The sequence below is a fragment of the Aminivibrio pyruvatiphilus genome (assembly GCF_004366815.1).
GTDB classification, from domain to species: domain Bacteria; phylum Synergistota; class Synergistia; order Synergistales; family Aminobacteriaceae; genus Aminivibrio; species Aminivibrio pyruvatiphilus.
Genome location: NZ_SORI01000015.1, coordinates 1 through 82,685, shown reverse-complemented (window position 1 = coordinate 82,685; position 82,685 = coordinate 1). Strand labels below are relative to the sequence as shown.

General features: G+C 59.6%; 76 protein-coding genes. 20 read left to right on the top strand and 56 right to left on the bottom strand.

What is annotated here, in order from left to right; all coding sequences use genetic code 11:
* The 5 genes from C8D99_RS15780 to C8D99_RS11000 all read right to left on the bottom strand — a co-directional run.
* On the bottom strand, positions 1-158 hold a 158-nt coding region (locus C8D99_RS15780; protein ID WP_208321162.1), incomplete at its 3' end, for a PspA/IM30 family protein.
* A 34-nt stretch (positions 159-192) separates the two neighbouring features.
* The gene (locus C8D99_RS11015; RefSeq protein WP_133958234.1) at positions 193-411 is read right to left on the bottom strand and encodes a hypothetical protein; all 219 of its coding nucleotides are present in this window, start codon (positions 409-411) and stop codon (positions 193-195) included.
* 33 nt (positions 412-444) lie between these two features.
* Positions 445-2,022 (bottom strand): hypothetical protein, encoded by a 1,578-nt coding sequence (locus C8D99_RS11010; protein ID WP_133958232.1) that lies wholly within the window; start codon positions 2,020-2,022, stop codon positions 445-447.
* Between the two features lie 21 nt (positions 2,023-2,043).
* Entirely contained in the window at positions 2,044-3,396 is a 1,353-nt protein-coding gene (locus tag C8D99_RS11005; protein ID WP_133958230.1) for a hypothetical protein, read from the bottom strand.
* Between the two features lie 178 nt (positions 3,397-3,574).
* A complete protein-coding gene (locus C8D99_RS11000; RefSeq protein WP_133958228.1) occupies positions 3,575-5,002 on the bottom strand; it encodes a helix-turn-helix transcriptional regulator in 1,428 nt (475 codons plus the stop codon).
* Between the two features lie 157 nt (positions 5,003-5,159).
* Between C8D99_RS11000 and C8D99_RS10995 the strand changes: the two genes are divergently transcribed.
* Genes C8D99_RS10995 through sdaAA form a run of 3 tightly spaced genes read left to right on the top strand, consistent with a single transcriptional unit; the run spans position 5,160 to position 7,315 of the window.
* Positions 5,160-5,714 (top strand): rubrerythrin family protein, encoded by a 555-nt coding sequence (locus C8D99_RS10995; protein ID WP_133958226.1) that lies wholly within the window; start codon positions 5,160-5,162, stop codon positions 5,712-5,714.
* Between the two features lie 60 nt (positions 5,715-5,774).
* Positions 5,775-6,458, top strand: coding sequence for an L-serine ammonia-lyase, iron-sulfur-dependent subunit beta (gene sdaAB, locus C8D99_RS10990; protein WP_133958224.1), 684 nt, complete (start codon positions 5,775-5,777; stop codon positions 6,456-6,458).
* On the top strand, positions 6,455-7,315 hold the full coding sequence (gene sdaAA / locus C8D99_RS10985) for an L-serine ammonia-lyase, iron-sulfur-dependent, subunit alpha (RefSeq protein ID WP_133958222.1): 861 nt from the start codon (positions 6,455-6,457) through the stop codon (positions 7,313-7,315). Before sdaAB ends, sdaAA begins: the two co-directional genes overlap by 4 nt.
* Before the next feature lie 43 nt (positions 7,316-7,358).
* On the opposite strand, the gene C8D99_RS10980 is transcribed toward sdaAA, so the two are convergent.
* From C8D99_RS10980 to C8D99_RS10865, 24 genes are all read right to left on the bottom strand, one after another.
* Positions 7,359-8,447 carry a dipeptide epimerase gene (locus C8D99_RS10980; protein WP_133958220.1) on the bottom strand — a complete coding sequence of 363 codons (1,089 nt, stop codon included), beginning with the start codon at positions 8,445-8,447 and terminating at the stop codon, positions 7,359-7,361.
* 1 nt (position 8,448) lies between these two features.
* Complete coding sequence (locus C8D99_RS10975; RefSeq protein ID WP_133958218.1) at positions 8,449-9,645, bottom strand: DUF819 family protein; 1,197 nt, start codon at positions 9,643-9,645, stop codon at positions 8,449-8,451.
* A 42-nt stretch (positions 9,646-9,687) separates the two neighbouring features.
* Positions 9,688-10,488, bottom strand: coding sequence for a serine hydrolase (locus tag C8D99_RS10970; RefSeq protein WP_133958216.1), 801 nt, complete (start codon positions 10,486-10,488; stop codon positions 9,688-9,690).
* A gap of 2 nt (positions 10,489-10,490) precedes the next feature.
* Positions 10,491-11,798 carry a Na+/H+ antiporter NhaC family protein gene (locus tag C8D99_RS10965; RefSeq protein ID WP_243833903.1) on the bottom strand — a complete coding sequence of 436 codons (1,308 nt, stop codon included), beginning with the start codon at positions 11,796-11,798 and terminating at the stop codon, positions 10,491-10,493.
* 235 nt (positions 11,799-12,033) lie between these two features.
* A complete protein-coding gene (locus tag C8D99_RS10960) occupies positions 12,034-12,384 on the bottom strand; it encodes a DUF3870 domain-containing protein (protein ID WP_133958214.1) in 351 nt (116 codons plus the stop codon).
* Positions 12,385-12,425: 41 nt separating this feature from the next.
* Positions 12,426-12,653, bottom strand: a complete 228-nt coding sequence (locus C8D99_RS10955; RefSeq protein ID WP_133958212.1) for a MoaD/ThiS family protein — start codon at positions 12,651-12,653, stop codon at positions 12,426-12,428.
* A 1-nt stretch (position 12,654) separates the two neighbouring features.
* Entirely contained in the window at positions 12,655-13,809 is a 1,155-nt protein-coding gene (locus C8D99_RS10950) for an FIST signal transduction protein (RefSeq protein WP_133958210.1), read from the bottom strand.
* Positions 13,810-13,942: 133 nt separating this feature from the next.
* Complete coding sequence (locus C8D99_RS10945) at positions 13,943-15,799, bottom strand: aldehyde ferredoxin oxidoreductase family protein (RefSeq protein ID WP_133958208.1); 1,857 nt, start codon at positions 15,797-15,799, stop codon at positions 13,943-13,945.
* 213 nt (positions 15,800-16,012) lie between these two features.
* A complete protein-coding gene (locus C8D99_RS10940; RefSeq protein ID WP_133958206.1) occupies positions 16,013-16,237 on the bottom strand; it encodes a MoaD/ThiS family protein in 225 nt (74 codons plus the stop codon).
* A gap of 18 nt (positions 16,238-16,255) precedes the next feature.
* Entirely contained in the window at positions 16,256-18,112 is a 1,857-nt protein-coding gene (locus C8D99_RS10935; protein WP_133958204.1) for an aldehyde ferredoxin oxidoreductase family protein, read from the bottom strand.
* Between the two features lie 170 nt (positions 18,113-18,282).
* Positions 18,283-19,767, bottom strand: a complete 1,485-nt coding sequence (citF, locus tag C8D99_RS10930) for a citrate lyase subunit alpha (RefSeq protein WP_243833902.1) — start codon at positions 19,765-19,767, stop codon at positions 18,283-18,285.
* A 5-nt stretch (positions 19,768-19,772) separates the two neighbouring features.
* Positions 19,773-20,666, bottom strand: coding sequence for an HpcH/HpaI aldolase/citrate lyase family protein (locus C8D99_RS10925; protein ID WP_133958200.1), 894 nt, complete (start codon positions 20,664-20,666; stop codon positions 19,773-19,775).
* Complete coding sequence (gene citD / locus C8D99_RS10920) at positions 20,663-20,959, bottom strand: citrate lyase acyl carrier protein (RefSeq protein ID WP_133958198.1); 297 nt, start codon at positions 20,957-20,959, stop codon at positions 20,663-20,665. The genes C8D99_RS10925 and citD overlap by 4 nt, the downstream gene beginning before the upstream one ends.
* Before the next feature lie 15 nt (positions 20,960-20,974).
* Positions 20,975-22,897 carry a TRAP transporter permease gene (locus tag C8D99_RS10915; protein WP_243833901.1) on the bottom strand — a complete coding sequence of 641 codons (1,923 nt, stop codon included), beginning with the start codon at positions 22,895-22,897 and terminating at the stop codon, positions 20,975-20,977.
* A gap of 81 nt (positions 22,898-22,978) precedes the next feature.
* Positions 22,979-23,923: a TAXI family TRAP transporter solute-binding subunit gene (locus tag C8D99_RS10910; protein WP_133958194.1), complete on the bottom strand. Its 945-nt coding sequence runs from the start codon at positions 23,921-23,923 to the stop codon at positions 22,979-22,981.
* A gap of 59 nt (positions 23,924-23,982) precedes the next feature.
* Positions 23,983-24,921: a Bug family tripartite tricarboxylate transporter substrate binding protein gene (locus tag C8D99_RS10905; RefSeq protein WP_208321160.1), complete on the bottom strand. Its 939-nt coding sequence runs from the start codon at positions 24,919-24,921 to the stop codon at positions 23,983-23,985.
* 126 nt (positions 24,922-25,047) lie between these two features.
* A complete protein-coding gene (locus C8D99_RS10900) occupies positions 25,048-25,536 on the bottom strand; it encodes a LeuD/DmdB family oxidoreductase small subunit (protein WP_133958190.1) in 489 nt (162 codons plus the stop codon).
* 2 nt (positions 25,537-25,538) lie between these two features.
* Positions 25,539-26,765, bottom strand: a complete 1,227-nt coding sequence (locus C8D99_RS10895) for a 3-isopropylmalate dehydratase large subunit (protein WP_133958188.1) — start codon at positions 26,763-26,765, stop codon at positions 25,539-25,541.
* Positions 26,766-26,798: 33 nt separating this feature from the next.
* Positions 26,799-27,698, bottom strand: coding sequence for an isocitrate lyase/PEP mutase family protein (locus tag C8D99_RS10890; RefSeq protein ID WP_133958186.1), 900 nt, complete (start codon positions 27,696-27,698; stop codon positions 26,799-26,801).
* A 109-nt stretch (positions 27,699-27,807) separates the two neighbouring features.
* Positions 27,808-29,289, bottom strand: coding sequence for a tripartite tricarboxylate transporter permease (locus C8D99_RS10885; RefSeq protein WP_133958184.1), 1,482 nt, complete (start codon positions 29,287-29,289; stop codon positions 27,808-27,810).
* Positions 29,290-29,301: 12 nt separating this feature from the next.
* Positions 29,302-29,739 carry a tripartite tricarboxylate transporter TctB family protein gene (locus tag C8D99_RS10880; RefSeq protein WP_133958182.1) on the bottom strand — a complete coding sequence of 146 codons (438 nt, stop codon included), beginning with the start codon at positions 29,737-29,739 and terminating at the stop codon, positions 29,302-29,304.
* Between the two features lie 97 nt (positions 29,740-29,836).
* Positions 29,837-30,532 carry an RraA family protein gene (locus C8D99_RS10875; protein ID WP_133958180.1) on the bottom strand — a complete coding sequence of 232 codons (696 nt, stop codon included), beginning with the start codon at positions 30,530-30,532 and terminating at the stop codon, positions 29,837-29,839.
* A gap of 38 nt (positions 30,533-30,570) precedes the next feature.
* Positions 30,571-31,461 carry a DUF1932 domain-containing protein gene (locus C8D99_RS10870; protein ID WP_133958179.1) on the bottom strand — a complete coding sequence of 297 codons (891 nt, stop codon included), beginning with the start codon at positions 31,459-31,461 and terminating at the stop codon, positions 30,571-30,573.
* Between the two features lie 24 nt (positions 31,462-31,485).
* The gene (locus C8D99_RS10865; RefSeq protein WP_133958177.1) at positions 31,486-32,376 is read right to left on the bottom strand and encodes an isocitrate lyase/PEP mutase family protein; all 891 of its coding nucleotides are present in this window, start codon (positions 32,374-32,376) and stop codon (positions 31,486-31,488) included.
* 137 nt (positions 32,377-32,513) lie between these two features.
* Here C8D99_RS10865 and C8D99_RS10860 point away from each other — a divergent pair, with 137 nt between their 5' ends.
* The gene (locus C8D99_RS10860; protein WP_133958175.1) at positions 32,514-33,314 is read left to right on the top strand and encodes an IclR family transcriptional regulator; all 801 of its coding nucleotides are present in this window, start codon (positions 32,514-32,516) and stop codon (positions 33,312-33,314) included.
* Between the two features lie 25 nt (positions 33,315-33,339).
* On the opposite strand, the gene C8D99_RS10855 is transcribed toward C8D99_RS10860, so the two are convergent.
* Both C8D99_RS10855 and C8D99_RS10850 read right to left on the bottom strand, forming a co-directional pair.
* Positions 33,340-34,968 carry an L-aspartate oxidase gene (locus C8D99_RS10855; protein WP_133958173.1) on the bottom strand — a complete coding sequence of 543 codons (1,629 nt, stop codon included), beginning with the start codon at positions 34,966-34,968 and terminating at the stop codon, positions 33,340-33,342.
* A gap of 21 nt (positions 34,969-34,989) precedes the next feature.
* A complete protein-coding gene (locus tag C8D99_RS10850) occupies positions 34,990-35,286 on the bottom strand; it encodes a putative quinol monooxygenase (protein ID WP_166670144.1) in 297 nt (98 codons plus the stop codon).
* Between the two features lie 225 nt (positions 35,287-35,511).
* On the opposite strand from C8D99_RS10850, the gene C8D99_RS10845 reads away from it, so the two are divergent.
* Positions 35,512-36,087 carry a DUF4412 domain-containing protein gene (locus C8D99_RS10845; protein ID WP_133958169.1) on the top strand — a complete coding sequence of 192 codons (576 nt, stop codon included), beginning with the start codon at positions 35,512-35,514 and terminating at the stop codon, positions 36,085-36,087.
* Between the two features lie 34 nt (positions 36,088-36,121).
* Here the strand turns inward: C8D99_RS10845 and C8D99_RS10840 are convergent, their stop codons facing one another.
* From C8D99_RS10840 to C8D99_RS10820, 5 genes are all read right to left on the bottom strand, one after another.
* Positions 36,122-37,426, bottom strand: a complete 1,305-nt coding sequence (locus C8D99_RS10840) for a radical SAM/SPASM family putative metalloenzyme maturase (RefSeq protein WP_133958167.1) — start codon at positions 37,424-37,426, stop codon at positions 36,122-36,124.
* Positions 37,426-40,482 (bottom strand): efflux RND transporter permease subunit, encoded by a 3,057-nt coding sequence (locus C8D99_RS10835; protein WP_133958165.1) that lies wholly within the window; start codon positions 40,480-40,482, stop codon positions 37,426-37,428. The genes C8D99_RS10840 and C8D99_RS10835 overlap by 1 nt, the downstream gene beginning before the upstream one ends.
* Positions 40,483-40,485: 3 nt before the next feature.
* Positions 40,486-41,610, bottom strand: a complete 1,125-nt coding sequence (locus C8D99_RS10830; RefSeq protein WP_133958163.1) for an efflux RND transporter periplasmic adaptor subunit — start codon at positions 41,608-41,610, stop codon at positions 40,486-40,488.
* Between the two features lie 80 nt (positions 41,611-41,690).
* Entirely contained in the window at positions 41,691-42,257 is a 567-nt protein-coding gene (locus C8D99_RS10825; protein ID WP_133958242.1) for a permease, read from the bottom strand.
* Positions 42,254-42,769: a permease gene (locus C8D99_RS10820; protein WP_208321158.1), complete on the bottom strand. Its 516-nt coding sequence runs from the start codon at positions 42,767-42,769 to the stop codon at positions 42,254-42,256. The genes C8D99_RS10825 and C8D99_RS10820 overlap by 4 nt, the downstream gene beginning before the upstream one ends.
* A gap of 457 nt (positions 42,770-43,226) precedes the next feature.
* Between C8D99_RS10820 and C8D99_RS15240 the strand changes: the two genes are divergently transcribed.
* The 4 genes from C8D99_RS15240 to arsB are packed head-to-tail and all read left to right on the top strand — an operon-like array spanning position 43,227 to position 46,502.
* Positions 43,227-43,589 (top strand): ArsR/SmtB family transcription factor, encoded by a 363-nt coding sequence (locus C8D99_RS15240; protein WP_166670142.1) that lies wholly within the window; start codon positions 43,227-43,229, stop codon positions 43,587-43,589.
* Positions 43,586-44,041: an arsenate reductase ArsC gene (locus tag C8D99_RS10810; RefSeq protein WP_133958160.1), complete on the top strand. Its 456-nt coding sequence runs from the start codon at positions 43,586-43,588 to the stop codon at positions 44,039-44,041. Before C8D99_RS15240 ends, C8D99_RS10810 begins: the two co-directional genes overlap by 4 nt.
* 7 nt (positions 44,042-44,048) lie before the next feature.
* The gene (arsM, locus tag C8D99_RS10805) at positions 44,049-45,314 is read left to right on the top strand and encodes an arsenite methyltransferase (RefSeq protein WP_133958159.1); all 1,266 of its coding nucleotides are present in this window, start codon (positions 44,049-44,051) and stop codon (positions 45,312-45,314) included.
* Between the two features lie 3 nt (positions 45,315-45,317).
* Positions 45,318-46,502 (top strand): ACR3 family arsenite efflux transporter, encoded by a 1,185-nt coding sequence (gene arsB, locus C8D99_RS10800; protein WP_133958158.1) that lies wholly within the window; start codon positions 45,318-45,320, stop codon positions 46,500-46,502.
* Between the two features lie 52 nt (positions 46,503-46,554).
* Here the strand turns inward: arsB and C8D99_RS10795 are convergent, their stop codons facing one another.
* From C8D99_RS10795 to C8D99_RS10785, 3 genes are all read right to left on the bottom strand, one after another.
* Positions 46,555-48,027 carry an AMP-binding protein gene (locus tag C8D99_RS10795; protein WP_133958157.1) on the bottom strand — a complete coding sequence of 491 codons (1,473 nt, stop codon included), beginning with the start codon at positions 48,025-48,027 and terminating at the stop codon, positions 46,555-46,557.
* A 153-nt stretch (positions 48,028-48,180) separates the two neighbouring features.
* Entirely contained in the window at positions 48,181-48,936 is a 756-nt protein-coding gene (locus C8D99_RS10790; RefSeq protein ID WP_133958156.1) for a hypothetical protein, read from the bottom strand.
* Positions 48,937-48,951: 15 nt separating this feature from the next.
* Positions 48,952-50,124 (bottom strand): SPFH domain-containing protein, encoded by a 1,173-nt coding sequence (locus C8D99_RS10785; protein WP_133958155.1) that lies wholly within the window; start codon positions 50,122-50,124, stop codon positions 48,952-48,954.
* A gap of 151 nt (positions 50,125-50,275) precedes the next feature.
* Between C8D99_RS10785 and larB the strand changes: the two genes are divergently transcribed.
* Entirely contained in the window at positions 50,276-51,025 is a 750-nt protein-coding gene (gene larB / locus C8D99_RS10780) for a nickel pincer cofactor biosynthesis protein LarB (protein WP_133958154.1), read from the top strand.
* A gap of 870 nt (positions 51,026-51,895) precedes the next feature.
* Here larB and pepT read toward each other — a convergent pair.
* From pepT to C8D99_RS10745, 7 genes are all read right to left on the bottom strand, one after another.
* Positions 51,896-53,125, bottom strand: a complete 1,230-nt coding sequence (gene pepT, locus C8D99_RS10775; protein ID WP_208321157.1) for a peptidase T — start codon at positions 53,123-53,125, stop codon at positions 51,896-51,898.
* A gap of 11 nt (positions 53,126-53,136) precedes the next feature.
* Positions 53,137-54,183 carry a M42 family metallopeptidase gene (locus C8D99_RS10770; protein WP_243833900.1) on the bottom strand — a complete coding sequence of 349 codons (1,047 nt, stop codon included), beginning with the start codon at positions 54,181-54,183 and terminating at the stop codon, positions 53,137-53,139.
* Between the two features lie 24 nt (positions 54,184-54,207).
* Positions 54,208-55,188: an ABC transporter ATP-binding protein gene (locus C8D99_RS10765; RefSeq protein ID WP_133958153.1), complete on the bottom strand. Its 981-nt coding sequence runs from the start codon at positions 55,186-55,188 to the stop codon at positions 54,208-54,210.
* Positions 55,189-55,199: 11 nt separating this feature from the next.
* A complete protein-coding gene (locus C8D99_RS10760; RefSeq protein ID WP_133958152.1) occupies positions 55,200-56,192 on the bottom strand; it encodes an ABC transporter ATP-binding protein in 993 nt (330 codons plus the stop codon).
* A gap of 13 nt (positions 56,193-56,205) precedes the next feature.
* Complete coding sequence (locus tag C8D99_RS10755; protein WP_133958151.1) at positions 56,206-57,081, bottom strand: ABC transporter permease; 876 nt, start codon at positions 57,079-57,081, stop codon at positions 56,206-56,208.
* Positions 57,082-57,111: 30 nt separating this feature from the next.
* Positions 57,112-58,038, bottom strand: a complete 927-nt coding sequence (gene nikB, locus C8D99_RS10750) for a nickel ABC transporter permease (RefSeq protein WP_133958150.1) — start codon at positions 58,036-58,038, stop codon at positions 57,112-57,114.
* Between the two features lie 138 nt (positions 58,039-58,176).
* Positions 58,177-59,688, bottom strand: coding sequence for an ABC transporter substrate-binding protein (locus tag C8D99_RS10745; RefSeq protein ID WP_133958149.1), 1,512 nt, complete (start codon positions 59,686-59,688; stop codon positions 58,177-58,179).
* A gap of 260 nt (positions 59,689-59,948) precedes the next feature.
* Between C8D99_RS10745 and C8D99_RS10740 the strand changes: the two genes are divergently transcribed.
* Positions 59,949-61,175: an HD domain-containing protein gene (locus tag C8D99_RS10740; protein ID WP_133958148.1), complete on the top strand. Its 1,227-nt coding sequence runs from the start codon at positions 59,949-59,951 to the stop codon at positions 61,173-61,175.
* On the opposite strand, the gene C8D99_RS10735 is transcribed toward C8D99_RS10740, so the two are convergent.
* Positions 61,163-62,347 (bottom strand): M20 metallopeptidase family protein, encoded by a 1,185-nt coding sequence (locus C8D99_RS10735; RefSeq protein WP_133958147.1) that lies wholly within the window; start codon positions 62,345-62,347, stop codon positions 61,163-61,165. The genes C8D99_RS10740 and C8D99_RS10735 overlap by 13 nt on opposite strands.
* A gap of 149 nt (positions 62,348-62,496) precedes the next feature.
* Here C8D99_RS10735 and C8D99_RS15680 point away from each other — a divergent pair, with 149 nt between their 5' ends.
* From C8D99_RS15680 to C8D99_RS10705, 7 genes are all read left to right on the top strand, one after another.
* On the top strand, positions 62,497-62,619 hold the full coding sequence (locus C8D99_RS15680) for a hypothetical protein (RefSeq protein WP_274542677.1): 123 nt from the start codon (positions 62,497-62,499) through the stop codon (positions 62,617-62,619).
* A 15-nt stretch (positions 62,620-62,634) separates the two neighbouring features.
* Positions 62,635-62,871, top strand: a complete 237-nt coding sequence (locus C8D99_RS10730) for a thioredoxin family protein (protein ID WP_133958146.1) — start codon at positions 62,635-62,637, stop codon at positions 62,869-62,871.
* Positions 62,872-62,880: 9 nt separating this feature from the next.
* Positions 62,881-63,582, top strand: a complete 702-nt coding sequence (locus tag C8D99_RS10725) for a cytochrome c biogenesis CcdA family protein (RefSeq protein WP_133958145.1) — start codon at positions 62,881-62,883, stop codon at positions 63,580-63,582.
* Between the two features lie 17 nt (positions 63,583-63,599).
* Positions 63,600-64,139 (top strand): nitroreductase family protein, encoded by a 540-nt coding sequence (locus tag C8D99_RS10720; protein WP_133958144.1) that lies wholly within the window; start codon positions 63,600-63,602, stop codon positions 64,137-64,139.
* A gap of 655 nt (positions 64,140-64,794) precedes the next feature.
* Positions 64,795-65,346 carry a LemA family protein gene (locus C8D99_RS10715; RefSeq protein ID WP_133958143.1) on the top strand — a complete coding sequence of 184 codons (552 nt, stop codon included), beginning with the start codon at positions 64,795-64,797 and terminating at the stop codon, positions 65,344-65,346.
* A gap of 29 nt (positions 65,347-65,375) precedes the next feature.
* Complete coding sequence (locus C8D99_RS10710; protein WP_133958142.1) at positions 65,376-67,325, top strand: DUF2207 domain-containing protein; 1,950 nt, start codon at positions 65,376-65,378, stop codon at positions 67,323-67,325.
* 461 nt (positions 67,326-67,786) lie between these two features.
* Positions 67,787-69,196 (top strand): S8 family peptidase, encoded by a 1,410-nt coding sequence (locus tag C8D99_RS10705; RefSeq protein ID WP_133958236.1) that lies wholly within the window; start codon positions 67,787-67,789, stop codon positions 69,194-69,196.
* Between the two features lie 585 nt (positions 69,197-69,781).
* Here C8D99_RS10705 and C8D99_RS10700 read toward each other — a convergent pair.
* From C8D99_RS10700 to C8D99_RS10675, 6 genes are all read right to left on the bottom strand, one after another.
* The gene (locus tag C8D99_RS10700) at positions 69,782-71,449 is read right to left on the bottom strand and encodes a lectin like domain-containing protein (RefSeq protein ID WP_133958141.1); all 1,668 of its coding nucleotides are present in this window, start codon (positions 71,447-71,449) and stop codon (positions 69,782-69,784) included.
* 556 nt (positions 71,450-72,005) lie between these two features.
* Positions 72,006-73,619, bottom strand: coding sequence for a lectin like domain-containing protein (locus tag C8D99_RS10695; RefSeq protein WP_133958140.1), 1,614 nt, complete (start codon positions 73,617-73,619; stop codon positions 72,006-72,008).
* Positions 73,620-73,697: 78 nt separating this feature from the next.
* The gene (locus tag C8D99_RS10690) at positions 73,698-74,324 is read right to left on the bottom strand and encodes a protease inhibitor I42 family protein (RefSeq protein WP_166670140.1); all 627 of its coding nucleotides are present in this window, start codon (positions 74,322-74,324) and stop codon (positions 73,698-73,700) included.
* Between the two features lie 442 nt (positions 74,325-74,766).
* Entirely contained in the window at positions 74,767-75,711 is a 945-nt protein-coding gene (locus C8D99_RS10685; RefSeq protein WP_166670139.1) for a DUF72 domain-containing protein, read from the bottom strand.
* 2 nt (positions 75,712-75,713) lie between these two features.
* A complete protein-coding gene (locus C8D99_RS10680; RefSeq protein ID WP_133958137.1) occupies positions 75,714-76,859 on the bottom strand; it encodes a hypothetical protein in 1,146 nt (381 codons plus the stop codon).
* A gap of 813 nt (positions 76,860-77,672) precedes the next feature.
* Entirely contained in the window at positions 77,673-77,987 is a 315-nt protein-coding gene (locus C8D99_RS10675) for a GIY-YIG nuclease family protein (RefSeq protein ID WP_133958136.1), read from the bottom strand.
* A gap of 968 nt (positions 77,988-78,955) precedes the next feature.
* Between C8D99_RS10675 and C8D99_RS10670 the strand changes: the two genes are divergently transcribed.
* Positions 78,956-80,359: an ATP-binding protein gene (locus C8D99_RS10670; RefSeq protein ID WP_133958135.1), complete on the top strand. Its 1,404-nt coding sequence runs from the start codon at positions 78,956-78,958 to the stop codon at positions 80,357-80,359.
* 453 nt (positions 80,360-80,812) lie between these two features.
* On the opposite strand, the gene C8D99_RS10665 is transcribed toward C8D99_RS10670, so the two are convergent.
* Complete coding sequence (locus C8D99_RS10665; RefSeq protein WP_133958134.1) at positions 80,813-81,097, bottom strand: helix-turn-helix transcriptional regulator; 285 nt, start codon at positions 81,095-81,097, stop codon at positions 80,813-80,815.
* Entirely contained in the window at positions 81,094-81,243 is a 150-nt protein-coding gene (locus C8D99_RS15775) for a type II toxin-antitoxin system RelE/ParE family toxin (RefSeq protein ID WP_133958133.1), read from the bottom strand. The genes C8D99_RS10665 and C8D99_RS15775 overlap by 4 nt, the downstream gene beginning before the upstream one ends.
* Between C8D99_RS15775 and C8D99_RS15235 the strand changes: the two genes are divergently transcribed.
* Positions 81,187-81,459 (top strand): hypothetical protein, encoded by a 273-nt coding sequence (locus C8D99_RS15235; RefSeq protein WP_208321163.1) that lies wholly within the window; start codon positions 81,187-81,189, stop codon positions 81,457-81,459. The two genes, C8D99_RS15775 and C8D99_RS15235, sit on opposite strands and share 57 nt — an antisense overlap.
* A 626-nt stretch (positions 81,460-82,085) precedes the next feature.
* On the opposite strand, the gene C8D99_RS10655 is transcribed toward C8D99_RS15235, so the two are convergent.
* Positions 82,086-82,556 (bottom strand): hypothetical protein, encoded by a 471-nt coding sequence (locus C8D99_RS10655; RefSeq protein WP_243833899.1) that lies wholly within the window; start codon positions 82,554-82,556, stop codon positions 82,086-82,088.
* Between the last annotated feature and the right edge of the window lie 129 nt (positions 82,557-82,685).

Below are 82,685 nucleotides of genomic sequence, written 5' to 3'. Positions count from 1 at the left end.
TTGGCCATCGCCTTTGCCAGCCCGGAAGTGGCCTTGACGAGGGCCTCTTCCATTTCGATGATCATCTGCTTGACCATCTTTTCAGGATCTTCCATCCTGTCCAGCATTTCGTTGACGTTCGCCTTGAAGATATCCGAAACCCGCGCGAATATGCTCATGATCCCCCTCCTTCTTGAAAACGGAACACCTGTCCTATCTGCTCAGCCCCGGAGCCATGCCGAGGCTTTTCCGCCTTTTTTCGTGCTCTTCATGGATTCCGCGTATCTCCTCGGCCACTCTCCGCTCCAGTTCTTCGAAATCCCGCAGCTTCTTCTTCACGGCAAGCTGCTCCGGGTGTTTCTCCTCCCGGATCAGCCGGGCGCAAGGGCCGCGGCAGCCGCAAAAAAGAGAAATCTCATCTCCCTGATCCATCCGAACATGGCTCCAGCCTCCTTCCCCCGGCTCTCACCACTGGCTTCTGGGCTTGAGGGTGTCGAACTGTTTTTCCTTCGCCAGCTTCGCTTCTTTCAGCAGCGGCTGAAGCCCGAGATCCCTCTTCCGTTTTCCGTGGTCCGCTATGATGGTATCCACCCGCTTCTGGGCTTCCGGGAGCTGCCTGTAGAAGGTCTGCATGGCCGAATCGGCCGCCTGCTGCTCCGGGTGCCTCCGTTTCAGAAGAGCGTCCAGCTCCTCCTTGACTTTGGCATAGGCGCCGTCCTTTATATCCGAGTTCTCCAGAAACCGCTCCAGTTCAACGACCTTTGCATAACCCCCGGCAGCCTTGTAGACGGCGTTCTTCAGAGATTTCTCCCGTTCCGGCCCGTACATGGCCTCCAGCTTCCGGATCTCCTCCTGTTCCTTCCTGGTGAGGACGTTATCCTGTGTCAGAGCGCTCCGCCTGATTTCCACATTCTTTTCCTGGCCCGCGATGGCTGCGATTACCGTACGGAGGGTCATCTCCGTGTCAAGGACCACGCCGGAGAGTTCCGTATATTTCTTTCCCTCGAAGAGGGGGATCCCCTGGAAGAGATTTCCCTGCAGCAGCGGGGCATAGACCTTGTTGAACTCCTTTTTCGACTCCAGGTAGTTCGCCCACTTCGCCTTGGGGTGAGGCGCCCACCGGGCGACGCCGTCCGCGATATCCTGCCGGAGCAGAGGGTAGAGATTCTTTCCGTCCTTCCAGTACTCCGCCAGGACCTCCATCCGCTTGAGTTCCGTCGCCGGGATGACGTACCCGGCCTCCGGCTCGAGATACTTCGACGTGTTCACGAGGCTGACGGCGGCGTTCTGGGTCTTGTACTTCATGGTCATGGTCTGCGTCAGGTACCTCTCCATTTCGCCCCTCAGCTCCGGAAGGGATCCCTGGTTTCTCGAATAGTTCTCCAGGGCCTGGTTCGCCTTCCGGCGGATATCCACCAGGGAGGCGCTCATGAGCTTCATGTCGTCCACGTAGGCGCCGACCCGGGCCGGAGCGTTGCCGATATCGAACTCCAGGGCCTCGATGTGCCGGTTCACCTTCAGCGTCCAGGCCACCGCTTCTCCCACGGACTGGATCTCCTGGGCGAACCCGAGGAGCTCCTCGGCGTCCCTGTGGATATCCCTGGCAATGGGGAGGGTGATCCCGGCTTTTCCCGAAGACGGCGGAACAGGAGCATTCCCCTTGTTCATTCTGTCCCGTGACGCCTGCACCGCCTCATGGAGCCCCCGGTCGATGGTCAGCTTCAGCAGGGGGCGGAGCTGGGCCAGCTCTTTCATTACGGGAGATGCAAAGGACTGTTCCCGGATTTCGTTCCACTTCCCCGTCATCTGGGACGCATCGGTCTTCGACGACTTCAGAAGTTCCTCCACCGCGGCCACGCCCGCCAGGATTTTCTGCTCCGCGTCAGCCAGCCTCTTTTCCACCTCGACGGCGACTTCCTCATAGGTGGGCATTCTTGCTTCCTGCTCCTGGGACGCCGTCCCGCCGGCCCCGGCGAGAAGGAACGCGCCCATCAGCAAAATAACAACTGTTCCGCGACAGTTCAGTATCTTTCTGACTTTCATGGGGTCCTCCGCCGTTCCCTTCTAGAAGGGCTGCTCGTAGTTGTTGATATACCAGCGCCCCTTGTTCTTCCGGATAAGGTAATGGGGCTTGGGCGACCCGTACTGGCGGCCCCTCTCGTCCCACGCCCTGGTGGTCACGAGGGCCTGCTCCACCACTTCTCCGGAAATTTCCCGGATCTTCTCCTTCTGCTCTTCGTCGAGGAAGAAATCCTCCACGCCCGTTCCTGTATCGAACCCGCTGATCACATCAATCTTCGCCTCGTCTGTCGTTATGTGGACATAGAAGGTGGCAAACCTTTCAAGATGGAGATCCCAGTGATAGCGGATCAGGGACTGGGCGGTGCGGGTCTTCTTCCTGTCGGGGTCGATACAGTCGAGGAAGAGCTCGAAATTCTTCTCCTTGACGGAAGCGGCGAAGATCTCCACAAGCCGTTCCGGCTCCACATCCCGGGGGACGTACCGTACCGTGTAGAGGGGGTCCTTGATCTCCTCCATCCGTTCTTCGCCGGCGAAACTGCCGCCCAGTTCATTCGCCGAGTCGTAGAAGGCAAAGGTCACCCCGGGAATGTAGAGGGCCACGGGAGTGACGACCCATCCCCACTGAGGTGCCACGGTCTTGACCTTTTCGGCCTGGGGGATCACCATCTCGATGCCGGTGATGCGCCCGAGAAGAGTCCACTTCCCCTCTTCCGGGAAGTCTCTGTTGATGAGGCGGCGGTACCTTTTGACCGCCTCGTAGGGACCGAGCCAGTTCCGGTTGGAAATTTCCACGAAGTAATATCCCCTGGCGCCGCTCCCTACGGAGACAAACTCCCTCCCCAGGTCGATGAACTGGTTCGCCGGGTATTCAAACTCGTCCAGGATGACATAGCTTTCCCTGATATCCTCTATGGAGACCTGGGTGCGGTCGGGAGCGGGAAAGGCCTTCGGCAGGGCGGTGGGCCCGGCGAGGATATCCTCGGTGAACTGCTTCCACTCCCGGTCGGCGATGTCCCCGAAGAGCTGCTTGAGCTTCTTCTCGTTCTCACGGTAGACCAGCATGTCCGGCGTGATCTCCATGAAATCTCCCTTGCTTTTCATGAGGGCAAGGCGGCCTCTCTGGAACAGGCTCTCCACGGCAGGATCATCGGGGTATTTTTCCTTAAGTTCCTTGATTCTTTTCAGGGCCTCGTTATCCTCGTAGCCCAGACGGAAGGCCTGCCCCCGGAAACGGTTCACCCGGTCCTCGAACTTCTTCAGGAAAAATTCCGCTCTCGTTACGTCGTTCTTCGGCGCCTGCGGGGCGCATTCCGCTCTCAAAGCAGCCAGGGTGACTACAATGAAAAGTGAAAGAAACAGAAGAGCACCCGCTTTTTTCCGCGTGAAAAGGGGCATGGCACATCATCTCCTCCCGGTTCTGGTTCTTCTATCCGGAAAGAGCCTAGCTGAAAAGAAAAAGCCCGTCCTCACCCCTGGGGAAAAAAAGGGGTGGGTTTTCCCACCCCTTTTTCAGGGTGAGATTTCCCACCTTTGCCGTGAACCATTGGGGTGAGGAGTCTCACCCTGTTTGCATTCAATCGAGGATGTTTTTAAGCTCTCGTCTGTTGCTTGAGCCTGTTTTCCTGTAGATATTCCTGAGGTGGTATTTCAGTGTATTCTGTGAAATGTAGAGAAGGGAACAGATATTCAGGTCTTTGGCTCCCTTGAGAAGAAGGAGGGCGATTTCCGTCTCCTGTCGGGTGAGGTTGAATTCCATGAGCTTCATGCGCCGGCCCATCTCCTCTTCCTTTTCCTTCACTTCAGGGTCGGCATCTCCCATATCTCCGCCGTCATCTCCTCCGGCAAATCCTTCCTCTTCCCTCTCCCTTCGGGCTGCGCTTCCCATCTGGAGGGGCAGTTCCCTCCCGTCCCACAGGGAGAGCATGAGAAGCAGCAGGAATATCCCCAGGAGAGCGAAAGAGGCGAGACCGGACTGACCGGGGAGAAGGGCGGCGCCCCGGAAGAGCAGGTGGTAATGGGCCACGGTGCCTGCAAAGACGATGATAAAAATACCGAAGTTGATCACCGCTCCCCGCCTGAGGCCCGTGCGGGAGGCAAAATAGATCAGGAGCAGCCAGGCGTAAAGGTCGAGAAAGGAGAGCCCTCCCTCAAGAAAGAACCTTGCAGGGGTCCTGTAGGGTGAGAAGGTGAGAAAAAAAAGGGCGGCGGCGATGAACGGGAAGGCCCCCCGGTAGAAATTCCTCAGGTCGGCCCTTGGATAAAACCGGAAAATGAAAGCCACTCCCAGGGAAGAAAGAGCTCTAATCCAGTCAGTGACCTGGTCGGCCCGGGCAAACTCCATCGGAAAGAGGATGGGGATGAGGCTGATGAGAAAGCCGTTGGCGGCATAGAAGCAAAAGAGAAACACCGCCAGTCTCCAGATGGGAAAATCCGGCAGGGGGCTGAGCTGCTCCGTTTCTTCAGCGCCCACTCCGCCGGCGCCCCAGAGCAGGGCAAGGCTCAGCAGGGGTGCGGCAAAAAGCAGGAAGGAAACGTCCCAGGCGGTGAAAAAGCGGATGAAGAAGGTGGCCGCAAGGGGTGACAGTCCGTACACCACCGCTACGTCGTCAGGGATGAGTGTGCTGAGAAGCACTCCCCACCGGCCGAAAAGCATGGCGGCTCCTGCGGCTGCCAGAAGCATTCCTGCCAGGGCAAGAGCAGCGGCGGGAGGAGAGGGGGCAAAGGCTGAAACAAAGAGGAGAGCCGGCAGGGAGAGCATGAACATGCAGCCGGCAAAAGGCACGGCTTCCCTGTACCGGTCGAAAAAGGATTTCATGGAGAGAAACCCCATGACAAGATAGGCAAGGCAGTGAACGGCCAGGAAAAGGACCACGGGGCTTTCGCCGGCGTATCCTCTGGCGGCGAGGCGGGCCGAAAGGCCATATTGCAGGAAGAGAGATTCCATCCACGCAAAGAGCAGGCCGAAACCGATTGCGATACCCAGGATTTTTGGCGCCCTCATTCGCGGACCACCTCCCGTTGTTTCAGTATTCCATTCTGAACAATAATTATTCCGGTATCAATAGAATACCATTTGCGCTCCCGTTTCGCCATGCCCGGGAATGTGATATTCTTTCATTAAAGGAAGTCATATATTTTGTTTGAAGGAGGATGGTTTCATGTCTGTGAAGAATGCCATGACCGCAGAATTCCTGCGGTCGGCCTACGGCGGCGAAAGCATGGCCCACATGCGCTACCTCGGCTGGGCGGACAAGGCCGACAAGGAAGGCCTGCCGAAGATCGCCAGGCTGTTCCGGGCCGTCGCCTACGCTGAGCAGGTGCATGCCACAAATCATTTCGTCGTCCTGAACGGAGACGTGGCCGACGCATGTCTCACCGCCGGAGCTGTGTTCGGCATGAAGGAAACCGCCGAGAACCTTGTCGGGGCCATCGCCGGCGAGGAGCACGAAGTGGACCAGATGTATCCCGTCTACTACGAGGCGGCCAAATTCCAGGGCGAGAAAGACGCCATGCGCACATTCAACTTCGCCCTCCAGGCCGAGAAACAGCACGCCGAATTCTTCAGGCAGGCCAGGGAGCACGCCCTTGCCAAAAAGGACATGGAGTTCGAAGCAATGCTCATCTGCCCCGTGTGCGGCCACACCGTGGCCGACGAGGCGCCGGAAAAGTGCCCGGTGTGCGGTGTGCCGAAGGACAAATACGTCCGGTTCTGACGGAGGCCGGAGGAAGGGGCAGTTCCCCTTCCTCCGTTTCTTTTTTTTGGGGAGGAAACCATGGGATTTCTTGACATCATCGGGCCGGTGATGATCGGTCCGTCATCAAGCCATACGGCGGGTGCCGCCAGGCTGGGAAAGCTGGCGAAATCATGCTGGGGAGACGACCCTGTCCGGGAAGTGGTCCTTTTCCTGAGGGGGAGCTTCGCCTTCACTTCCAAAGGGCACGGAACGGACAAGGCCCTGGTGGCGGGGCTTCTCGGAATGGAGCCGGACGATGAAGGCATCCGGACGGCCCTTGAAACGGCCGTTGACCGGGGCTTTCCCTTCCGGTTCGAGCGGGAGGACGTGGACGGCGCCCATCCCAATTCGGTCCGCATCCTCTTTTCGGGCAGGGACGGAAGAACCATGGAAATCGTGGGGGCCTCGGTGGGAGGCGGAGCGGTGGAACTCCAGGAGATCGACGGATTTTCCCTGAAGGTGACCGGGGATCTCCCTACCCTTGTGACCTTCCACAGGGACGTCCACGGAGTGGTGGCCGCGGTGGCAGCCCTTCTTGCAGACCGGAAGATCAACATCGCCTCCATGACCCTCCACAGAAAGGCCCGGGGAGGGCTGGCCTCCCTCGTGGCGGAGATGGAGATGGAAGGGAATCCCGACCCAGCCCTCCCCGGTGAAGTGGCAAAGGTCCATCCTGCCATCGTGCGGGTGGTTCCCCTCTACGGGAGAGGAGGTCCCTCATGAGATCCCTGGGCGACATGGTGGAGCAGTGCCGGCTTTCGGACCGTTCTTTCGCAGAACAGGCCCTGGCAATGGAGTCGGAGGAAACGGGAGTCGCCGAAAGTCTCCTCCGGACAGGAATGCTCTCCCGGCTCAAGGATATGGAGTTCTCGGTCAGGGAGGCCGTGTCGAAAGAGTGGCGGGGGCTCATCGTTCAGGCGGAGGCGACTCTGCTGGAGCAGTACGCGGGACAGGAGTGTGCCTTCTCGGGCCCGTACGTCCTTTCGGCGGCCCGGATCGCCATGGCGGTTTCCACCTACAACGCCGCCATGGGGCGCATTGTGGCGGCACCCACGGCGGGGAGCTGCGGCATTCTTCCCGGCATGCTCTTCGCGTGCCGGGAACAGTTCGGCACGGAGGACCACATCCTCCTGTCCGGCCTGTTCGCCGCTGCCGCTGTCGGTGAAGTAACCGCCGCCCGGGCCACCCTCGCGGGAGCCTCAGGGGGCTGCCAGGCTGAATGCGGCGCGGCGGCCGCCATGGGCGCCGCCGCCCTGGTGACCGTCAGGGGAGGATCCGCCGACGCCGTGTCCTCCGCGGTTGCCCTCACCTTCAAGTCCATCCTCGGCCTGGTGTGCGACCCCGTGGGCGGCCTGGTGGAATGCCCCTGCGTCAAGAGGAACGCCATGCTGGTGAGTCTCGGGACCCTGGGGGCGGATCTTGCCCTCGCAGGGGTGAAATCCCTCATCCCCGCCGACGAAGTGATCGACGCTATGGGGCAGATCGGCCGCGCCCTTCCCGGAACCCTGAGGGAAACGGGCCTGGGCGGCCTTGCCGCCACTCCCACGGGGAAAGCACTGGCGGAAGGCACCGGCATGTGAAAAGGCGCAGGGGAAAAAACTCCCTGCGCCTTCGTTCTGATTCTTATTCCAGCACGAGTCCCCTTATGTCCGTGATCCCCAGCCCGGGCCCCGATGAAGGAGCGACTTTCGCCCCACTGTAGACCGCTCCCCCCTCCACCGGGTCGGAGGCGCAGAGGATGGGGGGATCCAGGTCCGCCCTGGTGATGACCGGAAGGGCCGAGGCCAGATGGGCCGCTGCCGTCACGCTGATCTTGGTCTCCATCATGGCCCCGATCATGCACTCCACGCCGCAGGAGCGGGCCATGGCGCAGACGGCCAGGGCATTCCGTATGCCTCCCGTCTTCATTAGCTTGATGTTGACCAGGTCCGCCGCCCTCATGGAGAGGATGGTGAAGGCATCCCTGGGCGAAAACACCGACTCGTCGGCAAGTATCAGTGTGTCCACGCTGTCAGTGACATATTTCAGCCCCTCGAAGTCATGGGCCTTCACCGGCTGCTCCACGAGCTCGATATCGAGCCCTTCGTCCTCGAAAAACCGGATGGTACGGACCGCCTGCTTCGGCGTCCACCCCTGGTTGGCGTCCACCCGGAGCAGAATGTCCTTCCCCACCGCCGAGCGGATCTCCCGAAGGCGGATCATGTCCTGTGCCGAGTCGGTCCCCACCTTGATCTTCAGGGCGGGATACCCGTCCGCCACGGCCTCGAGACTGTCTTTCACCATGGTCTCAGGATCGTTGACGCTGATGGTGTAGTCTGTCTCCACTTCTTTCGCTGTTCCCCCGAGGAGGGCGTACAAAGGTTTCCCGAGGATCTTGCCCCACAGGTCGTGGAGAGCGATGTCCACCGCGGCCTTTGCCGACGTGTTGTGCACCAGGGCCGAATCCACCATGTCCAGCAGATCGTTGAGATTCTCCGTGTCCTGCCCGGTGAGGAGCGGGCGAAGCCGCTCCTCCACCGCACCCCGGATCGCTCCGTTTGAATCCCCCGTAATGACCGCCGTAGGGGGAGCCTCCCCGTACCCGCAGACTCCTTCATCCGTCTCCACGACCACCACATTGGTGGTCACTTCCGTGACGGTCCGGAGCGCCGTCTTGAACGGTTTTTTCAGCGGAACGGAAAGACGCCCCAGACGGAGTGTGCGTATTTTCATTCTAGGCTCCTGCGACCATGGACAGCATCTTGGCGACGAAAAGCCCTCCGGCTGTTCCGACGACATATCCCATGAGGGCCATCAGGACGCCGATGGGAACGAGCGTTTCCTTGTAGGCGGCGGCGATGATGGGTGCGGCCGCCACTGCGCCGATGTTCGCAAGGCTGGCCACGGCACAGGTAAAGAGGTCGATCTTGAGGATCTTGGCGATGATGGCCATGAGAAGGGCGTGGATACCCAGGATGACGAATCCGGCGGCAAGGTAGTAGGGTGCGTCAGTCAGCTCCTTGAAGGATGCCCTGGAGGCGATGAGGCAGATGATGATGTAGAGCATGGTCATGGAAACGGGCGAGGAGCCTGGAATGCTGTTCATGGGCGTCATGGCGCAGGCAATGCCGAAAATGGTCGCCAGGATGATAGTCACGGTGCTCACCGAGAGGAAATCGCTCTTGCCGAAGACTTCCATGAGCATGGGCGAAAGAAAGGTCGCCAGCCAGGAGGAGAGGGCCGAGACGAGAAGGCCCGCTCCGATGAGAAGAGCGAGGTCTGCCGTCTCCATCTTCGTCCGGGTGTTTTCCTTCACTTCGGAGAGCATGAGCCCGACCGAGTCGATGGTAGACGTGTCGGTCTTCGTCCACTTGTTGAAGAACTTCGCGTAGGGAACAGTAGCGAGCAGCATAATGACCCAGATGGAGTAGTTCACGTTGTCCACCAGCAGGGTGTATCCCATGGCGGAGTCGTTGATGCCGAGGGCTCCCTGGATGGCCACCATGTTTGCCGTGCCGCCGATCCAGCTTCCGGCAAGGGCGCCCCAGGTCTTCCATGCCTCGGGAGGAAAGCCGTTCTTCATGAGGGCGAACATGACCACGAAACCTATCATGATGGTGATTGTGGCGGAGAAGAATCCGATGAGCATCCGGGGGCCGAGCTTGAGGATCTTCCGGATGTCGCAGCGGAGGAGCATGACGAAGATCATGGCAGGAATGAGGTTGCCCCGGACCACCCGGTACGCCGCGTTGACGCTGTCAGTCTTCTGCCACAGGTCGAAGGTGGCGAAGACCATGCACATAACGTACAGAACGACGGGGGTGGGAACATACCTGAAGAACGTGGTGTCCTTGTACTTCATCTCCAGTGTGGCGACGACTCCCGCAAAGCAGAACAGAAACGCGACATATGCAAATCCATCGGTAATCACTGTAAAACCCCTCCTGAATGAAAGAATAAGATGACTGTTGATTTACTGCTGATTATGATACGCGTCATAAATGATCCGTCCGATGCGGGCGCAGAAACTGACGCCCCCGGACCTGTGCTGCAGCCCTTCAGTAAGGACCGAAACCACTACCGGCTTTTTGCCCCGGTAGAAGAAAATGCCCGCGTCGTGCTCGTTCCCCGGCAGTTCCCCGGTCTTGTGGGCAAGAAACAGTTCCACGTCATCCACGTCGAGCACGGGAATCATTCCGGGAAGCTTGGAATTGAGCTTCTGCGCCGAAAGGATCTCCATCATGCGGTTCCTGGCCGAAACCGGAAGGTTTTTCCCTGAATGCAGGGTTTCAAGCAGCACGGCAACGTCTCCCGCAGTGGTGTAGTTGTCCTTTCCCGCCTTTTTCGCCTCGAAGTCGAGCATCTTCCGGCCAAGAACGGTTCCGGTAAGCCCGAGTTCCCTGAACCCTCCGTTGATGGTATCCATCCCCAGCCTGTCGATGAGCAGATTCGCCGCAGTGTTGTCGCTTACGGATATCATGAGGAGGGCCAAATCATCCAGCCGAAACCGTCCTCCGGAGCGGACCCGGTGAAGCAGCCCGCCGTCCACGGACGCAGCGGAGGAAAAATCGCACCATTCGTCAAGGTCGATCCCGCCGGCAGCATTCTTTGAAAAGAGGGTGTACAGGACTCCCAGCTTGATCAGGCTCGCGGAAGAAAAAACCTTCCCGGGATTATGCGTGACTTCCACCCCGTCAGAGGAACTGCGGACGACAACGCCCGCAGTTTCCGGAAAGGCTTCTATCTCCTTGTGGACAGCGTTCACCCAGTCCATTGTCAGACGGTTCCCAGCATCATCGCGCGGGCGATCACATAGAGGACTGTGAACAGAACTATGAGCCACCCGTTGCACAGCATGGCCTTCAGGTCATCGGACTGTGCAAGCCCCATCTGCCCCTGCATGTCTCCTTCCGGAATGGCGAAAGAGGTCATCTGCGATCCGACGAGCAGCACCACGACCCAGATCGTCATAGGGATGCTCAGGCTCTGGGCGAGGGGAAGGAACATCTTGTTGATGACTTCCGCCTGGGCTACGGCAGCTCCGGGAATCCCGAATACGCCTACCAGGGTCGAGAAGGCAAGGAACGCTACCGGGCCGCCGTTTTCAACATAAGGCTTCAGCAGGGTGGCGAGGGCCTCGAAGGTACCGGCGTCGGACATGAAATTGACGAAGGGATCAAGGAGGACAAAGAAGAAAAAGAGCCAGATGAGGCGCTTGGATCCTTCGAAGATGGTATCCACGATTTCGGTCATGTTGAGCCGGGCCGCGAATCCCGTCAGCAGTGCCGTCCCGAGCATAATGGCGAGAACGAAGGTGGATCCGCCCTCAATGGCTATTCCATAGCCGACAAGGGATATCATGGAGACGAGGAATACTATGGTCGCCCGTCTCACCGTGGCGGTGGGCGTCCATTCAACCTTCCCGGCCGCTGCCACTTCTTCCTCGGAATAATGCTTCTTTCCTTCGCTCACTTTCTGCACGTGGCCCGCCCAGATAAAGGTCACGATCCACATGATGACCGAAATGGGGATGCCGGCGTTGACAAGGTACTGGGGATATGACAGGCCGGTGAACTCCATGAGAGCCACCACCGGAGGCGTAAAGGGTCCGAGGAAAAGCCCGGTGGCGCCTGCGCCGTGGAAGAGAACTCCCATGGTGTTCGGGGTGATCCTTACGGAAGCGACGATGGGAATGAGGATGGGAGCGAGAATGGCGTTTCCTCCCGCCATAGTTCCGAGAAGGCTGACGATAACGACTGAACAGAACATAACGACGAAAAATGCGCGCTTCTGGGAATTGACGTTGAGCTTGCCGGTTACCATGGAGACGAGGTCATTGACGACCTGCGTCCGCTTCAAAACCTCGCCGAGCCCTGCACCGAGCAGGATGATGAGTCCGATGTACCCCAGGAACGACCCCAGGCCTCCGCGGATTCCGGCCGCTACGTCCATCAGGCTGTGCCCGCCGATAAGGGTTGCCGCGAGTATGCCGAGAGAGACCGCCACGATCTGGCCGTAGCGGGTAAAGCAGAAAATTATGTAGATTCCCAGGGGGACCAGCCCCAAAAGTATCGAATTTTCCACAGTAATCCCTCCTTCAAAAGTTGACTTCCCTGCCGTTTCACTGATTCTGCCCGTTCCGTTACCTCCCCCTTTCTTCTGCGCCTGAAAGGCGCGGCGAGGACCGCCTTCCCCAAAATGAGCGGCCCATAAAAAAATCCAGCAGCCTCCGGCGATTGTGTTCGCCGGTGACCGCTGGATTTCATTCTCTAGTGTCCGTGAGGAAACGCTCAGACGGACCGAAGAACGAAGCAGCTCGTTATTTCACTGTTTTTTTCGCCGCGGTGACTTCCCGGAACTTCTTGACCGCGTCTTTGTATGCCGCGATGATGGCCTTCTGGGAGGAGCCGAAATACCGCGACTGAACTTCCGCCACGATCCGCTCCTCGTCCTTTACCAGGCGCTTTCCCGAAAACATCCCCCGAATGAAGTTCTCCGTGGTCTTGACCGTCACGGACACCCCGCAGTCGAGGATCTCTTCCGTTTCCTTCACCACGATGAAGGTGATGAAAAACGCCCCGAACTGCTGGTTGATGGGATTGAACCCCGTGGTCTGGGAGTTTCCCACGACAAGAATCGAGTTCTCCGGGTATTGAACATCATGCGACATGTCTGAATTCTACCACGGAACTCCGGACCATGTCTACTTTTTTATCCCCCCGCGACCAGGGGCATGACCTTGATGTCGTCCCCGTCTGCAGGGATGTAGTCCTTCTTTTTCCGGGACCCGTTCACCAGGAGGACATATCCCGCCGCCGGGTCCACCCCGGCATCTTCCAGGATCGCCGAAAGGGGCGTCTTTCCGTCCGGGGGGATCTCCCAGGGATCGGAGGGCTGGTGCTTCCGGAAGATGCCGAGGAGATGGAGCCGTACAGCCATGTTATTTCCCCAGGGCCATGAAGGACAGCATCAGACCGCCGCAGCCGTTGGCGGAACATCCTTCGTACCCGTACTCGCCGAAGGTGAAGACGCCGATGAAGGGGGCGTCTCCGATCGCCTTTTTCATGGCCGCCGCGGTCTCGTCCATCCTGTCGCCGATGCCGCCCCGCCTGCCGCCGCAGTGAACGGCCAGGAGGGCTCCCACGTCTGTCCCGAGCCGGCCGGCCGCTTCCTTCGCCGCTGATTCCACAGAGGCGATCAGTTCGTCCGTGGTGGCTTCCATGAGTTCCACAGCCACTCCCTCGGCGAGGTTGTTGCCGATGTTGGCACTGTTGTCGGGGTTGCCCGCCATGGGATGGCGGATCCACACGTGACCGCCGGCATAGTCCGTAATGCCGAGAGGATGGTGGATGGTGGCGCCGAGGAGGTTGAACCCCTGCAGGTCGGCGGGAGTGCTCCCGAGCCATCCCGCGAGAACTTCAAGGGCAGGTTTTCCGTCGATCTCCTTCAGCACGCGGTTGTTTTCCACCTTCGTGATGATGCCCCGCTTGCCCGTGGGACGGTAGGCGCCGGTATACCTGTTCCCGAATTCCTTGTCCCAGAAGAAGGCCACGGCCACACCGTTCTTCACCACGCCGCCGCCGTAGACAAGCCACTTGCCGGAGAGATCGTTGTCCGCCGCGCTGCCGCCGAAGAAGGGGACCCTTCCGATGACCGACTGGATGCCCTCGAGGTAGAATTCTTCCTCCCCCGGAGGGGCCACCATGTAGAAAAAGTCGGGGGCGGTGTCCATTCCGGCGGCCTCGAGGGCGGCCAGGGCCGCTTCCTCGCCCGCCGACACGGCGCAGCATCCCTTTTCAGCCGCTCCCACCCCGACAGTCATCTCTTCATCGGAGAGGGTCATGAGGGCGCAGTATCCATCCGGACCGGTGATGAAGCCTCCCGGCGTGAGCACGCCCGTATAGGAGGTGCATCCGATGACGGGCACATCTCCCAGGACAGCCCCTACACCCTTCAGAAGCTCTTCCTGGTCATAGTCCACGCTTCCGTAGAGCAGGGCGACTTTCGCCCCGCCCACCTTCGCCGCCTTCGCCGCTTCCTCCCCCGCCGAGCGGGCACATCCCGAAGTACTCCAGCCAACCTTTGCCTGCAGCATATCTTTCCCTCCTCATGGTGTCAGTACTGTCTTTTCCGTAGTCACGGCACCGCCGGCCCCCGGGAAGCTCTGCGTCACAATCTGACACAAAGCTCTCCGGCCCGTTCCGGCAGAAGCCGAGCCGGCTCTCCGGTCAGTTGAGGTACTTCGCGTACTCTCCGAGGCCGAGCTCTTCAAGCCGTTCCTTCGTGGGAACGCCGTTGCCGTCCCAGCCACGGAGGGCATAGTAATCATCGAGGATCCGGTCGTGGGGGGTCGGGGTTTTGCCCGCCCTGGGCCCCACCATGGCAGGAACGGTCATCTTCAGGGGCAGGGTGTCGTCCTTTCTCCCCAGGCCGTCCCGGACGTTGATGATGCGCTGGAGCTGCCACGCCCGCTCGCCGCATTTCACGAACTCCGCCACGGGGATATCCTTCCCGGTGAGGTATTTATAGGCCGTGTTCATCTCCGTGAGGGTGAGGCCCGCGCCGCCCATCATGAACTTGCAGAGGGTCATGCAGTTGTGCAGCACGCTCACGTCCTGGTGGAGCACCGCCACTTTCGCCGCGTCCTCCACGGAGAACCGGTCGAGGGGCGCGTCCTCTCCAAGCTCTGGAAAGAAGAGGCCCAGGGCGCTCGCCTGGGGGTTGCCCCGCTCGTGGCAGGCTCCCCTGGTGCCCACGGCGTAGTTGACCCCGAGGCCGAAGACCGCCCGGGGATCATGGGCGGGATAGTCCAGGTTTTTCACCTCCACGGTGATCTTCTCAGCCTCTTTGCCGATTCTTTTCGCCGCGCCCCGCACGCCTTCCCTGAACCATTCCCCCACGCCCTTCATGGAGGCGATCCGGGACGTGAGTTCCAGGAGCGCCTTCGGGTCGCCCCATTTCACCTGGAGTCCTCCGGTATCCCGGGGGGTGATCCAGCCGTATTCCCAGCATTCCATGAGGAAGCCTATCCATGCCCCGCAGGACACGGTGTCGATGCCCATGCGGTTGGCCAGATCGTTGGCCTTCGCCACGGCCCCCAGGTCTTCCATGAGGAGATTCGTCCCCATCATGCCGATGGTCTCGTACTCGGGGCCGTTCCCCTCGAGGACCGTGCCGTCGGGATATTCGAAATGGATGTGCCGGTGGCATCCCACGGGGCAGTTGATGCAGGGCAGGGGCTTCACGTTCAGGTATTCGGTGTACCGCGGAGCGCCGAGAAGATAGGCTCCGTACTTGTTTTCGTCGCCCCTCCAGTACTTGATGGGCACGTCGCCGATCTCCTCCAGGGGAACCATGACGGTGGGCGTCCCGTGGTTGCGGAATCCCTCCCCCTGCTCGTGGAGGAGCTTGAAGACTTCCTTTGCGTACTCGGAGGCCTTCTCGCGGTCGTAAACCGGAACTTCCTTCGTTCCCCAGGCGGCCACGGCCTTCAGGTTCTTGGACCCCATGACGGCCCCGGCGCCGCCCCGCCCGGCAAAGCTGTGGCCGTCGCAGGTCACGCAGGCTATGGGGTTGAGGATTTCCCCCGAGGGGCCGATGTTCAGGGCGTTGATCCTCTTGTCGCCGAGGTCTTCCTTGATCAGGACTCCCGTCTCCACCGTGTCCTTTCCCCACAGGAACGCCGCGTCCCGGAACTCCACGGAATCGTCCCGGATCACCACGTATACCGGGCTGCTCGCCTTCCCCTCGAAGACGACCGCGTCATAGCCGCACTTCTTGAAGTAGGGCGCCCAGTGGCCCGTACCGGCCGACTCGAGGAACGTGCCGGTCAGGGGGCCCTTCGTGATGACGCTCCACTTGCCGTTCCCGGGAAAGTTCACGCCCTGGAAGGCGCCCACGGCAAAAATGAGCTTGTTCTCCGGCGACAGCGGATCCACTTTTGCCGGTGTTCCCTCGAGCAGGATTTTCGCGCCGAGCCCCGAACCCCCGAGAAGCAAATCGAACACTTTTTCGGGAATCTCCTCGGACCGGAAGGTGCGGTTCGTCAGGTCCACCCGCAGCAGCTTTCCCCAATATCCGTACATTGTTCCACCTCCTGATAATGACCCATTCCACAGGTTTATTGAACTCTTCAATAAATAGCCATAGTTTACAGTCAAGCAAGTATATTTGCAATACTGACCCTTTACCCGGGTTTCTAAAAAAGGGATGAAAGGAACATGATTTCCTGAAGACAAAAAAGAAGGGAAACCCCGCTTCAGGGTTTCCCTTCTTTCGTCGGCGAATGCAGCCGCCGGTCAGCCCCCCGTCACCAGGGGCATGATCTTTATCTCGTCCCCTTCGGCGGGGACATAGGTCTTGCTTTTCCGTTCACCGTTCACGATGGGAATATAGCCCGCGTGGGCCTTCTCCTCGATTTCCGCGAGAAGCTCGCCGATGGACCGCTCTCCAGCCGCAACCTCCCAGGGTTCCGGAGGTCCGTACTGCCTGAAGAGGCCCAGGAGACGGATCGTCACAGCCATGGTACCGGGTCCTCCGCCTCAGGGAAGGAAGGCCGCGAACCGGCCGAGTCCCAGGGCTTCCAGGCGCTCCCTGGTGGGAACACCGTTCCTGTCCCACCCACGGAGCTCGTAGTAGTCGTCGAGGATTCTGTCATGGGGTGTGGGCGTTTTCCCTGCCCGGGGCCCCACCATGGCGGGAACGGTCATCTTCAGGGGCAGAGTGTCGTCCTTCCTGTCCAGGCCGTCGCGGACGTTGATGATCCTCTGGAGCTGCCACGCCCTCTCGCCGAACTTCACCAGATCCTCCACCGGAACATCCTTCCCCGTCAGGTACCTGTAGGCCGTCCGGATCTCCGTCAGGGTCAGGCCGCCGCCTCCCATCATGAACTGGCAGATGGTCATGCAGTTCATCAGGACGCTCACGTCCTGGTGGATCACCGCCGTCTTCGCGGCGCACTCCGGCGACTGCCTGTCGCAGGGGCCTTCCTGGCCGAGCTCCGGGAAGTAGCCTCCGAGGGCGCTCGTCTGGGGATTGCCCCGTTCGTGGCAGGCTCCCCTGGTGCCCACGGCGTAGTTCACCCCGAGGGCGTACACCGCCCGTGGGTCGTGGGCAGGATAGTCCATGTTTTTTACTTCCACGGTGATCTTTTCCGCTTCCCTGCCGATTTGCCTGGCCGCCCCCCGGATGCCTTCCCGGAACCATGCGCCCATGCCGGTCAGTGTCCCGATCTGTTCCACCATGGCGAGCAGGACGTCCGGGTCGCCCCATTTCAGGGACAGCCCGCCGGTGTCTTGGGGAGTGATCCAGCCGTACTCCCAGCACTCCATGAGAAAACCGATCCAGGCTCCGCAGGAGATGGTGTCTATCCCCAGGCGGTTGGCCATGTCGTTGGCCTTCGCCACAGCCCCCAGGTCCTCCACCAGGAGATTGCTCCCCATCATGCCGATGGTCTCGTACTCGGGGCCGTTCCCCTCAAGCACCGTTCCGTCCGGATATTCGAAACGGATATGGCGGTGGCACCCTATGGGGCAGTTGATGCAGGGGAGGGGCTTCACGTTCAGGTACTCCGTGTAGCGGGGAGCGCCGAGGAGGGCTGCGCCCCGCTTGTTCTCGTCCCCCCTCCAGTACTTGATGGGGGTATCGCCGATCCCTTCGAGGGGAACGATGACCCGGGGCGTTCCGTGGGCCCGGAACTTCTCACCCTGCCCGGAGAGCAGCCTGAACGTTTCCTTTGCGAACTCCGCCGCCTTCTCCGGATCATGCACGGGGACTTCCATCGTTCCCCATGCCGCCACGGCCTTCAGGTTCTTCGAGCCCATGACGGCCCCCGCCCCTCCGCGCCCGGCAAAGCTGTGCCCGTCACAGGAAATGCAGGCGATGGGGTGCATTCTCTCCCCGGCGGGACCGATGTTCAGGGCGTTGATCCGCCTGTCGCCCAGGTCTTCCTTTATGAGTTCCCCCGTTTCGATGGTATCCTTCCCCCACAGGAACGCAGCGTCCCGGATCTCGGCGCCGCCGTCCTTGATGAACACGTAGACCGGGCTGTCCGCCCGCCCCTCGAACACCACGGCATCGAAGCCGCACTGCTTGAAATAGGGCGCCCAGTGGCCTGTACCCGCCGACTCGAGGAAGGTTCCCGTGAGGGGCCCCTTGGTGATGACGCTCCATTTTCCGTTGCCGGGAAACTTCACTCCCTGGAAGGGGCCCACGGCAAAGATGAGCTTGTTCTCCGGGGAGAGGGGGTCCACCTTCGCCGGAGTTTCTTCGAGAAGAATCTTCGCTCCGAGGGCCGAGCCTCCGAGCAGGAGGTCGAAGGTCTCCTCCGGAATATCGTCGATCCTGCAGGCCCTGCTCGTCAGGTTTACCCGAAGCAGTTTTCCCCAATAACCGTACATGATTCCACCTCCTGATGTCCGGAAACCGCCGGGGCGGCCAGGAATTGTACACTTCCATGGAATTATAGTCTAAATTGAATGTCCCTTCATTGCAACAGGGCGGGGAAAAAAGATGCCTCCCCGGACAGACAGCCGGAAAGGCATCTTTTTCACGTGCGTCCTGGGTAGGTTCAGAGCCGCTGCCGGATAGTATCGATGACGGTGCCGTCCCGGTACTCCACTATTCCGATGATTTTTTCCCCGAAGGAAGGGGTCTTCGGAATTCCGGTGAATTCCTCGGCCATTTTCTTCAGGTCGCCGATCTCCATCAGCGGAATGCCTTTCCCCCGCAGATTCTCCAGGAGGTCTTTTCTTCGGGGATTGACCGCCACGCCCCGTTCCGTGACCACCACGTCCACCGTTTCTCCCGGGGTGGTCACCGTCAGGACCCTGTCCACGACCATGGGCATCCTTCCCCGGAACAGTGGCGTGACGACGACGGTCACGGCGGCGCCGGCCGCGGTGTCCATGTGGCCGCCGATGCCGTGGAGAAGCACCCCGTCCGATTCGGTGTTCACATTGACGTTGAAGTCCGTGTCCACCTGGGTTGCCCCGAGCACCGCCACGTCGAGCATATCCACCACGCATCCCTTGGAGGCCGTATTGGCGTAGAAGGACGCGCTCATTTCCGCATGCCCGCGGTTCGAGGCGAGGGAGGCCACGGCCTCGAGGTCGAAAGACTGGACGTCCAGCAGGGATTCGAAGAGCCCCTCTTCCAGCATTTCCACGCTCTGTCCCGTGATGCCGCCGGAAATAAAACTCCCCCTTATGCCTGCGGCTTTCATCCGTTCACGAATAAACGCCGATGCTGCGAGGGAGATTCCCCCCGCCCCTGCTTGCATGGAGAAACCGCTGGTGAACAGGCCGCTCTCCTCCACCACTTTCGCCACCTGTTCCGCGATGATGAGCCGGAGAGGGTCCCGGGTGACCCTGAGGGTTCCGGAGACGATTTTTTCCGGCACGCCGATGCTCTCCACGGGAACGACCCAGTCCACGAGAGTCTGGGGAATGGAGAAGGGAACGGCCGGGTAGGGAACAAGGTTGTCGGTGACGGCAATCACCCTGTCGGCATATTGTGCGTCGGTAAAGGCATACCCGAGAGAGCCGCAGGCCGAGGGGCCTGAAATGCCGCTCAGGTTTCCCATGGCATCCGCTGCAGGGGCGGCCAGAACGGCCACATCCACGTGAAGCTCATCTGCCTGCATGGCCCGGACCCGGCCGCCGTGGGAACGGAGGATCACCGGCGAGGGAAAGAGCCCTTCCGAGGCGGCCCTGCCCACCGGACCGTTCACGCTTCCCTCGATGGACCGGATCACCCCGGACCGGACGTGGCGGAGCAGGCTCTCGTGCACGGGAAAAAGGGCCGACGGGGCGAGGACCAGGTCCCTGATGCCCATGTCCGCCAGCACGTCCAGGGCCATGTTCACCACCAGGTCGCCGTCCCGGAGGTGATGGTGGAAGGAGACGGTCATGCCGTCCCGTACTTCCGCCAATCGGAAGGCTTCCTCGAGGGAGGCGACGATTTTTCCTTTCTCCCTTTTCTTCCGGACGCACGGAATATCCTTGCTCCCTCCGGTGAAAAAGAACGTTTTCCGGCTGTCTGCATCCATATTCATGGCGGTCACCTTTCTCCCGGAATGCATCCGGCCGCTTCCGCCAGGGCCAGGATCTTTTCAGCCCTGGCCACCACGGGGGCGTCGATCATCCGGCCGTCGAGGGCGATGACCCCGGCCCCCCGGGACGATGCCTCGCGGAAGGCGGCCATCACCCTGCGGGCAAAACCGGTCTCCTGTTCCGAGGGGGTAAACGCCCTGTGCACCAGGGAAATCTGCCTCGGGTGAATAACCGACTTGCCGTCGAACCCCAGGAGGCGCACCCGCAGCGCTTCCGCGTAGAGACCGTCCATGTCGTTCACGTCGCCGAAGACGCTGTCGAGGGCCTGAACCCCGGCAATCCTGGCCGCCACGATGACCTTGGCCCGGATATCGTCGAGCTCCCGGCCTTCCTTTGTCCGCACGGCCCCGATGTCAGCGGTGTAGTCTTCCGCGCCGTAATTCAGGGCGATCACCCGGGGGCTTGCGGCGGCAATTTCGGACAGGTTCCGGCCTCCCCGGGCGGATTCGGTTATGGCGATAATCCCCACCGTTCCCGGTTCAATGCCGTTTTTCAGTTCAAGGTCCGTCATGAGGGCGTCGGCCTCCCGGACGTCGTCGGCACATTCGCACTTCGGCAGCCGGATGGCTTCCGGCGCGAGGGGGATGATCTCCGCAAAATCGTCCCTGCCGAAGGGGGTGGAAAGGGAGTTGACCCTCACCGTGACCTCCGCGCCCCGGTAAGGCACAGCCCTGAGGGCATTCCTGACGAGTATCCTCGCCGCATCCTTCTCTGAAACGGGAACGCCGTCCTCAAGGTCCAGAATGACGCTGTCCGCCCCGTAGACCGTCGCGTTGGCAAGCATGCCGGGGTTGGTTCCCGGCACGTAGAGAGACGTCCGGCGAAGCCGTTTCGCTTTCATTCCTCCACCTTCTCTCTATCGGGCACGGCCAGGGCTCTTCGCGCCGCCGTCTCGGTTCTCGCCCGGAGGGTGCAGTCCAGGGAGCCCCGGTCCTGCACCTTGACGAAACCGTGAACAATACCGGCGGACTCCAGTGTCTCCCTGACCGCTTTTCTCATCTCCCCGCCGAAGGATGCCATGGAAGGGCTGTCGAGCTCGATCCTGATGCCCTCCCTTTCAGGCGAAAGAACCACCATCACAAGGGCGTCACACGATTCAAGAGACCCCGCAACACCGGTCTTTTCCTGCACCATGACGTAACCTCCCGTTCACGCGCCGGCAGGTGTTGATCTTTTCTGGAACTTCAGGTTATAGAAAATCACCAGTCCGAGAAGAGAAAAACCCGCCGCGTCGGTTACAACCCCGGGGAAGATGAGGAGAACCGCCCCGGCAAAGGCCAGCAGGCGTCCCCAGAAAGGAACGGGCGCCGCGATGTAGCCCTCCGTCGCTATGGAAAGGCCGAACACGCCGATCAATGCGGTGATTATGGCAAAGATGGTCACAGGCCAGCTCACCACGTTGGTCAGCATGATCTCGGGCGAATAGATGAACACGAAGGGAACGATAAAACCGGCAAGGGCCAGCTTTATGGACGTAAAGGCCGTCTTGTTGGGGTCCGACCCGGCGATTCCAGCCGCTGTATAGGCGCCTACGCACACGGGAGGAGTGACCGAGGAAAGAACGGCGTAGAAAAATACGAAGAAGTGGACATCCAGGGGTTTTGCCCCGAGAAGAATCAGGGCGGGGGCCGCCACGGCACTTGCCATGACGTAGCTTGCCGTGGTGGGCATCCCCATCCCGAGGATCATGGAGAGGATCATGGTGGAAATCAGCGTCAGCAGCAGATTCCCTTTCGTGAAGCTGAGAATGACGTCCCCGACTTTCAGGGCGATCCCGGTGGCGCCCATCATCCCGATGACCACGCCGACGATGACGCAGGCAATGGCGACGGAAAGGGCGCTCTTTGAACCGTCCTCGAGAGTGGCGATGAAGGACTTGATGTCAAGCCTGTCTTCCTTTTTTACAAAGCTGAGAAGGGTTGCAAGGACTATTCCCCAGCATCCGGCGTACAGCGGGTTGTATCCCTGGACGAGGAAATAGATGATGCCGAAAAGGGGTATGGACTTGTACCCGCTCTTGACCAGGACATCCTTCACCCTGGGGAGGGCATCCTTCGGCAGCCCCTGCAGTCCCAGCTTTGCCGCCTCCAGACTCAGGCAGCACCAGATGCTCCAGAAATAGAGAATGGCGGGAACGACCGCCGCGCTCAGCACCTTGAGATAGGAAATACCCAGGGAGTCCGCGATGATGAACGCCGCAGCTCCAAGCACGGGAGGCATGATCTGGCCCCCTGTGGATGCCGCCGCTTCGACCGCTCCGGCGAAATGGGGCTGATACCCGATCTTCTTCATCAGGGGAATGGTAAAGGCGCCGGTAGTGGCCACATTGGCGGAGGTACTGCCGCTGATGGTCCCCATGAGGGCGCTTGAGACAACGGCGATTTTTGCCGGTCCTCCCTTGAGGTGCCCGGTAAGGGCCATGGAAAGGTCGTTGAAGAACTGGGACGTTCCCGTGGAACTGAGAAATGCCCCGAACAGGATGAACAGATAGATATAGGTCGCCGAAACCCCCGTCACGAGTCCGAACAGACCGTCCGTGGTGAGGTAAAGCTCCTCGATGATGCGCGGGATTGACAGTCCGAAGTGTTTGAATGGCCCGGGCATGGACCGCCCGTAATAGGCGAAGAGGATGAAGAGGCCGCAGAAAATGGGCAGCGGATATCCGAGGACTCTCCGTGCGGCTTCAAAGACAAGAAAAATCATGGCGACACCGAGATAGAGTTCGTACTGGGTGTACATTCCCGCCCTGCTCGCGATGTCCTCGTACATGAGGTACACGTAGACCGTGCAGGCCGCCGCGGCTGCTGCGAAGATCCAGTCGAAGAGGCTGGGACGGTCCTTCGGCGATGTTTTCCACATGGGGTAGAGCAGGAAGATCAGCGGCAGAACAAAGGCAAGGTGAAGGCTCCTCTGCTGCATGGCGGGCAGAACGCCGAAAAAGGCGGTGTAGAGCTGAAAGACCGCAAGGGCAACGGTGAAAACCGTGACAAGAATCTTGAGATTCCCCGAAAAGGAGCGCTTTTTGCCGGAAGACACTTTTTTCTCCTGGTTTTCGGAAACAGTAGTATCCATCATTTCCTCCCTGAAATTCCCGATATCAAAAGGCGGGAGGATCCGGCGCCAGCGCGCCGTCCTCCCGCCGCAGACGAGGCCCTATTCCTTGATCAGGCCGGCTTCAACGTAAAACTTCTTCGCGCCGGGGTGAAGGGGCACGGACATTCCGGCCAGCGCAAAGTCGAGGGTGAGGCTGTTGAAGTAATTCAGCCTTTCCTGCAGGAATTTCGTGTTGCCGTGGATCATCTTCGTGATCTTGTAAATGACCTCTTCGGGCATGTCCTCGTAGGTGAGGAGCGAACCGACGGCGCCCACCACGGGGATGTCCTTCTCATATCCGGCATAGACTCCGCCGGGGATCGTAACGGGCGCATAGTGGGGATACTTTTCGACGATTTCCCTGATCTTGTCCGCTTCGATGCCGATGAGTCCCACCTTGCCGGAGCGGATCATGTCCGTGACCTGGGCGTTCGGCGCATTGGTGGTCCAGATGTGGGCCTGGGAATCGCCCACCTTCAGGGCCTCGGCCACTTCGGCGCGGCCGAAACGTTCGATCCTGACGTCGTCATCGGTAAGGCCGTACACGGACATCATTTCACGGACGTTGACCTCTATGCCCTGTCCGACCGAACCATAGTCGACCCTCTTGCCCTTGAAGTCGCCGATGCTCTTGATTCCGGCGTCAAGGTTCACAAGGATGTGGGCGGGCATGGGATAGATGGCCGTCACATACCGGAGGGTCTTGATGGGCTCCTTGAACGACCCGGTGCCGTTCCAGGCATCGTTCACGGTGGAGGACTGCACCATGCCGAGCTCCACTTCCTTGGTGCCGAGGTTGATGCAGTTCTTGATGGATCCACCGGTGACCGCGGTGAAGTTGATGCTCTTCTCGACCTCGGTTCCGAGCTGGGCGATGGTATTGCCGATGAGATAGAATCCTCCGCCCACGCTGCTCGTCCCTATGCGGACGAACACGTCGTCAGCAAAAGCGGGAGCCGCCGCCACACACAGAAGGAGCATTACTGCGAGCATACTTTTTTTCATTTCATAGTCCCCTTTCAGGATCCTGATTAACTTCCCGGAACAAGTGTTTCCGCTTCACATTATTTCTTTCCGATGCTCTCTTTCATCATTGGAAGAGCGTCCAGCACCATTTTCGTCGTCTCTTCATGAAGCTTGAAATAATCGTCTCCGGCTGCGAAGAGCATTGGCCTGTCCGTTTCAGCCGCCCATTTCTGAATTTCTTCCGAATTTACCGCCTTGCTGATCCCTTCAATGAGAAGAGCCCGGATATCTTCAGGAAGACTGGGGGGAGCGCAGATGCCCCGCATGTTGTAGACAGCAACTTCCGGCAGTCCCATTTCGGAAAGGGTCGGATAATCGTAGGGTGCGATGCGCTTGTCGTTCAGAGTGGCGAGCACCCTGATTTTGTCGTCTGCAAGCAGGGCCTTCAGCTCGCTGTAGCCGGCAATCCAGAACGTCACATGTCCTCCGAGGAAGGCAGCCTTTGACGGAGCAGTTCCGTCGAAAGGCACTATCCTGTGCTTCAGGCCCGCAAGAACAAGCTGAACGCTGCCCAGGTGTCCGCTGCTTCCAAGGCCGGACACTGCACAGGATATGTCCTTTTTTTTCGATGTTTCGAGAAGATCCTGGAATGTCTGGTAGGGGGAACTTTTCAGAACGAGAAGATACCGGGGATCGTTGACGACGTTGACGAGATAGGTGAATTCATTCCCCTTGTACCTTCCGTCGTACAGGAACTCTCCCAGCTGCAGTGCAGGCTGGTTGTTGTAAAAAAGAGTGTGTCCGTCGGCTGTTTCCCTGTACATCTTGTCGTACGCGATGCGCCCGCCGGCGCCTGTCATGTTTTCTACGACCACGGGGACTCCGAAATGCTTCTCCATGAGAGGGGCAAGCATACGCACCTCCACGTCTCCAGCTCCCCCGGCGGCGAAAGGATTCACTATGCGAATCGGCTTTCCGTCGGGAAAGGCTGCGAAGGATGGAGCGGCAATGACAAACAGGACCAGAAATGCACACATACAAACTTTTGATAGCCTGAACATCTCGACATACCTCCTCCTTACTAAACACTCAAAATTACGGTTCCCCAGCCCCGGAGGTTCCCCGGCTTCCGGGCTGAAAACCGGCCGGGAAGCACCTGTTCCCTAAAATCCGCCGTGTTTTTTTATATACGGCACCACCCCGCCTTCTTTCAGAATTTCCACCATTATTTCGGGGAGAGGGGTCACCGCCAGCTCCAGATTTTTGCTCCTGTTTTTCAGGACATCCGAGCCGACATCATATTCAAGGATATCTCCTTCGCCGATGGAGTCGGTATCGCATTCGACCACGGCAAGTCCGATGTTGACCGCATTCCTGTAAAAAATGCGGGAAAAGGTTTTCGCCGCGATGAACAGGACTCCGGCTTCTTTCAAGGCAACGGGAGCCTGCTCTCTCGAAGATCCGCAGCCGAAATACGTTCCGGCCACAAGAACGCCGCCCCCGCTGATCTTCTCACCGAAGGAAGGATCGAGATCTTCCATCGCATGGTCCGCGAGGTCCCGGACATTCAGCGTTTTGGTGTGCTTGCCGGCGATAATGAGATCCGTGCTGATGTTGTCGCCGTATTTTACGGCATGCCCTTGGAGTTTCACCGTCATCCCTCCAGTTCCCTGGGGTCCGTGATTCGCCCCGTGATTACCGATGCCGCTATGGTAAGGGGTGAGGCAAGATAGATAAGCGCCTTGTTGTTTCCCATCCTCCCCTTGAAATTGCGGTTGGAGGTGGAAAGGACCACCTCCCCGTCCGCAGGGACGCCTCCGTGGGTTCCCACGCACACGCCGCAGCCGGGAGTAAAAACAGCTCCTCCCGCCTCGATGAGCGTCGTGAGCACCCCCTCTTCCATGGCCTGGAGCATGACCTGCCTGGAGGCAGGAGCGATGATAAGCCTCACGCCTTCTGCAATCTTCTTTCCTTTCAGTATTCGCGCGGCCTCGCGGAGGTCTTCCATTCTCCCGTTCGTGCAGCTGCCCAGGAAGGCCTGGTGAATGGCCACGTCCCGGACTTCGCTCACGGGACAGACGTCGTCGACCGCGTGAGGTCTCGCAACCACGGGTACTAGGGCGTCAAGATCGATTTCCGCATCCATCAGGTACCGGGCATCGGCGTCGGCGGAAATTCCCAGTTCGGGACCGCAGGGGAAACCGCACTTGGCTCCCATTTCCACCACCATGTTGGCAATGGTCAGGCGTTCCGAAAGAGAAGCCCTGTCGATCCACTCTCCGTAGAACTCCATGCTCCTGTAATTCGCACCGTCCGCCCCGATAACTCCGGCGGTCTTCAGAATCACGTCTTTCGCCGAACATCCCTTCCGGAGGGTTCCCTTCAGATTCACCCGTATGGTTTCCGGAACCTTGAACCACGATTTGCCGGTGTACATCGCCGCGGCCATATCGGTGGAACCGACCCCGGTCGCAAAAACCCCCAGCGCACCGTAGGTACAGGTGTGGGAATCCGTTCCGAGAGCCAGGTCTCCGGGCCTGAGGTACCCCTTTTCCACGACGATCTGGTGGCATACGCCTTCTCCGCCTTCGATGAACGTTATTCCCTGCTCCCTGGCGAACTCCCTCATCATGGACTGAAGGTTGGCTATTCTTTCATAGGGAGCGGGGGTGGCGTGGTCAAGAATGAGCACCATTTTCGAGGGATCAAAAACCTTTGTTCCTCCCATGTTTTCGAAAGCCCGTATGGCCATCGGCGCCGTTGCGTCATGGCTCATGAGAAAATCAACGCTGCAGAAAAGGATGTCTCCCGCCTTTACGGGCTTTCCCGGTTCCGTCGAGTGCTTCTGGAGTATTTTTTCCGCAATGGTCTGTCCGTACATATCAGAAAACCTGACCTTTCTCAGACATCGCCGTTACATGTTGTTCTCGATGAACGAGGGAAGATACTTCTTTTCCAGCTGCCGGAAGTCATCGTACCCCACAAGGTCCCTGAATTCCCCGAAGGAACAGACAAGGTCGTTCCGTCCTACGGCTACATTATCATCCCGTATCGCCTCGAGATAGGCCATAAGCCCCTTCACCGCCGCAAAAAGCGGGCCGACGGGAATGCTCACCCTGGCCACGCCGAGCTCCCTGAGCTTTTCAATGGACATGACAGGGGTTTTCCCTCCCGCGACAGCATCGAATATATTGATGCTCACAGGGGCCTTGATCCGGGCGACAGCTTCCCGTATCTGCTCTTCAGATCTTGGGGCCTCGAGAAAAATGAGGTCCGCTCCTGCTTCGGCATAGGCGTTCGCCCTGTCTACGGCGCTTTCGAACCCTTCGACAGCGATTGCGTCAGTTCGGGCATTGATGATGAAATCGGGATCGAGCCTGTCTCTCACGTCCCTGCAGGCCTTGACCTTCAGCGCCATTTCCTCTTTCGAAACAAGCTGCTTCCCTTCCATGTGCCCGCATCTTTTGGGGAATGCCTGGTCTTCTATGTTCATTCCCGCCGCCCCTGCACCGATAAACTGCTCGGTAACGTACATGGCCGATATGGCATTGCCGAAACCGGTATCCGCATCGACAATAACCGGAATATGCACGGCATCGATCACGTTCTTCGAAAAATGCAGCACATCGGCAAAAGAAAGGAACGCCATGTCCGGCAGGCCGAGATAGCTGGCGGAAAGTCCGAAACCGCTGACCTGAAGCGCCTTGAATCCATAGTTCTCGATCATTTTCGCCGAAAGGGCGTCATGGGCCCCCGGGCACACGAGAGCGGAACGTTCATTCAGCATTGCCCTGAGCTTTGTTGATCTTTTCATTGCCGATCCTCCTTAAGGAATAGGGTTTGAAACCCTGTTCGGGCTGCCCCCGGAAAATCCTGCCGGAAGCCGTGAGAAGCCTTTGCCTGCCTGCACTTTCTTCCGAACCTTATTTCACGTTCTTTCCGGTTTTCCGGAAAAATCCCAGCATGGGATACACCACGGAGAGAATGGTGACGGCCAGAATAACCTTGGAAATGGGGCTTGCCCAGAATATGGAGAAGGATCCGCCCGAAAGCATGAGAGACTGATGGTACCCCCGTTCCATCATCGTTCCCAGGATGATGGGGAGCAGAAGGCAGATGAGAGGATACTTGAGTTTTCTCATGACGAAGGCTAAAAGGCCGAAAGCTACTGTCACAACCGCATCTCCGATATTGTTCCTCATGGCGTAAGATCCGATGAAACAAAGGCTCACGATGATAGGAATAAGAAATCCGACGTTCACCACCGTCACCTTGACGAGGAACTTCACGGCAAAGATGGTGACGAGCAGCATGAAGATATTGGACAGGCCCAGTCCGAAAAAGAACGTGTAGGTCACTTTTCCGTAGGTGGTGAAAAGGGAAGAGCCCGGTATCAGGCCATGGATCATAAGGGCTCCCATAAGAAGGGCGGCGGAGGAACTTCCGGGAATGCCGAGGGTCAGCGTCGGAATGAGAGAAGTGCAGGTAACCGCGTTGTTCGATGATTCCGGGGCGATGACTCCTTCCGGAGCTCCCTGGCCGAAAAGTTTTGAATGCTTGGAACGGGCTTTTGCCGCGACGTAGGCTATGAGGTTGGCCGCGCTCACGCCGATCCCGGGGAGGGCTCCGATGACCGAACCTATCACGGTAGAGCGGATCAGTGTCCCGGGAAAGCGGAATGTCTGCCTGAATCCCTCTTTCAGTCCTCCCTTTGCTTCGAGCGAGTTGGAAATGGTGCCCCCGCTTTCCACAAAGGCAAAAACCTCGGAAATGGCAAACAGTCCGATGATTGCAGGCACCAACTGGATTCCGTCCTCAAGGTATGGCAGACCGAACGTGAACCGCAGCGCTCCGGAGATGGGATCATACCCTATTCCCGAGAGAACGAGGCCCAGTCCGAGGGAAATGAGGCCTTTTACCACGGATTCTTTCAGTACCGTGACGGAGATGATGATAAAGGTGAAAAGGGTCAGGAGAAAGAGTTCCGCGGGGCCGAATTTGAGCGAAATCTCCGCCAGGGGAGGGGACAGAAAGAAAAGAAGCAGCAGTCCCGCCATTCCTCCGACAAAAGAAGCCATGGCTGCAATTCCTATGGCCTCCATGCCTCTGCCCTGCTGTGCCATGGGGTATCCGTCGAAAGAGGTCGCCGCCGATGCGGGAGTCCCCGGTGTATTCAGCAGGATGGCGGAAATCGATCCCCCATAAGTCGCCCCGCAGTAGACGGAGCCCAGAAGAATCAGCGCCCCTTCGGCGGACATCCAGAAGGTAAACGGCAGGAGCAATGCCATGGTCATGGAAGAGCCGATGCCCGGTATGGCTCCCATGACGATTCCCAGGGCCGTCCCGAAAAAGGCGTAACCGATGTTGAGAGGGGCAAGGGCTGCCAGAAGGCCTTCGTAAATCATTTCCTCACCTCTCTAGAAACCGACCAGGCTGTCCGGAAGGGGCATCCGGAATCCAACGACGAAGACGAGATATATCAAAGCGACATATGCAACAGTAATGACCGCAATTCTGAAAATTTGCCTTTGCCCCATCCAGTACATGCATACCGGCACGAAGACCAGGCTGGACAGCATAAAACCGATGAGGAAAACCCCAGCGGTATAGACTGCGAGCATAATAATGAAAGGCACGGATCGCTGATGGATCCTCAGCACCGCCCCCCGGAGGGAATCCCTGCTCCAGATCTGCCAAAGGCGGAAAGCAATTGTCAGCAGTGCGAAGACAGCGCAAATATTCGGCACGCTTCTCGCCATGGCGCTGTATTCCCGTGAAAGAACAAGAAACAGTACTGAAACTGCCCCGATCACCAACAGGAAAAGGCTTTCCGCGTATTTCAACCTGAGTTCCATTCCGGCTCCTCCCTTGTCCTTTCAGTCTTTCCGGTACGGAAACCAGCCGGTCGCAAGCGATGCATTCCCGGCCGGCCCCTGACAGAAGTCAGCGGAATCAGCCGCAAACTCCGTCCCGAAATTCACACTTCTTCGCTTCAAGCTGCTTCATGACCCAGCTTCTGTCGGCCGTTCCGTCGATGGCGGCCTGCAGTTTCCTCCGGTCATTCTGCTGGAAGGCCTTCACCGCTTCGAGCACTTCCTCCGCGTCCTGCCGCGGGATGACGATGACGCCGTCAGGATCTCCGACGATGATGTCACCGGGGTTGACGTGCACACCGCCGCAGGAGACGGGAACGTTCACCTCGCCCGGGCCCTCCTTGTAGGGGCCGCCCGGTGTCGAACCGGTGGCGTAGAGAGGAACGGAACCGCCGGAGATCTGGAGGGCATCCCGAATGGGGGCGTCGAGGACGATTCCGGCAAGGTTCTTTCTCTCGGCGTAGCGGTACATTATTTCCCCGAGGAGGGATCTGTTTCTTCCCCCTTCATTGGCAATCACCAGGACATCCCCTTCGGCCGCCATGTCGAGCCCCTGGTGGATCATCAGGTTGTCCCCGTAGCAGGTTTTCACCGTCAGGGCAACACCGACCATGTTGACGTCACCGGGCTTCGTCATAAGCCGGATCTCGGGGATCATGGCGTTGTGTCGTCCCATGCAGTCGGCTATGTTTGCCGCCGGTATGGTCCGGAAGCTTTCGACAAGGTCTTTCGGGGGAAGGTTTCTTTTAAGAAAAACGCGGAATCCTACGGGCATTGTTTTCTCTCCTTGTATGCGGCAGTATGTGTCTTGCTTCAGCAATGGCCTTTTGTCCGCCAGATCTCGTAGACCTCGGGAAGAGTCTTCGGAGGCACCCCTCCGAGCTCCTCTCTCGTTCCGAGGGCGGCGGACTTTTTGAGGCGCCGGATGACGGCTTCGGCCATAATGGGCTCTATGCCGAGGTCCTTCATGAGTTCCACCGACTCTCCCACTTCGAAGGCCCTGCGCTCGGCATGGACAAGGTCGGCGGCGATCATTCTCCGTGCTGTATTCTGGAAAGGCACGTTCAGGGTTTCCGCCAGGGATTCCAGCACGATCTCCTCCGCGCCGCTCTTTTTCGCGAACAGGAATGTCTCCACGAGAAGGGCTTCAAGGCCTTTCATGAAGACGCTGCGGACAAGCTTGATGGATGAGGCCGCCCCGGCGGGGCCTTCGGCGAGCTCTATCTTCATCCCGAAGGGAGTCATCATCTCAGCCCATCCGGAGGCTCCGCTCCCCGAGGCGAGAATGGGAACCGTGTGGCCGTAGGTGGGAAGGGGGCCGAGCATGGCGCCGTCGGCAAACAGGATACCCTTTCCGGCAAAAAGCTGTTCCATCTCTCTCTTTTCCGATGGTTTTGCCGTGGATACGTCGACAAAAAGCCGTGCGGCCGTCGAGCATCCGGCGGCCTCCCTGGCCGCGGCAAGGGAGTACTTCGCCGGAAGCGCCGAGACGACCACATCAGCCTGGCCCAGCATATCCTGAAGGGAGGGAACAAGCTCCACGCCTGCTTCCTCCGCTCTCGAACCGATGGTCCGGGCGAACGGTCCGCCGTCGGCAAAGGCCCTGTCGAAAGCCACAATCCTGCCGAAGCCTGCCGTTTTCAGCCCCTTCGACATGAAAAAACCCACTTCGCCAAAACCCAGAAAACCCAGAGTAACGGTCATTTCTGCTTCTCCCCGCCCCGGGCTCTATTCGACGAAGGTGGGAAGGAACTCTTTTTCCTGGTCCCTGAATTCAGGTACCCCGACGAGGTCCTTGAATTCATTGAAGGAGAAAACGAGATCCTTTCTCTCGGGAGCGAGGCGCCCTCCCTTGATGGCCTCAAGATAATTGAGCACTCCCCGGGCCGCCGCGAAGGTCGTGCCCACCGGAATGCTGATGCGGGCGACTCCCATGGCCGCAAGTTCCTCCACGGACAGAAGAGGGGTCTTTCCTCCCTCGATATTGTCGAAGAGGTTGATGCTCACCAGCCCCTTTATGCCCTTGACCGCCTTTTCTATCTCTTCCACCGTGCGGGGAGCCTCGACGAAGATCATGTCAGCCCCGGCTTCAATATAGGCGTTTCCCCTGCGGATGGCCTCGTCAACTCCGGAAACGGCAATGGCGTCTGTCCTGGCGTTGATGATGAAATCAGGGTCCAGCTCGTCCCGGATCTTTGCGCAGGCCTTGACCTTGAGGACCATTTCCTCAAGGGGGACGACGGATTTTCCTTCGATATGGCCGCACCGTTTCGGGAAAACCTGGTCCTCGATGTTCATCCCCGCAGCGCCTGCCCTGATGAATTTTTCGGTGACCCGCATGGCGTTGATGGCATTGCCGTACCCCGTGTCAGCGTCAGCCATGACGGGGATATTGACGGCATCCACGATATTCCGCGTAAATTCGAGGACCTCGGTGAAGGAGATGAACGCCATGTCGGGAAGTCCGAGAAGGGAAGCTGCAAGGCCGAAGCCGCTTACCTGGACAGCCTTGAAGCCCGTCTTTTCGATGAGTTTTGCCGATATGGCGTCATGAGCGCCGGGCACCGGAACTGCTTTTCGTTCCTGAAGCATCTGGCGAAGCACTGCGGATTTTTTCATGATCTGCCTCCGTTGGATGGGGATAAGAAATACTTCCATAATCTGGAAGCACATTTCATATTGTGGTAAAATCATATTACACTGTGAACCCGTTTTGTCAATGCAAAATATTTTCCAGCCGGGAGCTGAAGAGGATCATGAAGGGGAACATAAAAGAAGACGGGGCTTCCGCACTGAAAAAAGGACTTTCGGTCCTTTCCTGTTTTTCCTGGCAGAAAAGCAGGAGGACCCTGACGGAAATAGCCCGGGAGCTGAATCTTCCCCTGCCTACGGCCGCACGACTGACCAAAGCTCTCGAAGAGGAAGGCTTTCTGGAACGGGACAAAAAGAGCAAGCTGTTCAGTCTCGGCTTTCAGTGCTACCTTCTGGGATCCATAGCGAAAAAGACGGGCGGACTGAGAACCATGGCTCTCCCGTACATGGAAGACCTCAGGAAAAAATTCAATGAAACGGTGAACCTCTATGTCCGTGAAGGAGACAGCCGCGTATGCTTTGAACAGGTGGAGAGTTCCCTGAACCTGAAGCGGTCGGCAAAGCTCGGGGACCGTTTCCCCCTGTGGGCCGGGGCCTCCGGCCGCTGCTTTATCGCGTTCATGCCCGAGGAGGAAGTGTTCAGAATCCTTGACGAGGTGGAATCCCTGACGCCGAATACAATTCTTGACAAAAAAGTGGTCATGGAGAAAAACCGTGAGCTGCGACAACTCGGCTACAGCCTCAGCGTGTCGGAACGGGAGCAGGGAGTCTCTTCAGTGGCGGTCCCGATTTTTGACGCATCTCCGCAGCCCGCGGCATGCATGACCCTTTCCGGTCCGACGGCCCGTTTCACCGAAGAGATGGTCCGGGAGCTCATTCCCGCCCTGAAGAAAACATGCATGGAACTCTCCCTGAGGCTGGGGGCTGAACGCCGGTCCGTTTCCCTCCTGGAAACCGGGGGCTAGAAAGAACGCCTGCGCTCCGGACAGTTCATGACCAGTTCGGCCGGAAGCGGACGGCCATGGCACCGGTTTCCGTTTTCTGTACCAGGAATGATCCGGCGTATTCCCGGGAACTGTCCCGGTACTCCTCCCGGCAGAAGGCCCCCCTGGTTTCCTTCCTCAGAAGGCTGCACTCCACCAGCATCCGCGCCGTCAAAAGCATGGACCGCAGGGAGAAAAGCCGGGGCTGGTCTCCTGAATTACCCGCTCCTCCAGACTCGAGTTCCCGGGAGATCTCCTCAATTTCCCCGGCCGCCGTTTTCAGGGAGGCCTCGCTGCGGACGATGGAGGCAAAGCTCCACATGCCCTCCCGGAGTCTCTCGGTCAGGCCGGAAAGAGAAGCCTTCGCCCCCCCGGACGGTATCTCTCCGGAGATGCCGGATGAAGGGAGAGGCGGCTGCCTTTTGAAATACTCCGAAGCTGACCTGCCGGCAATGCTCCCGAACACGGCAGCTTCAGCCAGGGCAATGCCCGCGAGGCGGTTCGCCCCATGAAGCCCTCCGGCAGCCTCACCGCAGGCAAAAAGTCCTTCCACGGACGTGGCGCACGTCCTGTCGATCACGACGCCTCCCAGGTAAAAATGGGCCGAGGGTGCGATCTGGAGCAGATCCTTCGCCAGGTTCAGGCCATACCTGGAAAGAATGGCCGAAAGCTCGCCGTACCTGAGTTTCAGCACCTCTCCGGGAATTCCGGAGCAGTCCGCGAAGACATACCGGGGATTACCCCGTCCCTCGTCGATCTCATGTTTCACAGCCCTGGCCATAAGATCCCTGGTGGCACGGCTGCCTTTTGGGCTGTAGCGGGAGAGGAACTCTTCGCCGTCAACATTCCTGAGCACCGCCCCCTCACCGAATAGGGGGTTGGAAAAGGGTATCCTGGCGGGTTCATACATCATGGAGGGGTAAAACTGCACCATTTCCATGTCACGGAGCACGGCCCCCGCCTCGTAGGCCAGGCCGAAGGAATCGCATGACACATCCGCCGTGTTGTTGTTCATGGAAAAAAGCCCTGCTCCCCCGCCTGCGGCCAGAATGACTGTTCCGGTCCGGAAGTGAAGCGCTTCTCCCGTGCGGCTGTCCCATGCCAGAAGTCCGCAGACGGAATTTTCACGGGTGAGGATCCTGAGAGCCGCGGTATCGTTCCGTATGACAACCCCGAGCTCCTCCGCCCGTTCCACAAGAGGGAGCGTCAGGGCGAGGCCGCGGTTCATATAGGGGTACTCCCGGAATTCCGAGGGAAACATGCGGGGAACACTGTGTCCGGGGGGCTGCTTCACCATGGGAATCCCGCCCGCCTCCTTGAACGCCACGCCGTATTCCTTCAGCATATCGACTGCAGAAGCCGATTCTTTCGCAAAGGTTCGGCAGAGCCGGGGATCGTTCATTCCGCACCCGGACGCGAGGATATCCCGCTCCAGAAGGGCGGGGGAATCGCCTGACTTCGCGCCGGTGTTCAGCACTGAAAGGGCAGCCCCGGAGACGAGGGTATTGCCGCTTTTTCCCGCCCTGCTTTTGCAGACCAGGAGGACTCCGAGTCCCCTCTTTGCAGCCTCTATGGCGGCGACAAGTCCGGCCAGCCCTCCGCCGACGACAACCGCGTCATAATTCCCGTTTTTCATTAAGAGTAAATCAACTCCTGTCTAGAGTTCCACTTCCTTCGACTCGAACACCCGAACCCGCACCGTGCCTTCCAGCATATCCTTCCGGGCCTCCCTCGCCTCCCGGATATGGTCCGTCTTCAGGTGCGCCCGCAGGTCATCCAGACTCTCCCATTCCTCGAAATACATCATGGTGACGTCGTCATCACTGCTCTTGAAGAGGGTGTAGCTGATGTTTCCCTTTTCCTGTCTCGTGAGCTCCACGGCCTTTCGGGAAATCTCAGCGATGGCGTCCCTCATTCCTGGTTTCGCAGTAAAGGATGCGGATACGATAATCATGTTTCTTCCTCCTCCAAAAGGCGTATTTGCGCGGACAACCATGAAGCCTGACCGGATGCTGCCCTGCTGATTCATTATACCCTCTCCCCGAAGGAGAAAGAAAACTGAAAATACTCATACTCATTGCAGTTCCCCGGAGAGAATGCCTTATACGTGCAAAAAGAGGTTACAATAGCGGCAAACAGGGAAAACGAACCATATCATAATGAACAGGAGTTGAAGATCATGCATTTTGGATCGAAAAGAACATTGTGGTGGGCTCTTCTTCTGGTTTTTCTTCTTCCCGGCGCCTCATTGGCCGCTGAATTCACCGCTGACATGGTCATTTCCTCCAAAGCGGCAGGAGGAGACATGAGCGGAAAGGTGTTCGTGAAAGGAAACTCCCTGAGGCAGGATCTGGAGACTCCTATCGGGGTGCAGTCCACCATCATTCCTTCCGGGGGACCCGTGATGTATGTCCTTCTTCCCGGGATGAAGATGTACATGGAAATGCAGAACACCCAGGTCACCCTCGACGGTTCGGAAAACCTGGAGGCAAAGATGGCGGAGCAGGGAAAAGTGACGAAGAAGGGAACCGAAACCGTCGAAGGCTTTTCCTGCGACGTGTACCACATCGTCTACAACGACAAAAAGCTCGGGGAAGGAACCGTGTGGGTTTCCAGGGAACTGAACTACCCGCTGAAAATTTACACCAAAAATCCCCAGGATACAGCCACCATCCTGTACAGGAACATCCGGAAAGGGAAACTTGACGACGGGCTCTTCTCCCTTCCGCCGGGGTACACGAAGTTCTCCATGTAGAAAAGGAAAGGGGCCTGCTCCGGCAGGCCCCTTTCTATCTCATGCACTGCAGCACCCCGAGGCTCCAGGGACAGGAGCCGCAGGTGAGCCGGTTCCCCAGGCAGTCCTGCTCGAATTCATGGCGCTCGATGTAGTCGCAGGGGGCAAGGCTGCAGTTCCCGCAGTGGGGGAAGGGGTAGGTGCCGATCTCCCGGCGGTAGGCGGCAAACTCCGGGCTGTTCCATATGTCGAGCAGCGGACGGTCATGGACTGATCCGAAGGAAAGGGCGTCCACGGGACGGATCCGTCCGTCGGCATGGCAGGTGAAGGAATGCCAGAGGAAATAGCAGGGGTGGACCGTGCCGGAAACGGACAGGAACGCGCTGCCTTCCTCGATGAAATCGCACCGCCGGTCCATCCTGGGGCTGAGGGAGGGAAGGCGCAGATCCACCCCCCGGGCCTGCGCCAGAGCACGGCTTTCCCCGAAGAGCCGTTCCATTTTCCTGTACTGATCCTCATCGTGGGCCACCAGGTTCGGAATGTGCTGGGGCAGCCCCATGTCCGAGATTTCCTGCACCACCTTCTCCAGAAAGGTAATGATCTCCTCCCGGCGCTCCACCGGGGCCAGCCGCCATTTCGCGGTGTAGTACAGAGACAGGTCGATTCCCTGCTCCGCCGCTTCCAGCTTCCGTTTCCGGTAATGGGCGAGGGACCTGTCCACGTTGGGGTCGTAGGCCACCGACGGAACAGCTTCCTCCCGATAGGGAAGAATATGGGTGACGAGCAGGAAGGAACCTCCCCGCGCGGCCACCCATTCGATGACCTTGGGGAGCTCTCCGGTGGTCTCTTTCGCGAGCACCAGTTCAGCCCCCCAGCGGAAGCATGTTCTTCGGGCCCGTTCCTTTGCCCTCCCGAGAGCGGCGGCGGCCCGGTTCACGTCTTCCGTCTCCCCTCCTTCCCTCATGGAACGGAAGAGGGCCGGATCGGCGGCATCCACGGAGATGCTGATGGTGTCCGTTCCGGCGGCAAGAAGAGAGAAAGCCCTTTCGTCCGTCAGAAGGGACCCGTTCGTCTGGAATCCGATGACGGCCTCCCGAGGAAGATGGCGCCTGGCCGTTTTGATGAACTCCTCGAGTTCAGGGTGAAGCAGGGGTTCCCCTATGCCGTTGAGAATAAGGGTATCCAGTGTCGGGAAGGCCGGGACCAGTTTTTCAAAGGTTTCACGGGCCAGAAATTCGTCCGGAATTCCCGGCCCCGACTGCTTGACGCACATGGCGCACCGGAGGTTGCACGCCGTGGTGACCTCCGCGAAGAGCTTGGTCGGATGGGCCCGTTCGAAGGGAGGAAGACTGCGGTCCATTACACCTGCTCCACCGCCTCGAAGCCGAATCGCTGCTTCAATTTCCAGACCAGCTTGTACACGGGAGGGATGGCGAGAAGGGCCAGAACGCCCCCGGCCACCAGGCCGCCTATGGAGACGATGGCCATGGGAGACCTGTAGGATCCGCCGGCCCCGACGCCCATGGCAAGAGGGATCATGGCGATGATGGACGTGGCGTCGGCCATGATGATCGGCCTGAGCCGGACCTTGCATGCCTCGATGATGGCTTCTTCGGGAGGCATTCCCTCTTTTCTCACGATCTCGGCATAGTCGATGATGACGATGGCGTTGTTCACCACCAGGCCGACGAGCATGATGACCCCCATGAGCCCGTAGACGGAAAGGGGCGTCTGGGTGAGGATCAGCGCCGGGACCACCCCGATGACCGACAGGGGGACCGTCAGCATGATCACCAGGGCGAAGACGAAGGACTCGAGGATGGCGGCGATCATGAGGAAGGTGAGCAGCACCGCCAGTCCGAGGGCGAAGTTGAGGGCGCCGAAATTGTCCTGGATGGACTGTATTTCTCCCGAATAGGTGAACCGGTATCCCGGAGGAAGGGGAATCTCCTGCAGCCGCCGGTCTATTTCGCCGTAGACCTCGCCCACGGTGATCCCTGAGACGTTGCCGTCCACGGTGATGGACCGCTGCCGGTCTTTCCGCAGGATCTGGGTGGGTCCCATGGTGTCCTTGAGCGCGGCGAGGTCGCGCAGGGACACGAAACCGGCGGAGGTGGGGAAGGGAAGGTCCGGAAGCTGGAAGGGGCTCGAGACCTCCTCGGATTTGAGCTTCACGAGGATATCGTATTCTTTGCCGCCTTCCCTGAAGACCCCTGCCTTCAGTCCCGTGACGTACCCCCTCAGGAGGTCCGAAAGATTCTCCGTGCTGAAATTGAGCCGGCCCATTCTCAGCCTGTCGGGAGTCATCTGGATCTCCGGGCGGCCCGTCCGCCAGTCGAGGTCCACGTCCACGATGCCCTGGATATTCCGGAGAACTCCCACGACCTTCATGGCCAGGTCGTTAAGGACATCTACCCCGTCTCCCCGGACCACCACCTGGATCGGCTTTCCCCGGACGCCTCCCCTGCCCCCGCCTGCGGTGACGCTGGCCTTCATGTCGGGAAGGGATGCAAGGAGCGGACGGAGCGGTGCGGCAAAGGCGAAGCTCGACGGCCTCCCGGGGGTATCCTCCAGGTAGACCCTCATGGTGGCCCTGTTGAGCCCGGCCCGGGAACCGCCGCCGCCTATGACTACGTCCACGCCCTTTACATGGGGCTGCTCCAGCACATGCCCTTCGATCTGGCGCACAAGCCGGTCCGTCATGGTAAGGGACGCCGAAGCGGAGGTCTCCATGGACACGGTGATCTGCCCCTCGTCGGAAGAAGGAAAGAACTGGAAGCCTATCCGGTCCGCAAGCATCACCGCGCCGGCGGTCAGCCCGCCGAAGAGGAGAAGGGCAAGATAGGGATGCCCCACGGCGCCCCGGACAAGGACGTGGTGGAGATCATCGAAACCCTGGTAGAGCCATTGCCACCACCCGGTAAGGAAGCGGCTCAGCTTCGAGGGCCCCGTGGAGCTGCCGATGCGGGCCGCCAGCATGGGGGTGAAGGTGAGGGCCACCCAGAGAGAGAAGAGGGTGGAAAAGACCACCGTCATGGCGAAGGGGTTGAACATCTGCCCCATCCGCCCTCCGGACAGGGCCACGGGTATGAACACCCCGAGATTGGTGGCCGTGGTGGACAGGACCGCGATGGCGATCTCCTTCGTCCCCCGTTCCGCAGCCTCAAGGGGGTGGTAGCCCATTTCCTTGTAGCGGATGATGTTCTCGATGACCAGGATGGAGTTGTTCACCAACACGCCCGTGGAGATGGCCAGGCCAAGGGTGGTCATCATGTTCAGCGTGTACTTCGCCAGCACCATGGGCATGAAGGTGGCGATGATGGCCGTGGGCATGACGATGGCCACGAGCAGGGTCACCGACAGCCTCTGGAGGAAAAGGAACAGGATGAGGGCCGTGAGGGCCGTGCCCGTGATCATGTCCCGGAAGACGTTCCAGATGGAATCGGCGATGAATTCTCCGTCGTCGAAGGGAATGGTCATGGTGAACCCGGGAGGAAGGGTGGGAAGGATGCGGTCGAGCATCTCCCTCGCCGCCCGGCTTGCCCGGACCACGTTCCCGTCGGGAATGGCCGTCAGCGAAAGAATGAAGGAATCCCGGCCTCCGTACCGGGCCAGACGGCGGCGTTCCGCCGTTGTATCGCTCACTGTGGCGATGTCGGCAAGCCTCACCGAAACGCCCCCCGGCAGGGGGATCTGTACTTCTTCCAGCTCGCGGACCGAGACGGATTCCCCCACGACCCGCAGGATGGATTCCTGGTCGCCGAGGGAAATGCGCCCCGAGGGGGAACTGTAGTTTCCGCTCTTCAGGATGTTGGTGACCTGGCGGATGCTCAGGCCCAGACTCCCCAGGGCCACGGGGTCGAGTTCCACGTGAATCTCCCGGGTCAGGCCGCCGTCCAGGGAGACGTCGGCCACGTCCACCACCTGGGAGAGCTGCCTCTGCACCCTGTCTTCCAGAATGTCCCTGGCCCGCTGGGGAGGCAGCGTAGATGTGAAGACCACCGACATGAAGGACCGGGCGTTGATGTCGAACTTCCTGACCACGGGGTCGTCGGCGTCCTCGGGGAGATTCACCGTCCGGACCCGGTTGGCCACGTCGAGGGCGGCATCGGCAAGGTTGATGTCGGGGTCGAATTCGATGAAAACGAAGGAAATGCCTTCCAGGGAGGTGCTTTCAAGGCGCCTGACCCCCTGGACCTGGCTGATGGCGTCTTCCAGGGGTTTCGACACCAGGGTTTCCATGTCCTCGGGACCCGCCCCGGTGTAGGAGGTCCTTACGGACACGAAGGGAACCTCGATCTTCGGGAGGAGGGATATACCCATGCCTCTCATGCCTGAAAGGCCGAGAAGCACGAAAAGAATGACGATGACCAGCGTCAGCACCGGACGCCGTATGGAGATGCTGATAAGGTTCATGGACTACTTTCCTCCGGAACTTCCGGTACTGTCGTTATTCTCCGCATCCGGGCCCTGTCCCGGTTTCCTCAGTGTTCCGTTGGAAATGACCAGGCGGGCACCTTCATAGAGGCTGCCTGCCCCGGTCTTCACCACCCGTTCGCCCGGAGCGAGGCCCTCGAGAACTTCCACGTAGCCGCCGCTGCCATCTCCCGCAGCGACATCCCTCCTGGAAGCTTCATCTCCCGACACCACGAAGACATAGGGCTTTCCGTCCTCGCGGAGGATTGACTCATAGGGAACGGCAATGGCATTCTCCCTGTAGGCCATGCGGACATCCATCCGGACGTAGTCGCCCGGAATGAGTTTGCAGTCTGACGGCAGCCGCACGATGGCGCGGAAAAATCCCGTGGCGGTGTCGGCTTCGGGGTCCATGCGAAAGATTTTGCCCGTGGTCTCGCCCCCCCAGGGCGCCTTGACGAGGACGTCCATTCCGGGGATGATCAGGCCGCGGATGGTGGGTGAAATGAGCATCTCCACTTCCCTCCGGTCGAAGTCCGCCACGGCGAGCAGCTCCCGCCCCGGTTCGGCGAACTCTCCCTTTTCGGCGGAACGCCGCACCACCACGCCGTTGAGGGCGGAGCGGATCTGCGTTCTCGATACGGTGGTCCGGGCGTCCCGGAGCTTTGCGGATTCGTCCTTGAGCTGGACGTTGGCCCGGTCGAGCTCCTGCTTCGAAGTACCCCCGGCCTGGTAGAGTTTCTGCAGGCTTTCGTAGCGGGCCTTCGCGTCCTCGTAGGCAGCCTGCCTCGCGCTGAGCACCGCGGCCTGGCTCTGGCTGGCGAGAGAAATGAGGAGGTCCCCCTTCTTCACCGTATCGCCCACTTCCACGGCCACATCCTCGATCACTTCCCTGGTGTGGGAGTTCACCCTCTGCACCTGGGCGGAACGTACCGTGCCGTAAAAACTGCGCCAGATCTCCCAGACCCTGGGCTGAACCTCATACACGGTCACTGTGATTCCGGGCGACGGGGGAGGTGTCCTCTGCTGGGCGCCGGAAGGCACGGCGATCCTGTAGCCGAGAAATCCCATCCCGGCGGCGAGGGCCAGGATCCAGAACCACACGTTCGCTTTTCTCAGAATGCCCATATGCAACCTCTTTCCTGAACCGGAGTCAAATATGCCACCGGGTATTGTACCCCACAACCCGATCCCGGAGGTACCGGAAATTACTGAAACGAAGGTCCGCTTTTGAAAGGGGGGTCCTCTTCGCCGAACCTGGAGAGCAGGCGGGTCTTTTCATCCTGTCCCAGGAAGCGGTCCGTGAGGTACCCCATGGCGAGAATGCCGGCGAGGGACGCGCCGTAGCGGGAGAGACCGAAGACATAGCCCATGTTCTGGATCTCGAACAGGATCATGGGAACCCTCATGGTGGACCAGGAACCAAGGAAGATGAAGACATTCCGGAGCGAAGCCCCTTTTCTGAGCATGACCTCGGCCACTGGGAAGGCGATATAGAGAGGCCCGGCAGAACCGGCCCCCAGCAGGACGGCAAGGACGATGCCCCGTGCGCCGGAGCCCTCTCCCAGGCGGGGAGCGACCCGCTCACGGGGAATCCAGGCGTCGAACAGCCCGAGCAAAATGAAGACGGGAGGAAGGATACCCAGGATGGTCGCCACGTTGATCCCGAGGAGCCCCAGGGCCCGCTCTCCCGCTTCGGGGAACAAAATCCCGAGGGGAAGGGCGACGGCCAGGGAGACAAGGGCAGCGCGCCATCTCTTCAGTGTTTTTTTCATATCCATGCCGTCACCGCCAGCCAGACAACATACCCCACCACGAACGAGTAGAAATAAGCCATGCCGTTGCGGAGCAGGGTCGCCTTCCAGCCGAAGAAGGAGGCCTCCAGGGGAGCGGTGGCCACGCCCACCATCATGAGGGTGGAGACGAACACCGCCATCTGGGCCGCCCCGGCTCCATGCTCCAGAAGCACCTTCGCCATGGGGAAGGCCACAAAGGCCGGAATCAGCGTTATGGAACCTATAAGAGACGCCAGCACCTGACCGAAAAACCCGCTCTCCTCGCCGATGAGGGCTGCAATAACCCGTTCGGGAAGAAGGGCGATCGAAATGGAAACGAGAAACAGCATGGCGGCCAGGGCCGGGAGAACGTTCATGAAGCTGTTCCACGCCTTTTTCAGAGCCTTCTTCGTCTTCTCTCTGCTCGCAGCCGCCGACACGGCGAGGGACACTCCCGCCGCCAGATACAGGAACCATGTCATGGAGCCGAACCACGTCCTTTCAAAATACAATTCGCTCGATAGAGATCCATAATGTACCATATATTTTCCTGAGCGGAATCCTCAGCTTCCCGTTTTCTTCCCGGTGCAGCGATCGGGCAACATCCGGAGCGAAGCGGAGGAACATTCCGCAGGAGAGCGGTCCCGGCCCTGATGCTGCAGTTTTTCAGGCGTAACACCCCCCCGTTTCTTCCGGGCATTCTCTGCTATAATACCCCCAGGGGGTGATAAACCATGAGTGATGGTGAGAAAAAAAGAAAAGGTTTCGCCTGTCCTCCGTGACTGCTCATCCTCATCGCAGCGGCGGTCGTCGCAGCCATATCCCGTCTTTTCGGGATGTTTCGGTAGAGGGGAAAAGTCCCGTTCCGGCCTGTTCGGAGCGGGATTTTTTCTCTTGACAGGAAGGCGGGAGAAGATTATATTCATTTCGTCATCTGTCGAAATGACGAATCATAGGAAGGAGAGTGTCATGGAATCGATTATTGCCCAAATGAAGGCTCTTGGAGAGAGAAACCGCCTTCGGGCCTTTCTGGCACTGACCGTCACCGGGGAACTGTGCGTCTGCCAGGTGGGGGATCTGCTCTGCCTCTCCCCCGCCACTGTTTCCAGGCACATGAGCATCCTCGGCGCCGCAGGCCTGGTGGAATGGGAAAAACGGGGGAAATGGGTTTATTACAGGCTGTCGGAAACCGTAGCCCCCGGCCTGATGGAGTGGATCCGGCAATCGGCCCGGGATAATTCCGTGTTTGCCGATGACAGTGAGAAACTCGCTTCCCTCCGGTCAAGGCAAGAAAGCTGCTGCGGTCAGCCCGAAAGGAGAGACAACGAATGAAGGACAGGACGAAGGTGCTTTTCCTCTGCACGGGAAACTCATGCCGAAGCCAGATGGCGGAAGGCTGGACCCGTCATTTCCACGGGGACATCATTGATGTCTGGTCTGCCGGAATCGAAACTCACGGTCTGAACCCTAACGCCGTGGCGGTGATGAAAGAGGCCGGGGCGGACATTTCCGGACACCGGTCAAAAAACGTCACGGAACTCCTGGACATTCCCTTCGACTTCGTGATCACCGTGTGCGGCGATGCGGACGAACGGTGCCCCTTCTTCCCCGGAGGATCCAGGGTCGTCCATCGGGGGTTCGACGACCCCCCGAAGCTGGCCCGGGGAAAGAAAACTGAGGAAGAAAAGCTGGACTGCTACCGGCGGGTCAGGGACGAGATACGGGCATTCATCAAGGATCTTCCCCGCTTTCTGGAAAACCTCGCGGACGGGGAAAGGAGGTAGCCGGGCTATGGACGACATCAGGGACTACGTGAAAGAACGGTACGCCAGGGCGATCAAAAGCACTTCCAGCTGCTGCGGTTCGGGAGGGTGCTGCGGGGCGGCGGGGCGAACCGATATTCTGAACATGACGAAAGGCAACTACGACGGCGCCACACTCGGTAAAACCCCGGAGGGCATGGCCGGGCAGTCCTTTGGCTGCGGCAACCCCCTGACCGAAGCACGGATACATCCCGGGGAGACCGTCCTCGACCTCGGAAGCGGCGCGGGACTCGACCTGTTCCTGGCTTCGGAGGCCACGGGACCCTTCGGAAAAGTCATCGGGCTGGACATGACCGACGAGATGCTCGAGACAGCGGCGAAAAACCTCAACGGGCTGGACAACGTAACCCTCGTGAAGGGGTACATAGAGGACATGCCCCTCGAGAGCGGCACCGTGGACGTGATCATCTCCAACTGCGTCATCAATCTTTCACCCGACAAGGAAAAGGTGCTGAAGGAAGCCTTCCGGGTGCTCCGCCCGGGCGGCCGGTTCTGCGTCTCCGATACTGTGTTTGTCCGCCCGGTGACGGACCGGGCCGTAAAAAATCTCGCCGCCTGGTCGGGCTGCATCTCCGGGGCGCTGCAGGAGACGGAGTACGCCGGCCTTCTGAAGGAAGCGGGCTTCGAAGAGGTGGAGATCCGCCGGACAAAGGTGTTCGACATTCCCGACGCCCTGGCGGCATTCGCCTTTCCGGACCTGGACGAAGAAGAACGGAGGGAAATCGGCGGCGCCCTGGCCAGCGCCCTGATCTTCGCGAAAAAGCCGTCTGTGGAACCTATCGAAGGCAGGGATCTTTTCATCCGGACTGCGGTCCCTGAAGATGTTCCCGCCATTGCGGCCCTCCTGGAGGAGAACGGGCTCTCACCCCTCGGCGTGGCGGCATCGCCGGAGAACTTCCTCGTCCTGGAGCAAAACGGCATTGCCGCGGTCGCGGGCATGGAGATCCAGGGGGACGCGGGGCTGCTCCGTTCCCTCGCGGTGCGGCTAAAGGACAGGAAGAAGGGCTTCGGCGAGCGGATGACCTATGCCATCATAGACCGGGGCCGGGAGCAGGGAGTCAGGACGGTGTATCTTCTTACCGAAACTGCGGAGCGGTTCTTCGGTCGTGCCGGATTCACCGCTGCCCGGAGGGAGGATATCCCCGCTCCTCTGATGCAGAGCTCCGCGCTGGACAGGGTGTGCCCCCAGGGCAGCACCGTCATGAAAAAAACGATTCCCCGGGAGGAGAACTAGAAAATGGAGGGCAAGGCCTGCATCACAAAAGAAGCAAAAGGACTCGGTTTCTTTGAAAAATATCTCACCGTCTGGGTCATATTGAGCATCCTCGCAGGGGTCGGGCTCGGCAGGGCAGCCCCGGACTTCGCGAAGACCCTCGACGGCATGGCCCTTTCCGTGGGAGGGGCGCCGGTGATCTCGATTCCCATCGCCATATGCCTCTTCTTCATGATGTACCCCATCATGGTGAAGATCGATTTCGCCGAGGTGGTGAAGGCGGGAAAGAGCACCAGGCCGGTCGGGCTGACCCTCTTCATCAACTGGGCGGTGAAGCCCTTCACCATGTACGCCATCGCCGTATTCTTCCTCGGTAAGGTCTTCCTTCACTTCATCGGTCCCGACGCCGTGGACCTGGTGCGGCTTCCCTTCGGCCTCGACCTCGAGCCGGGGGCGACGTACGGCCTCGGCACAGTGGTCCTTGAAAACGGCGTCCGGATGCTCTCCGTCCCCCTGTGGCGGAGTTACCTCGCAGGGTGCATTCTCCTGGGCATAGCCCCCTGCACCGCCATGGTGCTGGTATGGGGGTACCTCGCACGGGGAAACGACGGACACACCCTCGTGATGGTGGCCATCAATTCCCTCACCATGCTCTTTCTCTACGGCCCCCTGGGAGGGTTCCTTCTCGGCGTGGGACGCATTCCGGTACCGTGGCAGGCCCTCGCCCTCTCCATCGCGGTCTACGTGGCCCTGCCCCTGGCGGCGGGCTATATTTCCAGAAAGATGATCCTCACGGCAAAAGGAGAGACCTGGTTCCGGGAGAAGTTTCTCCACTTCCTGACGCCGGTCACCATCATGGCCCTTCTCATCACCCTCGTGCTGCTCTTCTCCTTCAAAGGGGAGGTCATCGTCGCCAATCCGCTGACGATCCTCTGGATCGCCGTCCCCCTCTTCCTCCAGACAGTGCTGATCTTCGGGCTGGGGTACTGGATGTCGAAGAAACTGGGTCTCTCCTACCAGGACGCCGCTCCTTCCGCCATGATCGGCGCCTCGAATCATTTCGAGGTGGCCATCGCCACTGCCGCCATGCTGTTCGGCCTTTCTTCAGGCGCCGCCCTTGCAACGGTGGTGGGCGTGCTCATCGAGGTGCCGGTGATGCTCATGCTCGTGAAGTTCTGCACCCGCACGGAATTCTGGTTCGGAAAATAAACATGGGCGGGGGAACAGCCCCCCGCCCATGTTTCATGTTTCCATTCCGGGCTTATTTCTGCCGCAGCAGTCTCCGGAGCACCTTCCCCGTGCTCGACAGGGGGAAGGCCTCCATGAATTCCACGCTCCTCGGAACCTTGAAATGGGCGAGGTGCTTCTTGCAGAAGTCGATAATCTCCCTCGGCGTGGCATGGGCCCCCTCGTGGAGCCGGATGAAGGCCTTGGGCACTTCGCCGTTCACAGGGTGGGGAATGCCTACGACCACGGCCTGGGAAACCGCCGGGTGGGTGTGGAGGATGGCCTCTACCTCCTGGGGGTAGACGTTGAAACCGCCGACGATGATGATATCCGTCACCCGGTCGAGAATCCGGACATACCCGTCTTCCATCCTGACGTAGTCCCCGGTGTTGAACCAGCCGTCCGTGAAACGGTCCGCCGTCATGACGGGATCCCTGAAGTAGCCGGAGGTGACGGAAGGCCCCTTCACCCAGAGCACCCCTTCGCCCGAGGAGGTCACATCCTCGTTCTTGTCGTTGAGGAGCTTCCACTCGTACCCCCTCACTATGGGTCCCACGGTGCCGAGACGACGGTCCTTGTAGTTCCGGTTCACCGCCACCACGGGCGAACACTCGGTGAGGCCGTATCCTTCGATGACCGCTGCCCCGAGGACCTCCTCGGCCTTGCCGTCAAGCTGCACGTTCAGCCGGTCTCCCCCGGTGACGGCCATCTTCAGGCCCGCTGGTTTCGGGGCGCCCTTGCTCACGGCGACGATCATGAAGTGGAGCATGGCGGGAACCGCCAGGATGACATTGGTCCCCGACGCGTGGATGGCTTTCATGGATTCTACCGGGGGGAGGAACGAGGCGAGGAGGGTCTGCCGGAGTTTTTTCACCAGGGGCATGAGGCCGCCCACGGTGTAGCCGAAGGAATGGAAGTTCGGCAGCACGTTGAGGAGGGTATCCCCTTCCTCGAGGAGCTCAAGGGCTTCGTACATCCTCATGGAGTTGTCCAGCAGGTTGCCGTGGGTGAGGGGAACGGCCTTGGGCATTCCGGTGGTTCCCGACGTGGCGAAGATCACCGCCAGGGAATCGTCCTCCAGTGAGGTTTCCTTCACGGTAAGGGGCGGCAGAGCGTCTGAAAGGGATTCCGCCACCACCACGGGCACGTCCTGCTCTTCGAGGGCCGTCTTCAGTTCGTCAAGGCCGGGCGCGACGACCACGGCGCAGGGTTCCACCAGCTGCAGGGTTCCCATGAGCGACGGAAGGCCCGATTTCGCGTTCAGCGGGGAAATCGCTCCCCCCAGTCTCCACGCAGCAAGAGAGAGGGCCAGCACGAGGGGCGAATTCGGCAGGAGCACCGCAAGCCGATAGCCGGCCCTGAATTTCCCTTCCTCGAGAACCTTCACCGACTGTTCCACCAGCCGAAGCAGGTCTCCGTTGGTCCACCACTTTCCCTCCCACCAGAGACAGGACTTCTCCGGTTCGAGGCGCAGATTGTCCAGGATTATCTTTTCAAGTCTTTCCATAGAATTCTCCCCCTTCGGTTTATTCTCCGAGTGCGGCATGAACCGCACATATCACCTGCGGGTGACATCCGTTATTGTAAAGCAAAAAGAGCCCTCCGTGCGAAAAAATGCGGACAGGGCTCCAAAAAAACGGAAAAAGGGGGAAAATATTGCCTACTTTCCGTGAAGGACTTCCTCGTTTCTGGCCTTGAGGGCAGCAAACGCCCTTTCGATAAGGTTTTCTATCTCCTGCACCGCCTTTTCCCTCTCCCCGCCGGACGGAAGGGACATAAAACGCCGGCACTTGTCCTCGAGCGCTCCCACGGCAAGGACCACCTTCTCCTCCCCGTCTTCCCCTCCCGCGCTCATGGGGTCGCTGAAACGGATGGCCTCCTTCAGGTCCTTCAGTCCGACGATGATGCCGGACGCCATCTCCCGGTACGGGCAGAGGTTCAGTTCCTCCGCCACGGAACCGATGCGGGTGGTGAGGACGAAAAGCCTGCTTCTCTTGACGGAGACTGCCGTGTCAGCCTCCTTCGTACTGAGGGAAAGGATGGTGAGCGCTCCCCCGCCTCCCGCCAGGACCAGGAACCCGAGGATGTGGGTGGCCAGGTAGGCGTTCCGGGACAGGCCGAGAAGATAGTGGGATACGGCCACATTTCCCAGGACGAAGGCGCAGTACAGCGCGAAGGTCACGGACAATCCCAGGAGGAGAGGCAGGGGAGCCGTTCCCTCCCGCCCGGCGAAGACGTGGAAGAGCATATAGAGGAAGGCGAGGACCACCGCAAAGATGATCGTCCAGAAGGAAATCCAGAAATTCCCTGTCCTGGCCTCCTCCGGCGTGAGAAGGAGCATCACCGCGGAAAGCCCCGCCAGAACCACCAGGAGAACGGCCAGCAGAATGAACCCTTTCGTGAATACCCTGTTCATGACATCACCTTCCATTTATCTATCTTCAGGGCTGTTTTTCACACCAAGCCCCGCCCCGCACTCCGGGCAGAATCTCGCTCCGGGTGAGGCCGCCTTTCCGCAGGAGGGGCATCGGGACGACAGGGCCATGCCGCATTCCGGGCAGAACTTCATCCCCCCGGAAAGGGCGGCGCCGCACCCGGGGCAGACGGTCCTGCCGGGCATCGGGGCGCCGCATCCGGAACAGAACCTGGCCCCCTCCGATACAGACGTGCCGCACTTTCCGCAGGTCCGGGAGGAAGGCGCCGCCGGGGTAAGATTCTGCCCCATCTGCTCCGCCAGCCTGCCGAAGGCGCCGCCCACGCCCACTCCGAGCCCGAGCCCGGCGTTGATGAGACTTCCTCCCCCTTCGTTGGAGGCCGCCTTCTCAAGGGCGTCGAAGGAGCGCATCTGCTGGTAGCTGTAGCCCAGCACCTCCATCTTTGCCCGCTCGGTGAGGGTCTTCTTGAGCTCCGCCACGGCGGGGTCCTCCTCCGGAACATTGATGGAGTTCACGAAGAAGTTGAGCACCTCCACGCCGTACTCCCGGAACAGGGGTGCCACCCTGTCCCTCATCTCGCCGGAGATCTCGTCGAGCCACGCGTTGACTTCCACCACGGAAATTTTCTTGTGGATCAGGTAGGTGGAAATGAGGTCATGGATCCGGGTGAGAAGCAGTCCGCGGAAATGCTTCAACAGCGTCTCCCGGTCGAGCCGGGATGCGGCCCCGACGAGCTTGACCAGGAACTTCCGGGAATCCCCGATGCGGATGCCGAACTGGCCGTAGGAACGCACGGGCAGCAGGACACCGTACTTCGGGTCCTGGAGCTGGATGGGTGAGACAGTGCCCCACTTCACGTCGAGGGAGTGAACCCTGTTGACGAACCAGACCCATGCCTTGAAGGGAGATTCTCCTCCGAAGGGAAGGTTCACCACCTTCGAGAGAAGGGGCATGTTGGCCGTGGACAGGGTATACCTGCCCGGGCCGAAGAGATCCAGGGCCTGTCCGTTTCTGTAGAGGACAGCCTCCTGGGACTCGTCCACCACGAGCTGGGTCCATGTGCCCAGTTCATCGCCCTTCCCGGGATTCTCCGGGTCCCTGTAACGCCAGGCCAGGACCTCGTGAGGATCCAGCCCGGAATCGAAACTCACAACCTGAATCATCGCCATGCTCGAGCGCACCGCCTTTCGTGCCGTGTCCCGGGGTACTTCCCCCCCTTTTTCGGGGGACAATCCCAAGGGTGCGGTAATATATGCTACCATATCTTGCCGGAGATGGAGCATCAGAGAGCCCAACAGGGACGAAAGGACGGAGCGGTCAATGGATGAACACAGTCTTCTTTCCCTCATCCGCCGGGTGAAGGACGGAGATCTCGACGAAAACGAGCTGGTTCGGCAGATACGGGCAATGCCCTTCCGGGACCTCGGGGAGGTGAAATTCGACACCCACAGGGCCCTCCGGAAAGGCTTCGGGGAGATCGTCTACTGCCCCGGAAAGAGCGATTCCCAGATCGAATCGATCGCCTCGGCCCTCGCCGGAACGGAGGACAACATCCTCTTTTCGAGGGCTACTGCCCACCAGTACGGCATCGTCCGGAGCCACCTGCAGGACGCCGTATTCCACGAAAAAGCCCGGATCATCGGGGCGAAGAGGAAGGACTATCCTGCCTGCGAGGGGCTCACGGTCATCACGGCGGGCAGCAGCGACGTTCCCGTGGCGGAGGAGGCGGCGGTCACCGCCGAATACATGGGGTGCACGGTGGAACGGCTGTACGACGTGGGGGTGGCGGGGCTGCACAGGCTCCTCGCCCATGTGGACGTTCTGCAGCGGTCCAGGGCCATCGTGGCCGTGGCGGGCATGGAGGGAGCCCTTCCCAGCGTCGTCGGGGGGCTGGTGTCCTGTCCCGTGGTGGCCGTACCCACGAGCACCGGCTACGGCGCGAACCTCGGAGGCATTGCGCCCCTGCTCACCATGCTGAACTCCTGCGCTTCGGGAGTGTCGGTGATGAACATCGACAACGGCCTCGGCGCGGGGTACTTCGCTGCCCTGGTGGTGCGGCAGTCGAAATAGAAAGCAAAACCAGGAGCTGTCATCCTGAGAAGCGAAGCGATCGCGTAGCATCCCCGGAGGGCACGAAGGATCTCGCATTTGGTTTTCAGGAGGCCAATGCCTGTCATCCCGAACGACCGAAGGGATCGCGGAGCATCCCCGGAGGGGGGGAGGGATCTCGTTTTTGATTTTCAGTGACTCAAAGCCGAGATCCTTCGGCCATGAACCCGGCCTCAGGATGACAGGCTACCCCTGTCCCGAAGGAGTGCTTTTGCCTGTCATCCCGAACGACCGAAGGGATCGCGGAGCATCCCCGGAGGGGGGGAGGGATCTCGATTTTGATTTTCAGTGACTCAAAGCCGAGATCCTTCGGCCATGAACCCGGCCTCAGGATGACAGGCTACCCCTGTCCCGAAGGAGTGCTTTTGCTTGTCATCCTGAGGAGCGCATTTGCTTGTCATCCTGAGCGGAGCGAAGGATCTGCTCTTGATTCCGGAAATCACTAAATCCGAGATCCTCCCCCTCCGGGGATGAGATCGGTCAGAGAGCAGGCCTCGGGATGACAGACTACCCCTGTCCCGAAGGAGTGCTTTTGCTTGTCATCCCGAACGACCGAAGGGATCGCGGAGCATCCCCGGAGGGGGGGAGGGATCTCGATTTTGATTTTCAGTGAGTCAAAGCCGAGATCCTTCGGCCATGAACCCGGCCTCAGGATGACAGGCTACCCCTGTCCCGAATGAGCGCATTTGCTTGTCATCCTGAGCGGAGCGAAGGATCTGCTCTTGATTCCGGAAATCACTAAATCCGAGATCCTCCCCCTCCGGGGATGCTGCGCGATCGGCCAAAAAACCGGCCTCGGGATGACAAAATTACCCGGAACTCCAACCCCTCCTATTTCCCCGCGTAGAGCTCCACGATCTTCAGTATCAGCTTCACCGCCTTCTCCATGGAGGAGACGGCGATGAATTCGTGCTTTCCGTGGGCGTTGTGCCCGCCGGAGAAAAGGTTCGGGGCCGGAAGCCCCCGGTAGCTGAGCTGGGAGCCGTCGGTGCCCCCCCTGACCGGGATGACCTTCGGCTCGATGTCCAACTGCCTCATGGCATCCATAGCGGTGTCCACGATATGCATCACCGGCTTGACCTTCTCCAGCATGTTGTAGTACTGGTCGGCCATATCCAGATCCGCCGTGCCCTGGCCGTACCGGCCGTTCAAAGCCGTCACGGCGTCCTCCATGGCCTTTTTTCTCTGCTGGAACTTCTCCGGCGAGTGGTCCCGGATAATGTAGTCCATGGTGGTGGTCTCCACGTTCCCCGAAAAGCCCAGGAGGTGGAAGAACCCCTCGTACGCCTCGGTTGTCGCCGGAGTCTCGTCCGCGGGGAACATGGAGGCCAGCTCCATGCCCAGGAGGATGGAGTTCACCATCTTGTTCTTGGACTTGCCCGGGTGGACGCTCCGTCCGTGGACCGTCACCTTCGCCCTGGCGGCGTTGAAGGTCTCGTAGCTGATCTCCCCCGCTTCCCCGCCGTCCACGGTGTAGGCGAAATCGGCGCCGAATTTCTCCAGATCCAGAAGGCTCGCCCCGTGGCCGATCTCCTCGTCCGGGGAGAAGACCACCTTCACGCAGCCGTGGACGAACTCCGGATGGTTCGTCATGTATTCCAGGGCCGCCATGATCTCGGCGATTCCCGCCTTGTCGTCGGCGCCGAGGAGGGTGGTGCCGTCGGTGACCACCAGGGTCTCGCCCCTGTACTTCAGCAGGTCGGGGAAGGTGGAAGGAGAGAGCACCACCCGCTCCTTTTCGTTGAGGACGATGTCGCCTCCGTCGTAGTTTTCCACCAGCCGGGGACGGACCGTGTCGTCCGTGACCTCCAGGGCCGTGTCCAGGTGGGCGTTGAAGGCGATGACGGGGATCTTTTTGTCCGTGTTGGCGGGGAGGGTGGCCGTGACGTAGGCGTGCCCGTCCACGGTCACGTCAGAAAGGCCCAGGGCCCGCAGTTCCTTTCCAAGCTCTACGGCAAGGGTCATCTGCCCCGGGGTGCTGGGAACCGAATCTTTGCCGTGGGCGGCCTGGGTGGGGATCTGAATGTACTTCAAAAAACGGTCGAGAACTGATGGCATCATGTGTTCACTCCTTATTTCCTGTCGGTGACGAGATAGGCGGCGAGAAGTTCACCGGAGGCCTCCACCGCCCTGATGGTGGTGCGTTCGTAGGAATGGGACGCGTCCACGCCGGGCCCGAAGCAGGCGAAATTGGCGTCGAAGCCCGCCACGGCCGCGAGGCTGGCGTCGGAGCCATACCGGAAGTGAGTGTCCACCCTGAAGGGGATGTTGTTCTCCGCGGCGAGGTCGGACAGGAACTTCCTGAAGGCGAAGTCGTAGGGGGTCCGGCTGTCCCGGGCCACGATGGTCACGGCGTCCTCCCTGGAATTTGCCGGAGGGGCCACGATCCCCACGTCAAGGGCGAGGTGCTCCGTCGTATTCTCCGGCAGACAGGAGATACCGTGACCGTGCTCCTCGTAGTTGGTCAGGTAGAACACGGTCGTATGGGCCGGAGGAATTCCGGAATCCTTCACGGCCTTTATCGCCCCGAACAGGAAGGCGACGCAGGCCTTGTCGTCGAGGAAGCGTGACTTCACGAAACCCGATTCCGAAACTTCGTACCGGGGGTCGAAGAAGACAAAATCTCCCACCTCGATCCCGAGGGCCCGGACGTCCTCCGGGGAGGAAACGGGCTCGTCCAGGCGGACCTCCATGTTCTCGTCGGTCCGCAGGGTCTCCCGGACCGTATCGGAAAAGGCGTGGATGGAGGCCTTCTCCGGAAGAAGGCTTCCCCGGACATCCCGGCCCGAGGCGGTCCGGACGACAAGATTCTCGGTCTCGAAGGAGGTCCAGGCGAAGCCCCCGATCTGGAGGAGGCGAAGCCGTCCGTTGGGCTTGATCTCCCGGACCACCGCCCCGAGGGTATCAACGTGGGCGGAGACGAGACGGACTTCCTCGTCGTTCCGCCCCTTCATGGTCGCGAGAAGGGCCCCCTTGCGGGTTCTCTTGACCGGAAGGCCGAAGGAGAGAAACTCCCTTTCGGTCCTGTCCAGAATTTTCCGGCAGTCCCCGGCCACCGATGGGATGTCCATCAGTTCCCTGAGCAGCCGGAGCACGTACTCCATATCGATCTTCATCATTTTCTCCCGTTCTGTTCCCTTGTCTTATTTTCCCGAGGCCGGCACGAGGGTTCTCGCGAAATGGCAGGCCACGAACCGGCCGGGCTCGAGTTCCCTCAGCTCCGGGGTCTTCTCTTTGCAGACGTCCTGCCTGTAGGGGCACCGTCCCTGGAACCGGCATCCCTCGGGAGGCTCGATGGGGCTGGGAACGTCCCCTTCCAGGATGATGCGGTCCCGCTTTTTTCCGAACTTCGGCAGGGGAATCGCCGACAGAAGGGCCTGGGTGTAGGGATGCAGGGGCTCCACGAACAGGCTCTTGTAGTCCGAAAGTTCCACGATCTTTCCCAGGTACATGACCGCGATGCGGTCCGACACGTGCTTCACCACGCTCAGGTTGTGGGAGATGAAGACGTAGGTGTAGCCGAACTGCTTCTGGAGACTGTTCAGAAGGTTCAGGATCTGGGCCTGGATGCACACGTCCAGGGCGGATACCGGCTCGTCCAGGACGATGAATTCCGGCGACAGGGCGAGGGACCTGGCGATGCCGATCCTCTGGCGCCTTCCGCCGTCAAGTTCGTGGGGGTATGCGTTCATGAGCCGCCTGGCGAGGCCCACGGTATCCATCAGCTCGGCGATCTTCCTGTTCCGCTCGGCTGCCGAGGAGTACACCCTGTTCACGAGCAGGGGTTCCGCGATGAGCTCGGACACCGACAGCCGCGGGTTCAGGCTGGAATAGGGGTCCTGGAAAACAATCTGGACCTTCCTCCGCATATCCTTCATCTTTCCCGCTGAATACCTGAGGATATCCTCACCCCAGAACTTTGCCTCCCCGCCGGTCGCTTCCAGCAGGCGGATCATCACCCGTCCGAGGGTGGACTTCCCGCATCCCGACTCGCCCACGAGGCCGAGGGTCTCCCCCTTGCGGATGGTGAAGGAAACGTCGTCAACGGCGTGGAGCATTCCCCGCTTGGTCTTGAAGTATTTTTTCAGGTTGGTGACTTCAACCATCGGATGTGTCTGTTCCATTCTGCTCCCCCCTATTTCCCGAGGTGAAGGTAGGGCTTTCCCCGCACGGGGCACGCCACGAAATGTCCGGGCTCGATCTCCACCATGGGAGGGACGTCCTTCGAACAGGCTTCCACCGCGTAGGGGCAGCGGGGGTGGAACGTGCATCCCGACGGAAGATTCGTGGGATCCGGCATCAGGCCCTGGATGACCTTCAGCTCCTCTTCGTCGGAATCAAGGTCGGGAATGGAATTGAACAGCCCCTCGGTGTAGGGATGGCCGGGGTGATTGAACAGTGCCTCCGTGGGGGCGTATTCCACCACCTTTCCGGCATACATGATGGCCACCTTGTCGCACATTTCGGCGACGATGCCCAGGTCATGGGTGATCATGATGAGGGACGTGTTGATCTTCCTCCGGAGTTCGTGCATCAGCTCCAGCACCTGGGCCTGGATGGTGACGTCGAGGGCCGTGGTGGGTTCGTCGGCGATGAGCAGGGTCGGGTTGCACGCAAGGGCGATGGCGATGACCACCCGCTGCTTCATGCCTCCGCTGAACTGGTGGGGGTAGTCCCTCGCCCGCTCCCTCTTGATGCCCACGAGCTCGAGCATCTCCTCGGCCCGCTCAAGGGCCTGCTGCTCCGTCACGTCGTTGTGGAGGAGCACCATCTCCGCGATCTGCTTGTCCACGGTGATGACGGGATTCAGGGAGGTCATGGGGTCCTGGAAGATCATGGCGATCTTGCCTCCCCGGATGGAGCGCATCTGTTCCTCCGGCTTCTTCAGCAGGTCTTCTCCTTCAAAGAGGATCTTCCCGCTGACGACCTTCCCCGGAGGGTTCGGCACGAGCCCCATGATCCCAAGGGCCGTGGTGGTTTTGCCCGCTCCGGTCTCCCCGACGAAGCCGAGGTTCTCTCCGGGAGCGAGGGAAAGATTGAGGTGCTCCACCGCGTGGACGGTGCCGCTTTCCACTACGTAGTGGATCGAGAGGTCCTGTATGTCGAGCAGCAATTTTTTGTCTTCCATTGTGTGTGGTCTCCTATCGCTTCAGCTTGGGGTCGAGGGCGTCGCGGAGGCCGTCCCCAAGGAAATTGAGCGCGAGAATGGTGATCATGATGGCCAGGCCGGGAAACACGGTCATGTAGGCGTAATCCCGGATGTACTCCCGCCCGCCGGACAGCATGGCGCCCCATTCCGGGATGGGAGGCTGGATGCCGAGGCCGATGAAGGACAGGCCGGCGGCGGTCAGGATCGCGATGGCCACCCCGAGGGTCGCCTGGACGATGATGGGAGCCAGGCAGTTGGGGATGATGTGCTTCAGGATGATCCGAAGGTCCGATGATCCCACAGCCTTCGCGGCTTCGACGAACTCCTGGTTCCGGATGGACAGCACCGATCCCCGGACGATTCGGGCATAGTTCGGCGTGGAGGATATGCCCACGGCGATCATGAGGTTGAAGAGACCGGGACCGAGGGAAGCGGCGATGGCGATGGCGAGAAGGATGGAGGGAATGGAAAGAAGGACGTCCATGGCCCTCATGATCAGGTTGTCGGCCTTCCCGCCGTAATACCCGGCAATGGCGCCGAGGAAGCCGCCGGCAAAAACAGCGATTCCCACCGCGATGAAGCCCACCTGGAGGGAAATCCGGGATCCGTAGATGATGCGGCTGAAGATATCCCGGCCGAACTCGTCGGTGCCGAAGAGATGGGCTTTTGAAGGTTCCTCGAAGGCCGCCATGAGATCCTGGTCGGCGTATCCGAAGGGTGCGATATAGTCGGCGAAGACGGCTGTAAAGACAAGAACGACAACTATGGCAAGGCCGATCATGGCCAGGGGCGCGCGGCTGAGGCGCTTGAAAATCTCTCTCAGGCCGTGCTGGCTTTGCCCGATGTTCTTTTCTGTTTGTTCATTCATGGCTGTTCCTCCTGACGGTATGGGGCACTCTCATTTGTACTGCGCCTTGATCCGGGGATCGACCCAGGCATAGACAAGGTCCACCAGCAGATTAACCAGGCTGAAGGCTATGGCTATGTACAGAACGCCGCCCTGGACCAGGGGGTAGTCCCGCATCTTGATGGCCTCCACCATAAGCCGTCCCACCCCGGGAATGGAGAAAATGGACTCCGTAAGCACGGCGCCGCCGAGAAGATGGCCGAACTGAAGTCCCACCACCGTAACCACTGGGATGAGGGCGTTCCCCAGGGCATGCCTCCAGATGACCACCGATTCCTTCTGCCCCTTGGCCCGGGCCGTCCGGATGTAGTCCTGCCGCACGACTTCAAGCATGCTCGAACGGGTCATCCGCGTCACGATCGCCACCGACTGGGCGGCGAGGGTAATCGAGGGAAGAATCATGGCTGCGAGAGAGTCGAACCCCGATGAAGGAAGCCAGCGAAGCTGGACCGAAAAAAACAGGATCAGCAGGATTCCGAGCCAGAACACCGGCATGGAAAGCCCCACCATCGCAAAAATCATGGTCACTGAATCAAACAGGGAATATTGGCGGATCGCCGAAATAATGCCGAAGGGAATGCCGAGAAGAATCGCGATCACCATGGACAAGGCCGCGAGCTTGATGGTGGACGGAAAGGCGGAGAGAATTTCATCGGATACCGGGCGCCGTGTCATGTACGAACGGCCGATATCACCCTGGAGCGCCTTGTAGACATACCGACCGTACTGGACCAGGAAAGGATCGTTCAGCCCTTCCTTGTTGCGGAATTCCTGGACGGCCTCCTCCGTTGCCTGGTCTCCGAGGACCATCCGGGCGGGATCGCCGGGAGTGATATAGAGGAGGGAGAAAACGATGAACGAGACCCCCACGAGCACAGGGAGAAGAAAGAGGATCCTTCTGGCTATATATTTGAACATACGCTGTTCATCCTTCCGTTGGAAAATAAAGCAGGAGCATAGAATTCTCCATGCTCCTGCAACATGACCGCTTTCAGTACTTCAGCCGGACGTGCAGCCAGGGAGCCCCGGCAGAAGCGGTTCTCCGACGGTCTCCTCCTATTCGAAGGTTACGTTCGTCAGCAGGTGGTATCCCCTGGGGCTGGGAACGAATCCCTTCACGTTCTTCTGGGAACCGTGGAAGGTCTCCTCGTTGTACATGTACACCCACGGGGCAAGTTCGTGAATCCGCTCCTGGACCTTCTTGTACACCGCTGCGCGCTCTTCGCCGTCAGGAAGGCTCTTGCCCTTCTCGAGGAGCGCGTCCACTTCCGCATCGGCGAAGAAGGAGTAGTTGGAGCCGCCGGTGGATCTCAGCACGCCGGAAATGGCGAACTCCGCGTCGGGAACGGAAGCGACCCAGCCGAGGATGTACATGTCGTGGGTCTTCTTCTGGAGACCGTCAAGATAGGCACCCCACTCGAGGACCTTGTGCTCGAGCTCGATTCCCACTTCCTTGAGCTGGGCCTGGATGATCGTCGCGAGGTCGCGGCGGGGCTTGTAGTCGTTGGTCCAGATCTCGGCCTTCAGGGGAAGCTGCACGCCGGCCTCGGCAAGAAGTTTCTTGGCGGCCTCGACGTCACGCTTCACGTAGGGAATGTCCTTGTGGGAGTACTTCACGCTCGGGGCCACGGGGGCGTTGGGAGCCCTGCCGGTGCCGCGGAAGACGGCCTTCTGCATTCCCACGTTGTCGAGGGCGAGGCGGACGGCCTGGCGGACCTTCGGGTTGTCCCAGGGAGCCTTGGCGCAGTTGAATCCCATGTAGGTCGTCGAGTTCTCCAGGTGACGGTACAGGGTCAGCTTTTCGTTCTCCTCGACGCGACGGACATCGGTCACGGGCACGCGGTAGGCGATATCCACGGCGCCGCTCTCGAGCTCGATGGTCCGGTTGATGCTCTCGGCCACGGCCCGCATCACGAGCTCCTTGTAGGCAGGCTTCTTGCCCCAGTAGTCATCATTTCTCTCGAGGACGATCCGGTCGCCCTTGTTCCAGCTCTTGAACTTGAAGGGGCCCGTGCCCACGGGATTCATGCCGTAGGACTCACCGCCGGCCTCGACGGCCTTCTGGTTCACGATGCTTCCCCAGGTGTGGCTCAGGGACATGAGGAAGGGGGTGAAAGGAGCCTTCAGCCTGAAGATGACGGTGTAGTCATCCACGATCTCCACCTTGTCGACAACTTCGGAATACTGGCGGATGGCGCTTCCGACGGGAGTCTGGGCGCGTTCGACGGTGTACTTGACGTCTTTCGCCGAGAACGGCTCGCCGTTGTGGAATTTCACGCCCTTGCGGAGAGTGAACTTGTAGGTCACGTCGTCAATCTGCTCCCATTTCTCGGCGAGCATGGGGACGAGGTTGTTCTCCTGGTCGAGGGCAAGAAGGGTGTCGTAGATGTGAAGGCACATTCCGGAGGTGGCCACCTCATTCTGGACGATGGGGTCCAGGGTGCGGGCGTCGTAAATGTTGGCCACGACAAGAGTATCCTTCGCCAGGGCGGGAACGGCAAAAAGGCACAGAAGAACTGCTGCGGATACTGCCAGAAGCGTTGCCTTGGTGCGGGAGTTTCCTTTCATTCTGTCATCTCCTTCGATATATTTACGCAGAGAGGCCGGGAAAAAGTTGCCTTTTGCATTGATCTTGACAGGCTTTCCCTGGTGCATCCCCTTCTGCATACGGAAGGATTATAGGCCACGGGAAGCCTCGCTGTCAAGAAGGATACTGCATACACAATCACCGAACCCCGCCCCCTCTTTCCTCCGGTCGCCCGGCGAGCTGTATAATAAAAAAAACGGATATTCCGGCCGTTTCCGCCGGGAAAAGGAGGGCAATTCCCGTGATAACCCGTTCCCTGATTGAACTCGTGTTCTCCGCCGCCAGCATGGAGCGCTGGAACGACCACCCCCACCCAGCCACCTTCACCGAGCTGGGAAAGCAGGCCCACAAGATGATCATGGCGTGGGTCATCGCCCGGTACGAGGGAGAGGAACGGGGCCGGGACATCGACTGGACGGCCCTCATCGAGGGGGGGATCTTCGAGTTCCTTCACAGGGTGGTCCTGACGGACATCAAACCTCCCGTCTTCCACAAGCTCATGCAGGACCCCGGGCAGAGGGAAAAGCTCAACTCCTGGGTGGCCGACAGGCTCGCCCCCGATCTCGAGGGTCTGTCCCCGGACTTCGCCGCCCGCTTCCGGGCGTATCTTCTCCACGACGGGGACCTCTCCCTGGAGCGCAAAAGCCTCCGGGCGGCCCACTACCTGGCCACCAAGTGGGAGTTCGACTTCATCTACCACTGGAGCAGCACCAAGTCCATGTTCGGCATCGAGCAGACCAGGGGCGAGATTTCAAGACAGATCAACGAGCACCGGGACCTGCGGGCGGTGGACGAAATGCTCGCCGCCCGGGAACTGCCCGACAGGGACATGGGTCTCTGGGGCTTCGTCTCCCTGGTGGGACAGCTGGGCTTCCAGAAGCGGTGGGCCCAGACTCCCCGGATCCCCCAGACATCGGTCCTTGGACACCTGCTCTTCGTGGCCGTCCTCGCCTATTTCATCTCCATGGAGACCGGCGCCTGCCCCAGGAGGAAATACAACAACTTCTTCGGCGGACTGCTCCACGACCTTCCCGAGGTGCTGACCCGGGACATCGTCTCCCCGGTGAAAAACTCCGTGGAGGGGCTCGACGACCTCATCAAGGCCTACGAAAAGCAGGCCATGGAGGAGCGGATCCTCCCCCTCCTCCCCGAAGGGTGGCGGCAGGAGATCCGGTACTTCACCGAGAACGAGTTCCGCAACAAGATCTGCCCGAAGGGAGTGGACGTTCCGGCCCTCCTCGACGGCGACATCAGGGAAGAACAGAACAGGGACGAACTCAACCCTCTCGACGGGCGGATCATCGAGGCCTGCGACAAACTGGCGGCCTACATCGAGGCATCCCACTCCATCCGTCTCGGGCTCGCCCCGCAGGCGCTGGCCGACGGAAAGCGGAACCTGTACTCCCGATTCGGTCGGTCGGTGATCTCGGGCTTCCCCATGGGGCAGCTCTTCGACTATTTCTGGTAATCCCCCGCGAGGAAGGAAAGCGCCGCGGCGGCCAGCACCTCCGCCCCGGCGGGAAGACACCGTTCGTCCGGGCGGAACCGGGGGCTGTGGAGAGGGGCGTCCTCCCCCTTCCCCGTGCCGGTTCCAAGCATAAAGTAGCACCCGGGCATCCGCTGCAGAAAGAAGGAAAAATCATCCACCCCCATGCTCGGCTCCGTGAGGACCGCAACGTTCTCCTTCCCGAGAACCCCTTCGGCGGCCCGGAGGACCAGGTCGGCCAGCTCAGGGTCGTTCAAGAGGGCGGGATATCCTTCGGTGAACGACACTTCGCCCACGGCACCGAGGATATCGGGGATGTTCATCACCGTCCGCCGGATCTTCGCCTTCAGGGCGACCCTCGTCTCCTGTTTCAGCGTGCGGAGGATCCCGGAGAACTCTACCCGCTCCGGCAGCACGTTCCTGGCGCTTCCCCCGTGGAAGGAACCGATGGACAGAACCGCCGGCTCCGCCGGTGACACCGTCCGCCCCACCAGCTCGTGGAGGGCGGTCACCACCCTGCAGGCCGCGGCGATCACGTCGTCGCCCCTGTGGGGCTCCGCTCCGTGGGTTCCCCTTCCCCTGACCACGCAGTCGAACATGTCCGATGCCGCCCTGAAGGCCCCACGGTGAACCCCCACCGTTCCCGCCGGGCGGGAGGGATCGCAGTGAAGGGCGAAGGCCCCGTCGGGCGCCGGCCCCTCAAGCAGGCCGTCCCGGATCATGGGAAGGGCTCCCCCGGAGGTCTCCTCGGCAGGCTGGAAGACGAAAAGGACGTTCCCGGAAAAATCGTTCTTCCTGTCCGCCAGCAGGCGGGCCGCCCCGAGAAGGCAGGCGGTGTGGACGTCATGGCCGCAGGCGTGCATTCTCCCGGGATACCTCGACCGCCAGGGAACTTCCCATTCCTCCTCCACGGGAAGGGCGTCCATGTCCGCCCGCAGCAGCACCGTCCGCCCGGGCTCCGTTCCCTCCAGGAGGGCGGCAATGCCGCTTCCGGCGACGAACCGCCATGGAATACCCAGGGAATCGAGGCTTTCCCCAACGATCCCCACGGTTTCCTTCAGGTCGAAATCCAGCTCCGGACAGGCGTGAAGCCTCCGGCGGACAGCGACGAGATCTTCAAAAAAGGCATTTTCCCGATCGTTTTCTTTTTCCACTCAGTTCACTCCCCTTCCGCTCCGCCATTCTACCGAAAATTTCCCGGAAAGGGAAAATCCGCCCTTTTCGCGTTGACCGGCCCCTCGGTCAACGGCTACAATAATGCTGCAATTTCATATACCGAAATACACCCAGGGGGGATGAAAAAATGACCATTAACCGGCTCTTTCTTATCTTTGCCGCTCTCGCTGTAGTTCTCCTGCTTCCCTACTCCGGATACGCGGCCGAAACCGCCCGGCCCAAGCTCGTGGAGCTCATGTCTCCGGGCTGACCGGCCTGCGTTGAGATGTCCAAAGTTTTGGACCAGTTTTCGGAGAAGCACGGGGACAAGTTCGAAGTGCAGATTGTGAACGTCCGGGACTTCCCCGATGTGGCCAGGCTCTACCAGGTGCGCTACGTCCCAACCCTCGTGTTCCTCGACGAGACGGGAAAGATGCTCGACAAGCGGGTGGGGTACATGCCCCTCGACGCCCTGGAGAAGCACTGGGAAGGCCTGGGCTACGACATGGAGACAGGGAACTGACACAGGGTCATGGGCGGCGTGTATGACTTTCTTTACGGCGTGTTCCACGGCGACGGGGCGGCGGCATACGCCGCCCTGTACGCCTGGGGAATACTGGGCATGACCCTCAGTCCCTGCAGCATCGCCACCATACCCCTGGTGGTGGGCTACGTGAGCGATTCGGACAACCCCACCTTCTGGTCGGCCTTCCGCATTTCCGTGGTTTTCTCCCTCGGCGTCTTCGTCAATCTCGCCTTCCTCGGGGGGCTCCTCACGTCGGCCGGGGTCTTCCTCGGCGGCATCGACCGGTACACCAACTACATCGTGGCTGCCGTCTTCGCCCTCTTCGGCCTGCACCTTCTGGGGCTGATCAACATGCCGTGGTTCCGGGGCGGCTCCGGCCCCACGACGAAACACACGGGCTACCGGGGTGCCCTCGCCCTCGGGACCCTTTCCGGCCTGGCCCTCGGGCCGTGCAGCTTCGCCTACTCTGCCCCGGTGATCTTCCTCGCCATGCAGACCGCCGCCACCGACATCGTCCGGGCGCTGCTGCTCGTGGCGGCCTACGGCGCCGGCCACTGCACGGTGATCATCGCCGCCGGAAGCGCCACGGACGCCTTTTCCCGTATCTTCTCCGGCGGCGGAAAAGCCACAGCCTGGCTCGGAAAGATCAGCGGCCTTCTGCTTCTCGCTGCGGCCGGCTACCTGGTCTACAACGCCCCCACCATCTGAGGAGGGGAGGGCAGACCATGGATTTCGTCGACCTGGTGAGAAAACGATACAGCCTCAGGAAATACTCGTCCTTTCACGTGGCCGGGGCGGTCATCGACAAATGTCTCGAAGCCGCCAGGCTCGCCCCGTCGGCCTGCAACTCCCAGCCGTGGACCTTCCTGGTGGCCAACACCCCTGAAAAGGTGGCTTCCCTGGCAAAGGCGGCTTTCAGCGGAATCTACTCCATGAATTCCTTCGCGGCCAATGCCCCGGTACTCATCACCGTCCTCACCGAACGGTCCGGGTACGCCGCGTCCATGGGGGGCTTTTTCCGGGGCATCCAGTTCAGCGTCATGGACGTGGCCATAGCCTGCGAGCACCTGTCCCTCCAGGCGGCGGAACTGGGCCTGGGAACCTGCATGTTCGGCTGGCTGGACGAAAAGGCCGTGAAGCGGGAGCTGGCCCTGCCCCGGCAGGCGAAGATCGACCTCATGCTGTCCCTGGGCTACCCGCCCGACGAGGACTACCTCCCGCCGAAGAAACGGAAGTCTCTGGACGAAATCCGGAGGTATCTCTGACCTTCAAAGGACCTTGTCGTCCCGAATAGCCTGTCATCCTGAGCGCAGCGGCTCTGTCATCCTGAGCGCAGCGGCTCTGTCATCCTGAGCGCAGCGAAGGATCTCGCTCCTGTTTGTCATCCTGAACGCAGCAGTTTGCCATCATGCTTTTGCTTTGTCATCCTGAGCGCAGCGGCTCTGTCATCCTGAGCGCAGCGAAGGATCTCGCCCCTGTTTGTCATCCTGAACGCAGCAGTTTGCCATCATGCTCTTTGCTTTGTCATCCTGAGCGCAGCGAAGGATCTCGCCCCTGTTTGTCATCCTGAACGCAGCAGTTTGCCATCATGCTTTTGCTTTGTCATCCTGAGCGCAGCGAAGGATCTCGCCCCTGTTTGTCATCCGAGGCCGGCTCCATGGCCGATCGTGAAGCATCCCCGGAGGGGAAGGATCTCGATTTTTACTCCATTCAGAGTCAATCCCGAGATCCTTCCTCGCTACGCTCCTCAGGATGACAATCCGAAAACGCCCTCAGGATTACCTCACCAAGAACTCCCCTTCTTTCCCCACGACATGAGGCAAAAAAACAAAGAAAATACCTTCCGGTCGGCCTGCCCTTTGGTGTAGAATGATCGGAAGGTTTTTTAATTCCATCTTTCCGTCTGGGAGGGGTTTTTTCATGATCGTGTTGCTGGTTCTTCTCGCACTTATCGCTGGCGTTGTTTTTTGGGCCGTCTCTGTCTACAACAGGCTCATCAGGATGCAGAACCTCAAGAACGAAGCGTGGAGCGGCATCGACGTCCAGCTCAAGAGGCGTTTTGACCTGGTTCCCAACCTCGTGGAGGCCGTGAAAGGCTACGCCTCCCACGAGAAGGAAGTCTTCGAAAAGGTCACCGAGGCACGGTCGGCCATCAGCCACGCCCAGTCCGTGGGCGAACGGGTCGAGTCGGAGAACATGCTTTCCGGCGCCCTGAAGACCCTTTTCGCGGTGGCGGAAAACTACCCCGAACTGAAGGCCAACACGAATTTCATGCAGCTCCAGGAGCAGCTCGCCTCCCTGGAGAACGACATCCAGATGTCCAGGCGGTACTACAACGGCGCCGCGAGGGACTACAACATCTCCATCGCCACCTTCCCGGCAGTGCTGATCGCCCAGAAGTTCGGCTACGAAAAGGCCGATTACTTCGAGGCTGCGGAGGAAGAGAAGACCGCCCCGAAAGTCTCTTTCTAGGCTCCACCGAAGACGGAGGAGGCGCATCCATGGTATTGTTCCGCAAACTTGCGCCGGCGCTTCTCGCGCTGGCCCTGGTGCTCCTCCCCCGGCCTTCCGGGGCTGAGGAGGCCATTCTCCTTTTTTCCTCTTCGGCTTCCGTCCGCGGGGACGCTTCCCTCGAAGTACGGGAAGACATCACCGTCCGCGTGGAAGGAGTGCGTATCCGGAAAGGCATTTTCCGGGACTTTCCCACCACCTACACGGACAGTTCCGGCAAAACCGTCCGGGTCGGATTTTCCGTTGAAGAAGCCCTTCTCAACGGAAAACGGGTTCCCTACAGCACCGAATCCCGCTCCAACGGCGTCCGGGTTTACCTCGGAGACCCGAAAGGAAATGCCCCCCTCGGCGAGCAGACTTACACTCTCGTCTACGTGACCACCGGCCAGCTCGGTTTTTTCGATGAACACGACGAACTCTACTGGAACGTCACCGGAAACGACTGGGTCTTCCCCATACTGAAAGCCCGCTTTTCCGCCTCGCTGCCGGGCAATGTCCCCTTTTCGTCCGTCGATATCTATACAGGCCCCCAGGGAGCCCGTGGACAGGATGCCCGCATCCTCCCCGACAACTCGGTGGAGACCACCCGGCGTCTTGCCCCCGGTGAAGGCCTGACCGTGGCCTATACCTGGCCCAAGGGCATCGTGGAAAAGCCGAAACCGCCCATCCGCTATGCCCTCTTCGACCGCTTCGGCACTGTATTTTTCTGGAGCGTTCCCCTTCTGCTGCTCCTGTACTACGCCCTCGCCTGGATCCGCTGGGGGAAGGATCCCCCGAGAAAACCGGTGATCCCCCTCTTCAGCCCCACGGCAGGCAACGGACCGGGCTTCCTCCGCTTCGTCAGGCGGATGGGCATGGACAACTCCTGCTTCACCGCTGAAATCCTGAACCTGGCGGTCAGGGGCTTCCTCAAAATCGAGGAGATGTCCCTCGAGGAGGCCATGGAGCGGCAGGGCGAAATAGGGAAAAAGAGCCTGCTGCGGGGCGTGGTGTCCCTGGCTTCCAAGCTTGCCGGGAAACGATACGCCCTTGTGTCCCTTCCCAGGGAAGGATGGAAGACAACTCCCTCGAAGGAGGAATCACGGCTTTTCAACGCCCTTTTTGCCCGGGGAAGAAAAGAGCTCCATCTCGTCCAGGACAACCATGAAATCCTCGGCAAGGCGAAGGAAACCCTGGAAGCCTCCTGGTCGGACGCCTCAAAGTCACTTTTCTCAAAAAACACCCTCATATGGGCGGCGGGGTTTCTCATCCCCGTCCTGATCTACGCCCTTCTCGCCTGGGGCGGCCAGGAGGACGGCGCCCTGCTCTCCGTCTTTGCCGTGGGCGGAATCCTCGCAGCGGGAGCACTCTACATCTTCGCCTGGAAACGAATCAGGAGCAGGGGACGCATTCTCCGGAAAATCATCACGGCCTTCATCCCGGCCATATTCGCGACGATCATCACCCTTCTCTTCCTGGCCGCCCTCACAGAGGTGAGCGGATGGCTCCTCGTGCCGCCCCTGGCGGCCGGACTGATGATCCTGGTCTTCCGGGAGCTCATGACGGTCAGGACGGAGAAAGGAAACGACGTGCTGAACGAGGCAGACGGCCTGGCCATGTACATGGGCACCGCCGAGCGGCACCGGCTGGAAATGTTCAACCCGCCGGAGGAAACGCCGGAGGTCTTTGAAAAGCTCCTTCCCTACGCTTTCGCCCTGGACACGGCGGAAACGTGGGCGGACCGCTTCGAGGATATCCTCAGACAGCAGCAGTACCAGCCCGACTGGTACTCGGGACCCTCCGCGGCGAACTTCTACACCGGAGGGGCAGTGGCCTCGCTGGCGTCCTCCATGTCGTCCACCATAGCGTCGGCCTCCCAGGCGCCCGGTTCGTCAAGCGGCAGCGGAGGCGGCGGCTCGTCCGGAGGCGGAGGCGGCGGGGGCGGGGGCGGCGGCTGGTAAGAGTTGTCATCCCGAGGCAGGCGCCATCGCCGAAGGGGGAGGATCTCGGGTTTACTTCATTCAGAGTCAACCCCGAGATCCTTCGGCCAAAAAACCGGCCTCAGGATGACAGTCTTGTTTATCATCCCGAGCGAAGCGGTTTATCATCCTGAGCGAAGCGATCGCGAAGCATCCCCGGAGGGGAAGGATCTTGCCCTTGGATTGTCATCCTGAGCGCAGCGAAGGATCTCGCTTTGGCTTGTTCTCGCTTTGGCTTGTTCTCGCTTTGGCTTGTTCTCGCTTTGGCTTGTTCTCGCTTTGGCTTGTTCTCGTCTCGCCTTATCATCCCGGGCGAATGCGATCGCGCTCGCGCAGCACCCAAGCGAAGCGGAGGGAGGAGCATCCCCGGAAGGGAAGGATCTCGCCCTTGGAATCTCGCACTAGAGAGCATTCAGAGCCCCAAAAGAAAGAAGGTGGAAATAATGAGGAGAGTCGGAAGAATCGTCGCCCTGGTTGTCCTTCTGGGACTGGCCTCTGTGGCGGGCGCCTCGGAGCTTCGGGAAGGAAATAATGACTACCCTGAAGGAGAAGTCCTCGTCCTCCTGAAGGCCCCGGTTACGGCCGAATCTGTAAGCGCCGCCGCATTCCGCCAGGCCCTTTCCGCTTCGGCGGCAAAAGTGGCGGCTTCCGCCGGGGCGCAGGCGGTGAGTTCCACCCCCGCCATAGCCGAGGTCACGGGAAAGGACATCGTTCTTCTGAGAAGCGGGGAAAAGACCACGGAGGAACTGCTGCAGGCCCTGGAGGGAAATCCTGCCGTCCTCGCCGCGTCGCCCAATTACCGGGTTTACGCCACCCGGACGCCAAACGATCCATACTATACGAACAACAGTCTATGGGGTTTGAACACCATCCGTGCCCCTGCGGCATGGGACAGGTCCGTGGGCAGCAGGAGCGTCTACGTGGCCGTCCTTGACAGCGGGATCAACTACAACCACGAAGACCTCGCGGCCAATATGGGAAGGGACCTCTCCGGCCGCTACGGCTGGGATTTTTGGAACAATGACAACAACCCCATGGACGATAACGGCCACGGCACTCATGTCGCCGGGACCATCGGCGCCGTGGGCAATAATGGCAGGGGTGTCACCGGTGTCAACTGGCAAGTGAGCCTCCTGGCGGTCAAAGTACTTGACTCGAATGGGGACGGAACCTTTGGCTCTGTAGCCCAGGGTCTGGATTATATAACAGCGCAAAAGAGAAATGGCCGCAACATCCGTGTCGCCAACCTTTCCCTGGCTGGATGGGTTTCGCCCTACAGCAGCGCCGTCACGACGCTGCGAACTGCCTGCAGGGCCGCAGCGGACCAGGGAATTCTTCTCGTTTTCGCCGCCGGAAACGATGGGTACAACATAGACAACCCCATCGACGGAGAACGTCCTTACCCCGCCTCTTTCGATGAAAGTAACATGATCACCGTCACCGCGATCAATTCAAGCGGCTACCGGGCCTATAATTACGGCTCCCGCTACGTTCACCTGGCGGCTCCCGGAGTGGGTATCTGGAGCACCTACCACGACGGAGGATACAGGGAACTGAACGGCACCTCCATGGCCACACCCCATGTGTCAGGTGCGGCAGCCCTTTTGGCGGCCAGGTATCCGTCGGAAGCGGCATGGAAGATCAGGAGCAGAATCCTCGGGAACGTGACGAAGACTTCCCATCTCTCCGGCCAGGTCGCCACGGGAGGATACCTCAATCTCCAGGCCGCCATGGCAAGCGCCTCCCCGACCGAGGAGTGGGGCGGCGGCGGATGCAATGCGACGGGTGGAGCCGCTCCGGCCCTGGCACTTCTCCTGCTTCCTCTCGGCCTGCTGATGAGAAGGAAGAAGTAAAAAGCTGTCATCCTAAGCGCAGCGGTTTGTCATCCTGAGCGCAGCGAAGGATCTCGCCCTTAAAATCCACAAAAAACCAACCCCGAGAACCAAAGGCGAGATCCCTCCGCCCTTCGGTCGTTCGGGATGACAAACAAATGAGATCGCGGAGCATCCTTGAGAGAGAGCAGAATCAAAACCGAGGTCCTTCGCGTTGCTCAGGACGACAGAAACTGTTGTCATCCTGAGCGCAGCGAAGGATCTCGGGTTGGAATCCGGTAAAACCAAAAAAGCGAGAATCAAAACCGAGATCCTTCGGGCGGTGAAGCAACCCTCAGGATGACAGCCTTGTTTGTTATCCTGAGCGCAGCGGTTTGTCATCCTGAGCGCAGCGATCGCGCAGCATCCCCGGAGGGGGAGGATCTCGGGTTTGACGTCACTCAGAACCAGAGGGCAGATCCCTCCGCCCTTCGGTCGTTCGGGATGACAAACAAATGAGATCGCGGAACGTTCTTTAGAGAGAGCAGAATCAAAATCGAGGTCCTTCGCGTTGCTCAGGACGACAGAAACTACTGTCATCCCGAGCGAATGCTCGGGATCTCGATTTTATTTCCCCCGCTTCCTGAGCACCGGCACCAGGGGCAGAAGGAGCAGAAGACCTGCGAACCCGCCTCCTCCCAGGGAGCAGCCGCCCCCGGAATTTTCTGCGAAGGAAGTGAAGGCCTTCAGGCAGACGTTGGACTTTTCGTGCCCGGGAAGAGCCGTCAAATCGTTCCAGGAAACCCCGTCGGCGCTGATGAAGCTCTGCCCCGGTCCAGCATCCGCCTTGTCGCTGTAGCCGGCTTCCGATGATTCGAGAGGTACGGGATAGGCGTAGCCCGGAGTGGTGATCTTCACCGCCACGGAAAAAAGATTGCCCGGGGAGAGAAAGACCTCCCTGTCTAGCCGAACCGTATGATAGCCTGACGGTCCCAAAACCCCCTCCTTCACGGACACCGGGACGCCTTCAAAAGGAGCGGAACGGGACACGTTCCGCCTGATCTCAATGCGATACGAACTCTCCGTGGCTGCCGAATAAAAGGAAACTGCCCGAAGTACCTCGGCCAGCCCGGGGCGCCCTTCCGAAGCGGCAAAGACGTTGGCGAACCAGGCAGTCTCGTTCCCGGCGCCGTAATCGTTCACCCATCCAAGCGGGTCGTACTGGTAGACGGAATCGAAGATGTCCGCTTCTCCACCGATGTACGCCGACGGGCTGTTCAGCGTGGGGTCGGCGTAGGAAACCCAGAAATACCCGTCATTTCCCCATGCTTCCCCCCAGCTGTTCTTCACCAGCCAGGCGCCGTTCCGTCCAGGATCCCCAACGAAATTGGCCGCGGGGTAATCGTCGTCCCAACCGGCAATGGCCACCGCATGGCCTCCGCTCTGAAAACCGACAGGATCGTAGTTGTAAAAGGCGAAGGAAGGGCTGAGCACCTCGTGTTCAAAATCCCAGTAAGGCCATCTGACGCCGATGCGAACGGCTCCGTAGTGGGTGAGGGCGTATTTTATGCTGTCCATATCGGGCGCCGAGCCGAGGTAAAGAACGTGCTCGAGCCTCTTCGCCGCTCTGTCCGATGAGAGGGGCCTGCTTTCCTCCGGCCAGGGGGTGACGTTCTGGTAGGGCCGGTCGGCTTCCGCCACTGCGCCGGTCCAGCGGGCGAGAAGTGCAGCGGACTTCCATGCGTTTCCCCCCTGGTCGAAAACGGGGTCTCCCCCGAACTGGGGGTCCAGGTGTTGTGTGAATCCCGGCAGTCCCTCCCCTTCGTCCACATAGGCGAAATAGGCGAGATGCCACTCCGAAAAATCAAGGTTCTCCTCCCCCTGGCCGGCAAAAAAGGACTCGAGGGAAGCAAAAGCGCCGAAAGCCCAGCAGGTTCCGTAGGGCGCCTGGTCCCGTATCGGCGTCATCCGCCCCTCAGCGGGGAGGCTGAAGGACGAAGGGAAGGAGACGGCGGAGGCAGACACGTCGCCTCCCCCCCGGATACCGGAAAAATGCACGGGAGCCCTCACGTGGGAAAGGTCGAGGGGGGAAGGTACTTCTCCGAGCATCCGCCGATGGGCCGTATTCATCCTGCCCGGTCCACCCATAGAATGGAGATTGAAGCTCATCCCTGAACGGTGAGCCAAAAACTCGGTGTTGAGAGGGGCAGTTCTCCACTTTTCTGAAGCGGACAGATCCGGAGAAAGCAGGAAAATGCATGCGGCAGCGAAAAGAATGGAACGGGTCAGTCTCATTGAAGGGTCTCTCCTTTTTCAATAAAAACGGCATGGAATTCTCTAAAAGGTGTCATCCCGAGGTCGGGTTTTTGGCCGAGGGATCTCGGGTTGAGTCCGCCTGGAATCCAAAGCGAGATTCCTCGTCGCCAAAACCGCTCCTCGGAATGACAACTAAAAAATGACACCGACCGATCTGTCATCCCGAGCGAAGTGGCTTGTCATCCCGAGGCCGGCACCATGGCCGATCGCGTCCCCGGAGGGGAGGGATCTCGGGGTTGACGGCACTCGGAACCAAAGCCGAGATCCCTCCGCCCTTCGGTCGTTCGGGATGACAAACCAATGCCGAGCATCCCCGGAGGGGGAGGGATCTCGGGGTTGACGGCACTCGGAACCAAAGCCGAGATCCCTCCGCCCTTCGGTCGTTCGGGATGACAAACAAATGCGCTCGCGAAGTATCCTTTAGAGAGAGCAGAATCAAAATCGAGGTCCTTCGCGTTGCTCAGGACGACAGAAACTGATGTCATCCCGAGCGAATGCGATCGCGGAGCATCCCCGGAGGGGAGGGATCCCGGTTTTACTTCCTCCGCCTCCAGAGCACCGGAACCAGGGGCAGAAGGAGCAGAAGACCGGAAACTCCGGATTCTCCCCCAAAGGAGCACCCGCCGCCGGACGAGGAAACGGAAGTGAAGGCCTTCAGGCAGACATTGGAATTTCCGTGACCGGGAAGGGTCGTCAGGTCGTTCCAGGATACCCCGTCCGAACTGATGAAGCTCTGCCCCGGTTCCGCGTCCGCCTTGTCGCTGTAGCCGATTTCCCGGGATTCCACCGCGACGGGATTGAGAAACCCCGGCGTGGTAACCCTCACCGCCACGGAAAATCTCCGGCCTCCCGACAGCGGAACACTCCTGGAAAGACGCACCGTGTGGTAACCCGACGGTCCCAGGATATCCTCCATCACGGAGACCAGTTCGCCGCTCCCTGGGTCGTCCCGCGCCACTCCCGTCCGGACCTCCACCCGCAAAAACGCGTCGGGTGCCGGAACGTAGAAGGATACGGCCTCGAGGGTTTCATTTCCCCGGGATTCAAAAATGTTGGCGAACCATGCCGTTTCGCCTCCGGCACCTATATTATTCACCCATCCGAGGGGGTCGTACTGGTAGATCCTGTCGAATGCAGTGTCGTCTCCGCCGAGAAAGACCGCCGGATAGCCCAGGGTCGGCTCGGCGTAGGAAAGATAGAAATACCCCTCTTCTCCCCAGCCGGTACCCCAGCTGTTCCGAACGATCCATGCCCCGTCGCGGCCGGGAGCGGCAACGAAATTCGCCGCCGGAAAATCGTCGTCCCACCCGACGACGGTCACAATATGGCCGCCTCCTGATTCCGGAGCATTGTAGAAGGAAGCGTGATCTTCGGAATAGGCGCCGTCATCCCAGACCACCCGGACACTCACCGCCCCCCAGCGCATCAGGGCGTATTTGACGGCCTCCTCGTCCAGTAATCCTTCACCCTGGATCAGGAAGACGTTCTCCAGCCGCTTCGCCGCCCTGTCGGAGGCGCGGGGCCTGCTGGATTCCGGCCACGGGCTGGTGTTCTGGTACGGACGGGTCGATTCCGCCACGGCCCCCGTCCACCGGGCAAGAAGGGCTGCCGCCTGGAATACGCTCCCTCCCTGGTCGAAAATGGGGTCTGAGCCAAATCCCGGGGCGGTCGCCGTGAAGGCGGGCAGAGAAGGATCCTCGTCCACGTAGGCGAAATACGCGAGGTGCCACTCGGAAAAGTCGAAGGCCCCCTTCCCGGCCTTCAGGAAGGTGGACTCGAGGGACGCCAGAGAAGCAAAGGCCCAGCACGTGCCGAAGGGATTCTGGTCCCTCATCGGAGTGAGGGCGCCCAGTTCTCTCAGGTCGAAGCTCCGGGGAAAGACGGGGGCTCCTCCCGCCCCGGCCGCCAGGATGTCCAGTTCTCCCCTGAGAGACGCGGAGGGCCGGACATGGGAGAGGTCCAGGGGCGAAGGCCGGTAACCCAGAGGATGGGCGGCGGTATTCCGGCCTGAGGGCGGATTTTCCCGGAACCGGGCGAATTCATCCCCGGTAGGCCGGGTAAACACGGAAAAAGCCTCCAGGGGAAATGAAGTAATCAGGGCAGAAAAAAGAACGGCGAAGAAAAGCAGAACGGATCGAAGGATTTTCATCGGTTTCCTCCCGGTTTCACAGGATAAAAAAAGGCAGCCTTCGGAAGGAGGGCTGCCCGGTATGCCTTTCTTAGCAAACTATCTTACCGTCATGGAAAGAACATGGTACCGCACGGGAGTGGTCCCCTTCTCCCACGGGCGCTGGTAGCCGAAAATGAGGGCCGTATTTCCCTTCGCGATTCCCTCGTACTTCCACAGCTCCGTGCCTGGCCGTCCGGTCTTTGCCCTCTCGGGGAAAGAATCCCCTTCCCCGTGGAAGGTATTTTCCTTCAGACGCACCACGGCAACCCCCTGGTGAAGGGCCGTCCAGCCGTATCCCGTGGAGGGGTTGGACGGGAGGCGCACCGTGTAGACGTTCCCCCTGCCCACGGAACCGTAATCCATGGACAGATGGAGGTCTCCTTCGGCGGGAAAGGTCAGGGCGTCAACTTTCACGGAATTGCCGCCCCGGGGGGTCCACCGGATGGCGAAGGGCTTTCCGGGAATGAGCCCCCGGATGGTGAAATTCCCGTCGAAATCAGTGACGGCCTTGTAGGACAGTTTGCCGTCCCACACGGAAACTGCGACGCCGGGCAGTCCCTTCTGCCCTTCGTCGTACACGACTCCCCGAAGCAGGGCCTCGTCAGCCCCGAGTGCAGGAGTTAGCCCGGACACCCCGGTAAAAAGCATTGAAAAGACCAGGCAGAAAAGAACCCAAAAACGCATGCACATTCCCTCCCCTTGACGGATATTGTGTTCCACAGTAATAGTAGCACTTTTTTGTCGGAATGGATGAAAAAATAAAAAAAGGAGGGGGAAAAATCCCCCCTCCGATTGTTTACGGGCTATCCGGCGCGGTGGTGCTGACACTTGGTCAAACAACCAGCTCCTTGATATTGTTGCATATACCCTTACATGCTTCTTTTGTTCCGGTTCTTTTCAGTGTAGCTTCCGGTGCTGGTGGAACATGGTACAGGCTGTCTTGGACTTGTTTCTGCTTCTATCGGTTTTTCCTGACTTGCTTCTCGTTTCTGTTCTCTCCGTCCGGATAACCCGTTTAGAGTATTCTACCCTTGGGGGTGCTTTTCATCAACACTGACTACGCCCTATGGAGCGGAAATATTGGCGATTCCAGACTGCAGGCTCTTATTTTCTAATGTTTTCAGCTTTATTCTCCAAAGGAAAGTTCCCCCTGGACGCCCTCTCCCGGAGAACAGGCCACGCCGAGGAGGCATTTCATCCTGAGGGCGTTTTTCACCGCATAATCCCGGTAGCAGTTGTTGAACATGAGGAAGACCTTGCCGGCCCGCTCCGCGGCGTCTCTGACAGCCCCCTCCCAGGAGAGAAGTTCCCCGTCTGAGTAATTGTAGCGGAATTTCTCCGCCACCGTGGCTCCTTTTTTTGTCCAGCCCTCCCTGTTCCGCCCGTGAAACCGCGCCACGGCCCCCCAGGTGGCCGTCACCGGAAAATCCCTTCCCACGGTCCAGTCGAGCTCCGGCTCGTCCACGGCCACGTAGGCCATGTTCGCCCCCTTAAGCAGCGACAGGAAGGATTCCCGGTTCCCCTTCTCCATCCACGACCTGTTCCGCACCTCCACCGCCGTGCGGAAAGGAGGAGTGACCTCCGCCACCCGCTCGAGATAGCGCATCATCACCGGTGAAAAGGAAGCCTTCGGGGGAAGCTGGAACAGGAGGTACCCCATGCGGTCCATGGTCCGGAGAGGCTCCAGGGCGGAAGTGAACCGTTTCCAGAGAACGGGCCGGAGCTCCCGGGGCAGGCCCTGAAAATCGAGGCGCCCAGACTCCGGCCGGGGAATTTCATGGCGCACCCATTCAGGAAGGGTCTCGTACTTCACCGAGTGCCAGGTGAACAGCCCCCAGGCCTTCACGTTGAACAAAAAGCCCGGAGGAGTCCTGGCGGCCCACTGGAAGGCCGATGCCTGCTCGGGGATGGCGTAGAAGGTGCTGTCCACCTCCACGGTATCGAAAGCGGCCCCGTAAAACGCCAGCCTCGCGGCGGCCGTCCGGGCGGAAGGAGGATACCATCCGCTGGCGACGAGCCCCCGGTCCGCCCATGAACAGGTTCCGATCCGGATCCTTCCTCCCCCTGGCATGGCTACCCTCCCGGCGAAAGAAAAACGTCCGTAAACCGCCTGATCCTGCGGTGCCATCCCTCGTACAGCTTCGCCTGGAGCAGCGCGGACAGGGTGAAAAAGTCGTCCTCCGCTCCCCCGAAGGAATCGTCCCGCAGTGCCTGCCCGTAAACCTCCTCCGGCAGAGTGAACACCCTTTCCCCCCTGTGCCGGTCCGTCGCCTGGCCGGGAACGCACCCCACGGCCATGGCTCCCTTCCCGTCAGAATAGAGGGTGACCGTATACTCGACGTTTCCGAGGGCCCCCACTGGGAACTGCATCCGCCGTTTCCGGGCAAACCCCCTCTCCTTCATCGCGTCATAGGAGTCGAGAACCGTTTCCACGGAAATACTGTCCAGGGCCGCCCAGTGACGCACATACCCCGTCATCTTCGCGGCGAACCTCGAGATGGAAGGGTCCGCGGGAGCTGCCGCAAGAGCTTCTTTGGACACCACTCCGCCATCGGCGGCCTTCCAGAGAAAGGATGAAAAGTCGCCGCTCTCCTCGCAGTCCAGGGAAAAGCCGAGCAGAACCGCGGCCGCTGCAGTCCGGGGTGTTTCATACCACCGTTCGGGGCAGACGGAGGCGAGCTTTCTCGTGATCCCCGTCTTCTTCAGGTCGGCCACTGACTTTCCTCCCGGAATCGGGATGGAGGGCTCCCCTCCGAAGACCGCCATTTCCGCCTCCGACAGGGGAAAGAAGGGGCGGAAGAAGCCCTTCCCGCCGCCATCGGTAAAATCAGCCAGCCACAGGCACCGCCGCTTCCCTTCGGGAAGGAGGGCCATCTCGCCTTTGTCGAACACCGACCTGGGAGCGTGGAACAGGTCAGACAGAAAGAGGACGGAATGCCACAGCAGCCCCTTGAACACAGGGTCCTGGGCGAACCGGTAGAGCATCCTCCGTACCGGCTCCTCCAGTACCTCCATGGGATAATGGACCGGCTTGCCTCCCGCCCCTTTGAGGGACAGCTTTCTCTCTTCCCCCTCCAGCCAGCTCAGGGGGCTCATCTTCTTCGTGTTTTTCGCCCGGTTGACAATCACCAGGCGGGGAGTCTTCCCCCTGCTCCAGAGCTGAAGCTCCAGCCCCTCGTCTATCTCCTCGGCACACACAATGATGCCTTTCTCGTCCATTCAGCGCACTCCCTGCTTCCATCTGATGCATCCTATTATGACGGCTCGGGCGGCGAATGCATAGGGGGCGGGCCGGGGCAATCGTTTATGTCGTCACGGGCGAGCGAAGGGCTTTGCCCTCGGCTGTCATCCTGACGGCGTGGCTTCTCGCCGGAAGGATCTCGGTTTTGACTCTAACCCTTTATGAAGAACCCCTTCCCCTCCGTGTAGAAGGGACCTGCCTTTGATTCTGGGCTGCCTCAAGTGCAGATTCTTCCCCTCCGGGGATGCTCCGCGATCGGGCTTCGCCCTCAGAATGACACACCAGAGTCAAGAAAGGGCCGCTATTGCCCTTGTTTGTCATCCTGAGCGCAGCGACCGCGGTCGCGTAGCACCCAGAGCGAAGCGGGAAGTATGGGTTCTGTCTTCCTGAGGGCTGTTTCACCACCCGATCTCGTCCCCGGAGGGGGCGAGGGACCTGCCTTTGATTCTGAGCCACTTCAAGTGCAGATTCTTCCCCTCCGGGGATGCTCCGCGATCGGGCTTCGCCCTCAGAATGACACACCAGAGTCAAGAAAGGGCCGCTATTGCCCTTGTTTGTCATCCTGAGCGCAGCGATCGCGGTCGCTGAGCATCCGGAGCGAAGCGGGAAGTATGGGTTCTGTCATCCTGAGGGCTGTTTCACCGCCCGATCGCGTCCCCGGAGGGGAAGGATCTCAGGGTTGTTTTTTGTGGATTTCAAGGTCACGCTGCGCTCAGGATGACAGCATTCCAGCAGGCCTCAGGATGACATAACACTCCAAACACTTCCTACAAACTGTCTTTTTTGTACGATCACTTTTCCGGAAGGGAAGAATCGACCTCCCATCCCTTGCTCAGATCACTCCAACCTGAATTCTCTTTCTCGACAAGGGCGTTTTTCTTCGCCCTGATCCATCCCTTTATTTCCTTTTCCCTTGCTATCGCAGTATTAACATCATTGGTTTCCTCGAAATACACCAGTTTATGAACACGATACTTCTTCGTAAACCCTTCGACAAGACCGCGCTTATGCTCAAAAAGCCGCCGCTTCAGGTTGTTCGTGACTCCGGTGTAGAGCACCCGGTTGTTTGCATTTGCAAGAAGATAGACGTAATAGGAACGCTCCATGACTTCAGCTCCTCCGGCCTTTTTCGCATCTAAAAAAGGATAGCATAGCGCCGCAGAAAAATGAAAACGGGGAGATACCAGGAGCGAGATCCCTCCCCTCCGGGGATGCTCCGCGATCGCGATCGCTCGGGATGACACCCTCCGTCCCGCTCGAATGCAGTTGTCGGTCGCCCCAAACGAGCGGCAGTTATTTGTCGTCCCGAGCGAACGGGTTTGCCCCTTGTTTGTCATCCTGACGGCGTGCTTTTCGCCGGAAGGATCTCGGTTTTGATTCTGAGGACCTGAATTCAGGTCCTTCACTCCGTTCAGGACGACAAATCCAAGGTCTTTCCCCTCCGGGGATACTGCGCAACGGCTTTCGCTCAGTATGCCCCCGAGCCCGTGGCCGGGGCCGTAATTTTGTCATTCTGAGGAGTGCAGCGACGAAGAATCTCGGTTTAGTGCCCTTGCCTGTCGTCCTGACGGTGTGCTTTTCGCCGGATCGCGATCGCGCAGCACCCAAGCGAAGCGGAGGGAGCATCCCACAGCAAGGAGTACCTTTTTCTGTCATCCTGAGCGGCAGCGAAGGATCCGGGTTGGCTTTTGAAGTGCGTCCAGACCGGATGTTTCAAAACTTCGGCATTCAGACTCAAAAGAATCGAGGTCCAGAAACTCACCCCAGATCCTTCGGCCATACCCCCGGTCTCAGGATGACAACCCTCTGTCGTCCTGAGACCTTGTTTTTTGTCGTCCTGAGCACCGCGATCGCGATCGCGCAGCACCCAAGCGAAGCGGAGGGAGCATCCCCGGAGGGGAAGGACCTCGATTTTGACTCTGGTGTGCCTCAAGTCCGAGATCCATCGCATTCGCTCAGGATGGCAACACCCTTGACACCACCGCCATTTGAATATACCATCATATATATCTAATTACGTTTAGTCTAATCGCATTTAGACTAAACGTAAAATGAGACTGAAGAAGGGGTTCCCATGTTCATCGGCAGAGAATTCGAAATGGAGAAGCTGAACCGGCTCTATGGTGAAAAAGGCTTCCAGATGCCCGTGATCTACGGCCGCAGGCGGGTGGGAAAAACCCGCCTGATCCGTGAATTCTGCACGGGGAAACGAACGGTCTTCTACGCGTCAATCGAGCAGAACGATTCCGAAGCCCTCCGCATGTTCTCGGACGAAGTGCTCCGGAGCCTTCCCGGGAAGCAGTCGTCGTTCATTTCCTCCTTCGATTCCTGGGACTCGGCCTTCAGATACGTGGCCGACTTCGCCCGGGAAGAGCGGATTGTCCTTGTCATCGACGAGTTCCCCTACATCGCCTCGGCAAATCCGTCTCTGCCCTCCATTCTCCAGAAAGCCATAGATCATTATTTCTCCGGAACACAGCTTTTTCTCATCCTGTGCGGATCCTCCATGAGCTTCATGGAACACCAGGTTCTGGACTACAAAAGCCCCCTCTACGGCAGGCGGACCGCCCAGTTCAAAATCCAGCCCCTCGGCTGCTTTGACAGCATGAAGTTTTTCCCGGGCTGGAAAGGACACGAACAGCTCTACGGATACGGAATCACCGGAGGAATACCCCAGTATGTCCTTGCTGCAGGGCGTCACGGCAGCTTCAGACAGGCCGTCGAAGAGGAGTTTCTGACAGGGACCGGCGTTCTGTTCGAGGAGCCGGCCAATCTCATGAAACAGGAAATGCGGGAGCCCGCGGTCTACAATTCCATCCTTCGGGCCATCGCAGGGGGAGCAAGCCGCCAGGCCGAAATATCCACAAAGGTCGGCATGCCGTCAAAAAGCGTGGCGAACTACCTCAAGGCTCTCATCGACCTGGAGATTATACAGAAAGACTACCCCTTCGGGGACAACAACAGCAGAAAAGTGGTCTACCGGGTGAAAGACCAGCTCTTCCGCTTCTGGTACCGGTTCATCCCCGGCGCCATGTCCCTCATCGGGATGGGGATGCCGGACGAGGCTTTCGAAAAGATGATCGCTCCTCATTTCAGCGACTACTTCGGCCCAGTGTTCGAGGATATCTGCCGCCAGTACCTTGTCCGTCTGAACAGGCAGAAAAGTCTGCGTACAGTCTACCGGGAATTTGCCCGCTGGTGGGGCAGCGACCCGGAAACCAGGCAGCAGGAGGAAATCGACATCGTGGGATCCGACATTGAGTGGGCCCTTTTCGGGGAGTGTAAATGGAAAGGCGAGAAGACCGGTCTGCGGGAAATGGAAAAACTGCAGAAGCGCTCCACGCTGCTGCTGAGGGACAAAAAACGGGAATACTGCCTCTTCAGCAGGGCAGGTTTTACCGAGGGACTGCGAAAAGAGGCTGAAAGAACGGAAAACACTATGCTGGTAAATCTGGAAAAACTGCTTGGAGAGATCTAACCTTCTTAGGGCCAAAGGGCGAGATTCCCCCTCCCCGGAGATGTCTTTGTCTGTTGTCCTGTGGCCAATGCCCCGGAATTTTGTCATCCTGAGGGCTGTTTTTTCGCCCGAAGGATCTCGGTTTTGACTCTACAGTTGTTCGGAATGGCAGACCGAAAGCGAGATCCTTCGCTGCGCTCAGGATGACACCCTCCGTCCCGAACGAACGGGATTGCCCTTGTTTGTCATCCTGACGGCGTGCTTTTCCGCCGGAAGGATCTCGGTTCTGACTCTACAGTTGTTCGGAATGGCGGACCGAAAACGAGATCCTTCGCTCCGCTCAGGATGACACCCTCCGTCCCGAACGAATGGAAATTGCTTGTCGTCCCGAGCGAGCGAAGCGGGGAGTTAACTCACCTCAGGAGGAAAACAACCTTTCAATCCAAAAGAATATTCAAACCAGACCATTTTTTTCTATTTCAATGTCACTTCAAGGTCTTTTTCCAGCGCACGGGCAACACGCCTCAGGAATTGCAGCGAAGGGTTGTAGCGTCCGGATTCCAGCCTGCTGATATTGCTTTGGCTTGTTCCCATTCTGGCAGCGAGGTCAGCCTGAGACAGTTTCTTTTCCAGCCTGGACTGGATGATGGCGCTGATGAGTTTATATTCCCCCTCAAGATCATTGTAGGCGGACGCCGTTTCCGGATTCTTTAGAAGGTCTTTTTTTACATCTTCCCAGGATCTCAATTCTCCGCTCATTTTCTAAACCTCCTGAAAAAATCTTCCTTACGCTTCCTGGCTGTTTCCATTTCTTTCACGGGCAGAGCATCCGTCTTTTTAATGAAGCCGTGAAGCAGAATAAAGCAATCGTCATGGTGAAGAAAATAAAAAAATCCGGGAAGCATCTCCGCCGAACTGTATTCTCAGCTCCCACAACCCTGCAAATTTACCGCTTCGGATTGCTGCAGCATGCGGGCGTTGAAAAAGATCCCGAACTGCTCAAGAAGGTCAATTGCCCGCATGGCTTTTCCCTGGTGTCCGGGAGGAAGTTTTCTCAAAAATTCTTCTACCGGTCTTTTACCGTTCTCATTTACGTAGAAGAGTACTCTCCATTGCATTGAGAAAACCCCTTTCACTCACTTAGGCGTATCATATCATATAAGATATTAATTGCAATGAAATTCATTGATTCAGGGAAAGTGAGGAGGGGCCTCGTTTTTTTATCGTCCTGAGCAATGCGATCGCGATCGCGCAGCACCCAATCGAAGCGGAGGGAGCATCCCCGGAGGGGAAGGACCTGGCGTTACCTTTGCCCTGTCATCCTGACGGCGTGCTTTTCGCCGGAAGGCTCTCGGCTTTGAATCTGGACTGCATTAGGGGCGAGATCCTTCACTTCGTTCAGGATGACAACCTTCTGTCGTCCCGAACCACCGCAGGGATCGCGTAGCATCCCCGGCCACAGAGACCGCCTCAGGATGACAATCCGCTGTCGCCCTGAGGCCCGTTCCCCGGTTTTTTGTCGTCCTGAGACCGGCGTTTTGGGCTTTTGTCATCCTGAGGGCTGTTTTTTCGTTTTTTGTCGTCCTGAGACCGGCGTTTTGGGCTTTTGTCATCCTGAGGGCTGTTTTTTCGCCCGAAGGATCTCGGTTCTGACTCTACAGTTGTTCGGAATGGCAGACCGAAAGCGAGATCCTTCGCTGCGCTCAGGATGACACCATCCGTCCCGAACGAGCGGATTCCTTCCCCCCTACTTCAGCCACTTCACCAGTTTCTGCATCCAGCCGGATTTCATTTTCTCCATCATCCAGTCCTCAGCAATCATCTTGTTGATCATGGACACGGACGGGAAGGCGTGCTGCATCATCATGACGTGGTGCATCCGCTTTTTGTACTGGATGGCCATGGTCCACTCGTGGATCAGCTCGCTGGCGGCCTCGCCGACGATGGAGGCGCCGTGGATCCTGCCCCGGCCGTCGGTGATGACTTTGATGAACCCTTCGGGGTGTCCGTCCGCCACGGTGCGGCCGTAGGCCCGGAAGTCCTTCTTCATGACCTGTATGTTCAGCCCCCTGGCGCGGGCTTCCTTCTCGGTCAACCCCACCTGGGCAATTTCGGGCTCGGTGAACACCGACCAGGGCACCGCGTACCGCTCCCGTTTCAGCATGGACAGGGAAAAAGGCGACAGGGCGTGCATGAGGGCCAGCATCCCCTGGTGCATGGCGGCGTGGGAAAGGAGGCTCTGGCCGTTGCAGGAGTTAAACTCATATCTGGTGTATGGACTTTGAAAAATAAGTGGCGTATCCTGCCGATTGGGCTAGCAGGCTCACAATCGACATTGGAGGGATAC

Coding starts and splice junctions, on each gene's coding strand:
- nikB (WP_133958150.1), bottom strand. CDS start 58,038: ATGTTCAAATATATAGCCAGAAGGATCCTCTTTCTTCTCCCTGTGCTC.
- C8D99_RS10755 (WP_133958151.1), bottom strand. CDS start 57,081: ATGAATGAACAAACAGAAAAGAACATCGGGCAAAGCCAGCACGGCCTG.
- C8D99_RS10790 (WP_133958156.1), bottom strand. CDS start 48,936: ATGAACAGGGTATTCACGAAAGGGTTCATTCTGCTGGCCGTTCTCCTG.
- C8D99_RS10680 (WP_133958137.1), bottom strand. CDS start 76,859: ATGGACGAGAAAGGCATCATTGTGTGTGCCGAGGAGATAGACGAGGGG.
- C8D99_RS10810 (WP_133958160.1), top strand. CDS start 43,586: ATGAAGGACAGGACGAAGGTGCTTTTCCTCTGCACGGGAAACTCATGC.
- pepT (WP_208321157.1), bottom strand. CDS start 53,125: ATGATGCCATCAGTTCTCGACCGTTTTTTGAAGTACATTCAGATCCCC.
- C8D99_RS10785 (WP_133958155.1), bottom strand. CDS start 50,124: ATGGCGATGATTCAGGTTGTGAGTTTCGATTCCGGGCTGGATCCTCAC.
- citD (WP_133958198.1), bottom strand. CDS start 20,959: ATGGTGCAGGAAAAGACCGGTGTTGCGGGGTCTCTTGAATCGTGTGAC.
- C8D99_RS10840 (WP_133958167.1), bottom strand. CDS start 37,426: ATGGACCGCAGTCTTCCTCCCTTCGAACGGGCCCATCCGACCAAGCTC.
- C8D99_RS10850 (WP_166670144.1), bottom strand. CDS start 35,286: ATGATTATCGTATCCGCATCCTTTACTGCGAAACCAGGAATGAGGGAC.
- C8D99_RS10830 (WP_133958163.1), bottom strand. CDS start 41,610: ATGGGCATTCTGAGAAAAGCGAACGTGTGGTTCTGGATCCTGGCCCTC.
- C8D99_RS10875 (WP_133958180.1), bottom strand. CDS start 30,532: ATGCCCGTAGGATTCCGCGTTTTTCTTAAAAGAAACCTTCCCCCGAAA.
- C8D99_RS10665 (WP_133958134.1), bottom strand. CDS start 81,097: ATGAGCGGAGAATTGAGATCCTGGGAAGATGTAAAAAAAGACCTTCTA.
- C8D99_RS15240 (WP_166670142.1), top strand. CDS start 43,227: ATGGAATCGATTATTGCCCAAATGAAGGCTCTTGGAGAGAGAAACCGC.
- C8D99_RS10870 (WP_133958179.1), bottom strand. CDS start 31,461: ATGACCGTTACTCTGGGTTTTCTGGGTTTTGGCGAAGTGGGTTTTTTC.
- C8D99_RS10700 (WP_133958141.1), bottom strand. CDS start 71,449: ATGAGACTGACCCGTTCCATTCTTTTCGCTGCCGCATGCATTTTCCTG.
- C8D99_RS10745 (WP_133958149.1), bottom strand. CDS start 59,688: ATGAAAGGAAACTCCCGCACCAAGGCAACGCTTCTGGCAGTATCCGCA.
- C8D99_RS10970 (WP_133958216.1), bottom strand. CDS start 10,488: ATGGACTGGGTGAACGCTGTCCACAAGGAGATAGAAGCCTTTCCGGAA.
- sdaAA (WP_133958222.1), top strand. CDS start 6,455: ATGAGATCCCTGGGCGACATGGTGGAGCAGTGCCGGCTTTCGGACCGT.
- C8D99_RS11010 (WP_133958232.1), bottom strand. CDS start 2,022: ATGAAAGTCAGAAAGATACTGAACTGTCGCGGAACAGTTGTTATTTTG.
- C8D99_RS10825 (WP_133958242.1), bottom strand. CDS start 42,257: ATGAAAAAAACACTGAAGAGATGGCGCGCTGCCCTTGTCTCCCTGGCC.
- C8D99_RS10695 (WP_133958140.1), bottom strand. CDS start 73,619: ATGAAAATCCTTCGATCCGTTCTGCTTTTCTTCGCCGTTCTTTTTTCT.
- C8D99_RS10765 (WP_133958153.1), bottom strand. CDS start 55,188: ATGGAACAGACACATCCGATGGTTGAAGTCACCAACCTGAAAAAATAC.
- C8D99_RS10690 (WP_166670140.1), bottom strand. CDS start 74,324: ATGCGTTTTTGGGTTCTTTTCTGCCTGGTCTTTTCAATGCTTTTTACC.
- arsM (WP_133958159.1), top strand. CDS start 44,049: ATGGACGACATCAGGGACTACGTGAAAGAACGGTACGCCAGGGCGATC.
- C8D99_RS10845 (WP_133958169.1), top strand. CDS start 35,512: ATGCATTTTGGATCGAAAAGAACATTGTGGTGGGCTCTTCTTCTGGTT.
- C8D99_RS10770 (WP_243833900.1), bottom strand. CDS start 54,183: ATGATGAAGATCGATATGGAGTACGTGCTCCGGCTGCTCAGGGAACTG.
- C8D99_RS15775 (WP_133958133.1), bottom strand. CDS start 81,243: ATGCTTCCCGGATTTTTTTATTTTCTTCACCATGACGATTGCTTTATT.
- C8D99_RS10880 (WP_133958182.1), bottom strand. CDS start 29,739: ATGGAACTCAGGTTGAAATACGCGGAAAGCCTTTTCCTGTTGGTGATC.
- C8D99_RS11000 (WP_133958228.1), bottom strand. CDS start 5,002: ATGAGGGCGCCAAAAATCCTGGGTATCGCAATCGGTTTCGGCCTGCTC.
- C8D99_RS10685 (WP_166670139.1), bottom strand. CDS start 75,711: ATGCCAGGGGGAGGAAGGATCCGGATCGGAACCTGTTCATGGGCGGAC.
- C8D99_RS10960 (WP_133958214.1), bottom strand. CDS start 12,384: ATGTCGCATGATGTTCAATACCCGGAGAACTCGATTCTTGTCGTGGGA.
- C8D99_RS10710 (WP_133958142.1), top strand. CDS start 65,376: ATGGTATTGTTCCGCAAACTTGCGCCGGCGCTTCTCGCGCTGGCCCTG.
- C8D99_RS10860 (WP_133958175.1), top strand. CDS start 32,514: ATGAAGGGGAACATAAAAGAAGACGGGGCTTCCGCACTGAAAAAAGGA.
- C8D99_RS10915 (WP_243833901.1), bottom strand. CDS start 22,897: ATGGATACTACTGTTTCCGAAAACCAGGAGAAAAAAGTGTCTTCCGGC.
- C8D99_RS10925 (WP_133958200.1), bottom strand. CDS start 20,666: ATGAAAGCGAAACGGCTTCGCCGGACGTCTCTCTACGTGCCGGGAACC.
- C8D99_RS10905 (WP_208321160.1), bottom strand. CDS start 24,921: ATGTGTGCATTTCTGGTCCTGTTTGTCATTGCCGCTCCATCCTTCGCA.
- C8D99_RS10835 (WP_133958165.1), bottom strand. CDS start 40,482: ATGAACCTTATCAGCATCTCCATACGGCGTCCGGTGCTGACGCTGGTC.
- C8D99_RS10935 (WP_133958204.1), bottom strand. CDS start 18,112: ATGTACGGTTATTGGGGAAAACTGCTTCGGGTAAACCTGACGAGCAGG.
- C8D99_RS10730 (WP_133958146.1), top strand. CDS start 62,635: ATGTCCAAAGTTTTGGACCAGTTTTCGGAGAAGCACGGGGACAAGTTC.
- C8D99_RS10945 (WP_133958208.1), bottom strand. CDS start 15,799: ATGTACGGATATTGGGGAAAGCTGCTGCGGGTGGACCTGACGAACCGC.
- C8D99_RS10705 (WP_133958236.1), top strand. CDS start 67,787: ATGAGGAGAGTCGGAAGAATCGTCGCCCTGGTTGTCCTTCTGGGACTG.
- larB (WP_133958154.1), top strand. CDS start 50,276: ATGGATGAACACAGTCTTCTTTCCCTCATCCGCCGGGTGAAGGACGGA.
- citF (WP_243833902.1), bottom strand. CDS start 19,767: ATGAATATGGATGCAGACAGCCGGAAAACGTTCTTTTTCACCGGAGGG.
- C8D99_RS10890 (WP_133958186.1), bottom strand. CDS start 27,698: ATGAAAAGATCAACAAAGCTCAGGGCAATGCTGAATGAACGTTCCGCT.
- C8D99_RS11015 (WP_133958234.1), bottom strand. CDS start 411: ATGGATCAGGGAGATGAGATTTCTCTTTTTTGCGGCTGCCGCGGCCCT.
- C8D99_RS10910 (WP_133958194.1), bottom strand. CDS start 23,923: ATGAAAAAAAGTATGCTCGCAGTAATGCTCCTTCTGTGTGTGGCGGCG.
- C8D99_RS10885 (WP_133958184.1), bottom strand. CDS start 29,289: ATGATTTACGAAGGCCTTCTGGCAGCCCTTGCCCCTCTCAACATCGGT.
- C8D99_RS10895 (WP_133958188.1), bottom strand. CDS start 26,765: ATGTACGGACAGACCATTGCGGAAAAAATACTCCAGAAGCACTCGACG.
- C8D99_RS15680 (WP_274542677.1), top strand. CDS start 62,497: ATGACCATTAACCGGCTCTTTCTTATCTTTGCCGCTCTCGCTGTAGTT.
- C8D99_RS10955 (WP_133958212.1), bottom strand. CDS start 12,653: ATGGCTGTACGGCTCCATCTCCTCGGCATCTTCCGGAAGCACCAGCCC.
- C8D99_RS10760 (WP_133958152.1), bottom strand. CDS start 56,192: ATGGAAGACAAAAAATTGCTGCTCGACATACAGGACCTCTCGATCCAC.
- C8D99_RS10715 (WP_133958143.1), top strand. CDS start 64,795: ATGATCGTGTTGCTGGTTCTTCTCGCACTTATCGCTGGCGTTGTTTTT.
- C8D99_RS10795 (WP_133958157.1), bottom strand. CDS start 48,027: ATGGAAAGACTTGAAAAGATAATCCTGGACAATCTGCGCCTCGAACCG.
- C8D99_RS10675 (WP_133958136.1), bottom strand. CDS start 77,987: ATGGAGCGTTCCTATTACGTCTATCTTCTTGCAAATGCAAACAACCGG.
- C8D99_RS10940 (WP_133958206.1), bottom strand. CDS start 16,237: ATGGCTGTGACGATCCGTCTCCTGGGCCTCTTCAGGCAGTACGGACCT.
- C8D99_RS10980 (WP_133958220.1), bottom strand. CDS start 8,447: ATGAAAATACGCACACTCCGTCTGGGGCGTCTTTCCGTTCCGCTGAAA.
- C8D99_RS10720 (WP_133958144.1), top strand. CDS start 63,600: ATGGATTTCGTCGACCTGGTGAGAAAACGATACAGCCTCAGGAAATAC.
- C8D99_RS10995 (WP_133958226.1), top strand. CDS start 5,160: ATGTCTGTGAAGAATGCCATGACCGCAGAATTCCTGCGGTCGGCCTAC.
- arsB (WP_133958158.1), top strand. CDS start 45,318: ATGGAGGGCAAGGCCTGCATCACAAAAGAAGCAAAAGGACTCGGTTTC.
- C8D99_RS10865 (WP_133958177.1), bottom strand. CDS start 32,376: ATGAAAAAATCCGCAGTGCTTCGCCAGATGCTTCAGGAACGAAAAGCA.
- C8D99_RS10855 (WP_133958173.1), bottom strand. CDS start 34,968: ATGAAAAACGGGAATTATGACGCGGTTGTCGTCGGCGGAGGGCTGGCC.
- C8D99_RS11005 (WP_133958230.1), bottom strand. CDS start 3,396: ATGCCCCTTTTCACGCGGAAAAAAGCGGGTGCTCTTCTGTTTCTTTCA.
- C8D99_RS10950 (WP_133958210.1), bottom strand. CDS start 13,809: ATGCTGCAGGCAAAGGTTGGCTGGAGTACTTCGGGATGTGCCCGCTCG.
- sdaAB (WP_133958224.1), top strand. CDS start 5,775: ATGGGATTTCTTGACATCATCGGGCCGGTGATGATCGGTCCGTCATCA.
- C8D99_RS10725 (WP_133958145.1), top strand. CDS start 62,881: ATGGGCGGCGTGTATGACTTTCTTTACGGCGTGTTCCACGGCGACGGG.
- C8D99_RS10670 (WP_133958135.1), top strand. CDS start 78,956: ATGTTCATCGGCAGAGAATTCGAAATGGAGAAGCTGAACCGGCTCTAT.
- C8D99_RS10655 (WP_243833899.1), bottom strand. CDS start 82,556: ATGCACCAGGGGATGCTGGCCCTCATGCACGCCCTGTCGCCTTTTTCC.